The sequence below is a fragment of the Buttiauxella agrestis ATCC 33320 genome, assembly GCF_000735355.1.
Taxonomy (GTDB): domain Bacteria; phylum Pseudomonadota; class Gammaproteobacteria; order Enterobacterales; family Enterobacteriaceae; genus Buttiauxella; species Buttiauxella agrestis.
In genome coordinates, this window is the sequence record NZ_JMPI01000022.1 from 460,761 (window position 1) to 546,536 (window position 85,776).

The 85,776-nt window shown below is 51.2% G+C and carries 89 protein-coding genes and 2 tRNA genes (1 of these 91 cut by a window edge); 66 read left to right on the forward strand and 25 right to left on the reverse strand.

Features of this window, described 5'->3' with window-relative positions; genetic code table 11:
* Positions 1 to 2,433, forward strand: partial view of an efflux RND transporter permease subunit gene (locus tag GBAG_RS06820; protein ID WP_034494417.1) — the 3' portion only. Its footprint begins 681 nt before the window's first position; only the last 2,433 of its 3,114 coding nucleotides appear in the window; its start codon lies off the left edge, out of view; it ends in the stop codon at positions 2,431 to 2,433.
* Between the two features lie 130 nt (positions 2,434 to 2,563).
* Here GBAG_RS06820 and GBAG_RS06825 read toward each other — a convergent pair.
* Together GBAG_RS06825 and GBAG_RS06830 are read right to left on the reverse strand one after the other, a co-directional pair.
* Positions 2,564 to 2,651: transfer RNA gene (locus tag GBAG_RS06825), tRNA-Ser, on the reverse strand.
* 172 nt (positions 2,652 to 2,823) lie between these two features.
* A tRNA-Ser gene (locus GBAG_RS06830) sits at positions 2,824 to 2,911 on the reverse strand.
* Between the two features lie 207 nt (positions 2,912 to 3,118).
* Between GBAG_RS06830 and ghrA the strand changes: the two genes are divergently transcribed.
* The 4 genes from ghrA to GBAG_RS06850 all read left to right on the forward strand — a co-directional run bounded on the left by ghrA (position 3,119) and on the right by GBAG_RS06850 (position 6,059).
* The gene (gene ghrA / locus GBAG_RS06835; RefSeq protein WP_034494418.1) at positions 3,119 to 4,060 is read left to right on the forward strand and encodes a glyoxylate/hydroxypyruvate reductase GhrA; all 942 of its coding nucleotides are present in this window, start codon (positions 3,119 to 3,121) and stop codon (positions 4,058 to 4,060) included.
* Positions 4,061 to 4,141: 81 nt separating this feature from the next.
* Positions 4,142 to 4,879: a phosphatase gene (locus GBAG_RS06840; RefSeq protein ID WP_034494419.1), complete on the forward strand. Its 738-nt coding sequence runs from the start codon at positions 4,142 to 4,144 to the stop codon at positions 4,877 to 4,879.
* Between the two features lie 38 nt (positions 4,880 to 4,917).
* Entirely contained in the window at positions 4,918 to 5,472 is a 555-nt protein-coding gene (locus tag GBAG_RS06845) for a TorD/DmsD family molecular chaperone (protein WP_034494420.1), read from the forward strand.
* A 107-nt stretch (positions 5,473 to 5,579) separates the two neighbouring features.
* Positions 5,580 to 6,059 (forward strand): DUF1097 domain-containing protein, encoded by a 480-nt coding sequence (locus GBAG_RS06850; protein ID WP_034494422.1) that lies wholly within the window; start codon positions 5,580 to 5,582, stop codon positions 6,057 to 6,059.
* Between the two features lie 59 nt (positions 6,060 to 6,118).
* Here GBAG_RS06850 and csgG read toward each other — a convergent pair whose 3' ends face one another.
* Genes csgG through csgD form a run of 4 tightly spaced genes read right to left on the reverse strand, consistent with a single transcriptional unit; the run spans position 6,119 to position 8,478 of the window.
* Positions 6,119 to 6,952 carry a curli production assembly/transport protein CsgG gene (gene csgG, locus GBAG_RS06855; protein ID WP_034494424.1) on the reverse strand — a complete coding sequence of 278 codons (834 nt, stop codon included), beginning with the start codon at positions 6,950 to 6,952 and terminating at the stop codon, positions 6,119 to 6,121.
* Between the two features lie 40 nt (positions 6,953 to 6,992).
* Entirely contained in the window at positions 6,993 to 7,409 is a 417-nt protein-coding gene (gene csgF / locus GBAG_RS06860) for a curli production assembly/transport protein CsgF (protein ID WP_034494426.1), read from the reverse strand.
* Between the two features lie 9 nt (positions 7,410 to 7,418).
* The gene (csgE, locus tag GBAG_RS06865) at positions 7,419 to 7,808 is read right to left on the reverse strand and encodes a curli production assembly/transport protein CsgE (RefSeq protein ID WP_034494428.1); all 390 of its coding nucleotides are present in this window, start codon (positions 7,806 to 7,808) and stop codon (positions 7,419 to 7,421) included.
* Between the two features lie 4 nt (positions 7,809 to 7,812).
* Positions 7,813 to 8,478, reverse strand: a complete 666-nt coding sequence (csgD, locus tag GBAG_RS06870; RefSeq protein WP_034494430.1) for a biofilm master transcriptional regulator CsgD — start codon at positions 8,476 to 8,478, stop codon at positions 7,813 to 7,815.
* A 790-nt stretch (positions 8,479 to 9,268) separates the two neighbouring features.
* Between csgD and csgB the strand changes: the two genes are divergently transcribed.
* The 21 genes from csgB to GBAG_RS06975 all read left to right on the forward strand — a co-directional run bounded on the left by csgB (position 9,269) and on the right by GBAG_RS06975 (position 25,480).
* Entirely contained in the window at positions 9,269 to 9,724 is a 456-nt protein-coding gene (gene csgB / locus GBAG_RS06875; protein WP_034494432.1) for a curli minor subunit CsgB, read from the forward strand.
* A 47-nt stretch (positions 9,725 to 9,771) separates the two neighbouring features.
* Positions 9,772 to 10,221, forward strand: a complete 450-nt coding sequence (gene csgA, locus GBAG_RS06880) for a curli major subunit CsgA (protein ID WP_034494435.1) — start codon at positions 9,772 to 9,774, stop codon at positions 10,219 to 10,221.
* A 66-nt stretch (positions 10,222 to 10,287) separates the two neighbouring features.
* Complete coding sequence (csgC, locus tag GBAG_RS06885; RefSeq protein ID WP_034494437.1) at positions 10,288 to 10,617, forward strand: curli assembly chaperone CsgC; 330 nt, start codon at positions 10,288 to 10,290, stop codon at positions 10,615 to 10,617.
* A gap of 131 nt (positions 10,618 to 10,748) precedes the next feature.
* Positions 10,749 to 11,060 carry a hypothetical protein gene (locus GBAG_RS06890; RefSeq protein ID WP_232062477.1) on the forward strand — a complete coding sequence of 104 codons (312 nt, stop codon included), beginning with the start codon at positions 10,749 to 10,751 and terminating at the stop codon, positions 11,058 to 11,060.
* A 216-nt stretch (positions 11,061 to 11,276) separates the two neighbouring features.
* Complete coding sequence (locus tag GBAG_RS06895) at positions 11,277 to 11,999, forward strand: beta-ketoacyl synthase chain length factor (RefSeq protein WP_034494441.1); 723 nt, start codon at positions 11,277 to 11,279, stop codon at positions 11,997 to 11,999.
* Positions 11,999 to 12,769, forward strand: a complete 771-nt coding sequence (locus tag GBAG_RS06900; protein ID WP_034494443.1) for a lysophospholipid acyltransferase family protein — start codon at positions 11,999 to 12,001, stop codon at positions 12,767 to 12,769. Before GBAG_RS06895 ends, GBAG_RS06900 begins: the two co-directional genes overlap by 1 nt.
* Positions 12,770 to 12,784: 15 nt before the next feature.
* Positions 12,785 to 13,057: a phosphopantetheine-binding protein gene (locus GBAG_RS06905; protein WP_034494445.1), complete on the forward strand. Its 273-nt coding sequence runs from the start codon at positions 12,785 to 12,787 to the stop codon at positions 13,055 to 13,057.
* A 19-nt stretch (positions 13,058 to 13,076) separates the two neighbouring features.
* Positions 13,077 to 13,325: an acyl carrier protein gene (locus GBAG_RS06910; protein ID WP_034494447.1), complete on the forward strand. Its 249-nt coding sequence runs from the start codon at positions 13,077 to 13,079 to the stop codon at positions 13,323 to 13,325.
* A gap of 4 nt (positions 13,326 to 13,329) precedes the next feature.
* The gene (locus GBAG_RS06915) at positions 13,330 to 13,899 is read left to right on the forward strand and encodes a COG4648 family protein (RefSeq protein WP_246864857.1); all 570 of its coding nucleotides are present in this window, start codon (positions 13,330 to 13,332) and stop codon (positions 13,897 to 13,899) included.
* Positions 13,892 to 15,211 carry an AMP-binding protein gene (locus GBAG_RS06920; RefSeq protein WP_034494449.1) on the forward strand — a complete coding sequence of 440 codons (1,320 nt, stop codon included), beginning with the start codon at positions 13,892 to 13,894 and terminating at the stop codon, positions 15,209 to 15,211. Before GBAG_RS06915 ends, GBAG_RS06920 begins: the two co-directional genes overlap by 8 nt.
* Positions 15,198 to 15,548, forward strand: coding sequence for a 3-hydroxyacyl-ACP dehydratase FabZ family protein (locus tag GBAG_RS06925; protein ID WP_034494451.1), 351 nt, complete (start codon positions 15,198 to 15,200; stop codon positions 15,546 to 15,548). Before GBAG_RS06920 ends, GBAG_RS06925 begins: the two co-directional genes overlap by 14 nt.
* Positions 15,539 to 17,236 carry a glycosyltransferase family 2 protein gene (locus tag GBAG_RS06930; RefSeq protein ID WP_034494454.1) on the forward strand — a complete coding sequence of 566 codons (1,698 nt, stop codon included), beginning with the start codon at positions 15,539 to 15,541 and terminating at the stop codon, positions 17,234 to 17,236. Before GBAG_RS06925 ends, GBAG_RS06930 begins: the two co-directional genes overlap by 10 nt.
* Positions 17,230 to 17,655, forward strand: coding sequence for an acyl-CoA thioesterase (locus GBAG_RS06935; protein ID WP_034494455.1), 426 nt, complete (start codon positions 17,230 to 17,232; stop codon positions 17,653 to 17,655). Before GBAG_RS06930 ends, GBAG_RS06935 begins: the two co-directional genes overlap by 7 nt.
* Complete coding sequence (locus GBAG_RS06940) at positions 17,648 to 18,253, forward strand: outer membrane lipoprotein carrier protein LolA (RefSeq protein ID WP_034494457.1); 606 nt, start codon at positions 17,648 to 17,650, stop codon at positions 18,251 to 18,253. Before GBAG_RS06935 ends, GBAG_RS06940 begins: the two co-directional genes overlap by 8 nt.
* Positions 18,225 to 20,558, forward strand: a complete 2,334-nt coding sequence (locus tag GBAG_RS06945; protein WP_034494459.1) for an MMPL family transporter — start codon at positions 18,225 to 18,227, stop codon at positions 20,556 to 20,558. Before GBAG_RS06940 ends, GBAG_RS06945 begins: the two co-directional genes overlap by 29 nt.
* Positions 20,555 to 21,130: a DUF3261 domain-containing protein gene (locus tag GBAG_RS06950; RefSeq protein WP_034494461.1), complete on the forward strand. Its 576-nt coding sequence runs from the start codon at positions 20,555 to 20,557 to the stop codon at positions 21,128 to 21,130. The genes GBAG_RS06945 and GBAG_RS06950 overlap by 4 nt, the downstream gene beginning before the upstream one ends.
* 2 nt (positions 21,131 to 21,132) lie before the next feature.
* Positions 21,133 to 22,305, forward strand: coding sequence for a beta-ketoacyl-[acyl-carrier-protein] synthase family protein (locus GBAG_RS06955; protein WP_034494464.1), 1,173 nt, complete (start codon positions 21,133 to 21,135; stop codon positions 22,303 to 22,305).
* The gene (locus tag GBAG_RS06960) at positions 22,298 to 22,756 is read left to right on the forward strand and encodes a hotdog family protein (RefSeq protein ID WP_034494466.1); all 459 of its coding nucleotides are present in this window, start codon (positions 22,298 to 22,300) and stop codon (positions 22,754 to 22,756) included. Before GBAG_RS06955 ends, GBAG_RS06960 begins: the two co-directional genes overlap by 8 nt.
* A 143-nt stretch (positions 22,757 to 22,899) precedes the next feature.
* Complete coding sequence (locus GBAG_RS06965) at positions 22,900 to 23,631, forward strand: 3-ketoacyl-ACP reductase FabG2 (protein ID WP_034494468.1); 732 nt, start codon at positions 22,900 to 22,902, stop codon at positions 23,629 to 23,631.
* Positions 23,628 to 24,857, forward strand: coding sequence for a beta-ketoacyl-ACP synthase (locus tag GBAG_RS06970; protein ID WP_034494470.1), 1,230 nt, complete (start codon positions 23,628 to 23,630; stop codon positions 24,855 to 24,857). Before GBAG_RS06965 ends, GBAG_RS06970 begins: the two co-directional genes overlap by 4 nt.
* The gene (locus tag GBAG_RS06975) at positions 24,848 to 25,480 is read left to right on the forward strand and encodes a 4'-phosphopantetheinyl transferase superfamily protein (RefSeq protein ID WP_051873649.1); all 633 of its coding nucleotides are present in this window, start codon (positions 24,848 to 24,850) and stop codon (positions 25,478 to 25,480) included. The genes GBAG_RS06970 and GBAG_RS06975 overlap by 10 nt, the downstream gene beginning before the upstream one ends.
* Positions 25,481 to 25,554: 74 nt before the next feature.
* Here the strand turns inward: GBAG_RS06975 and GBAG_RS06980 are convergent, their stop codons facing one another.
* On the reverse strand, positions 25,555 to 27,858 hold the full coding sequence (locus GBAG_RS06980) for an Orn/Lys/Arg family decarboxylase (protein ID WP_034494472.1): 2,304 nt from the start codon (positions 27,856 to 27,858) through the stop codon (positions 25,555 to 25,557).
* 12 nt (positions 27,859 to 27,870) lie between these two features.
* A complete protein-coding gene (gene adiC / locus GBAG_RS06985) occupies positions 27,871 to 29,202 on the reverse strand; it encodes an arginine/agmatine antiporter (RefSeq protein ID WP_034494474.1) in 1,332 nt (443 codons plus the stop codon).
* A gap of 146 nt (positions 29,203 to 29,348) precedes the next feature.
* Between adiC and ymdB the strand changes: the two genes are divergently transcribed.
* Positions 29,349 to 29,873 (forward strand): O-acetyl-ADP-ribose deacetylase, encoded by a 525-nt coding sequence (ymdB, locus tag GBAG_RS06990; RefSeq protein WP_034494476.1) that lies wholly within the window; start codon positions 29,349 to 29,351, stop codon positions 29,871 to 29,873.
* Positions 29,836 to 31,311, forward strand: a complete 1,476-nt coding sequence (locus GBAG_RS06995) for a phospholipase D family protein (RefSeq protein WP_051873653.1) — start codon at positions 29,836 to 29,838, stop codon at positions 31,309 to 31,311. The genes ymdB and GBAG_RS06995 overlap by 38 nt, the downstream gene beginning before the upstream one ends.
* Positions 31,312 to 31,345: 34 nt before the next feature.
* Here the strand turns inward: GBAG_RS06995 and mdoC are convergent, their stop codons facing one another.
* Entirely contained in the window at positions 31,346 to 32,494 is a 1,149-nt protein-coding gene (gene mdoC / locus GBAG_RS07000; protein ID WP_034494477.1) for a glucans biosynthesis protein MdoC, read from the reverse strand.
* A 294-nt stretch (positions 32,495 to 32,788) separates the two neighbouring features.
* Between mdoC and mdoG the strand changes: the two genes are divergently transcribed.
* The 3 genes from mdoG to GBAG_RS07015 all read left to right on the forward strand — a co-directional run bounded on the left by mdoG (position 32,789) and on the right by GBAG_RS07015 (position 37,186).
* Entirely contained in the window at positions 32,789 to 34,324 is a 1,536-nt protein-coding gene (mdoG, locus tag GBAG_RS07005) for a glucans biosynthesis protein MdoG (RefSeq protein WP_115631858.1), read from the forward strand.
* Positions 34,317 to 36,857, forward strand: coding sequence for a glucans biosynthesis glucosyltransferase MdoH (mdoH, locus tag GBAG_RS07010; RefSeq protein WP_034494478.1), 2,541 nt, complete (start codon positions 34,317 to 34,319; stop codon positions 36,855 to 36,857). Before mdoG ends, mdoH begins: the two co-directional genes overlap by 8 nt.
* 110 nt (positions 36,858 to 36,967) lie before the next feature.
* On the forward strand, positions 36,968 to 37,186 hold the full coding sequence (locus GBAG_RS07015) for a YceK/YidQ family lipoprotein (RefSeq protein ID WP_034494479.1): 219 nt from the start codon (positions 36,968 to 36,970) through the stop codon (positions 37,184 to 37,186).
* A 3-nt stretch (positions 37,187 to 37,189) separates the two neighbouring features.
* On the opposite strand, the gene GBAG_RS07020 is transcribed toward GBAG_RS07015, so the two are convergent.
* The 3 genes from GBAG_RS07020 to GBAG_RS07030 form a co-directional block, all read right to left on the reverse strand.
* Positions 37,190 to 37,564 carry a MysB family protein gene (locus GBAG_RS07020; RefSeq protein ID WP_034494480.1) on the reverse strand — a complete coding sequence of 125 codons (375 nt, stop codon included), beginning with the start codon at positions 37,562 to 37,564 and terminating at the stop codon, positions 37,190 to 37,192.
* Between the two features lie 227 nt (positions 37,565 to 37,791).
* Positions 37,792 to 39,024, reverse strand: coding sequence for a multidrug efflux MFS transporter MdtG (gene mdtG, locus GBAG_RS07025; protein ID WP_034494481.1), 1,233 nt, complete (start codon positions 39,022 to 39,024; stop codon positions 37,792 to 37,794).
* Between the two features lie 157 nt (positions 39,025 to 39,181).
* On the reverse strand, positions 39,182 to 40,102 hold the full coding sequence (locus tag GBAG_RS07030; RefSeq protein ID WP_034494482.1) for a Kdo(2)-lipid IV(A) acyltransferase: 921 nt from the start codon (positions 40,100 to 40,102) through the stop codon (positions 39,182 to 39,184).
* Between the two features lie 232 nt (positions 40,103 to 40,334).
* Here GBAG_RS07030 and trhO point away from each other — a divergent pair, with 232 nt between their 5' ends.
* A complete protein-coding gene (gene trhO, locus GBAG_RS07035) occupies positions 40,335 to 41,384 on the forward strand; it encodes an oxygen-dependent tRNA uridine(34) hydroxylase TrhO (RefSeq protein ID WP_034494484.1) in 1,050 nt (349 codons plus the stop codon).
* Positions 41,385 to 41,422: 38 nt separating this feature from the next.
* Here trhO and solA read toward each other — a convergent pair whose 3' ends face one another.
* The 7 genes from solA to mdtH form a co-directional block, all read right to left on the reverse strand.
* On the reverse strand, positions 41,423 to 42,550 hold the full coding sequence (solA, locus tag GBAG_RS07040; RefSeq protein WP_034494485.1) for an N-methyl-L-tryptophan oxidase: 1,128 nt from the start codon (positions 42,548 to 42,550) through the stop codon (positions 41,423 to 41,425).
* Between the two features lie 139 nt (positions 42,551 to 42,689).
* Entirely contained in the window at positions 42,690 to 42,944 is a 255-nt protein-coding gene (gene bssS, locus GBAG_RS07045) for a biofilm formation regulator BssS (RefSeq protein WP_034494486.1), read from the reverse strand.
* Positions 42,945 to 43,299: 355 nt separating this feature from the next.
* Positions 43,300 to 43,545 carry a DNA damage-inducible protein I gene (gene dinI, locus GBAG_RS07050; protein WP_034494488.1) on the reverse strand — a complete coding sequence of 82 codons (246 nt, stop codon included), beginning with the start codon at positions 43,543 to 43,545 and terminating at the stop codon, positions 43,300 to 43,302.
* 76 nt (positions 43,546 to 43,621) lie between these two features.
* Positions 43,622 to 44,665: a dihydroorotase gene (gene pyrC / locus GBAG_RS07055; protein ID WP_034494490.1), complete on the reverse strand. Its 1,044-nt coding sequence runs from the start codon at positions 44,663 to 44,665 to the stop codon at positions 43,622 to 43,624.
* Positions 44,666 to 44,799: 134 nt separating this feature from the next.
* Positions 44,800 to 45,360, reverse strand: a complete 561-nt coding sequence (locus GBAG_RS07060) for a lipoprotein (protein ID WP_034494492.1) — start codon at positions 45,358 to 45,360, stop codon at positions 44,800 to 44,802.
* Positions 45,361 to 45,530: 170 nt separating this feature from the next.
* Complete coding sequence (gene grxB, locus GBAG_RS07065) at positions 45,531 to 46,178, reverse strand: glutaredoxin 2 (protein WP_034494493.1); 648 nt, start codon at positions 46,176 to 46,178, stop codon at positions 45,531 to 45,533.
* Positions 46,179 to 46,253: 75 nt separating this feature from the next.
* The gene (gene mdtH / locus GBAG_RS07070) at positions 46,254 to 47,462 is read right to left on the reverse strand and encodes a multidrug efflux MFS transporter MdtH (protein ID WP_034494495.1); all 1,209 of its coding nucleotides are present in this window, start codon (positions 47,460 to 47,462) and stop codon (positions 46,254 to 46,256) included.
* Positions 47,463 to 47,704: 242 nt separating this feature from the next.
* Between mdtH and rimJ the strand changes: the two genes are divergently transcribed.
* From rimJ to GBAG_RS07095, 5 genes are all read left to right on the forward strand, one after another.
* Positions 47,705 to 48,289, forward strand: coding sequence for a ribosomal protein S5-alanine N-acetyltransferase (rimJ, locus tag GBAG_RS07075; protein ID WP_034494497.1), 585 nt, complete (start codon positions 47,705 to 47,707; stop codon positions 48,287 to 48,289).
* A 9-nt stretch (positions 48,290 to 48,298) separates the two neighbouring features.
* Positions 48,299 to 48,949 (forward strand): YceH family protein, encoded by a 651-nt coding sequence (locus GBAG_RS07080; protein WP_034494500.1) that lies wholly within the window; start codon positions 48,299 to 48,301, stop codon positions 48,947 to 48,949.
* 3 nt (positions 48,950 to 48,952) lie between these two features.
* Positions 48,953 to 49,876, forward strand: a complete 924-nt coding sequence (locus tag GBAG_RS07085) for a Gfo/Idh/MocA family protein (RefSeq protein WP_034494502.1) — start codon at positions 48,953 to 48,955, stop codon at positions 49,874 to 49,876.
* Between the two features lie 104 nt (positions 49,877 to 49,980).
* Positions 49,981 to 51,516: a murein biosynthesis integral membrane protein MurJ gene (gene murJ, locus GBAG_RS07090; protein ID WP_034494503.1), complete on the forward strand. Its 1,536-nt coding sequence runs from the start codon at positions 49,981 to 49,983 to the stop codon at positions 51,514 to 51,516.
* 82 nt (positions 51,517 to 51,598) lie between these two features.
* Positions 51,599 to 52,090: a cold shock domain-containing protein gene (locus GBAG_RS07095; RefSeq protein ID WP_034494504.1), complete on the forward strand. Its 492-nt coding sequence runs from the start codon at positions 51,599 to 51,601 to the stop codon at positions 52,088 to 52,090.
* A 94-nt stretch (positions 52,091 to 52,184) separates the two neighbouring features.
* On the opposite strand, the gene flgN is transcribed toward GBAG_RS07095, so the two are convergent.
* The 3 genes from flgN to flgA all read right to left on the reverse strand — a co-directional run bounded on the left by flgN (position 52,185) and on the right by flgA (position 53,687).
* A complete protein-coding gene (gene flgN / locus GBAG_RS07100; protein WP_034494506.1) occupies positions 52,185 to 52,610 on the reverse strand; it encodes a flagella biosynthesis chaperone FlgN in 426 nt (141 codons plus the stop codon).
* Between the two features lie 4 nt (positions 52,611 to 52,614).
* Complete coding sequence (gene flgM / locus GBAG_RS07105) at positions 52,615 to 52,908, reverse strand: flagellar biosynthesis anti-sigma factor FlgM (protein ID WP_034494507.1); 294 nt, start codon at positions 52,906 to 52,908, stop codon at positions 52,615 to 52,617.
* A gap of 119 nt (positions 52,909 to 53,027) precedes the next feature.
* A complete protein-coding gene (flgA, locus tag GBAG_RS07110; RefSeq protein ID WP_034494508.1) occupies positions 53,028 to 53,687 on the reverse strand; it encodes a flagellar basal body P-ring formation chaperone FlgA in 660 nt (219 codons plus the stop codon).
* Between the two features lie 152 nt (positions 53,688 to 53,839).
* Here flgA and flgB point away from each other — a divergent pair, with 152 nt between their 5' ends.
* The 11 genes from flgB to flgL all read left to right on the forward strand — a co-directional run bounded on the left by flgB (position 53,840) and on the right by flgL (position 63,713).
* Positions 53,840 to 54,256, forward strand: coding sequence for a flagellar basal body rod protein FlgB (gene flgB, locus GBAG_RS07115; RefSeq protein ID WP_034494510.1), 417 nt, complete (start codon positions 53,840 to 53,842; stop codon positions 54,254 to 54,256).
* Between the two features lie 3 nt (positions 54,257 to 54,259).
* A complete protein-coding gene (flgC, locus tag GBAG_RS07120) occupies positions 54,260 to 54,664 on the forward strand; it encodes a flagellar basal body rod protein FlgC (RefSeq protein WP_034494511.1) in 405 nt (134 codons plus the stop codon).
* 11 nt (positions 54,665 to 54,675) lie between these two features.
* The gene (gene flgD, locus GBAG_RS07125) at positions 54,676 to 55,353 is read left to right on the forward strand and encodes a flagellar hook assembly protein FlgD (RefSeq protein WP_034494513.1); all 678 of its coding nucleotides are present in this window, start codon (positions 54,676 to 54,678) and stop codon (positions 55,351 to 55,353) included.
* Between the two features lie 27 nt (positions 55,354 to 55,380).
* Positions 55,381 to 56,589: a flagellar hook protein FlgE gene (gene flgE / locus GBAG_RS07130; RefSeq protein WP_034494515.1), complete on the forward strand. Its 1,209-nt coding sequence runs from the start codon at positions 55,381 to 55,383 to the stop codon at positions 56,587 to 56,589.
* Positions 56,590 to 56,608: 19 nt separating this feature from the next.
* Entirely contained in the window at positions 56,609 to 57,364 is a 756-nt protein-coding gene (locus GBAG_RS07135; RefSeq protein ID WP_034494517.1) for a flagellar basal body rod protein FlgF, read from the forward strand.
* Between the two features lie 31 nt (positions 57,365 to 57,395).
* Positions 57,396 to 58,178 carry a flagellar basal-body rod protein FlgG gene (flgG, locus tag GBAG_RS07140; protein WP_034494519.1) on the forward strand — a complete coding sequence of 261 codons (783 nt, stop codon included), beginning with the start codon at positions 57,396 to 57,398 and terminating at the stop codon, positions 58,176 to 58,178.
* Between the two features lie 63 nt (positions 58,179 to 58,241).
* Entirely contained in the window at positions 58,242 to 58,937 is a 696-nt protein-coding gene (gene flgH / locus GBAG_RS07145; protein WP_156104865.1) for a flagellar basal body L-ring protein FlgH, read from the forward strand.
* An 11-nt stretch (positions 58,938 to 58,948) separates the two neighbouring features.
* Positions 58,949 to 60,043, forward strand: coding sequence for a flagellar basal body P-ring protein FlgI (locus GBAG_RS07150; protein ID WP_034494521.1), 1,095 nt, complete (start codon positions 58,949 to 58,951; stop codon positions 60,041 to 60,043).
* Positions 60,043 to 60,984, forward strand: a complete 942-nt coding sequence (gene flgJ, locus GBAG_RS07155) for a flagellar assembly peptidoglycan hydrolase FlgJ (protein ID WP_034494523.1) — start codon at positions 60,043 to 60,045, stop codon at positions 60,982 to 60,984. Before GBAG_RS07150 ends, flgJ begins: the two co-directional genes overlap by 1 nt.
* 85 nt (positions 60,985 to 61,069) lie before the next feature.
* Entirely contained in the window at positions 61,070 to 62,734 is a 1,665-nt protein-coding gene (flgK, locus tag GBAG_RS07160; protein ID WP_034494525.1) for a flagellar hook-associated protein FlgK, read from the forward strand.
* A gap of 16 nt (positions 62,735 to 62,750) precedes the next feature.
* On the forward strand, positions 62,751 to 63,713 hold the full coding sequence (flgL, locus tag GBAG_RS07165; RefSeq protein WP_034494528.1) for a flagellar hook-associated protein FlgL: 963 nt from the start codon (positions 62,751 to 62,753) through the stop codon (positions 63,711 to 63,713).
* Positions 63,714 to 63,871: 158 nt separating this feature from the next.
* Here the strand turns inward: flgL and rne are convergent, their stop codons facing one another.
* On the reverse strand, positions 63,872 to 67,225 hold the full coding sequence (rne, locus tag GBAG_RS07170) for a ribonuclease E (protein ID WP_034494529.1): 3,354 nt from the start codon (positions 67,223 to 67,225) through the stop codon (positions 63,872 to 63,874).
* A gap of 571 nt (positions 67,226 to 67,796) precedes the next feature.
* Here rne and rluC point away from each other — a divergent pair.
* Positions 67,797 to 68,753, forward strand: a complete 957-nt coding sequence (gene rluC / locus GBAG_RS07175) for a 23S rRNA pseudouridine(955/2504/2580) synthase RluC (RefSeq protein WP_167333334.1) — start codon at positions 67,797 to 67,799, stop codon at positions 68,751 to 68,753.
* 38 nt (positions 68,754 to 68,791) lie between these two features.
* Here the strand turns inward: rluC and GBAG_RS07180 are convergent, their stop codons facing one another.
* The gene (locus GBAG_RS07180) at positions 68,792 to 69,376 is read right to left on the reverse strand and encodes a Maf family protein (protein ID WP_034494533.1); all 585 of its coding nucleotides are present in this window, start codon (positions 69,374 to 69,376) and stop codon (positions 68,792 to 68,794) included.
* A gap of 141 nt (positions 69,377 to 69,517) precedes the next feature.
* Between GBAG_RS07180 and yceD the strand changes: the two genes are divergently transcribed.
* The 14 genes from yceD to ptsG all read left to right on the forward strand — a co-directional run bounded on the left by yceD (position 69,518) and on the right by ptsG (position 81,769).
* A complete protein-coding gene (gene yceD / locus GBAG_RS07185; protein ID WP_034494536.1) occupies positions 69,518 to 70,039 on the forward strand; it encodes a 23S rRNA accumulation protein YceD in 522 nt (173 codons plus the stop codon).
* Between the two features lie 16 nt (positions 70,040 to 70,055).
* Entirely contained in the window at positions 70,056 to 70,226 is a 171-nt protein-coding gene (gene rpmF / locus GBAG_RS07190; RefSeq protein WP_034494538.1) for a 50S ribosomal protein L32, read from the forward strand.
* A gap of 11 nt (positions 70,227 to 70,237) precedes the next feature.
* A complete protein-coding gene (gene plsX, locus GBAG_RS07195) occupies positions 70,238 to 71,272 on the forward strand; it encodes a phosphate acyltransferase PlsX (RefSeq protein WP_072011149.1) in 1,035 nt (344 codons plus the stop codon).
* 5 nt (positions 71,273 to 71,277) lie between these two features.
* Positions 71,278 to 72,231, forward strand: coding sequence for a beta-ketoacyl-ACP synthase III (locus GBAG_RS07200; protein WP_034494541.1), 954 nt, complete (start codon positions 71,278 to 71,280; stop codon positions 72,229 to 72,231).
* Positions 72,232 to 72,248: 17 nt separating this feature from the next.
* Positions 72,249 to 73,178, forward strand: coding sequence for an ACP S-malonyltransferase (gene fabD / locus GBAG_RS07205; RefSeq protein WP_034494543.1), 930 nt, complete (start codon positions 72,249 to 72,251; stop codon positions 73,176 to 73,178).
* Positions 73,179 to 73,192: 14 nt separating this feature from the next.
* Positions 73,193 to 73,927, forward strand: coding sequence for a 3-oxoacyl-ACP reductase FabG (gene fabG / locus GBAG_RS07210; RefSeq protein WP_034456162.1), 735 nt, complete (start codon positions 73,193 to 73,195; stop codon positions 73,925 to 73,927).
* 154 nt (positions 73,928 to 74,081) lie between these two features.
* The gene (gene acpP, locus GBAG_RS07215) at positions 74,082 to 74,318 is read left to right on the forward strand and encodes an acyl carrier protein (RefSeq protein WP_034456161.1); all 237 of its coding nucleotides are present in this window, start codon (positions 74,082 to 74,084) and stop codon (positions 74,316 to 74,318) included.
* An 87-nt stretch (positions 74,319 to 74,405) separates the two neighbouring features.
* Entirely contained in the window at positions 74,406 to 75,647 is a 1,242-nt protein-coding gene (gene fabF / locus GBAG_RS07220) for a beta-ketoacyl-ACP synthase II (RefSeq protein ID WP_034494545.1), read from the forward strand.
* A gap of 113 nt (positions 75,648 to 75,760) precedes the next feature.
* A complete protein-coding gene (pabC, locus tag GBAG_RS07225; protein WP_034494547.1) occupies positions 75,761 to 76,561 on the forward strand; it encodes an aminodeoxychorismate lyase in 801 nt (266 codons plus the stop codon).
* Positions 76,562 to 76,571: 10 nt separating this feature from the next.
* Entirely contained in the window at positions 76,572 to 77,594 is a 1,023-nt protein-coding gene (gene yceG, locus GBAG_RS07230; RefSeq protein WP_034494548.1) for a cell division protein YceG, read from the forward strand.
* A complete protein-coding gene (gene tmk / locus GBAG_RS07235; RefSeq protein ID WP_034494549.1) occupies positions 77,584 to 78,222 on the forward strand; it encodes a dTMP kinase in 639 nt (212 codons plus the stop codon). The genes yceG and tmk overlap by 11 nt, the downstream gene beginning before the upstream one ends.
* Entirely contained in the window at positions 78,222 to 79,229 is a 1,008-nt protein-coding gene (holB, locus tag GBAG_RS07240) for a DNA polymerase III subunit delta' (RefSeq protein WP_034494550.1), read from the forward strand. Before tmk ends, holB begins: the two co-directional genes overlap by 1 nt.
* 10 nt (positions 79,230 to 79,239) lie before the next feature.
* Entirely contained in the window at positions 79,240 to 80,034 is a 795-nt protein-coding gene (locus GBAG_RS07245) for a metal-dependent hydrolase (RefSeq protein WP_034494551.1), read from the forward strand.
* Between the two features lie 301 nt (positions 80,035 to 80,335).
* A complete protein-coding gene (gene ptsG / locus GBAG_RS07250) occupies positions 80,336 to 81,769 on the forward strand; it encodes a PTS glucose transporter subunit IIBC (RefSeq protein WP_034494552.1) in 1,434 nt (477 codons plus the stop codon).
* Positions 81,770 to 81,878: 109 nt separating this feature from the next.
* Here the strand turns inward: ptsG and fhuE are convergent, their stop codons facing one another.
* Entirely contained in the window at positions 81,879 to 84,071 is a 2,193-nt protein-coding gene (gene fhuE, locus GBAG_RS07255) for a ferric-rhodotorulic acid/ferric-coprogen receptor FhuE (RefSeq protein ID WP_034494553.1), read from the reverse strand.
* Between the two features lie 322 nt (positions 84,072 to 84,393).
* Between fhuE and hinT the strand changes: the two genes are divergently transcribed.
* The 3 genes from hinT to lpoB all read left to right on the forward strand — a co-directional run.
* Entirely contained in the window at positions 84,394 to 84,750 is a 357-nt protein-coding gene (gene hinT / locus GBAG_RS07260) for a purine nucleoside phosphoramidase (RefSeq protein WP_034494554.1), read from the forward strand.
* 4 nt (positions 84,751 to 84,754) lie between these two features.
* On the forward strand, positions 84,755 to 85,129 hold the full coding sequence (locus GBAG_RS07265; protein WP_081908382.1) for a YcfL family putative periplasmic lipoprotein: 375 nt from the start codon (positions 84,755 to 84,757) through the stop codon (positions 85,127 to 85,129).
* A gap of 10 nt (positions 85,130 to 85,139) precedes the next feature.
* A partial coding sequence (lpoB, locus tag GBAG_RS07270; protein ID WP_034494625.1) for a penicillin-binding protein activator LpoB occupies positions 85,140 to 85,776 on the forward strand: 637 nt, incomplete at its 3' end.

The window sequence follows — 85,776 nt, forward strand, 5'->3', positions numbered from 1 at the left end:
CAGCAGCTTAACGCTTCGATCATTGCCCAGACGCGTTTACGCGACCCCGCAGAATTTGGCAAAGTGACGCTGAAAGTGAACCCAGATGGCTCCGTGGTGCATTTAAGCGACGTGGCGCGTATTGAGTTAGGGGGGGAAAACTACAATACGGTTGCGAAAATTAATGGTCAGGCCGCAGCAGGTCTGGGGATTAAGCTTGCCACTGGCGCAAACGCGCTGGATACCGCAGCAGGTATCAAGGCAAAACTGGCCTCGTTGCAACCTTATTTCCCGCAGGGAATGAAGGTGGTTTATCCGTACGACACCACGCCGTTTGTCAAAATATCGATTCATGAAGTGGTGAAAACGCTGTTTGAGGCCATCATCCTGGTGTTCCTGGTGATGTACCTGTTCTTGCAGAATTTCCGTGCGACGCTGATCCCAACCATTGCGGTGCCAGTGGTTTTGCTTGGAACCTTTGCCGTACTTTCTGCGTTTGGCTATTCGATCAACACATTAACCATGTTCGGCATGGTGCTGGCGATAGGCCTGCTGGTTGATGACGCGATTGTGGTGGTGGAAAACGTTGAACGCGTGATGGCCGAAGATCATCTCTCGCCAAAAGAAGCCACCAAAAAATCTATGGGCCAAATTCAGGGTGCCTTAGTGGGCATCGCCATGGTGCTCTCGGCGGTATTTATACCGATGGCCTTCTTTGGCGGCTCGACAGGGGCCATATACCGCCAATTCTCGATAACCATCGTTTCGGCGATGGCGCTCTCGGTGCTGGTGGCGTTGATCCTGACTCCCGCGCTGTGTGCGACGTTGCTAAAACCTGTCGATCCGCAGGCCCATGAAAAAACTGGTTTCTTTGGCTGGTTTAACACAAAATTCAACCAAAGCGCGCATCACTATACAGATAGTGTCAGCAATATTTTGCGTAGTACCGGGCGTTACTTGCTGCTGTATCTGATCATTGTGGTCGGAATGGCGGTGCTATTTTTGCGTTTACCGACCTCATTCCTGCCCGAAGAAGATCAGGGTGTGTTTATGACTATGGTGCAACTGCCTGCGGGTGCGACGCAGGAACGGACGCAAAAAGTGCTCGACGAGATATCGCATTACTATCTCAACACCGAAAAAGCGAATGTCGAATCGGTATTTACGGTCAACGGCTTTAGTTATAGCGGGCAGGGGCAAAACTCCGGGATTGCCTTTATTAGCTTGAAACCGTGGGAAGAACGCGCAGGCAAGGAGAATGGCGTGGGTGCCATTGTTGAGCGGGCAACTAAAGCTTTCGGTAAAATTCGCGATGGGCTGATATTCCCGTTTAACTTACCGGCGATTATCGAGTTAGGGACAGCTACTGGCTTTGACTTTGAATTAATCGACCAGGCAAACCTGGGGCATCAACAATTGACCGTCGCACGTAATCAACTGATGGGAATGGTGGCAAAACACCCTGATATGTTGACGCGTGTGCGCCCGAATGGTCTGGAAGACACGCCGCAGTACAAGCTCGAAATCGACCAGGAAAAAGCGCAATCCCTTGGCATTAGCCTTGCGGATATCAACCAGACGATTGCCAGCGCATTGGGCGGCACTTACGTGAACGACTTTATCGATCACGGTCGTGTGAAGAAGGTGTATGTCCAAGCGGATGCGCGTTTCCGCATGCTGCCGCAGGATATTGATAATCTGTTTGTTCGCGGTAGCAACGGGCAAATGGCACCGCTTTCAGCATTTTCATCGTCACATTGGATGAACGGTTCGCCACGTCTCGAACGCTATAACGGTTTGCCATCTATGGAACTGTTGGGCGAAGCGGCGCCGGGGAAAAGTACCGGTGAGGCGATGGTGCTGATGGAAAAGCTGGCGTCGAAACTGCCGTCCGGGATTGGTTATGACTGGACGGGAATGTCCTATCAGGAACGGCTTTCCGGGAACCAGGCACCTGCACTGTACGCTATCTCTTTAGTTGTGGTGTTCTTGTGTCTGGCAGCGCTTTATGAAAGCTGGTCGATACCGTTCTCGGTGATGCTGGTGGTGCCACTCGGCGTGGTCGGGGCGTTACTGGCGGCGGCGATGCGTGGAATGAACAATGACGTTTACTTCCAGGTGGGGCTGCTGACGACCATCGGCTTATCGGCTAAAAACGCGATACTGATCGTCGAATTTGCCAAAGATTTGATGGAGAAAGAAGGCAAAGGCTTGATTGAAGCCACGCTCGATGCGGTGCGTATGCGCTTGCGCCCAATACTGATGACTTCGCTGGCATTTATTCTGGGTGTCATGCCGCTGGTATTAAGCAGTGGGGCAGGCAGTGGCGCGCAGAACGCAGTGGGAACCGGTGTAATGGGCGGGATGCTCTCGGCAACCTTACTCGCCATCTTCTTTGTGCCGGTCTTCTTTGTGGTGATACGAGCGCGATTTAGCAAATCCAGACCAGAGTAAAACTCACAAGCCCGAACTTAGGTTCGGGTTTTTTATGATGGTAGGTCGTACAGCAGCGTCATTCGACAGACAGAACACAAATTACAGACGAAAAAGAGCCCGCATTTTCATGCGGGCTCTTTCTTAAATATGGCGGTGAGAGAGGGGTTCGAACCCTCGATACGTTGCCGTATACACACTTTCCAGGCGTGCTCCTTCAGCCACTCGGACACCTCACCGTATTGTTTTTGTTGCCAACTTCAGGGGGCAACGGGGCGCTACTATAGGGATTGAACCGCATTCGGTCAAGTTTAATCTTCTGTTTGCGTACCGTTTGGTCAAGCTATGAACGATGCCAGATTTAAGGCGAAAAAAAAGTCTGAACGTGAATTCAGACTTTCTCTTGGAATGTGGCGGTGAGAGAGGGGTTCGAACCCTCGATACGTTGCCGTATACACACTTTCCAGGCGTGCTCCTTCAGCCACTCGGACACCTCACCGTTTTGTTGTTCCTTGACTGCTGGAACGGGCGCTAATGTAGGGAAAACAATTGTCGGCGTCAATCCACTTTTTAGTTATTCTGGTGCGTTTAGCCAAACTTCAAACAACTTGTTTCTTAAAGCGCCAGAACGTGATGGTTTTTTATTACATTCATATTATGTATCGTTAGGTGCTTGCTGATAAGTCTAAGAAATAACGGAGAAAGCATGGATATTATTTTTCACCATCCGACCTTTAATTCCCAACAGTGGATTGAAGGCCTACATCAAAAACTTCCAGAAGCAACGGTTCGCCAGTGGTTGCCTGGCGATAACCAGCCTGCGGATTATGCGCTGGTCTGGCATCCCCCGGTTGAAATGCTCAGCGGCCGTTCGACACTGAAAGGCGTATTTGCGTTGGGGGCGGGTGTGGACTCCATTCTGAGTCAACTCCAGAAGCACCCTGAGATGCTGCCAAAAGGTGTACCGCTATTTCGCCTTGAAGATACCGGTATGGCGCTTCAAATGCAGGAATATGCCGTCAGCCAGGTGTTGCACTGGTTCCGCCGCTTTGACGATTACCAGGCATTAAAACAGCAGGCGAAATGGGAGCCGCTGGAAGATTATCGCCGCGAAGATTTCACCATTGGTGTGCTCGGTGCGGGGGTTTTGGGTGGCAAAGTCGCCGAAAGCCTTGCTGCCTGGGGCTTCCCGGTGCGCTGCTGGAGCCGCAGTAAAAAAGATTATCTGGGTATCACAAGTTACGCGGGCGCAGAACAGCTGGGTCAATTCCTCTCCGGCACTCGCGTGCTGATTAACCTGTTACCAAACACACCGCAAACCGTGGGCATCATCAACAGCGAGTTGCTTAATAAACTTGCTGATAATTCTTACGTGATGAACCTTGCGCGTGGCGTGCATTTGGTTGAAGACGATCTGCTGGCGGCGCTTGATAGCGGTAAAGTAAAAGGTGCGATGCTCGATGTGTTTGCCAAAGAGCCACTTCCTCAGAACAGTCTGTTGTGGAAACATCCTCGCATTGCAATTACCCCGCACCTTGCGGCGGTCACGCGTCCTGAAGAAGCGATGACGTATATCGCGAAAACGATTCGCCAAATTGAAAATAAGGAATCTCCGAGCGGACAGGTTTCTTTGGACAACGGCTACTAAACCAATGCCCGGCCTGGTCCGGGCTAAAAAACAACGGCGATAACTGCTATCCTTGCGGGAAAGAGATAAAAGGAGAGAGCCATGTATCCCGTTGACCTGCACATGCACACCGTCGCCAGCACCCACGCCTATAGCACCCTTCATGACTACATCGCGATTGCTAAAAGCAAAGGCATCAAACTGTTTGCGATTACCGACCATGGCCCGGATATGGCTGATGCACCGCATTACTGGCATTTTGTGAATATGCGCATCTGGCCAAGAGTGGTCGATGGCGTAGGCATCTTGCGTGGCATTGAAGCCAACATTAAAAATACCGCCGGGGACATCGACTGCACCGGCCCGATGCTGGACTCACTCGACCTGATTATTGCCGGTTTTCATGAGCCTGTTTTCCCGCCACAAGATAGTGCCACGCACACCGAAGCCATGATTGCAGCGATGGCGAGTGGGAATGTCCACATTATCAGCCATCCGGGCAATCCAAAATTCCCGGTTGATATCGAAGCTATCGCGCAGGCGGCAGCAAAATACAACGTGGCGCTGGAGCTGAATAACTCCTCATTTACGCATTCGCGCAAGGGCAGTGGCCCTAACTGCCGGGCCATTGCCGCCGCAGTGAGAGACGCCGGGGGCTGGCTATCGTTGGGTTCTGACTCACATACCGCCTTTACGCTTGGGGATTTCGATGAATGCCGCAAAATTTTGGCAGAAGTTGAGTTCCCGGAAGATCGTATACTCAATGTTTCCGTTCGCCGTATGCTCGGGTTCCTTGAATCCCGCGGCATGGAACCTATCGACGAATTTGCCGCACTTTGATTATCACTGACTGAATTTCTACTAAATGGACCGTTAGCATGAATGAGTTTTCAATTATTTGTCGCATCTTAGGATCACTGTATTACCGCCAGCCTCAGGATCCTCTGTTGGTTCCGCTGCTGACGATGATCCGCGATGGCAAACTGGCTGAACATTGGCCGCTGGAGCAAGACGAGTTGCTGGCTCGCCTGCAACAAAGCTGCGATCCTCAACTATTGGCTGCTGATTATAATGCGCTGTTTGTTGGCGAAGAGTGCAGTGTGCCGCCGTACCGTTCAGCATGGGAAGCGGGCAGCAACGAAGGTGAAGTGCGTGAGTTCCTCAAACAGCGCGGTATGCCGCTGGCCGACACCCCAGCCGATCATTTTGGCACCTTATTGTTAGCGGCTTCGTGGCTGGAAGATCAGTCACAAGAAGATGAGTTTGAAGCGCAGGTTCGCTTATTTGACGATTACCTGTTGCCATGGGCGGGGACATTCCTGGGCAAAGTTGAAGCGCACTCCACAACCCCGTTCTATCGCACCCTGGCCCTGTTGAGCCGTGAAGCTATTCAGGCGATGCGTGATGAGTTAGAAGAAGAAAACGAAGAGTAGCTGCATGTGATATAAATCACATTTAGACTGCAACGTATCAGTAGGATCTACAAAAAATGTGCGGTAGATCGTGGTCGAACCATAAGGCTCTGCTATGATACGCCGCTATGAACATACTTATTTCTCTGGCATTGACCACCGGTATTCTCTCAGGCCTCTGGGGTTGGGTTGCGGTGAGTCTCGGTCTACTCAGTTGGGCAGGCTTCCTCGGTTGTACCGCGTATTTCGCGTGTCCGCAGGGTGGTCTCAAAGGGCTTTTCATTTCTGCATGCACTTTATGCAGCGGTGTTCTTTGGGCGCAGGTGATTATTCACGGTAGCGCGCTGGCTCCGCATCTGGAAATTCTGGGATACATGGTCACAGGTGTGGTGGCGTTTCTGATGTGCGTGCAGGCAAAACATATGTTGCTATCGTTTGTGCCTGGAACGTTTATCGGGGCTTGCGCCACCTTTGCAAACCAGGGCGAATGGCGAATTGTGGTGCCTTCGTTGCTGCTTGGACTGGTCTTTGGGTTTGCTATGAAGAACAGCGGCCTTTGGCTGGCAGCGCGAAAAGCCAAACCTGAATCTCAAGTTATTGCCGAATAGAGTTAGACGTATAAATAAAAAAAACCAGCCGCGGCTGGTTTTTTTCTATCTGCTGAATATCAGGATTCAGGAGGGACCGACATTTCTCGGTATTTAGCGAGTATCGGATTATTAATGTCTTGCGGATTTTGTAGATCCCACAAGCCGCGATTAATACCATCATTAACCAGATAAATAACGCCTGTTTCAATGGCCGACATCAGACACATCATCACCGGTTCGTTAGTCGTATAGCCGATTTCACCTTCCAGCAACCGTTGGTAATCTACGAAGCGGAATACCCCGGCCTGAACTTCATAAGACAAAATCGTTTTACTGGTGTTTACCGACGACAATACTTCACCGGTACTGACGTTAACGACACGCAAGTTAACTGCAATTTGATCCAGCTGATATTGTGTTTCGCCGCCGATACCAAAATAGCGTGCGCCCACACCACCAGATTTCACGTTACTTTCATACCCAATAATTGAACCTTCAACCATCACGTTTGCGGCAATAAGAGAATCAAGTGGTCTGCGGTTATTCTCGGCAACCGTGCCATTTTCCTGTGCTGCACGAATGATCTTACGTTCGTTTAACAGGTTTTGCAGGCCCTGACGCTCCAATGGAACAAACCAGCGTGAATCTTTCAGCGCTGTTACCAGCATTGAAGTCGCACTCTGTGGAACAGCAGTTGAGAAGTTACTTGCTGGATAAGGTTTAAATTGCCCGGTTTCATCCTGAATATTATAAACCGAGACAAACAGTTTCCCTTTTGATTCCGGCAAATGGGTTAAATCACGATAACTTTGCGCCCGAGGCATAAGTGTAGGTTTCGCAGCTTCTTTTGGTGGCGCCGTCAAACAACCACTTAATAAACACACCGCTACGATGAGAAGTAAACGCTGCATGATGTTTATCCTTAAATACTTTTTCATTATTTAAGAGCCACTAGAAATCAGTAGATGAGTTCTGTAAGCCAGCAACCTGAATAGTTGATGTCTTCCCTGTTTTACGGTCAGTCACGTTTAACTGTAACTGCCCATCAGAGTTAGCGATATCAACGATAAAATCATTGGTTACCATGCGCCCTGGTTTGCCCGTATTAATATTGCTAAGCAAACCGCCCAATAACTGTGACTGAATGGCCTGAGTAAAGTTATCCAGTGCAGACGGAGTTTCAATACCAAAGTTGTCATCGAAACTGGGGTCTTTGTAAGAGTTTTGTGCTTGTGCAGAATTAAGTAAAAACGACCCGTTATTAGGGTTCCCACCAAAATTTGGGTTCGTAAATTGGAACGTCATACTTCCCGCCCACGACAGGGGCGATATTAGCAGTAAAGACAAAACTGCATGAGTGATACGCATGGCAGCCTCCTAAAATTCGTCGGTGGTTAAATCGCCGGTGCTCAACAATGTCTTGTCAATTTGCCGGCGATTAATCGCTTCTTCGGTTTGAACCAGTGCGATAGTGACGTTGCGGTCAAAATCACGTTTTGAGGGGAATAAAAAGGACTGAAAAATAACGTCCTGATCGACTGTAATGGTAATCCAGCTTCCCCAACGGGCACTGGGTCGCTCATTTATAGTTAAATTCCCGGTAAAACTGCTTTCCCACCTGTCACTGAAGGCTCGATAAAAGTCATGGCCCACAGAAGAAACGGTGTGATCCGTTAACAATCCGGGGATTTCAACTTCCACGGCGCGAACGCCCCCGGAGGCGCAGAGTAAAGCTGACGCCAGCAGTAAAGCAGCAGATAATTTCATCGCCTTATCGCCTGAGGTTGTCGTTTGCCCAGGAAACCGCCTGAGTGCGGTTTTTTACAGATATTTTCTTGAAAAGATTATAGAGATGAGTTTTTACCGTGTTTTCACTTATAAATAACGACTGAGCGATTTCAATATTCGAAGCGCCAATACGCAATTTATTAAGTATTTCCTTTTCACGGTGAGTCAATAGAGATGACTCGACATTATTGAAACGATAATTCCCTGAGTGATTAATAAGGTAGCTTGCTAACTTTTGCGAGAAGTAGCACTCTCCGGCCATCACACCACGAATTCCTTCTACCACACGCGGTTCTTCCTCAGACATATAAAACACACCATTAATATGCGGCCAGTTTTCTATGTCACGGAATTGATACTCTTCAGGGGTATTTAATAACAACAACTTAATGCTGTTATGTTTGCGACCTAAGTTATCCTGCCAATAGTTAATCAGCTTTTTATCGGCTTCAACCATATCGAAAAGCACCACAACATTACCGACGACATCTTCAAGAGAGCGTTGAATGTTATGAAGTTTCCCATTAATAGAGAGTGAAGACTTTAGATGCTGTAATAACGCAGTCGCCTGTAGCGAGGGTTTCGTGATCAACAATAAAGTTTGAGCATTTAACGCCTGACTATTCATTGTATGGACTTCATTAAACATGATGAAACTCCATCCGAGTTTGCGCATCAATCAGCTGGATTAACAGAAAGTTAATCCACCAGAAGTACTGATAGGTGCTGCACTGCTGTGTTTGAAATTAATGTAACACTGTCAAAATACGCTAAGTTGCGCCCTGACTTATTGTGTTAAACAAAATGTTACTGCTGATTTCAATCTAGCGGTTACTAATCTTAAAGCAAGTGTTAAAGCTGTTACAGAATGTAACTGTAGATATTAAAATGTTGCAACATAATGTTTTTGATATTTAGTTTTAATACTAAAGTTGTACACGTATTATAAATTGCACAGTTTTAAAAATCATACAAATGATTGTAGTGTGTTGATTCTCATAAAATAATTGATTTTTACTGTCTGCGTATTGAAACTTAACATATGTAAATGGTGAAGGTTACACTCTCCATTGAATACTCTCTTAAGAAAACTCATCTTCGTGACGGGGTCTGCTAAAAATTGCCAAAATTGACTCTGAAAACTCAGCCGGGCGGCAAAGTCAGGCTTGATTAACGAGGGTATTTTAAATGCTTGCAGGCTAATTAAAATTGTCTTTCAGGAAGCCTTTGTTGTGTCTGGTGTTTTTTATTTATCTCATGCTTTGTAATGAGTGGAAATATCAAAATACAACGTGCGGGTGAGATATTTTAAATGTTTCGACAGACATACTCATTTCCGTAACGCAGCAATAACCTTTCATCGTTAGCGTTAACAAGTAGGCAGCAGTTTAAATTGGAAGAAGTATTTCAATGGCTGCATCCAGACTCAGGGTGACAACATGAAAAACAGATCGTTATTTATGATGTTAGCATTGCTGGGTGCGCCTGGTTATGTATTTGCGAATAATCCTGACCTCGCAAAATCGGAATATAACTTTGCTAGAAATGAATTAAGCAAAAGTTCATTCAATCAGGCAGCAATAGTCGGTCAATATGGGAACAATAATAATTCACATGTTGACCAAAATGGAACCCGGCAGTTAGCGGTGGTAAATCAGACAGGTGCTGGAAACCGCGCGAACGTCGATCAATCAGGGAGTTACAACGTTGCTTATATTGCGCAAACAGGCTACGGCAATGACGCGGATATTCAGCAACAATCGTCGGGTAATGCCGCACTTATTATTCAGAAAGGTACTGCTAATAGGGCAAGCATTATTCAACAGGGCACGCAAAAATCAGCAGTTGTTGTACAGAAACAGTCTCAAATGGCGGTACGCGTAATTCAACGCTAATACTTGACTATTTGGACTAACATTCTCAATACAATGGGGGTTTCACCATGAACTTTTTCAAAATCGCAGCAATCGCAGTAGTGGTGGTTTCAAGCAGTGCAATGGCATCAGGCCTTCAATTCCCTTGGAATCCAGGTCACGGTGGTGGTAATGACAACGGCCCAGAATCAGAAATGAAAGTGTACCAACACGGTGCAAATAACAACGTAACTGCGCTGCAAGCTGATGCGAAAAAATCTACTGTAGATATTAAACAATATGGTGTTGGCAACGGTGCTGATGTTGGCCAGGGTGCTGATAACGCCTCTATTGACCTGCTGCAAAAAGGTTCTAATAACAACGCAACAATTGATCAATGGGAAGCTAAAGGCTCAACCATTGATGTTAGCCAATATGGTTCAAGAAACGGTGCAACTGTTAACCAAACAGCCGCTGGCTCTTCCATTGAGTTGACCCAGGTTGGCTACCGCAACGGTGCAAATCTTCAACAGCATTAATTGAGATTTTGCACTATATAAAAACAGGGCCATGGCCCTGTTTTTTTATATGAGAGGGGAATATAAATGCACACTTTATTATTGCTTGCGGCCCTCGGTAATCAGCTGAGTTTTGACACTCAGCAGCAGGGAAATATCTATACCATTGTACCCGTCGCGACATTAACTCAGGACTGCCAGTGCCAATTCAAGCTCACGGCACAACGTTCGGGTACCGCCGGACAAAGTAACAGTAGCCAAAGCAGCCAGGTCTTTATCAAAGCCAACGAACCCGCCAAATTATCCCGTTTGAGTCTCAATATTTCGCCTGGCGACAACGTTACCATCACGGTGACAGTGACCGATGGAAAAGATATTCATCTGGAAAAACAATGGGCCCCACCGGGCCGCGTTTAACTTTATTGCCTGTAAGTTAAATTATTGTTGCGCATGTGTGGCGTTTATTTCTTATTTGAACCAGGTTTGATCTGTAGTTCGCGTGTTTTTTGCCGATAACCCTCATACCACTTAATTGAGGAGTCCATAGTGTGAAAACATCAAGCCTTAGACGTTCAATGCTGTTGCCATTAGCCATATTTGCATTCCCGTTATTTAACGCACACGCAGACGGCGGTGTGATTCACTTTCAGGGCTCAATAGTCGAAGATGGATGTCGTTTATCGCCGCAGGAACAATCTGTTCAGTTCTCTTGTTCGCAAAATGGAAAGCCAGTCGTGCAAACTGTTGCATTTAATAAACTCAATGATTTCTCTGTGGGCGCGGATACCCCGGTTTCTACCAACATTCGCTATCTCGATTCCGCACGAAAACTGGCTATTCTGGAAGTTACCTATCGTTAAAACTAAAGGCCCGGAAACTATGGGCCTTTAGATTTATCTTAGCAGTATTTATTTCATGGCTATTTTTGTTACTATTCCCGCCGCTTGTTAATTAATAAAGCTCGAAATATAAGCGCCTTGAGAAAAATCTTTATAAATTAAGATTCTTATCGTTGTCTTGATGCTTTGCGCGGGATATATCTGGCTGGTCGTCGAAGACGGGAAATGGTACTGAGCATGAAGTTAGCGTTTAATATTGTCGACTGGCAGGCTAGTGCCCCTGGTTTATCTGAAAAAGAGCAGTGGCAGGCGTGGAGCAACGGCCCGGCTGTCATCGCATCGGACGCGGCGGTGGCTAAATGTCGCCATTTACCGATGATGACCGCGCGTCGTCTGGCTTCGGGCAGCCGCCTTGCGGTGGATTGTGCGCTGGCAATACTGTCTCGCCATCAGGTTGATGCCCTGGTTTTCTCCAGTCGCCATGGTGAACTGGAACGCAACTTTCGAATTTTGACGGCTCTTGCCGAAGGTGAAAGCCTGTCGCCCACAGATTTTGCCATGTCAGTTCATAACTCAGCGGTGGGTAATACCACCATTGCAGCCCGCCAGTCACTGGTCTCCTCTTCGGTTTCCGCGGGATACGACAGCTTTGCGCAAGCATTAGTCGAAGTGGCTGCTCTGCATCATGCGGGTTACAAACGGGTATTTCTGGTGGATTTTGACGGACTTATACCCGAATTTTACCGCCCGCACCTTGCCGGAGAAGCGGTAGATATCCCGTTCTCCGTCGCGCTATTACTGGAATCAGGCTCACAAATTTGCTGTGAAGCGACACCTTGTCGAATGAGCGAACCACAAAATTTGCCGCAGGGTCTGGCGTTTTTGCATGGCTGGCTGAGTAAAAAGGCTGCATTCACTCTTGCAGGTGAGCGTATGGGCTGGCGCTGGAGTCGTCATTAATGTGGCTGCGCATTAAATGGTACTGGCGCGTGCTGATGACCGGCTGGTTATTCGTGTTATTTGGTAGCGGTGGTCTGCTACTTACGCTGGTCTGGTTTAATTTTCTGTTGCTGTGTGTGCGCGATAAACCTAAACGCCGCGAGATTGCGCGTCGTAGCATTGCTGCCAGTTTCCGGTTATTTTTACGCATCGGACGCGGGCTTGGCGTATTCGATTACCGTTTTGAGGGTTTCGAACAGCTCACAAACGATCGCGGATGTTTGATTGTTGCGAACCACCCGACACTGTTGGATTACGTATTTATCGCCTCCCAGGCACCCCACATTGGTTGTCTGGTGAAAGCGAGCCTGATTCACAATCCCTGCTTCCGTGGTGTCATAAAGGCTGCGGATTACCTGGTAAACAGTCAGGGCGAAACATTACTCCCTGAGAGCCAAAAGCGGCTGGCAGAAGGGGAGGCGATATTGATTTTCCCCGAAGGAACGCGCACGAAACCTGGAGAACCATTGGTGCTTCAGCGCGGTGCGGCCAATATTGCGGTGCGCAGTGGCTGTCCGTTACGAATCGTCCATATTTATTGTGACCAACGTTATTTGGATAAACATAGCCGCTGGTATCAGATACCCAAGCGTAAACCTATGATCACTGTGAGTGTAAAGCAGCGGATCGAAAGCCAGGGGTTTATGGCGAATCATGACGAAGCCTCCGCACTTGCGGCCCGTCGTCTGAACCAATATTTGTGTCAGGAACTGGTACCTGATCCTCATTAAAACTCGGATGTAACTATGGAATCCTTAGAGACCGATATTAAACAACTCATTATCGACACTCTGAATCTGGAAGAGATCAGTGTTGATGAGATTGAAAGTCAGGCCGCCTTATTTGGTCAGGATGGCCTTGGACTTGATTCCATTGATGCACTGGAATTGGGCCTTGCGGTTAAAAAACGTTTCGGCGTGGTGTTATCCGCTGAAAATGAAGCGATGCGCGAACATTTTTATTCCGTCGCCAATCTCGCTGCCTTTATTAAGAATCAAAACCCTGCGCACAGCGCCTGAATGAAACCACGAGTACGTTATGAATAAAGACGATATTTATCAGGAAGTCACTGGGTTACTGGTGAAGTTATTTGAACTGTCTCCTGAACAAATTACCCCGCAGGCTCGTTTATATGAAGACCTGGATCTCGACAGCATTGATGCGGTCGATATGGTCGTTCATTTGCAAAAGCGCACCGGTAAAAAAATCAAGCCGGAAGATTTCAAAACGGTTCGCACCGTACAGGATGTCGTAGACGCGGTAGAGCGTTTGCATAGCGAGTCTTAATCGCGTGCTGGCAAAACGTGCACTCAGTATTGTTGGAGGGCTGGCCGTCATCGGTTGGCCCTTTGCCGTCTGGTTAGTCATCTCATATGCCGAATTACACATTTTGCTGCCAATTCTGGCGCTGTGTTTTGTGCTGCGTTTGTGTACCTTACGGGGCAAAACCGGAGCCTTAAGCCGCGCCTTTAAAGGCCTGGCGATTGCGGGCGCGGTGTTGTCCGTTGCCAGCATCTGGATGCGTGAAGCGCAACTGTTGTTGTGGTATCCGGTGGTCGTTAATGGCGTCATGCTGGCGTTATTTGGCTCGTCGCTGTTTAGCAGCATGTCGATAGTCGAGCGCCTGGCACGCTTGCACGAAGGGAACCTCCCGCCAGCAGGCGTGCGTTATACCCGCCGTGTGACTCAAGTCTGGTGTGTGTTCTTCATCATTAATGGCAGCGTGTCGCTGTTTACCTGCCTTGCGGGGAACGTTCATTGGTGGACGCTGTGGAACGGAATGATTAGCTATCTATTGATGGGGCTATTATTTGCCTGTGAATGGCTGATCCGGATACGGGTGAAACGACGTTATGAATAACCCTTTGCCGTTGGCGCAGTGGCTTTGTACAAATCGTCACCCGCAACATGTTGTGGCGTTTGCAGGGCAGAAGCTCTGGACCCAGGCCGATTTAATCAATGACGTGCAGCGCATTTACGGCTGGTTGAAGACTCAGCCAGGCGAGCATTGGGCGCTCTGTTTTGACAACAGTTACGACTTTCTTGCCGCGCTATTAGCCACGCTTCACGCCGGAAAAACGCCGGTTATTCCCGGTCATCGTCGTGAAGCACAACTGCGCGAGCAGCAAAACCATTTCTACGGTGTGATGAGCGATACGGCACTCAATCTCAGTTGCCCGGTGATAAACCCGCAAGATTTAATCTGCATGCCGGTTCAACCGTTTGAGCCAGTTCATGCCAATGCTGGCGTGGTGCTGTTCACTTCCGGCTCAACGGGTGAACCCGCGCAAATATTCAAATCATTACAAGCGTTGGATGAAGAAATTGCCTGGCTTGCTGCGCTGTGGGGCGACGGTTTATGCAACTGCCGCGTGGTCGGGTCGGTTTCGCACCAGCATCTCTACGGCTTTACCTTCCGCATCATGCTGCCAATGGCGCTCGGTTTGCCGGGCGATGCGGCGATGATCCACTTCCCGGAACAACTCGCCGCTCACTCTTCACATCCGCTGCTGTTCATCAGCAGCCCGGCATTTTTAAAGCGTCTTGATGTCAATCTGACGCCACCTGATGTGAAAAGAGTGATTTCCGCGGCCGGAAAGCTGGATGACGACACGGCGAAAATGGCACGAGCCTGGCTTAAACAGCCTGTCTCAGAAATTTATGGCACCACTGAAACGGGCGTGCTGGCGTGGCGGGAACATTCGCAATCGGCACCTGTTTGGCAGCCATTCCCGTTAGTGAATTTTATTGCGCAAGAGGATGGCTGGCAGGTTGCGTCGCCATTAACGGATAATAATCCGGTGCAACTGGACGACATTCTCGAATTTACGCCGCAGGGGCATTTTCGTTTATCGGGTCGCCGCGATCGCATTGTAAAAATTGAAGAAAAGCGTATTTCACTCAGTGAAATTGAACGCCGTTTGCTGACGCTGCCGGGGATTGAAGATGCGGCAGTGGTTCCAATTATGCGCGCAAACCGCATTGCTCTGGGGGCGGTAGTGGTCGTTGGTGAGCAAGGCGGAGATAAGCAGCGCTGGCGAGTCGCGCTCCGCGCCTGGCTTGAGCCGGTCGCTATTCCACGTTACTGGCGTATCGTCGAACGCATTCCGCTCAATAGCCAAAGCAAACGCGCATGGACGCAACTACAGGAATTATTTGATGAAACCCGTTGAGTTAAATCGTTCGCAACCCGAGGCGCACCAACTGCGTTTACAGATGGACGTACCGGCAACATTAGGCTGGTTTTCGGGGCATTTCCCCACGCAGCCGATTTTGCCTGGCGTCGCCCAGTTGGATTGGGTGATGGCTTACGGTCTGGAGCTGGCGCCGGGAACGCGCTTTAGCGCGATTGATAGCGTTAAATTCCAGCAGCCAATTGTGCCGGGCAGCAAGCTGGAACTGAATCTGCAATGGGACGCGCAACGCAACGTGCTGAGTTTTTCTTACACCTTGTTGACTGAACAAGGCGAGATCCCGGCCAGCAGCGGGAAGATCAAACTATGCCCGTAACGCCTTCGGCTTTTCGCCCCTGTGTGGTGATCCCCTGTTACAACCACGGCGCCACGATAGCCGCTGTGGTGGCTCGGCTGCAACCGTATGATCTGCCTTGCATTATTGTTGATGACGGCAGCGAACCTGCGACTAAACAGCAACTGGCGCAATTAACCGGCGTCACCTTGATTGAGCTTGAGTCCAACCAGGGTAAAGGCGAGGCGGTGATGACCGGGCTTAAAGCGGCGGCGCAGGCAGGGTTCACTCACGCCATTCAGCTTGATGCCGACGGTCAGCATTGTATTGAAGATGTGCCGCGTTTTTTAGATGAAGCTCGCGCACATCCTGCCAGCCTGATATCCGGCACCCCGGAATACGATGAATCCGTACCGAAATCACGCCTTTACGGGCGTTACATCACCCACGTCTGGGTATGGATTGAAACGTTATCCCTGTCGTTAAAAGACAGTATGTGCGGCTTTCGCGTCTATCCGCTGGCGGCTACCCTTGAGGTAATTGCCCGCCACAGCCCCGGCAAACGAATGGATTTCGACACCGAAATCATGGTGCGATTGTATTGGGCAGGGACCGATAGTCGTTTCTTGCACACCCGGGTGATTTATCCGCCAGATGGCGTTTCACATTTCGATGCGCTGCGCGATAACGTGCGTATTTCCTGGATGCATACGCGATTGTTCTTCGGTATGTTGCCGCGCATTCCGACGCTGCTGACCCGCCGCCGTCATCAAAGCGCCCACTGGGCTCAAGTCCCGGAGCGTAAAGGGCTGGCGGGAATGCGCCTGATGCTCAATATCTACCAGCGCTTAGGGCGACGTGCATTTAACGCTCTGCTTTATCCGGTTGTGGCGTGGATGTGGCTCACGGGAAGCACGCAGCGAAAAGCCTCGCAACAATGGCTGGCACGCGTTCGTGAGCAAGCGCAAACCCAGCAAATCACGTTGCCGAATGGCTTAAATAGCTATCGCCATTTCTTACGTTTTGGTGATGCGATGCTCAACAAAATTGCTGCCTGGCGCGGGGATATTATCTGGGGGCGCGACATTGAATTCGCGGCTGGCAGCCGCGAAGTGTTACAGCCGCAGGCCGGGCAGGGGAAGCTCATTCTCGCGGCCCACCTCGGCGATATCGAAGCCAGCCGCGCTCTGGCGCAGGTTGAAGCCGGGCTGGTCATTAATGCGCTAGTCTTTACCGAACACGCCCAGCGTTTTCGCCAGATTATTGAAGAAATCGCCCCTCAGGCTGGCGTGAATTTATTGCCGGTAAGCCACATTGGCCCGGAAACAGCCATGATGCTGCAAGAAAAGCTCGAAGCCGGAGAATGGGTGGCTATCGTCGGAGACAGAATTGCGGTAAATCCACAGCGCGGCGGCGAGCGGCGCGTGTGCTGGAGCGAGTTTATGGGGCGTCCAGCTCCCTTTCCACAAGGGCCGTTTATTCTTGCCGCAGCATTAAGATGCCCGGTCATTCTGATGATGGTCTTGCGTGAACAAGGCAAGCTGCGCATTCATGCAGAACATTTTGCCGATCCGCTATTGCTGCCGCGCGCCACGCGCCAACAAGCGTTACAAGAGCACATTGATTATTACGCGCTGCGTCTTGAGTTTTACGCGCTGCGCTCGCCACTCGACTGGTTTAATTTTTATGATTTCTGGCAATTGCCGCCGGAAAAGGAGTCTGGATGTTAAATTCCCCACGTTTTACCGTGGAGATCGGTATCAAAGTCCCATTCCATGATGTCGATGCAATGGGCGTTGTGTGGCACGGTAACTATTTTCGCTACTTTGAAGTGGCGCGTGAAGCGCTGCTCGGGCAGTTTGATTACGGTTATCGCGCCATGCAGGAGTCGGGTTACGTTTGGCCGGTCGTCGATACACGGGTGAAATACCGTGATGTTGTGAAATTTGAACAGCAAATACTGGTGCGGGCCACGGTGCTGGAATACGAAAACCGCCTGAAAATTGGCTATGAAATTGTCGATGCCGCAAGCGGAAAACGCACCACTACCGGTTACACCATTCAGGTTGCCGTTGAAGCAACAACGGGGGAGATGTGTTTTGTCTCCCCTCAGATCCTTTTTGAACGCATGGGCTTGAGTTATGAATAGAATCATTTTTTTGGCCTTGCTGTTTATCAGCGGTACGGCGAGCGCCATTACGCTTGATGACGTGCAACGCAGCTTTGCCTCGCAGCCAGTTGTGCGGGCGAAGTTCCAGCAGGACCGCCAGATTAGCGGCATGGCACAACCGCTGCATTCCAGCGGAGAAGTGCTTATCGCAAAAAGCAAAGGGCTGTGGTGGCAACAACAGCATCCTTTCCCGATGACGCTGGTGCTTGATGATAGCCACATGGCGCAAATCATGGGCAATCAGGCACCGCAGATCATCACCGCGGACAGCAACCCGCAAATGTTCCAGTTCAACCATTTATTGCGGGCGTTATTTCAGGCCGACCGCAAAGTGCTTGATGAAAACTTTTCCAGCGTGTTTACCGACCAGGGCAAAGGCCAATGGCAACTGGTCTTAACGCCAATCACCACGCCGCTCGACAAGCTTTTCAGCACCATTACGTTGCAGGGCGACAAACATCTTAATCGCATTGCGTTAAACGATTTGCAGGGCGATTTCACCGAAATCACCTTCAGTAACCACCGTCTGGAACCGCGAAAATTGACTCATGAAGAGCAGCAACGCTTCACCTTCTGACGTGCATCGCCGCCTGGCATGGGGCTGGCTGGCGGTCGTCACGCTGCTGGTGGCGTTACTCGCCGTGACGCTACCCAAAGCCAGGCTCGACAGCAGCGTGCTTTCGCTCCTGCCTGCCAGCAGCCTGGGGAAAATCCCACCGCAAATCGAGAACGGTTTTTTGCAACGTCTCGACAGACAAATGATGTGGATGGTTAGCCCTGGCGATAAGCCGAATGACGAGGCGGCAGCATGGTGGCAAACACAACTGCAACAGCAGCCGTTTTTGCAAGGCGTGCAAGGCCCGATGGATGCCAAAGGCCAGCAGGAGTGGGGGGAATTCTACTTCGAGCACCGTAATGGCCTGGTGGATACCCAGACCCGCAGCCGTTTACAAAACGGTGGGGAAGCGCAGGCGCAATGGATATTAGCGCAACTCTATTCGGCATTTTCCGGCGTCAGCGGTAAAGAGCTGACCAACGACCCGCTGATGCTGACGCGTGGTTCGCAACTGGCGCTGCAACAAACGGCCAGCCAGATGCGGCTGATGAACGGCTGGCTGGTGGCGCGTGATAAACAAGGGCGTTACTGGTATTTGCTGCACGGCGAACTCAAAGGTTCTTCCTTTGATATGCAGCAAGGGCGCGAAGCGGTTGAACAACTGCGAGCCTTGCAGCATAAGCTGAAACAGCAGTTCCCGCAGGCACAAGTGATGTCACGCGGCACGCTGTTTTATAGCGATTACGCCAGCCAGCAGGCCAAACACGATGTTTCTACATTGGGTCTTGCCACGGTTATTGGCGTGCTGTTGTTGATATTGTTGGTGTTCCGCTCGGTGCGCCCGCTCATTTTATGTGTCACTTCTGTCGCCATCGGCGCATTGGCGGGCACCGCCATCACGCTGTTGTGTTTTGGCGAACTGCACCTGATGACACTGGTGATGAGCATGAGTATCGTCGGCGTTTCGGCAGATTACACCCTGTATTACCTCACCGAACGCATGGTTCACGGTGGGCAAAATTCGCCGATTGCCAGTTTGCGCAAAGTGCTTCCGGCATTGCTGCTGGCGTTGGCGACGACCTCCATTGCTTATCTGATTATGATCCTCGCGCCTTTCCCCGGTATTCGCCAGCTCGCGGTATTTGCCGCCAGCGGTTTGATAGCTTCCTGCCTGACGGTGGTGTGTTGGTATCCGTTTGCGGTGCGCGGTTTGCCCGTCCGCCAGGTGCCTTGTCGCCATTGGCTCAACGCCTGGCTTGACGCGTGGCAACACAACAACGCGGTGCGTTTTGGAATACCACTCGCATTGTTGGTTATCAGCCTCGGCGGAATAGCATCATTAAAAATCAATGACGATATCGCCAGCTTCCAGGCACTCCCGCAAGATTTACTCCGTGAAGAACAGGCAATAACCGCTTTAACCGGGCAGGGGATGGATCAAAAATGGTTCGTGGTTTACGGCGACAGCGCCGAGCAAACCCTGCAACGACTGGAAAAACTCGCCCCCGCGTTGGCTAAGTTGAAAGCCGATAAAGCCATCGACAGCTATCGCCTGATCCCACTCGCCTCCCTTGAACAACAGCAGGCAGATTTGCAGTTGCTGCGCGAAGCGGCACCGGTGCTACAAAAACGCCTCGCGGAAAGTGGGATTACGGTAAGTGCGCCAAATCTGCAACAAATGGCGGTGACGCCGGATGTCTGGCAAAAAAGTGTGATCAGCAGCGGCTGGCGTTTGCTCTGGCTGTCGTTACCAGATGGCAAAAGCGGTGCGCTGGTGCCTGTTAGTGGCGTTCACGACAGTCAGCAACTCGGCCAGATTGCGGCAAAAATTCCGGGTGTCGGTTGGGTTGACCGTAAAGTCATGTTCAACGAATTATTCAGCCATTTCCGTAGCTTACTGGCCACTCTGTTAGCTGCGGCGGTAGCGGCTATTGCACTCAGTTACGTGCTGCGCCTGGGCGTGAAACGGGGCTTGCTCAGTGTTGTGCCTTCGCTGTTATCGCTGGGCGGTGGCCTTGCGGCACTCGCCTTGAGCGGGCACGCACTCAATTTGTTCTCGTTATTAGCGCTGATGCTGGTGCTGGGAATTGGCATTAATTACACCCTGTTCTTTAGCAACCCGCGCGGAACACCGCTGACGTCATTGCTGGCCATTAGTGTTGCTTTGCTGACCACACTTTTCACCTTAGGCATGCTGGTCTTTAGCCAGACGCAAGCCATCGCAAGCTTTGGCATTGTGTTGAGTTGTGGGATCTTCTGCGCATTTTTAACCGCACCATTAGCCTTACCTCCATCCACCCAGGGAAAGGGAAAGAGAGAATCATGAAAAAATTTCCAACATTGGCCATCGTGTTTGGCGCGCTTTTACTGAGTGCATGCAGTGCCCCAAAACCGGATAACACTCGCCCGCAGGCGTGGTTAAAACCGGGTACGCTGGTGACGTTACCCGCGCCGGGTATTTCACCGACCATCACCGAACAGCAGCTATTAAGCGCCCAGGTTAAGGGAAAAACGCAATCGCTGATGGTGCTGCTCAATGCCGATCAGCAGAAAGTGATGCTGGCGGGTTTGTCCCCGCTGGGGATTCGTTTATTCCGTTTGACCTACGATCAGAGCGGGATTAAAACCGAACAATCCATCACGCTTCCCGAATTGCCTCCAGCCAGCCAGGTGCTTGCCGATATTATGTTGAGCTACTGGCCGATAAGCGCCTGGCAGAAGCAATTGCCAGCGGGGTGGACGCTAAAAGATATTGATTCATGCCGTGAATTGCGCGACGACCAGGGTGAGCTGATTGAAACCATCCACTATCTGATGCGTGATGGAATCCGCCAGCCTGTGAGTGTTCATCATCTTCGTTTCGGCTATGTCATCCGTATTCAGCATCTGGAAAGCTAATCATGATTACTTTTTCGGCCGTGGGCATGGTTAATGCGTTGGGCAACAACCTTGAAGACATCGCGGCAAATTTGCAGGCAGGCGTTGCGCCAGGCATGGGGCCAGATACTGAAGGCTGGCTGCAACAAGGCGAATGTTGGGTCGGACGCGTCACGGGTGAATTGCCTGAAATCCCAGAAGAAATGGCGCGGTACAACAGCCGCAACAATCGTCTGTTGTTGGCGGCGCTGGCGCAAATTCGTCCGCAGGTGGATGCAGCAATAGCGAAATACGGCGATTCTCGTGTGGCGGTGATTCTCGGAACCAGCACTTCCGGATTGGATGAAGGCGACCGAATGGTGAGCGGTAGCCACGGTGGAAATCCCCCCGAATCTTATCGTTACGGTCAGCAAGAATTGGGTGATCCATCGCGTTTTCTCAGTGACTATCTGCAATTATTTGGCCCGGCATTGACGATTTCCACCGCCTGTTCCTCCAGTGCGCGGGCAATCATTACCGGCAAACGGCTGATTGAGTCGGGCATGGTGGACGCCGCCATTGTGGGCGGTGCGGACACATTAAGCCGAATGCCAATTAACGGCTTTAGCAGCCTCGAGTCACTAAGCAACGTGCGCTGTAAACCCTTTAGCGCCGAGCGCAACGGGATCTCCATCGGCGAAGCGGGTGTCTTGATTTTACTCACCCAGAAGCCGGGGAAAGTGCAGTTGCTGGGTGTTGGGGAATCGACGGATGCCTGGCATATGTCGGCTCCGCACCCGGAAGGTGTCGGGGCGATTCGCGCCATTGAAATGGCGCTGCGGGAAGCAAAACTCGCGGCGGATGAGATTGGCTATATTAATATGCACGGCACCGCCACCCGTCTGAATGACGAAATCGAAGCCAAAGTGGTGAATCAACTTTTTGGTGAGCGTATCCCTTGCAGCTCGACGAAACACCTGACCGGCCACACGTTAGGTGCAGCAGGCGCTTGTGAAGCCGCACTGTGTTATTTATTGCTGGCAGGTGATTTGCCGTTACCCGCGCAGGATTTCAGTGATACGCATCAAGACTTGACCCTGGCGGGCTGTGGTTTACTCACCGCGCCGCAGGCATTCTCTAAACCCATCATGTTGTCGAACTCATTCGCTTTTGGCGGCAACAATGCCAGTCTGATTTTAGGAGTTTCCGATGACTGATTTTCTTGCCCCTCACCACTATTTGCCGCATGAAGCGCCAATGTGTTTGCTCGAATCGGTCGTGGCGGTGGAACAAGAAAGCGCACAGTGTCGCGTGACGGTCAGCCACAGCGGCGCGCTGGCTCCGTTTCTGGATGCGAAAGGGGATTTGCCGGGGTGGTTTGCCATTGAGCTGATGGCACAAACCGTCGGTGTCTGGTCTGGTTGGCATTCCAACAACAACGGCGAAGAAGCAAGCCGTGTGGGTATGCTGCTCGGCGGGCGGGGTTTGCGTTGCCCGGAAGGTGTTTTTGCCCACGGTGCGGTGCTGGATTGTCATGTCACGCTGCTCATGCGTGATGACAAAATTGGATGTTTTGAAGGACAAATTCTTGCAGACGGAAACGTACTGGCGAGCGGGCGAGTCAACACGTATCAGCCTGATAATAATGAATTAGAACAATTATTTTAAAGGAAAGCTGTTGTAGGTCGGGCAAGCGCAGCGCCCCCGACACCACGGGCGAAAACGGTGGATGACGCTGACGCTTATCCACCCTACAAAAAGAATTAATCTGATAATAAATAAAGAAATTATTTTAATGGGATGGCAGCAAGATGACACAAACGGTATTAATCACCGGGGCCAGTAAGGGAATTGGCAAGGCTATTGCTTTGGGGCTTGCCGCCGATGGATTTGCGGTAGTGGTGCATTACCATCGCGACGCAGCGGGCGCACAGCAAACGCTTGAAGAGATTAACGCTCAGGGCGGAACAGGTCGCGTCATGCAATTTGACAGCTCCGAGCGTGAACAATGCCGCAGCGTCATCGAAGCTGATATTGAAAAGCACGGTGCATATTGGGGCGTGGTGAACAACGCGGGTATCACTCGTGATGGCGCGTTCCCGGCACTCAGCGATGACGATTGGGATGGCGTCATGCGCACCAATCTCGACAGCTTTTATAACGTTATCCAGCCGTGCGTCATGCCGATGATCGGCCTGCGAGCGGGTGGGCGAATTATCACACTCTCGTCGGTTTCAGGTCTGATGGGCAACCGTGGGCAGGTGAATTACAGCGCCGCAAAAGCGGGCATTATTGGTGCCAGCAAAGCGCTGGCCATTGAGCTTGCGAAGCGCAAAATCACGGTGAACTGCATCGCGCCTGGCTTGATTGACACCGGCATGATTGAAATGGAAGAGGCCGCGTTAACCGAAGCGATGCGCCTGATTCCATTGCAGCGTATGGGCCAGCCGGAAGAAGTCGCTGGGCTTGCGCGTTATTTGATGTCACCCGTGGCGGGTTATGTGACGCGCCAGGTTATCTCCATCAATGGAGGTATGTTGTGATTAAGCGTGTTGTAGTGACTGGAATGGGCGGTGTCACTGCGTTTGGTGAAAGCTGGCAGGATGTGGCGACGGGCTTGAAGTCGGGTAAAAACGCTGTACGCCAGATGCCGGAATGGCAAATTTATGACGGGCTGAACACGATGCTCGGCGCTCCTGTCGATAATTTTGTTTTGCCTGAGCACTACACCCGCAAGCGCATCCGGGCGATGGGCCGCGTTTCATTGCTTGCCACACGTGCAACCGAGCTTGCGCTCATCCAGGCCGGTTTGCTGGATGACCCGATTTTAACCGGCGGCGAAACCGGTATTGCCTACGGTTCTTCTACCGGCAGTACCGGCCCGGTGAGCGAATTTGCCACCATGCTGACCGAGAAACACACGCGCAATATCACCGGCACCACTTACGTGCAGATGATGCCGCACACGGCTGCGGTGAACACCGGGCTATTCTTTGGTTTGCGCGGGCGCGTGATCCCCACTTCAAGTGCGTGTACATCAGGCAGCCAGGCGATTGGTTATGCGTGGGAAGCGATTCGTCACGGCTACCAGACCGTGATGGTGGCGGGTGGTGCAGAAGAGTTATGCCCATCGGAAGCGGCGGTTTTCGATACGCTATTTGCGACCAGCCAGCGCAACGAGCGGCCAAAAAGCACGCCATCTCCTTTCGATGTGCAGCGTGATGGGCTGGTGATTGGCGAAGGTGCTGGCACATTGATCCTTGAAGATCTGGATCACGCGCTGGCGCGTGGCGCGACGATCTACGCCGAGATTGTGGGTTTCCACACCAACTGTGATGCGGCACATATCACTCAGCCGCAGAAAGAAACCATGCAAATCTGCATTGAGCGCGGCCTGCGTTCAGCCGGACTCACGGCCAGTGATATTGGCTACATTAATGCTCACGGCACTGCCACCGATCGCGGCGACATTGCCGAAAGCCACGCCACGGCGGCGGTTTTCGGCGCTCGCACGCCAATCTCATCGCTGAAAAGCTATCTCGGTCATACGCTGGGGGCTTGTGGCGCGCTGGAAGCGTGGATGAGTATCGAAATGATGCGCGAAGGCTGGTTTGCTGAAACGCTGAATTTAACTTCACCTGATGAAGCCTGCGGTGAACTGGATTACATCATCGGCGAAGCGCGCAAAATCGACACTGAATTTGTGCAAAGCAATAACTTCGCCTTCGGTGGTATCAACACTTCACTGGTGCTGCGCCGTTGGCAGTAAACGGTTATCACCTTGCGGTGGGTGACGTTGCCCAACTGAAAGATGATGCGCTGGCTACGCGCTGGCTGGCGGCTGAATGGCTACAGGACGCACCTGGCGGGCGTCGCCGGGATGAGTGGATCGCGGCCAGAGTGTTATTGGCAATGCTGCTCAATAATGGCCCGTTACCTCAGCTGGAACGCAGCGCGCAAGGTAAACCGCATCACCCGCAATTGCCTGCATTTAATATCAGCAATAGCGGCAAAAGTGTCGCTGTGCTGGTGGGGGAAGGGGATGTCGGCTGTGATCTTGAAATAATCCGCCCGCGCGCGCGTTTTATGGCGATTGCCCGCCACAGCTTTGACACAAGCCTGTGCGACTGGCTGGAATCTTTGCCAGAAGTGGAACACATCCCGCAGTTCTGGCGGCTGTGGACGGCGCATGAAGCGGTGCTTAAACAGCGCGGGGGAACGGTCTGGCAAATGGAGCAGCTCCGTTTGCCGCTCCAGACGTTATGCCCGCCAGACCGCTTTTTACATCACGTTACCGTTGAAGACCGGCTTATCGCTTGTTGCGGCGAGCAGCCATTTCCCGCGAATTTTGGCGCGGAGTTGGTGATTTTGTCGGATGACGCCTGCGGCTAATCCGACCTACGCGGTTTCAGAATATTTAGTTGGGTGGATAAGTGCCGCGTCATCCACCGGTTTTTAAAGCATTTTTACTGCTTCAATGCCCAAATGTGATAAACCCCGTCAATCAGTTCGGCCCCTTCCAGTTCTTTCTCAAAACCGGGGAATTTTTCTCCCCATTGCGCGATGCTGCTTATGTATTTCAGCCATGGGCCCTCTGCATCGCCGAAGCTTTCACCCGGCATCACAATCGGTATTCCCGGTGGATAAGGAATCACGCCCACTGCCGAAATACGGTTGGGTAACTGGTCGATAGGTAAATGGTCGGCTTTGCCCGCCATATGCTGCTGGAAGGCGATGCGCGGGCGCGTCACCGGAATGGGAATATTGCCAAACGCCTCGGCTTGCAGTTTGTCCATCTGGCTGGTTTTCATGTAATTAAACATTTCATCGCACAAGTCTTGCAGCCCCATTCCTGCGTAACGTGCAGCGTCGGCGCTGATTAAGTCCGGCAGGCAGCGTTTGAGCGGCGTGTTGTTGTCGTAGTCGGTTTTGAACTCCAGCAACACGTTAATTAGCGTGCCCCATTTCCCTTTGGTAACACCGATGGAGAACAGGCACAGCACCATAAAATCGGTGGTGCGCGACGGCACAATCCCGCGCTCGCCAAGATACGCCGTAACCATTGCCGCAGGTATTCCAGATTCCAGCAGATTGCCGTCATCGCCCATGCCAGGGGCTAAAATCCCGGCTTTGATTGGATCGAGCAAACACCAGTCGTCTTCGAGTTGATCAAATCCGTGCCATTTATCACCCGGTTTTAGCGTCCAGCAAGCGGGGTCGGTAGTGAGCTGCTCGCGTGACGCTTTGACAAACGGCACTTCATTTCCCGCAGTATCGGTGATGGTCGGTGCGTTCCACGGTGAGAAGAACCAGTCGTTGTTTTTGGCAAATGCTGCATGCACTTTTGCCAGCGCTAGGCGGAAATCGACCGCTTCGACAATCACCTCTTGCGTCAACGCTTCGCCCTGGCCGCCATCCATCATCGCCGCGCCAATTTCGTTGGAGGCGATGATCGCATACAGCGGTGAGGTGGTGGCCTGCAGCATGTATGACTCATTAAAGCGCGAGTGCTCAACCGGTTTTTTGCCGTTACGAATGTGGATGTAGGAAGATTGCGACAGAGCCGCCAGCAGCTTGTGCGTGGAGTGAGTGGCAAAAACGGTTGGCCCAGTGCTATCGAAATCTTTCGGCTCGCCACGCATCGCAAAGCGGCCTTTGTACATCGGATTGAAGCGTGCGTAAGCGTACCAGGCTTCATCAAAGTGAATCTGATCGACGCTTTGCGCCAGTAGCTCTTGCGCCGCTTCGGCGTGATAACACATGCCGTCGTAGGTACAGTTAGTGACTACCGCGTAAACCGGTTTATCACTCACCACTTCGTGTTTCAGCGGGTTGGCGTCAATCGCCGCCCGAATACTTTCTGGCGTGAATTGCCGTTTTGGAATGGGGCCGATAATGCCGAAGCGGTTGCGCGTTGGCACGAAATAAACTGGCAGCGCCCCGGTCATCACTAAGCCTTGTTCAATAGACTTATGGCAGTTACGGTCGCAGAGCGCGATTTCAAACTCGCCTACTACCGCCTGCATAATGGCGCGGTTGGAGCCGGAGGTGCCGTTTAATACTGAATAGCTTTTGTGCGCCCCAAACACTTCGGCAGCGTAGGTTTCTGAGGCTTTGATCGGCCCGCTGTGGTCGAGCAATGACCCCATGGCGGCGCGTTCGATACCGGTATCGGTGCGGAATAAATTCTCGCCGAAGAAGTCGAGAAATTCACGCCCGACCGCCGATTTGGTAAACGCCACGCCGCCCTGGTGGCCCGGTGCGGCCCATGAATATTCCGGATTTTCCAGCGTGTAATTAAACAATGCGCGAGTAAACGGCGGCAGCAGTTGCTGGTAATAGCGCTGAATCAGAGAGCGGGCGCGCGCGGCAATAAATTCGGCAGTGTCTTCGTGCATCCAGACAAATTCATTCACCAGCCGCATGGAGTCGAGTGTTAACGTATCGACGCACGAATGTTCCGCCATTAACAGCACCGGAACACTCTTATTGCGCCGCCGAATGGTTTGCAGCAGCGCAAAGGCCTGGCTGTGGGATTCGTCGTCATTGCCGCCGGAAGTCCAGTCAACAAAGATGCAGCACAGCGAGGCATCGGATGTCACCGTCGCGATGCCATCGTCAAAGGTTGCCGCTGAAATCACGGCAAAGTTATTTTCTTCCAGCGCCTCGATAAGCTCTGCCACTGCACGTCCATTGGTGGTGTTAACGTCCTGAATACTGCTGTCGACCACCAGAATTTTGCGTTTTTGATGCGTGCCTAAATCAAGCATATCCAGCTCCAGTTAATCGTTAGCCACGGGTTTATCCAGCGGGTAGGGGTTTTTATGGCGACGGTTATAGTTAACGGTGTACATCGCGGTAATCACCATGATGGCAACGAACGACCACATCACTTCTGTCGCGCCCGAACCGACCACCGCCCAAATGCAGTAAACAAAAGCAATCAGCGTAATAAACAGGAACGGGAGGCGTTGATTACCCATATGCCCCTGACCGACGAGCATTAACGCCGCACAGGTATAAATGTAGGGCACCAGGGTAAAGATGACCGAGACCGAGGAAACCACGGCGAACTGCGAAGTGGCATCAGGGGAGATACTGGCGAGCTGGAAGATAGTCATCAGCACGCCGACGATGAGCAGGCCAGCAACGGGCGTTTGGTCTTTATTCACTTTGGCAAAAATGGGTGGAAATAATCCGTCATCGGCAGCGGCTTTTGCCGTTTGGCCTGCCAGTAATGTCCACCCGCCGAGGCTACCTAAACAACCGGCTGCGGCACAAAACGAAACAATTGCGCCTGCCAATGGCCCCATCGCCATGCGCGCGGCATCGCCGAACGGTGAAGCGGAGACTTTCAGGGCGGCGTTGGGGATCATGCCCATAATGGCGGTGCTGGAAAGCACATAACAAACCGCGGCGATGAGTACGCCGCCGATGGTGGCAATCGGGACGTTGCGTTTAGGGTTTTTGACTACAGCGGCGGCGACTGACGCACTTTCAACACCAATAAATGACCACAGCGTGACGCTCAAAGTACTTTGAATCGCACCAAAAGTGCCTTTGCCGCTGACGTTCCACGCTTCCATGTAGGTATCACTTTTAAACCAGAACCACCCCAGAACGGCAACGGCAACAATCGGAATTAACGCCAGAATCGTGGCGACCGCCTGCACGCGGGTGATCATTTTCGGGCCAATAATATTCAGCCCGACAAACAGCCACAAAATAGCGATACAGGTTACGGTCAACGGCCACGGCTGGTTTAACATCGGGAAGAAGTAACTGAGATAGCCGACACCAATCACCACCATCGCGACATTACCAATCCAGCACGCCAGCCAGTAAAGCAGGTTGGTTTGATAGCCGAGGAAGGGGCCAAACGCCCGACGCGCGTAGGCGTAAGAACCGCCGGGGCTGTCATCGAGCGAGGACATTTTGGCGTACACCATTGATAACGATATTGCGCCGACTATCGTCACCATCCAGCCAAAAATAGCAATCCCACCGGTGGCGGCGAGGTTTGCCGGGAGTAAGAAAACACCCGACCCCATAATATTTCCCGCAACCATTAACATCACCGGGACTAGCCCGACTTTTTGCGCTTCACTAGCCATAGAATCTCTCCTGAAAGGAAGAAACTTTGTTGTAGTTAACGAGAAAAAAGCTGGGATAGATGAAGGTGATAAATCCTTAGGAAGTGATATACGTCTGCTGTTCGGTAAGTTTAGACTACTATCAAAGACTAACTGGAGGTTTCCCAATGAGTGAAAGAATGTCGGTGATACAAGGTGATATCACCCGCGTCGAGGTTGATGTGATTGTCAATGCGGCGAATTCATCCCTGATGGGGGGCGGCGGCGTGGATGGTGCGATTCATCGTGCAGCGGGGCCTGCGATACTTGAAGCGTGTAAAGTGATTGTGCGCCAACAGGGCGAATGTGCGCCTGGACATGCGGTGATTACTGAAGCCGGAAATATTCCTGTTAAAGCCGTCATTCATGCCGTTGGCCCGGTGTGGCAGGGCGGCGAAAAGCACGAAGCCCAATTGCTTGAGCAAACCTATCGCAACTGCCTGGACTTAGCGGCTGCCAATGGTTATCGCACGATTGCGTTTCCGGCAATTAGCACGGGGGCTTACGGTTATCCAAAAGATGAGGCCGCAAAAATAGCCATTGATACTGTTTATCGTTATATCGGCCTGCGTCCGTTACCGGAACAGGTGATTTTTGTCTGTTTTGACGACGAAAATACGCAAATATATCAACAGCTTCTTGCCCAACTCTAATTTGAAAAACCATCACGCTACACGCCTGGGAAAGGCGATCACCCCCACGCTTGCTGAGCACCCAGGTCTGAGTGGTATCCATCCGCTTGCTGATAGCCTCGACGCATTTGCAGCACGTTATTTACTGTGCGGTATGGCGGAGAAAACGCTCGATATTCAGTACTACATCTGGCAGGACGATATGTCGGGGCGGCTGTTATTTAGCGCGTTACTGGCGGCGGCAGAGCGCGGCGTGAAGGTTCGCCTGTTGCTCGACGATAACAACACCAATGGTCTGGATGACATTTTAAAATTACTCAATTCTCATCCGCAGATTGAAGTCCGGCTGTTTAATCCCTTTTCATTTCGCCTGTTTCGCGCCATCGGTTATCTGACTGATTTTGCCCGGCTCAACCGCCGAATGCACAATAAGTCGTTCACCGTTGATGGCGAAACGACGATTATCGGTGGTCGTAACGTGGGTGATGCCTACTTCGGCGTGGGTAAACAACCGCTATTTTCAGATTTAGACGTGTTGGCTATCGGCCCGGTCGTCGGCGAAGTGAGCCAGGATTTTGAACGCTACTGGAACAGTCAGTGTGTCTCGACGCTGGAAAAAGTGTTGGATGTTGACCCCGATGTTTTGCATAACCGTGTGCAGCTGCCTGACGACTGGCGTGATGATCCGAAGGCGCGACGCTATCTTGATCGACTCACAACCAGCCAGTTTGCGACTAACCTGGTTTCCCGAACCCTCGAAATGTACTGGGCAAAGACGCGTTTACTGAGCGATGACCCGCGTAAAGGGCAGGGAAGGGCGCGTAACCACACGCTATTACCCCAGCGCCTGATGAATGTGATAGGTATGCCGGAGCAGGAAATAGACATTATTTCCGCCTATTTCGTGCCAACTCGCGCCGGTGTAGCGCAAATGTTAGGCCTGGTGCGTAAAGGAGTGAAAATCGCGATTCTGACGAACTCGCTGGCTGCCAATGATGTTGCGGTTGTTCATGCGGGATATGCACGCTGGCGGAAAAAGCTCCTGCGCCATGGCGTCGAGCTTTATGAATTAAAACCTGAAAATGATAATCCTCGCAGGCTGCGTGACCGTGGCTTGACCGGTAATTCAGGTTCCAGCCTGCATGCCAAAACCTTCAGCGTCGATAAGCAAAAAGTGTTTATTGGCTCGTTCAATTTTGACCCGCGCTCCGCGATGCTTAATACCGAAATGGGGTTTGTGATTGAGAGCGAAGCGCTGGCACTGAACATTCACCAACGGTTTACGCAGAGCCAGAAAGAAGCTGCATGGGCGCTGCGTTTAGACCGTTGGGGGCGAGTGAATTGGGTTGAAACTAGCGATGACAAAGAGTTTGTCTGGAAGAAAGAACCGCACACCCGCTTTTGGCAGCGGGTGTTGGTGAGATTGGTTTACAGGTTGCCGATTGAGTGGCTACTGTGAAATTTGTGTCGGATGACGCTGGCGCTTATCCGATCTACGAAACTTTCACTGCCACATTCTGCGGTTTGCCGGAGAACAAGAAGCGCAGCAAGGGAATTCGCAGGTGGATTTCATAAAGCGCGACTGCAATTCCCACGACAAAAATTAGCCCGGTTATAAAGCCCAACGCGTTTGAATGAATGTGCGGCGTGATGTATGCGCCGAAAAACAGCGTTAACGGATGGTGCACCAGATAAATAAAAAGCGAGGCATTGACGAAATAGGTGACGCGCTTTGACTGGAAGTTAAGCAATTTATGGCCAAGTGAAAACACCACATTAACCATCCACAAGCCCATCACCATCGTAATCACGCTTTCTGTTTCATACATCCACGCATCGCCGCTGCCATAACGCTGATTGAGCAAATAGGCGACAAAGGCGAGGGCAGCACCCACTGCGCACCATCGCGAAGGGGTCGTAAACAGCGCTTTTAGCTGGGGGCGAACAAACACTAACGCACCGAGCATGAAGAATGGCAGGTAAAACAGCGTTTGCATGACCACGAAATTAAATAAACCATCGCTTAAAATTGGCGAATAAATAATAAAAATCGTGCGGCGAATGGCGCCGTATAAAATACCGAATCCCAGAAACGCGATTGAGAGCTTTCCTAAAGTGATTGCGGATTGATTATTTTCTGAGGTATCAGCCAGACGTTTTTTCATTTGTTGAAACAAAAATAAACAAACGGTAGTCAGCACGACCATCACTAATAAAAACCACAGGTGAGAAACCAGTTCCCACACCAGCGTGTTGTACTTTTCGTAAGGGGTCAGGCCGGGCCAGTTTTTGGCTTTATCATTCACCTGTTGCAGCATTAAAAATTGCGGCAGAGTTAACAGTGGAATGGCGGTTAACATCGGGATACCAACACGCTCCACACGCACTTTCCACCAGCGTTTAAGCGGGTAGCGCAAAAAAAGCATGTAAGAGAAATAGCCTGAAATGACGAAAAACACCTGCATGCGGAAGGCGTGTATAAAGTCATTGAAAAGGGTTAATCCCCATGAGGCTTCGGCGCTGTTGACGTGCCATTGGTGGCTTGAATAGATGAGCGAGATGTGGAACGGGATGCCTAAAAGCATTAACCAGGCCCGAATTGAATCCAGGAAAAACTCGCGTTGCTGTGGTGCTTTACTCATAATACTCCAGACATTATCGGACGAATCGCCTTATCCTTAAGAACATATCCCAATAGGCTTGAAGTCCCGAACGGTATCAATTCCGTGGCAACCCTACACTAACCGTGACATCCTGTCTCCTGGATGCACTCTGAAAGCGTAAGCAGTTGTCTTTTTTTGCTTAAAGGCTGAGCCGCCGCGCTGAACAATGCGGGTAATTGGTTGTCGGAAAGCAGAAGTTTCCATTAAAATGGATTGGATTGATTTAAGCACACAAAGGGGGATGTGCTGGTTAATATGAAACATAAACTAAAAATGATGAAAATGTGTGGGCTTGGTGCCGCTGTAATGCTGTCACTTTATACCACCTCGGTTTGGGCCTTCACCATCGATGATGTCGCAAAACAAGCGAAAACATTAGCGGGCAAAAGCTACGAAGCACCGAAAAGCAATCTGCCATCGCTCTTCCGCGACATGAAATATGCGGACTATCAGCAGATCCAGTTCAATCATGACAAAGCCTACTGGAGCAAGTTAAAGACCCCATTTAAGCTTGAATTTTATCATCAGGGTATGTACTTCGACACCCCGGTTGCTATCAATGAAGTGACAGCAACAGCGGTTCATAAGATCAAGTACAACCCGGATTACTTTAATTTCGGTAATGTAAAACACGATAAAGACACCGTGAAAGATCTCGGCTTTGCCGGGTTCAAAGTGCTCTATCCGATCAACAGCAAAGATAAGAACGACGAAATTGTCAGCATGCTCGGGGCGAGTTATTTCCGTGTGATTGGCTCAGGTCAGGTTTATGGCCTGTCTGCTCGTGGTTTGGCTATCGATACGGCTTTGCCTTCTGGCGAAGAGTTCCCACGTTTCCGTGAATACTGGATTGAACGCCCGAAAGCTGGCGATAAAACGCTGACCCTTTATGCGTTGCTCGACTCCCCACGTGCAACGGGTGCGTATCGCTTTGTGATTACCCCTGGGCGTGACACCGTCGTTAACGTGCAGTCGAAAGTTTATCTGCGCGATAAAGTCGGCAAACTGGGCGTGGCACCACTGACCAGTATGTTCCTGTTTGGGCCAAACCAGCCTTCACCTGCTACAAATTTCCGTCCTGAATTGCATGACTCTAACGGTCTGTCTATTCATGCCGGGAACGGTGAGTGGATTTGGCGTCCGCTGAACAACCCGAAACACCTGGCTGTCAGCTCGTTTGCGACAGAAAACCCAGTTGGATTCGGTTTGCTGCAACGTGGCCGTCAGTTCTCTCGCTTTGAAGATTTAGACGATCGTTACGATCAGCGCCCAAGTGCCTGGGTTGCGCCACAAGGTGATTGGGGTAAAGGTCGCGTCGAACTGGTGGAAATCCCTACCAATGACGAAACCAACGACAACATCGTTGCTTACTGGACACCGGATCAACTGCCGGAACCAGGCAAAGAGATGAACTTTAAGTACACCATTACCTTTAGTCGTGATGAAGACAAAATGCATGCGCCTGATAACGCATACGTTGCGCAGACTCGTCGCTCAACAGGTGATGTGAAACAGTCAAATCTGATTCGTCAGCCTGACGGCACGATTGCGTTTGTTGTGGATTATATCGGTGCGGACATGAAAAAACTGCCGCAAGACACACCGGTTACTGCGCAAACCAGCATTGGTGACAACGGTGAAATCGTTGACAGCCAGGTACGTTATAACCCGGTCACTAAAGGCTGGCGTTTGACCGTACGTGTGAAAGTCAAAGACGACAAGAAGCCGACTGAAATGCGTGCAGCGCTGGTCAATGGTGACCAAACGTTGAGCGAAACCTGGAGCTACCAGCTACCTGCCAATGAATAAGATTACTGATACTGCGTCTGATTACATTGATGCACTTGCGCTTTCTGCTGAGCAGAAGGCGGCGCTTCCTGCATCGAGTCTGCAAGCGGTGCACGAGGCGCTCGACGCGCTCGACGCGCAAGGGCACCACTATGACAGAGCTGATGATTCCCCTTTAGCTTCGGTAAAGGCCCGGCTCGAAATGAGCTGGCCTGGATCGCTCGGTGGTGAACAGCTGATCGAGGATGAAGAAGGGCGCACTCAGTTGCAGGCGATGCCAAAAGCAACGCGTTCTTCTATGTTCCCCGATCCGTGGCGCACCAACCCGATTGGTCGTTTCTGGGACCGTTTACGTGGGCGTGAAGTTAACCCTCGCTACATGTCGAAAGAAGAGGCTGAAGCCGAGCAGAAATGGCGTACCGTCGGGACCATCCGTCGATACATCCTGTTGCTGCTGACCATTTCTCAGACTGTGGTCGCAACCTGGTACATGAAGACCATTCTTCCGTACCAGGGTTGGGCGCTGATTAATCCTTCCGATATGATTGGCCAGGATTTGTGGGTGTCCTTCATGCAACTGCTGCCGTATGTCTTGCAAACCGGCATCTTGATCCTGTTTGCGATTCTGTTCTGTTGGGTATCAGCCGGTTTCTGGACCGCGCTGATGGGCTTCCTGCAACTGCTGATGGGCAAAGATAAATACAGTATCTCTGCGTCAACCGTCGGCGATGAGCCTATTGATCCGGCGAACCGTACCGCGCTTATCATGCCAATCTGTAACGAAGACGTAGACCGTGTTTTTGCGGGTCTGCGTGCGACGTGGGAATCGGTCAAAGCAACGGGCCAACAGCAGCACTTTGACGTTTACATCCTGAGCGATAGCTACAACCCGGATATCTGCGTTGCCGAGCAAAAAGCCTGGATGGAGCTGATTAACGAAGTGCAGGGCGAAGGGCAGATTTTCTATCGCCGCCGTCGCCGCCGCGTGAAGCGTAAAAGTGGCAACATTGATGACTTCTGTCGTCGTTGGGGCAACCAATATAGCTACATGGTGGTGTTGGATGCTGACTCCGTAATGAGCGGTGATTGCCTGACCAACCTGGTGCGCCTGATGAATGCTAACCCAAATGCGGGCATCATTCAGTCTTCACCAAAAGCGTCTGGCATGGACACCCTGTATGCGCGTTGCCAGCAGTTTGCAACACGCGTTTACGGGCCGCTGTTTACGGCGGGTCTGCACTTCTGGCAGTTGGGAGAATCCCACTACTGGGGTCACAATGCGATCATCCGCGTAAAACCGTTCATCGAGCACTGTGCGTTAGCGCCACTGCCAGGTGAAGGTTCATTCGCCGGTTCAATTCTGTCGCATGACTTCGTAGAAGCCGCTTTGATGCGCCGTGCGGGTTGGGGCGTGTGGATTGCCTATGACTTGCCGGGTTCTTATGAAGAACTGCCACCGAACTTGTTGGATGAACTCAAGCGTGACCGTCGTTGGTGCCACGGTAACTTGATGAACTTCCGTCTGTTCCTGGTAAAAGGTATGCATCCGGTTCACCGTGCGGTATTCCTGACAGGCGTCATGTCATATCTGTCCGCGCCGTTGTGGTTTATGTTCCTCGCGTTATCGACTGCCTTGCAGGTGGTGCATGCGTTGACGGAACCGCAATACTTCCTGCAACCGCGCCAGCTGTTCCCGGTGTGGCCGCAGTGGCGTCCGGAGTTGGCGATCGCGTTGTTTGCCTCCACCATGGTGTTGCTGTTCCTGCCGAAGCTTCTGAGCATCATTTTGATTTGGTGCAAAGGCTCGAAAGAGTTCGGTGGATTCTTCCGCGTAACGGCTTCTCTGTTGCTTGAAGTGCTGTTCTCAGTGCTGCTGGCTCCGGTGCGCATGCTGTTCCACACCGTATTTGTGGTCAGCGCGTTCCTCGGTTGGGAAGTGGTATGGAATTCACCGCAGCGTGATGATGACTCCACACCATGGGGCGAAGCGTTTATGCGCCACGGTTCTCAGCTTCTGTTGGGTCTGGTATGGGCGGTGGGGATGGCATGGCTGGATTTACGCTTCCTGTTCTGGCTCGCGCCAATCGTGTTCTCACTGATTCTGTCGCCGTTTGTGTCGGTGATTTCGAGTCGTGCGACCATCGGTTTGCGTACCAAACGCTGGAAACTGTTCCTGATCCCGGAAGAGTATTCTCCTCCGCAGGTGCTGGTGGATACCGACAACTACCTGAAGCTCAACCGCAGCCGTACGCTGGATGATGGCTTTATGCACGCGGTGTTTAACCCGTCGTTTAACGCCCTGGCAACCGCCATGGCTACTGCGCGTCACCGTGCAAGCCAGGTGCTGGAAATCGCCCGTGACCGTCACGTTGAGCAGGCGCTGAACGAAACGCCTGATAAACTCAATCGCGATCGTCGTCTGGTGCTGTTAAGCGACCCGGTAACGATGTCTCGTCTGCATTATCGTGTGTGGTCGAACCCGGAGCGATATTCCTCCTGGGTGGATAGCTACAAAACGGTGAGCCTGAACCCTGAGGCTCTGCCGACGAAATAATGCGAAATACGCGTTATCAATGCCGACCTTCGGGTCGGCATTTTTTTGCGCTCAGGCAACCGGCGGTTATACTCAGCCGGAAAAACAGGAGAGACAATTTGTTAAGAGTGATGGTTGTGATAGCGATGGCGTGCGTGCTGAGCGGGTGTGGCAGTATTATCAGCCGTGCAGTTCCGGGGCAGGGACATGGTAATCAGTATTACCCCGGTGTGCAGTGGGATGTGCGTGACAGCGCATGGCGCTATATTACCGTGCTCGATTTACCGTTTTCTCTGGTATTCGACACGCTATTATTGCCCATTGATGCCAGCCACGGGCCTTACGAATAGGTGTTATCTTTCATCCCATTCATCAGCCGCCGTCTGCCCTTCCTCGGTATCCAGAGGCGGCTCAAGTTGAAATTCACCTTCATCCCATTCATGTAGCGTATTTTCTTCAATCCATTCCTGACGTAACTCGATTTCATCGTAGTCACCGTCGAAGACACTTTGCGCAGCCTCACCGCTGACCATCGGCAAACATTCCCCGTCCTCGCTGTCATCAGCGAAGAACTCGGCCTGCCACATAATATCGCCGTCCTGAAGAATGTATTTCTGAATGTTCAGCTGCGAAACGCTGGCACTCTCTTCATCAAGTTCAGGGTTGTCTACAAGGAAAAGCTCGCGTGCGGCATCAATCGCCTCTTCTAGCGTCGCATACAGACTCATACTCATCTCCTTTTGTTACAGGTCAGGGAGCGCGCTACAGCGCATTTTCAAGTTAATTGTTGACGCTCTTAGCAAAGTTGCAAGTATGAGATTTAATCCTCGTCGAACTTCGAGTTGTCTCTTTGTTGGCTGCGTTCACTCACCCCAGTCACTTACTATAGTAAGCTCCTGGAGATTCTTTCACTTGCCGCCGCGATACAACTCGAATTACTTAGAGGATTAGGGCGTTAATCTTCCAAAACACGGGTGCGATCGGTCGGGCGGCGCAGGCTAATCCATGAGTAAAGCGCATTGAAGAGGACGACGCAGGCGGTGACTAAAAACACCGTCCGGAAGCCGTAGCTGGCTGAAACAGCTGCCCCGATTAACGGCCCGGTGACGTTGCCAATATCGCGGAAGGACTGGTTGTAGCTAAAGATACGTCCGGCAATTTGGTTGCTGGAGTTGTAAATAAGCAGGGTTTGAACGGCTGGAAGCAGTGCGCCATCAGCCGCACCGAGCAGGAAACGCAATATGCCCAATTGCAAAGGCGTTTGTACCATCGACATTGGGATCAGCAGCAGCACTGAAATCACCAGCGCACAAATTAAAATTCTCTCCGGGCCAATTCTGTCACCCAGTTTCCCCAGTCGCGGCGCACTAATCAATGCTGCAACACCCGGCACCGAGGCAATCATGCCGCTGATAAAGGCCAGGTTGCTGACATTCCCCGCCAACTCACGCACATATAGCGTCAGAATCGGTGCAATCGAACCGGTCGCTACCTGAATAATCATCGTGGTGACAAACAGACTCAGCACCAGTTTTGGGTTTTTCAGCGAGGTGAGCACCTGGCGTGCGTGCAGCATGTCTTTCTTATGAACCGGAGTAAATTGCTCACGAATACAAAAAAGTGTGAAAACGAAGCAGGTAAATAGCACGGCTGCCGTAATGAAAAATACCGGACGAAGACCGTAGGTATCCGCCAGAAAACCGCCGATCATTGGCTCGAGTAATGCACCGCTTACGCCACCCGTTGAAAGTGTGCCGAGTGCCCAACCGCTTTTATGACGGGGAACCTGGGTAGCAATCAGCGCGTTCGCATTAGGGACAAATCCACCTAACAAACCGAGCAAGGCGCGCAGAGCTAAAAATTGCCAGATATTGCTCGCAAAGCCCATTAACACCATCACGATAGACATACCCAATGCGGAACGCAGCAGCATTATTTTGCGCCCTTTGCGGTCGGCAAGCCCTCCCCAAAACGGTGACGCTATCGCAGAGAACAGAAAGGTAATGCTGAAAACGATGCCCGACCACATATTCAGGGCGCTGTGGCCCGTCACACCGAGGTGTTCGACATACAGGGGAAGAAAAGGCATAACCAGGCTGAATGCGACGCCGGTCAGAAAACACCCAAGCCATGCGACGGTAAGATTTCGTTTCCAGTTGATAGTGCTAGTGCTCTCGGGGAGAGTCATAAAACTCCAGTTCGGTGCAAAGAAGATGTGCTGAGGAATTATTACCTTGCTAATTATGCGCCTGTAAGCGGCAGGGAGGCAACGTTTCTGAAACCGTATTTTAGAACGAATTAGGGCGACCTGGCGTCGCCCTATGACTTAATCGAATAGAGAGAGATTAGTAGCGCGCAGGCACACCCTCAGGGCGTGTTTTGAAGCGGCGGTGTAGCCACATATATTGCTCTGGGGCCATCATGATGCATTGCTCGATGATTTTGTTCATCCAGATTGCCGTGCCTTCCGGGGTTTCCAGCGGCGGGGAAAACTCTGCGGGGAGAATAATTAGCTCATACCCTTTGCCGTCCGGTTTACGGCGTGGAACCATCGGGACAATCGCGGCACCTGACATACGTGCAAGAGTGTATGTCCCCATGGTGGTTGCCGCCTCATCTACGCCAAAGAACGGGACGAAAACACTGCCGCGCGGGCCGTAGTCGTGATCTGGCGCGTACCAGATGATTTCGCCCTGTTTGAGCGCACGAATCATCCCTTTAAGATCTTTGCGGTCAATCATGCTTTTGTTTGAGCGCATCCGGCCCCAGGTTTGTAGCCAGTCAAGAAGGGGGTTGTCATTGGGGCGGTATACACCGATGCCAGGCGTATTCATACCAAACATTCGCGCACCAAGTTCAAGCGTCAGGAAATGAATACCGATGAGCAGCACGCCGCGTTTGGCCTCTTGCACCGCATGGATTTGATCTACGCCGCTGACGTCGCACCAGCGCTGAATACGCCAGGTTGGCCAGAACCAGGCAATGCCGGTTTCCATCAGGCCAAGACCCACGGACTCAAAGTTTTTATCCAGATAGACCTCGCGCTCTTCCGCCGTTTTATGTGGGAAGGCGAGTTCAAGATTGCGACGGGTAATTCTGACGCGGCGTTTCATAAAACGCCTGGCGAGTTTGCCGAGGCCACGCCCAAGTCGGTAAATCACTGGGTAGGGGAGCAGGGTAATTAAATAAAGTAAGCCAATCCCAAACCAGATTCCCCAGTACCGGGGATGAAGTAAAGCGCGCGAGAATTGCGGTAAGTTCGTCATGTAAAACCTATAGTGACGGCAAATGCCGGATCTTCTTGAGTAAGTCTATTGTGACATTAAATATGAGGCAGCCAAAATTAACAGTAGCAGAGTGTTTGATATTGCACCGTTTGTTGTTTCGGTTGCGGATAAATGAGGAAAATGTAGCGTAAAATACAGGGATGTAAATTAACGTTAATTGCTTTATGATGCAGCCCACTTTTTTCCTGTCAACGATTGCCGAGCGAACACCATGCCAGTGTTACACAACCGCATATCGAATGATGAATTGCGCGTGCGCATGTTGGCTGAAACCGAGCCACGCACCACAATCTCATTCTATAAATATTTCACTATCGAAGAGCCGCAAGCTACGCGCGACGCGCTTTATCTGGCGTTTACCGCGCTGAATGTTTTTGGCCGCGTGTATCTCGCGCATGAAGGGATCAATGCGCAAATTAGCGTTCCGCAAAGTCGGGTCGATGCCTTCCGCGAAACACTTTACGGATTCCATCCTGCGCTCAATGGCGTGCGTCTGAATATCGCCCTTGAAGACGATGGAAAATCATTTTGGGTACTGCGCATGAAAGTGCGTGACCGTATCGTTGCCGATGGCATTGAGGACGCGTCATTTGATGCCAGCAATGTCGGCGCTTATCTGAAGGCCGCGGATGTTAACGCGATGCTCGACGACCCGGATGCTGTGTTTATCGACATGCGTAACCATTACGAATATGAAGTGGGCCATTTCCAGGATGCTATGGAAATTCCTGCGGACACATTTCGTGAACAGTTACCGAAAGCGGTCGATATGTTGCAGGACGACAAAGACAAAAAAATCGTCATGTATTGCACCGGTGGGATTCGTTGTGAAAAAGCCAGCGCCTGGATGCTGCATAATGGCTTCAAAAATGTTTATCACATCGAAGGTGGGATTATCGAATATGCGCGCCGAGCGCGTGAGCAAGGTATCCCGGTGCGTTTTGTCGGCAAAAACTTTGTCTTCGACGAGCGTATGGGCGAGCGCATTTCTGATGATGTGATTGCCCACTGCCATCAGTGTGGGACAGCTTGCGATAGCCACACCAACTGCAAAAACGACGGCTGCCATCTGCTGTTTATTCAGTGCCCAGCTTGCGCTGAGAAGTTTGCTGGCTGCTGTAGTGACATTTGCCGCGAAGAGTTGGCGCTTACGCCAGAGGAACAACGTCGCCGACGTGCAGGCCGTGAGAATGGCAATAAGATTTTCAATAAATCCCGTGGGGTTTTGAACACCACATTAGGGATCCCGGATCCTGAGTGATCTGTGTGGGTGGATACAAACGTATCCACCCATGTTTCTTATTTCAATGAATTAAAGCGTGAAAGGGAAAACGGCTTAAGGTCGAAGTTCGACTCGTTGCCCAGCGCAAACTGACAGGCGATTTCCCCCAGTACCGAAGCGAATTTAAAACCATGCCCGCTTAAGCCCGTGATGATCATCGTGTTGTCATGATCCGGAAGGGTATCAATAATAAAATCTTCATCCGGCGACATATCATATGTGCAGGCCGCGCCATGCATACAAACCCCGACGCCTGGCATTATCTGGCGTAAGAAGCTGAACACTTCACTACCGTCAGTGGCAACGGCGCCAAATGGTTTGCGTTGCTGTGGCTCGCTAATAATCTGCCCGCCATCATGTTTGCCCAGTTTGAGTTCGTTATCCTCACCTGCCGGGAACCCGTAATACTGGCTGCCATCAGGCAATTGGGCGGTAAATGCGGGGAAGTTATTGCTCTCGCTATAGCGTCCATCAGCCTGGTGCCAGCTAAAGATTTTACGCACCGGCGTCACCGGCAAATCTGGCAGCAATTTTGTGACCCAGGTTCCGGCACTGACCAAAAGTTTATCAGCGGTAAATTCACCTTCTGGCGTCTGAACCACGACACCTTCAGCGGTATGGCGAATGTCCGTCACCGGGCAGTTAAATAGTTGTGCGCAACCGCCCTGATTTGCCAGACGGATATAGGTCTTCACCGCCAGCTCGCTACGCAATACGCCAGAATCTGGCTCAAACAGGCCAAGATACTGTTCCGGGACCGTGATTTGCGGCCAGCGCGTCATCACTTCCTGGGCTGTGAGCGTCTCAAGCGGCAATGACCAGTTTTGCGCGCTGCTTTGTACCGTGGAGATAAACGCTGAATCTTTTGGCCCGAGATTAATCACGCCCGTGCGATGGAACACTTTCTCACCGCTGATCTCCTGCAACGCATCCCAAAGCTTTTGTGCACGTAACACCAGCGGGACATATTTTTCCCCTTCACCATAAGCGTGGCGCATCAGACGTGTATCGCCATGATGGCTACCTTGCTGGTGGGGAGGATGGTGGCTATCAATCATTAACACGTTTAAACCGGAGTGAGTGGCATAGCACCCGGCGGCTGCGCCGACAGAACCACTACCGACAATGATAAGGTCATAATGCATGGTGCTTTTTCTTCCCTCTGGCAAAAATTAAATTATATAGCAGAGTAATTAATTCCTCGCGGGCTGACAATTAAGCGAGGCCTGAATAATAAAAAAGGCACCTCAACGGTGCCTTGCGTTATTTGGGTAGCATCGGCAATCAATGCTTACGATAATCGTTTACCTGGTAATCACTAGATTCAATCTTAGCAATGCCGGCTTCTAAAATAGAAATAAATTGCCGGGCAACATCCGTGGTCAGCCATAAAGTTTGACCGATTTCAGTTTCGTCGTTCTTTTGCGTATTCGAGGTCAGGTAGTGCAGGCGAAGCATCAGCGCGTCATAGCTATCTACGGTGCTGATGTCCCATCCGACTAAGGGATGGGTCTGGATAACATCACTATTTTTTTCCATCATAACCCCTTTTATACGTGTGTTTAAGACAACGGTTCGCGAGGTTTAATGCTTGTTTAATGTGAAGCCAGTTAAGTATATCAATGATTAAGCTAATTCGACGGAGAAATAAATACCTTGCAACACAATTTTTACATAAAAGCGTGTATTTGGACGATTTTTAAGCAGGCGGATGTTTGTTGATATCAGTCAAATCTGAGTTGTGAGCGGGAAGGGAAATATTTAAAGAGTGAAATTTAAACAATAAAAAAACCGGATGCCGACACCCGGCATAAAAAATAACGAGGGAAAATTATTTTGGTGATGGTATGAAAGCAGCGGTACAACATTGAATTTGCCACTTCCAGGATGGTTTTTAATCCGCAGCAAACCAGTCGTCGGCGCTTTCCCAGGTTTCTTGCAATATTTCGCTAATACGATCGCGAGTTTCTTTGCTGGCCCCTAACACTGAAAGGTTGTTAGCAGCGGCATAACGCACCTGAACATGGCTTTCGTCTTCAGGATAATACTGGGTAATACGGCGTGAGAGTTCATTGGCAAGCGCATCAACAGCGCCTGGCGGCAGAGATGTAGTTTTGGCAATAGTGACTTCAATACGCATAATAGCCCCCTGTATAATATACTGGATATTTATACAGTTATATTCTCAGGTATGCAACAGGGGGCATTAAATTTTATTATTTTACTGACCAGTTGACTTGTTCGCCGGCAAGGAAAGGTACGATGCTATCGTCAGAAGTCTCAATGATTTCTGGCATTTGTACCGGAGTACGCACCAGTTCAATGGTTTCTTCGTTAACCGGTAAACCGTAGAAACGTGGGCCATTCAGTGAAGTAAACGCTTCGAAATGCTGCATTGCATTCATTTCTTCAAAGACGGTCGCATAAGCGCCCAGTGCCGAAGGAGCGTTAAAGCAGCCTGCACAACCACAACTCGCTTCTTTACGGTGACGTGCGTGTGGGGCTGAATCCGTGCCAAGGAACACGCGGTCGCATCCGCTGGCAACCAGCTCACGTAACGCTTCCTGATGAACGCTGCGCTTCAAAATTGGCAGGCAGTACAGGTGAGGGCGAACGCCGCCAACCAGCATATGGTTGCGGTTAAACATCAGGTGTTGTGGTGTGATGGTCGCGCCCAACAAGGAGTTTCCTTCCTTCACATACTGTGCCGCGTCTTTGGTGGTGATGTGTTCAAACACCACTTTCAGTTCAGGTAGTTGCTTACGCAGCGGTTCCATCACAGTTTCGATAAAGCGTGCTTCACGGTCGAAAATGTCGATGTCTGCATGAGTCACTTCGCCGTGAATAAGCAAAGGCATGCCGATTTTTTGCATACGCTCAAGCACCGGTAAAATCGCGGCGGTGCTGGTCACGCCGTGGCTTGAGTTGGTTGTTGCGTTGGCAGGATAGAGTTTTGCAGCAGTAAACACGCCTTCGTTGAATCCGCGCTCAACTTCGTTCGGGTCAAGGGAGTCAGTCAGGTAGCAGGTCATCAACGGCTCAAAATTATGCCCTTGAGGCACCGCATCCAGAATGCGTTGACGATAAGCAATGGCGGCTTCAACCGTTGTCACAGGCGGCGCCAGATTTGGCATGACAATCGCGCGACCATAAATTTCGCTGGTATAAGGCACCACCGTTTTTAACATCTCACCATCACGAAGGTGAACATGCCAGTCGTCTGGGCGGCGAATTTTTAATACCTGAGGTAGTACGGTCATGAAAGTGCTCCGGCGTAGGAAGGAAATAACGATGATTTATGCCGGGCACAAAGGATAAGCGCAAACGTTTCGCTTTGCACCCATTTCGTTGAGATTTTCACGGGGAGAAGGTGTTCTCCCCGCAGGAAAGCCGATTACTCAGTGAAAGGAATCACAATCTCGCCAGGTTTAACTTCAATCCCTTTAGCGTATTTCTTAGCCAGTTTTTCGCCTGTGCTGTTGTCTTCACTCAAAATATAAGCGGGCTGCTGGTTAAAGTAATTCCGTAACGACTGATTCAGATAGGGAATCAGAGTCTGAACAATCGTCTTCATTTTTTCTGGCTCAACGGTGGCGTCTACCACTTCCATTTCCTGCAAATAAATAGCGCCTTGCTCTTTATTGAAGGTGGGTAAAGCTTTCAATTTCAGCTTGATATTGGCTTTTTGGTTACCGAAAAGTGACGTCATATCCAAATTAGCATCGCCCGTCAGCGTGATTTTGTTTGGCTCTTCACGGCCAATCGCACTGGCTAAATTGGTCAAAACAATATGAGCATCGGCAACACCTGGCAGGCCAATGTCTTTAGAAAAATTATTACGTTTATGCAGCGCCTGGTTGATTTCCTGCTCGCTGACGGTGTATTGCGTTAGCTGGTTACAACCCACCACTAATCCGCTCAGCATCAATGCTGCGGCTAACACTATCTTTTTCATGGAGTTCCTTAACATGCTGCTTTGGTCACAGATCCTGACATAAAGCATGATGTTCTACCAGCGCAGGCAGTGCTACAGGAAAAGGCTTAATTTTTTATTCAGCACAATGTGTTTATGAACCAGAAGTTGAAGGCGGGTGGAATCACCCGCCGTAAAACCATGAACAATCTTTAAATGGCGTGGGATGACAGCAGATTAATTTGCGTCTGTTTGGCCATATTATCGCGATAGGCAGCAACCCGGCTTGGCCACTCAATTCCGGCAACCAGCGTCAGATTACGCAGCAGCGGGAACAGATGAATATCATCTTCTGACAGCTCGCCGTTAACCGCATTGGGCTGAACAATCAGCTTATCGAGCTTGCGCAAATCATCGCTGATTTTCTTGATAAGACCCGGTGAGTGCGTCAGAAGATCGGCAAAGGAACCGATCATCGCCTCTTTCTTTTTGGTGAAATAAGCACGCGCTTCGGGTGTGGCAAACTCATCGAATGGCGCTTTCGCAATGCGGGGTATCGTCAGTTGCTGAACATAACTTTGCACATGGCGCAGCCACTCGGAAATAGCGGCGTTAGTGCTGCCAGTAATTAACGGTTCGCCATCGAGTTTATCGACGTAATGCACGATATCCATGCTTTCGGGTAGATAACGACTATCGTCTTTTTGCAGGATTGGCGCCATTTTCTTGCCAATCATTTTTGTCGGGGTAGCTTCATCGTCGTTTAACAAGACTTTTAACTCGATGGGGATGTTCTTTAAGCCAAAAATCATGCGTGCTTTAAGGCAGAAAGGGCAGTGATCGTAAATATAAAGCTTCACGTTACTCCTCCATATCAATCGTCAGGAAAAATCCGTCAATTTTTGAGTATGGAGGAGAATACCAGGGGCTGCAAACTAGTTGCCCGGTTCAAGCATCGAGGGTTCAACAGGTTTCGTGCTGAACTGCCACCACAGCGCGAAAAGCGTAATGATGCCAATAATCCCCAGCATCACCCACGGAAGTTCCGGCTGATTAATGCTTTTCCCTGCGTCATAAAGCCACCCACCGCCCGCGTAACCAAATGCGCCACCGATCGCCAGGCCCAGCCGACTGAACCCCATATAGCTGCCACGAGCGCGTGAATCGGCAAGCGATGCGCTCAACGTTTCGCGAGCCGGTTCGGCAATAATGGAGCCAATGTAAAACACGCAAATCAGGGTAAACAGCTGCTGAAGATTGCTGCTTAAACCCATCGGCAACATCGCCAGCGACATCAGCAACAAACCGGCCATCAAACGCTGCTCAAGACGAAAGCGTTTTTCGCTCCAGCGAGCAATTGGGTACAGCAGCGTTAACGAGAGCGCCGCTTCAATGGCGTACATCCATTTCACTGCGGCAGGCGTCCCGGCAATTTCGTTGACCATAATCGGCAGCATCAACATTACCTGCACCGCTAACATGTAATAACCGGCTAGCGTCAGAACATAAGTGATGAAGCGTTTGTCACGCAGCACACGCCCCATGCCTTCCAGCATCGGTGTGCGAATAGTGGAAAGTTTATAAGCAGGCAGCAGCCAGGCATTGACGCCTGCGCAAATGACAAACATCACGGCGCCTACAGCACACACCAGACGGAAATCATATTGCAGCAACCAGCTTCCAAGCAGGGCGCCAATCACCGCCCCGGCGCTGTCTTGCATCATCAATATTGAGAAGAAACGGCCACGCTGATGTGGGCGCACCAGTTTTACCACCAGGGCTGCGCGTGGAGGGTCAAACAACGTCCCGCCAATTGCGGAGATAAAACACGACAACCACAACACCCACGGCTCCTGCGCGATACCCATCAGCGCAAAACCGACGGCGCGCAGCAGCATTCCGGTGACGATCATTGGTTTGGCGCCAAGTTTATCGGCGATAGCCCCGCCAAATATTCCCAGCCCTTGCTGTGTTAATTGGCGCAGGCCGAGCGCAATGCCCACCATTAATGCGGCCCAACCCATTTGGTCAACAAAGCGAATAGAAATAAGAGGGAAAACCACGAAGAAGCCTAATACCACTAGCATATTATCGAGCAATAAGAAGTATTTACCCAGGCTCCTGGCCTGCGCGACCCGCGCCATCTCCCCTCCAGGGAACTTTAAAAGTGTGACAAACTTCTATTCTCTACTGCTCTCAGGGTTTTTGACAGGGAGCCACGCGACAATATTTTTTTATCAATCTGGCGCTTTGATTGAACTCATTAATCGAAAAAAGTATGACCTGATGAAAAATCTGCATGTTGTTGTTTTCCTTCCGTCGCCAGGCGCAGGTATAGTAATTAAGTTGCCTAAGAAAAATGTGGGATGTGAGGAGTAGGGTGAACATGTTTGGCTACCGCAGTAACCTGCCCAAAGTACGCTTAACAACCGACCGCCTGGTGGTGCGTCTGGTGTATGAGCGCGATGCCTGGCGTCTGGCTGATTATTACGCTGAAAACCGCCAGTTCCTGAAACCGTGGGAGCCGATTCGTGACGACAGCCATTGCTACCCTTCCGGTTGGCAGGCGCGGTTGGGCATGATTGGTGAGATGCACAAAACGGGCAGCGCTTATTACTTTGCGCTGCTTGATCCAGAAGAAAAGGAAATACGTGGCGTTGCCAATTTCTCCAACGTGGTGCGTGGCTCTTTTCATGCTTGTTATCTCGGCTATTCGCTGGGCGAGAAATGGCAGGGGCAGGGCATGATGTTTGAAGCGTTGACTACAGCAATACGTTACATGCAACGCAGCCAAAATATTCACCGCATCATGGCGAACTATATGCCGCACAACCAGCGCAGCGGGGATCTCCTTGCCCGCCTCGGTTTTGAAAAAGAAGGCTATGCCAAAGAGTATTTACTGATTGATGGAGTCTGGCGCGACCATGTGTTGACTGCATTGACTACCAAAGAATGGACCCCTGGCCGTTAAGGACGAGAAATGAAATATCAGTTAACTGCGGTTGAAGCGCGAGTTGTGGGTAGCCTGATGGAAAAGCAGGTGACCACTCCCGAACAATATCCGATGTCGGTGAACGGCGTGGTGACGGCATGTAACCAGAAAACCAACCGCGAACCCGTTATGGAATTAAAAGAACATGACGTTCAGGACACGCTGGATTCGCTGGTAAAACGCCACTTTCTGCGCACCCTCAGCGGGTTTGGCAACCGTGTCACCAAATACGAGCAACGTTTCTGCAATTCTGAATTTGGCAATCTCAAACTCTCGGCTGCTGAAGTCGCCGTTGTGACCACTTTGCTGCTGCGCGGGGCGCAAACGCCAGGTGAATTACGCACACGCGCCGCCAGAATGTTTGAATTTGCCGATATGGCACAGGTTGAAGCGACGCTCGAAAATCTGGCTAATCGCGAAGATGGCCCGTTTGTGGTGCGTTTGCCGCGCGAGCCTGGCAAGCGTGAAAGTCGCTATATGCATCTTTTCAGTGGCGAGGTTGACGCCTCTGAACTGGCAGCGTCCCAAAGTCCTGCGCTGCCTACAGAAGATTTAACGGCCCGCGTCGAACAACTTGAAAGTGAAGTTGCCGAGCTTAAGCAACGCCTGGATTCACTGCTCGCGCATCTTGGGGATTAATGAATGACTAAACTTCGCGTCGGCGTGGTCGGCTTGGGCGGGATTGCGCAAAAAGCGTGGCTGCCGGTATTAACTCAAGCGGGTGACTGGATATTTCAGGGGGCGTTTTCTCCAACCCAGGCTAAAGCGCAAAAGGTTTGCGATGCGTATCGCATTCCCTATGTTTCCTCTATTTCAGAGCTGGCCGCGCAGTGTGACGCGGTGTTCGTTCACAGCGCAACCAGCAGCCATTTCGCGGTCGTCAGCGAACTATTGCAGGCAGGCGTTAACGTTTGTGTCGATAAGCCTCTGGCTGAAAATCTTGCTGATGCGGAACGCCTGGTAGAAATGGCGCATCGCCAGAAACGCACATTAATGGTCGGTTTTAACCGCCGTTTCTCTCCGCTGTATCAGGATCTGAAAGCGAAACTGGCGACTGGCGCGTCGTTGCGAATGGACAAACACCGTGCGGATAGCGTCGGGCCAAACGATCTGCGTTTCACATTGCTGGATGATTACCTGCACGTCGTTGATACGGCCTTGTGGCTCGGTGGGCGTGAAGCACAATTGCAAAGCGGCACCTTGCAGACTAACGACCAGGGGCAAATGCTGTTTGCTGAACATCACTTTGCCAGCGGTAATCTGCAAATCACTACCAGTATGCATCGCCGAGCGGGAAGTCAGCGCGAGTGGGTTCAGGCGGTGACAGACGGTGGTTTATATGATGTGACTGATATGCGCGAATGGCGTGAAGAGTGCGGCAGTGGCGTGGTACATCGCCCAATCCCTGGCTGGCAAAGCACTCTTGAGCAGCGAGGATTTGTCGGTTGCGCGCATCATTTCCTTGAAAGTGTGGCAAATCAGACGGTTCCTGAAACCGCAGGCGAGCAAGCGTTGATGGCGCAGCGCGTGGTTGAGAAACTGTGGCGTGATGCGATGAGCGAATAACACGAGTGCTATTTAAATAGAGTATCGGTAGACTACGCGCCTACGAAATGTCCCTTAACAACGCCTGCCCAGCAGGCGTTGATGTTTGTGGAACCATATAATAAATGAATCTTTTAAAATCGCTGGCAGCTGTCAGCTCGATGACGATGTTTTCTCGCGTGCTCGGATTTGCACGTGACGCCATTGTGGCAAGGGTTTTTGGGGCTGGAATGGCGACGGATGCCTTTTTTGTCGCGTTTAAATTACCAAACTTACTGCGCCGTATTTTTGCGGAAGGCGCTTTCTCGCAAGCCTTTGTCCCGATTCTGGCTGAGTACAAAAGCAAACAGGGCGAAGATGCCACTCGCGTGTTTGTCTCGTATGTTTCCGGTTTACTGACCCTGGCGCTGGCCGTCGTGACGGTTATCGGGATGATTGCGGCACCCTGGGTGATCCTGGTAACGGCGCCCGGTTTTGCCGACACCGCCGACAAATTTGCGCTGACCTCCAGCCTGTTGCGTATTACGTTCCCGTATATCTTCCTGATTTCGCTGGCGTCTTTATGTGGCGCGATTCTTAATACCTGGAACCGTTTCTCGGTGCCTGCATTTGCGCCAACTTTCTTAAACCTCAGCATGATTGGTTTTGCGCTGTTTGCCGCGCCGCATTTTAATCCGCCGATTCTGGCGTTGGCCTGGGCAGTTACCGTCGGCGGTGTCTTGCAACTGGCGTATCAGTTACCGCATCTGAAAAAGATTGGCATGCTGGTTTTACCGCGTGTGAATCTGAAAGATGCCGGTGCGATGCGTGTCATTAAGCAGATGGGACCGGCCATTCTTGGGGTTTCCGTTAGCCAGATTTCATTGATCATCAACACCATTTTTGCCTCGTTCCTCGCGTCCGGTTCCGTTTCCTGGATGTACTACGCAGACCGCTTGATGGAGTTTCCTTCCGGCGTACTGGGTGTGGCATTAGGGACTATCTTGCTGCCGTCTCTGGCGAGAAGTTTTGCCAGCGGCAATCACGACGAATACTCGCGCCTGATGGACTGGGGGCTGCGTTTATGTTTCCTGCTGGCGCTACCCAGTGCCGTTGCGCTAGGTATTCTGGCAAAACCGCTGACTGTTTCTCTGTTCCAGTACGGTAAATTCACTGCTTTCGATGCGGCCATGACGCAACGTGCGCTGGTGGCGTACTCCGTCGGGTTGATGGGGCTGATTGTGGTGAAAGTGCTGGCACCCGGTTTTTACTCGCGCCAGGACATCAAAACGCCGGTCAAAATTGCCATCGTGACGCTTATCATGACCCAGGTGATGAACCTGGCGTTTATCGGCCCGCTCAAGCACGCCGGGCTGTCGCTGTCGATTGGTCTTGGGGCTTGCCTGAATGCCAGCCTGCTATACTGGCAACTGCGTAAACGTGATATTTTCCACCCACAACCGGGTTGGAGTGGCTTCTTGTGGCGTCTGTTTGCCGGTGTGATTGTCATGGCTGCGGTGTTATTTGGCGTGATGCATATTATGCCTGCGTGGGATATTGGCACTATGCCGTACCGTTTATTGCGTCTGATGGCTGTGGTTGTCGCGGGTATTGCGGCGTATTTTGCCACGCTCACGGTGTTGGGATTCCGCGTGAAAGATTTTGCGCGACGGACCCTGTAGTAAACGGACTTTGTAGCCAACGCATTGTGCATTAAACTGCGCGCTGCAAAATTTGACATATTGAACGATTAATTAGGCGGTAATAGCGATGCACGGAACAATCACAACCTGGTTTGAAGACAAAGGTTTCGGTTTTATCAAAGATGAAAATGGCGACAACCGTTATTTTCATGTGATTAAGGTCGCCAATCCAGATCTGATTAAGAAAGATGCTTCGGTGACTTTCGAGCCAACGACCAACAATAAAGGTTTGTCGGCGTATGCGGTAAAAGTAGAACCTGATAGCAAATACATCTATATCGCGGGCGAGCGCATTAAAATCACTGCGATCAAATCTTTCCTGGTCTATAGCGAAGAAGTCCCAGCCGAAACCAAGATTGATAAAGAGAATGCGGTGTTGTCTGTTGGCGCACTGATGAACAGCATTCGCCCGAAAGCTGACCCTAAACCGGGTGAAATGCGCACGCTGAAAAAACTGGCTGTCACCACGTTCCAGGGTTCGACGTTGATTTTCTCGGAAGATGAAATTGATGTTGAAGCGACGATGAAGATTTTGAAGGCGTTGCCTCGCTAAATTTGCTGGAAGGCGCTTGCGCTTGTCGACCTTACGATGCAAAAGTTCATCGTAGGTCGGATAAGCGTAAGCGCCATCCGACAGCAAATTAAGACTAAATCGTTATTTTTTTATTCCCGCCACGACTCACCGTCGTCGCCTGCCCGTCAGCACCGTAAAGATTCGGTTCCTGATGCGGCTTGAGCACTGCCAGCGCTTCTTCATTGCGCGCCAACTGATCTTCTAATAGCCAACCATTGTGCTGATTGATATCACGTAAATGCTGCGTTTTTTGCGTAATCGTCTGCCAACGCTGGCTGATATCCGTGCTGCTTGTGTTATGTGCATTTTGTTCGGCACGGCGAAGCTGCTCAAGATAATCAAGCGTTGCCAGCAACGAGCTTTTATCTTCGGTAATGCGCTGTAATGCACTGCCATTTACATGGCCTGCGGATAATTGTTGCTGCTCGGCGTCCATCACCTCTTTGAGAGAGTTGAGCACCACAGTCATTTGATCCATCACTTCTAACAGACGATTCATGCAATTATTTACTCAATATATAGCTCTGAGCTTCCTGGATGAGTGCATCGGCGATTTTGCCGGTATCCATTTTTAGCTCACCATTGCGGATAGCAGTTTTGAGTGCTTCAACGCGTTCCATATTGATATCACCGCTGCCCGGCTGAACTAACTTCGCCTGCGCATCGCTGAGTGTCACATTGGTGCTGTTTGGGGTCGTGCTCTTTTCCAGACGGCTCTTTTGGACCGGAGCTTCTGACGTTTCACGCGGTTGTACGGTGCTTACCGGTTTCAAAGGAGATGTGCGATCAATACTCATTATTCTATCCTCATCGAGGTGGCCCACTGCACGAGAGCCTGCCAATATCTATCATCTGTTAACACACTATCGGCAGTCGCCGCAGATTCTTTATAGCCTTCTTAATTGCCCGTTGAATATTACAAGTTAATCAGAATATTCCCATCAACGTCGACTGTGCCGCTCACAATCTGACCCGAATCCATTCGTACACGCGCATTCTGCGCCACCGCCGCATTATTCAACGCTTTGCCTTCGCTATTTACGCTAAAACCTTCACCTGCTGCGACGACGTGTACTCGCTGTCCGGCTTTCACACGCCAGGACTGGCGTACCATGGACAACATAATGGGCTGATTGGGTGCGATATCACGCAGCGTTACTGCACTGCTGGCCTGGTTGATATCCAGCATTGCACGCGGAGGTAATTGGTCTAAACGCCCACGCTTGAGCTGCACCTGAGTTTCGTTGATCACCGTGCCACGCGGCAGTGCAAGCGCTGCCACCACGTAGTTCCCGGTAGCCTGAACTTCTGCCTGAATATAGCGTTTCTCGTTTCCGCATCGTGCCAGAACGCTCACATTTCCCCATAAACGACCATTGCCCGGCATCGAAAAATCGGGAAGTGGGCAGGGAGGCAATTGTGCATCCGGCGTTTTTACAATCACCGACACGTCATCGCTTATACCCACCAGACGTTGCTGGAAAAACTGGGTCAATGGTGCGTCCAGAATACTGGCAAAAGCCTGCGGGCAGGCCAGTAAAAGGGCAATTGTGCTCCAGGTTTTTAGTCCAGCCATCTCGCTTCTCCTTGTTCAGGTTGCAGTGATTTTAACCGCACACCGAATTGATCAAGGCGACAAATAGCGACGCATTTTGTGTCTATTCCAACGATAACGCACGCGTAAGGAGATTTAAGCTGTCAGACAAATCCTAATTATGCGGAGGGAACATGCTAGACAAACTGGATGCCTCACTGCGATTTCAGCAAGAAGCGATTAATTTGCGTGCCCAGCGTCAGGAAATTCTGGCAGCAAATATCGCCAATGCGGATACCCCGGGCTATCAGGCCCGCGATATTGATTTTGCCAGTGAAATGAAAAAAGTGATGGAAAGAGGCCGTGCCGAAGGCAGCGGTGTTGCGCTTGCGCTCACCTCCGCACGCCATATTCCGGCGGCGACACAAACCACTCCTTCGCTTGATCTCCTCTACCGCGTTCCTGACCAGCCATCTATGGATGGCAACACCGTCGATATGGACCGCGAACGTACGCAATTTGCCGATAACAGCCTGAAATATCAATCCGATCTCACGGTCCTCGGCGGCCAAATCAAGGGCATGATGTCTGTGCTGCAACAGGGTGGCTAATAGATGGCATTACTGAATATTTTTGATATTGCCGGTTCGGCAATGACGGCGCAGTCCAAGCGGATGAACGTGGCGGCGAGTAACCTGGCTAACGCAGATAGCGCCACTGGCCCGGACGGCCAACCTTATCGCGCTAAGCAGGTTATTTTCCAGGTAGATGCCGCTCCGGGTGCTGAAACGGGTGGCGTAAAGGTGACGGGTATTCAAGAAAGCCAGGAGCCGGACAAACTGGTGTTCCAGCCGGGGAACCCGCTGGCTGATGCCAAAGGTTATGTGCGGATGCCAAACGTGGACGTCGTAGGTGAGATGGTCAACAGCATGTCGGCGTCACGCAGCTACCAGGCCAACGTTGAAGTGCTCAACACCGTGAAAAGCATGATGTTGAAAACCCTGACTTTGGGTCAGTAAAGGAGTGACTGATGGGCATCGCCGTTAATATGAACGACACCACGACCAGTGGTGTTAATACTTTATCGGGTAATAGCAGCATTACCGGGAACAATGCTGCCGATCTACAGAGTAGCTTTTTGACGCTGCTCGTTGCGCAGCTGAAAAACCAGGACCCGACCAACCCTCTGCAAAACAACGAACTGACCACCCAACTGGCGCAAATCAGCACCGTGAGCGGCATTGAAAAACTTAATACCACGCTCGGTTCTGTGTCTGGTCAGTTGACTAACAACCAGTCTGTGCAGGCCAGCGCTCTGATTGGCCATGGCGTAATGATCCCTGGCTCGAAAATTTTGGCGGGCAGTGAAGCGACCACGCCGTTCGGTGTTGAGTTGCAACAGGGGGCGGATAAAGTCACCGCAACCATCACCGATAACACCGGCAAAGTGGTTCGTACGCTCGATATTGGTGCGCTTAGTGCAGGTGTTCATACCTTCACGTGGGATGGCACCGCTACCGATGGGACGACAGTGCCGGACGGCGCTTATAACGTTGCCATCAATGCCAGTAATGGCGGGACACAACTGGTTGCTCAACCGCTGAATTTTGCGTTGGTCAACGGTGTCACGCTCAGTAACGGCAAGACCTTGCTCGACCTCGGTACTTACGGCACCTCAACCCTCGACGATATCAGGCAGATTATCTAAGCCTCCCACCCTTTGCAGGAGTAAAACATGGGCTTTTCTCAAGCGGTCAGCGGCCTGAATGCTGCGGCCACCAACCTGGATGTAATTGGTAACAATATTGCCAACTCCGCCACCTACGGTTTTAAGTCCGGCAGCGTTTCGTTTGCCGATATGTTTGCAGGCTCGAAAGTGGGTCTGGGCGTGAAAGTTGCGGGTATCACCCAGGACTTTAACGACGGTACCACAACCAATACCGGGCGCGGCCTGGATGTGGCTATCAGCCAGAATGGTTTTTTCCGCCTGGTCGATACCAACGGTTCTATTTATTACAGCCGTAACGGCCAGTTCAAACTGGATGAAAACCGTAATCTGGTGAACATGCAGGGGATGCAATTGACGGGTTATCCGGCAACCGGCACGCCGCCAACCATTCAGGAAGGGGCGAACCCGGTAGGGCTTGCTGTTCCAAATACCCTGATGGCGGCGAAAACCACCACTACGGCATCGATGCAGATCAACCTGAACTCTACCGATCCCACGCCGACGAAAACGCCTTTCAGTGCGACAGATTCAGATACCTACAACAAAAAAGGTTCTATCACTGTCTTTGACAGCCAGGGTAACGCCCATGATATGAACGTATTCTTTGTGAAATCCACTACTGCGAACACTTGGGATGTTTATACCCAGGACAGCAGCGTGGCGGGTAGTCCTGTGACAAAAGGCGCGTCGATGGTGTTTAGCCCAAATGGCACGCTGACTTCGGGTGGCACTAACACCCTCACCACCGGGGCTATTAATGGCGCGACACCGGCGACATTTGATCTGAGTTTCCTGAACTCCATGCAGCAAAACACCGGTTCTAACAATATTGTTGCCGCGAATCAAAATGGCTATAAGCCTGGTGACCTGGTGAGCTACCAGATCAACGAAGACGGCAGCATCGTGGGTAATTACTCCAATGAGCAAACCCAGCTGTTAGGTCAGATTGTTCTGTCCAACTTTGCAAACCCGGAAGGTCTGTCTTCTGAGGGCAACAACGTGTGGTCTGCGTCTAATGCTTCAGGTGTTGCCCTGTTGGGTACCGCGGGTTCTGGCAACTTCGGCACGCTGACCAACGGTGCGCTGGAGTCCTCGAACGTCGATCTGAGTAAAGAACTGGTCAATATGATTGTCGCGCAGCGTAACTACCAGTCCAACGCACAGACCATCAAAACCCAGGACCAGATCCTCAACACCCTGGTTAACCTGCGCTAATCACTGACGGGATAGCTTAATGGATCACGCAATTTATACCGCCATGGGTGCGGCCAGTCAGACGCTGAACCAACAAGCGGTGACGGCCAGCAACCTGGCAAACGCTTCAACGCCGGGCTTTCGCGCACAGCTTACCGCTTTGCGTGCGGTTCCGGTGGAAGGGCTATCTTTGCCGACGCGCACCCTGGTGACAGCTTCAACGCCAGGCGTGGATATGTCGCAAGGTCAGCTTGATTACACCCAACGCCCGCTGGATGTTGCTCTGCAACAAGACGGTTGGCTGGCGGTACAAAGTGCTGATGGTACTGAAGCTTATACCCGCAACGGCAATATGCAGGTGAGTCCTGCCGGGCAACTCACCATCGGCGGGCAACCGGTGATGGGCGAAGGCGGCCCGATTGCCGTACCTCAGGGTTCAGAGCTGACTATCGCGGCTGATGGCACCATTTCTGCTCTTAACGCAGGTGACCAGCCTAATACCGTGGCACCGATTGGCCGTCTGAAACTGGTGAAAGCCACCGGGCTTGAAGTGGTGCGCGGTGATGACGGGTTTTTCCGACCAAGTGCTGCCGCTCAGGCCACGCGTGGCGCGACGTTGCAAGCTGACGCATCCATCACGTTGATGCCTGGCGTGCTGGAAGGCAGCAACGTTAAGCCAGTAGAAGCCATGGCTGACATGATTTCCAATGCTCGTCGTTTTGAGATGCAGATGAAAATTATTTCAAGCGTGGATGAAAACGAGCAGCGGGCGAATCAGCTGTTGTCGATGACATGATAATCAGCCGCGAAACTAACAGGAATTCAAAATGATCAGTTCTTTATGGATCGCAAAAACTGGCCTTGATGCCCAGCAAACCAATATGGATGTGATTGCCAACAACCTGGCAAACGTCTCCACCAATGGTTTTAAGCGTCAACGTGCGGTGTTTGAAGATCTTCTTTATCAAACCATTCGCCAGCCTGGTGCGCAATCGTCCGAACAGACGACGCTGCCGTCCGGTTTGCAGATTGGTACCGGTGTGCGCCCCGTAGCCACCGAGCGTTTGCACAGCCAGGGCAACCTTTCGCAAACCAATAACAGCAAAGATGTGGCGATTAAAGGCCAGGGGTTCTTCCAGGTTCAGCTTCCGGATGGCACCAGTGCCTATACGCGCGATGGCTCTTTCCAGGTGGATCAAAACGGCCAGTTAGTCACCGCGGGTGGTTTCCAGGTTCAGCCTGCAATAACCATTCCGGCGAATGCCCTGACGATCACCATTGGACGTGATGGCATTGTGAGTGTGACTCAGCAGGGGCAAGCGCAGCCGGTGCAGGTGGGGCAGCTTAATTTGACCACCTTTATGAACGATACCGGCCTGGAAAGCCTGGGTGAAAACCTGTACGCCGAAACCCAGTCTTCCGGTACGCCGAACGAAAGCACGCCAGGCCTTAACGGCGCGGGCTTGCTGTATCAGGGGTATGTTGAAACCTCTAACGTGAACGTTGCCGAAGAACTGGTGAATATGATCCAGGTTCAGCGCGCCTACGAAATCAACTCTAAAGCCGTTTCTACAACCGATCAGATGCTGCAAAAACTGACGCAACTGTAAGGCGTTTGCCGGTGCGTTTTGCGCGCCGGCTGTCTTTATCTGAATGACCTGAAGATGAAAGCAATGCAAAACCCAATGGTTCTTCGTCCTATCGTGATGTGTCTGGTGCTCGCCACAAGTGGCTGTGCGCTGATACCAACTAAACCGCTGGTGGAAGGTGCGACGACCGCCCAGCCAGTGCCTGGCCCTGCACCGGTAATCAATGGTTCTATTTTCCAGACGGTGCAACCGGTGAACTATGGGTATCAACCGCTGTTTGAAGACCGCCGCCCACGTAACGTTGGTGACACGTTGACCATTGTGCTCCAGGAAAATGTCAGCGCCAGTAAGAGTTCTTCGGCAAATGCCAGCCGTGATGGCAAAACAAACTTTGGATTTGATGTCACGCCGCGCTATCTCGAAGGCCTGTTCGGTAACAACCGTGCGGATGTCGATGCAGGTGGCGGCAACAGCTTTAACGGTAAAGGTGGGGCGAACGCCAGTAACACCTTTAGCGGAACGTTGACCGTGACGGTGGATCAGGTGCTGGCGAACGGCAACCTGCACGTCGTGGGTGAAAAACAGATTGCCATCAACCAGGGCACCGAATTTATTCGTTTCTCCGGCGTGGTGAATCCTCGCACCATCAGTGGCACCAACACCGTGTCATCAACCCAGGTGGCGGATGCGCGTATCGAGTATGTCGGCAACGGCTACATCAACGAAGCGCAAAACATGGGCTGGTTGCAACGCTTCTTCCTTAATTTATCGCCGATGTAAGCGAGGAACACATGACCAAATATTTATTCGGATTGCTGATGCTGGTGGCGACACTGGCGCAGGCCGATCGTATCCGCGACCTGACGACGGTTCAGGGCGTGCGTGAAAACTCCCTGATTGGCTATGGTCTTGTCGTTGGCCTTGATGGAACGGGCGATCAGACAACCCAGACGCCTTTCACCACTCAGACGTTAAACAACATGCTTTCGCAGTTGGGGATCACCGTTCCGGCGGGCACCAACATGCAGCTTAAGAACGTTGCGGCGGTCATGGTCACGGCGAAGTACCCGGCATTTGCGCGCTCAGGGCAGAACATCGACGTCGTCGTTTCTTCAATGGGTAACGCCAAAAGTCTGCGTGGCGGCACATTGTTAATGACGCCATTAAAAGGCGTTGATAACCAGGTGTATGCGCTGGCGCAGGGTAACATTTTAGTCGGCGGTGCAGGGGCCTCAGCGGGTGGCAGCAGCGTTCAGGTGAACCAGCTTAATGGCGGGCGCATCACCAACGGCGCGGTTATTGAGCGTGAATTACCGGGCACCTTTGGCTCCGGTAATATGATCAGCCTGCAACTGAACAACGACGATTTCACTCTTGCGCAGCAAATCACGGACACCATCAACCGCTCGCGTGGCTATGGCAGTGCGTCGGCGCTTGACGCTCGCACCATTCAAATTCGCGTGCCAACCGGTAACAGTTCGCAGGTGCGTCTGCTGGCCGATATTCAGAATCTCGAAGTCAACATGCCTGCACAGGATGCGAAAGTGATTATCAACTCTCGCACCGGTTCGGTGGTGATGAACCAGGAAGTGACGCTCGATACATGCGCCGTGGCGCAGGGGAACTTGTCTGTTACGGTGAATCGCCAGGCACAAGTGAGCCAACCGGATACGCCATTTGGTGGCGGTCAAACGGTGGTTACGCCGCAAACGCAAATCGACCTGCGTCAGAATGGCGGGGCGCTGCAACGGGTTAACGCCAGCGCAAACCTGAATAACGTTGTTCGGGCATTGAACACGCTGGGCGCATCGCCAATGGAATTGATGTCGATTCTTCAATCTATGCAAACCGCGGGCTGCCTGCGTGCCAAAGTGGAAATCATCTGATGCTTAACGATACCCAGTCACTGGCGAATGCGGCATGGGATGCTAACTCTCTTAACGAGTTGAAAGCGAAAACCGGGCAAGATCCTAAAGGTAATATGAAGTCGGTTGCTCGCCAGGTGGAAGGGATGTTCGTGCAGATGATGCTGAAAAGCATGCGTGAAGCGCTGCCAAAAGATGGCTTATTTAGCAGCGAGCAGACGCGCATGTACACCAGCATCTATGACCAGCAAATCGCGCAGCAGCTCAGTGCCAAAGGCCTTGGGCTGGCCGACATGATGGTTGAGCAAATGGGCGGCAATGCTGACCCGCAGGAAGATGCAGGTAAGGTGCCGATGAAGTTTGATATGCAAACGGTTACCAGCTTCCAGAACCAGGCGTTAACGCAAATGGTGCGCCAGGCCATCCCGAAAGCGCCTTCTAACGAAGAGCCGCTAACAGGGGATAGCAAAGACTTCCTGGCGCAGCTTTCATTACCGGCACGCCTGGCCAGTGAGCAAAGCGGTATTCCGCACCACCTGATTCTGGCGCAGGCTGCGCTGGAGTCAGGCTGGGGGCAGCGTCAAATCCTTACGGAAAAAGGCGAGCCGAGCTTTAACCTGTTTGGCGTGAAAGCCAGCAGCAACTGGAAAGGGCCGGTGACTGAAATCACCACCACCGAATATGAAAACGGTGAGGCGAAAAAGGTGAAGGCCAAATTCCGCGTTTACAGCTCTTATCTGGAAGCGCTTTCTGATTACGTCGGCTTGCTGACACGCAACCCGCGTTACGCCGCCGTGACCAATGCCAACAGCGCAGAGCAGGGCGCGCAAGCCTTGCAGAATGCGGGTTACGCTACGGATCCAAACTATGCCCGCAAATTGACGGGCATGATTCAGCAGATGAAAGCGATGGGTGAAAAGGTCGCAAAAGCGTACAGCAATGACTTATCCAATTTGTTCTAAATAGACTTCATTAAACCCTCAAGTGTCGCCAGCAGCTGCCGATACTAACTGACAGGAATCGTGATAAACGCGTTAAGGAAATTTCATGTCCAGTAGCCTGATTAACAGTGCCATGAGTGGCCTGGGTGCAGCCCAGGCGGCACTGAATACCGTCAGTAATAACATTTCTAACTATAACGTCACAGGCTATACCCGCCAGACGACCGTGTTGTCGCAGTCGCAAAGTACGCTGGGCGCAGGTGGCTGGATTGGTAATGGCGTGCAAGTCAGCGGTGTGCAACGTGAATATGATGCGTTCATCACTAACCAACTGCGTGCGGCGCAAACCCAAAGCAGTGGTCTGAATACTCAGTACCAGCAAATGTCGAAAATCGACAATATTTTGTCTGGCACCACCAATACGCTGGCGACCACCATGCAGAGTTTCTTCACCGGCTTGCAGACGCTGGTCAGTAACTCAGAAGATCCGGCGGCAAGACAGGCATTAATTGGCAACGCCAATGGCCTGGTAAACCAATTTAAGGTTACGGACCAGTATCTGCGCGATCAGGATAAGCAGGTGAATACCGCTATCCAGAGCAGCGTGGAACAAATCAACAACTACGCCAGCCAGATTGCGAATCTGAATAACCAGATTTCGCGCTTGACCGGCGTGGGTGCGGGTGCCACACCAAACGACTTGCTTGATCAACGTGATCAGCTGGTGAGCGAGCTGAACCAGATTGTTGGCGTGGAAGTCAGCGTTCAGGATGGCGGCACTTATAACGTATCTATCGCCAACGGCCTGTCTCTGGTTCAGGGTGATAAAACCAATAAGCTGGCGGCGGTTTCCTCCAGCGCTGATCCTTCGCGCATTACGGTTGCTTATGTTGATTCTGTTTCCGGCACCACAGAAATCCCAGAGAATCAGCTGAAAAACGGCACGCTGGGTGGCATGTTAACTTTCCGCTCGCAAGATCTGGACAGCGCACGTAACCGCCTGGGGCAGCTGGCGCTGGCGTTTTCTGATGCGATTAACCAGCAGCACGGTAAGGGTTTTGATGCTAACGGTGATAAAGGCGAAGATTTCTTTAACATCGGCGGCCCGTCGGTATTAAGCAACGCCAGGAACACGACTAAGACCGAGTTAACGACGACAGTTGCTGATAGCAGCAAAGTTCAGGCCAGCGACTACAACGTTGTTTTCGATGGCACCGACTGGCAGGTAACGCGCTTATCCGATAACGCGAAAATCGATCCAAAGCCAACAAAAGATGCCAACGGTAATGTGACCGGGCTGGCATTTGATGGTTTGGATATCACGGTGAAAGGCGCACCTCAACCAGCGAAGAATGACTCCTTTACCGTGAAGCCTGTGTCTAACGTGGTGGTAAATATGGAAGTCGCGGTTACTGATGAAAGCAAACTGGCGTTAGCCGGTGCCGATGATGCAGGTGAAAGCGATAACCGTAACGCCCAGGCTCTGCTGGATTTGCAAAAAAGTAAAGTCGTGGGTGGCAATAAATCGTTTAACGATGCCTACGCAAGTCTGGTCAGCGATGTGGGTAACAAAACCAGCACGCTGAAAGTCACCAGCACGACACAAAATAACGTGGTCACGCAGCTAAGTAATCAACAACAGTCAATCTCTGGCGTCAACCTTGACGAAGAGTACGGCAACTTACAGCGTTTCCAACAATATTACCTGGCGAATGCCCAGGTGCTTCAGACGGCATCAACTCTGTTTGATGCGTTACTGTCCATCCGTTAATTAAGGAATCTGGCGTATGCGTATCAGTACCGCAATGATGTACCAGCAGAATATGCGTGGCGTGACCAACTCACAAAGTGAATGGTTGCGTTATGGCGAGCAGATGTCTACCGGTAAACGTGTGACTAAGCCGTCTGACGATCCGATTGCTGCTTCGCAAGCCGTGGTGCTGTCTCAGGCTCAGGCGCAAAATAGCCAGTATGCTTTAGCGCGTACTTTTGCGACGCAAAAAGTCTCGCTGGAAGAAAACGTGCTGGGGCAGGTGACAACAGCGATTCAGTCAGCGCAGGAAAAAATCGTTTATGCCAATAACGGCACATTAAGCGATGATGACCGTGCGTCTCTGGCGACCGATCTGGAAGGCATCCGTAACCAAATAATGAACCTGGCCAACAGCACTGATGGTAACGGGCGCTATATTTTTGCCGGGTACAAAACCGAAGCCGCACCGTTTAGCGGTACAGCCGGAAATGTCACTTATAAAGGTGGCGATACGCCTGTGTCTCAAAGTGTTGATGCGGCGCGTACCATGACCATTGGCCATACCGGAACCCAAATTTTCAACTCCATCACCAGCAATGCGGTGCCAGAGCCAGGAAATGGCACGTCGGAAACCAACTTGTTCAATATGCTGGACTCCGCCGTCAAAACCCTGAGAACACCAACCGAAGGTTTAGATGATGCAGGCAAAGCAGATTTAACTGCGGCCATTGATAAAACCAGCCGTGGATTGAAAAACTCTCTGAACAACGTGCTGACGGTCCGTGCAGAATTGGGTACGCAACTCAGTGAGTTAGATAAGCTTGACGAGTTAGGCAATGACCGTGCCCTGGGCCAGGCACAACAAATGAGCGATCTGGTTGACGTGGACTGGAACTCAGCGATTTCTTCTTATGTGATGCAGCAGGCAGCGCTTCAGGCATCTTACAAAGCCTTTAGCGATATGCAGGGTATGTCGCTGTTCCAACTCAATAAATAATTTTGCCTTTTTGGGCGTGCTTTGAAACTGAGTACGCTTTATATGCCCACTTCAGCACCCCGAAGTGGGCTTTTTTTTGTCTTAAATTCAGGTGATGCGGCGTAACAAATAAAAAAGCCGACTGGTTTCCCAGTCGGCTTTTTCGCAACGCTTAGCGATTATTCAGCGCTTTGCGGGCGTGTAGCAGGAGCAGTTGCCTGGTGAGTAGCGCTGTTAGCGCCAGCAGAGCCACGGCCACTGAACTCATACGTTGGGCGAACCCAATCGCTCTGGCGTGGTGCTTCCGGGTTGTAATCCGGCGCTGGAGCTTTCGTCATTGGTGCCGTTGCATGTTTAATCACATGTGTAACAACCGGCTGTGCTGGCGCAGTTTCCACCTGAGGAACAGGCTGAACAGGAGCCAGTTTAGGCTCAGGCTGCACATCAACAATGGACTCCTGAGCGACAGGCTGTTCAGCTTCAACCACTTCTACTGGTTTCACTTCTTCAACCGGCGCTTCAGGTGTAGTTTCTTCAACGACTACCGGGGCAACCTGAGCAAGTTCTGCTGCCTGTTGCTGATGAGTTTCGACAGCAACAGCTTCTTGTGCAGGCTCAACTTCATCAATCACTTGTTCAGCAACAACTTCATCTTGCACTGCAATCAGATGCGGCTGCTCGCTAACGGGAGCGGCAATCACTTCCGGATGCGTCGTTTCAACGTGTGGTGCTTCAACCTGAACTTGTTCAGCTTGTACGCTTTCAACTTTTACATCTTCAACAACAGTCTGCGCTGCAACAAATTCCTGCGCGGTTGGCTGTGCGTTGTGAACGTATGCAGTCTCTTGCTCGTGAGCAACAAAGGCAGGTACATGATCAACGTTGTTTTCGTACTGCGACTCTTCATGAGTACGAGCAACCGGATAATTAATCCAGGCTTTACCCGATGCCAATTCTGGAGAGGCACAAGCTACCGTCATCGGCATTGGTGATTGCGTTGGGTAACGCTCATCACGATAGCGGCGACGACGCTGACCACTCACGCGCAGATGGCGTGGAGAGCGGCGAGAACGACGTGGCATACCGTTAGAATCGTTACGAGAGTCGTTGTTGTCATCTTGCTCAACATTCGACTTTTCAGCCTTCTCAACAGGCTTATCGATAACGGCTGGTAACGGGATAGTCGCCAGTTCGGTACGCGCAGCCGGTGCTTGAGCCACTACCGGCGTTGCCACAACTTCAGCCGCAGAATCTTGTTCAGATTCAAAGCGAACTTTCTGGCTCAACTGGCGTTGCTTACGACGCGGCATAACCTGGACGCGTTCTTCCTGCTCTGCATCTACTTCAACTTCTGCTACCGCGTCATCACGTTGCAGAACTTTAACTTCCTGCTGTGCCTGGCGCTTGTCATCGCTGCGGCGACGGTTACGTTCGCGGCGTGGTTGCTGCTCGTCACGGGCTTTTGGCTTTTCAGCTTCTTCAACAGCCACGTTCGGGCGATTTTCACGCACTTCAGTATTTTGCTGCTGACCCTGGCGGCGATTACGGCGGTTATCATCGCGATCACGGTTTTCACGTGGCTCACGGTTGTCACGATTTTCGCTACGGTTATCACGGCCTTCGCCACGATTATCACGGTCGCGGTTGTTGCGATCGCCACGATCGTTACGGTCACGACGGTTATTCGGACGACGGTTATTACGACGTTCCTGGCCTTGACGCTGGCTTTCAGTTTCAGCAGGTTTTACTTCCTGAACTTCTTTGCTTTCAGTTGCCGTCTCGCCTGCAAACAGGTTTTTCAACGCACCGAAGAAGCGGCTCAGAAGCCCTGGCTGTTCTGGGGTCGCTGTTTTGGCAACGGCAGCTTTAACTGCTGGAGCCGGTGTGGCAGCCACAGGTGCAGATTCTGGCGGAGCTGGCGGCGCGTCTGGCATGACAAAGGTCGCGAGCGCAGGTTGCTCTGGGCGCTTACGCTCGGCGTACTCTTCTTCAGACGGCATTGCCATTTCTTCTTCATGCAGCTTAGGCAGCATGTAGCTCAGCGTTTTGGTTTCTTCGCCTTTACGGACGCGCAGAACGGAATAGTGTGGAGTTTCCATCTGATCGTTAGGAACGATGATGGCTTTCACACCGCCCTGACGGGTTTCAATCGCACTCACCGCATCACGTTTTTCGTTCAGCAGGTAGGAAGCAATCGGTACCGGAACAATCGCGTGAACTTCCTGGGTATTCTCTTTCAGCGCTTCTTCTTCAATCAGACGCAGAATGGAGAGTGCCATGGATTCGTTGTCACGCACCGTACCTGTGCCGCTACAACGCGGGCAGACGTGGTGGCTGGACTCGCCCAGAGAAGGGGAGAGACGCTGACGAGACATTTCTAGCAGGCCAAAGCGAGAGATATGACTAATCTGGATACGAGCCCTGTCCTGACGGACAGCTTCACGCAGACGGTTTTCAACTGCACGCTGGTGGCGCACAGGCGTCATATCAATGAAGTCGATAACAATCAAACCGCCGAGGTCACGCAAACGCAGTTGGCGCGCGATTTCATCAGCCGCTTCAAGGTTGGTATTAAATGCCGTTTCTTCGATGTCGCCACCGCGAGTTGCGCGCGCGGAGTTGATGTCGATAGCGGTTAATGCTTCGGTGGAGTCGATAACAATCGAGCCACCGGACGGCAGACGGACTTCACGCTGGAAAGCGGATTCAATCTGCGATTCAATCTGGTAGTGGCTAAACAGCGGGATTTCACCGGTGTAGAGCTTAATTTTGCTGCTGAAATCAGGGCGACCCAAGGCACCGATATGCTGGCGAGCCAGTTCGAGTACTTTCGGGTTATCGATAAGAATTTCACCGATGTCCTGACGCAGGTAATCACGGAAAGCACGCACGATAACGTTGCTTTCCTGGTGAATCAGGAATGGCGCAGGGCGATTTTCTGCCGCTTTTTGAATCGCTTCCCAATGCTTCAGACGGAAGCTTAAATCCCATTGCAGTGCTTCAGCGGATTTACCCACGCCAGCAGTACGTACAATCAGACCCATGCCATCTGGCAGTTCCAGAGAGGAAAGGGCTTCTTTCAGTTCGGTACGGTCGTCACCTTCGATACGGCGGGAAATACCACCTGCACGTGGGTTGTTCGGCATCAGCACCAAATAACTACCGGCCAGACTAATAAAGGTGGTTAAGGCTGCGCCTTTATTACCACGTTCTTCTTTATCAATCTGAACAATCACTTCCTGGCCTTCGCGCAAAACATCTTTAATGTTCGGACGACCATGTGATGAATAATTAGACGGGAAATACTCGCGGGCAATTTCTTTAAGAGGAAGGAAACCATGACGTTCCGCGCCGTAATCTACAAATGCCGCTTCCAGACTTGGTTCAATACGGGTGATTTTGCCTTTATAGATGTTAGCTTTTTTCTGTTCGTGTCCAGGACTTTCAATATCCAGATCGTACAGGCGTTGCCCATCTACAAGGGCGACACGCAACTCTTCTTGCTGAGTCGCGTTTATTAGCATTCTTTTCATCGTAACTTACTCATTATTCTTACATTGGTGACAAAGCTACGGGCATGGTGACGCTGACCGGGAGTGAACCGATGGCCTCGTGACTAAACGCTAAGTCGCCAACCTCACGGTTGTCGCTTGCTGAGAGGCGCAAAGTGTCGGTAGCCTGTATTTCATACGGAAATACAGCGCAATTATCGTGGGAATAACCTTAGAATATTTCTTAAGAGTTGATTCCATTTTACCGGTCAGGCTGCAACCCGCAGCCCGCTAACTGCCTGAAAGTACAATACGTCTTACGCCATTGCTGCGTGGATGGACGTTCAGGCAAAACTGGTAATTCCGCAAAATTCCTTGTTCTAACAAGTATCAACACGGAAAACCGCAACATTATTCCATTGCTAACCTTATTATAGCAAGATGACTTTTGCCTTTGATGCCTCGTTTCTTACAGTTTTTTAACTCACTTTTTCGCTGCATGTCGCAGAAAACTGAAAAATGGGAGTCAGGCGACTTAAAACCAGGCAGATTCTCAGTTAAGCACATAAAAATGAGTGGCGCTATGCGCGCACGCTATTTAGAATCGCCGACCATGAAAACTCCGACACCTTCAGTACAAATCGTTGCCATTTCTTCTGACGAAGCTGGGCAGCGTATCGATAACTTTTTGCTCGCCCGCTTGAAAGGCGTGCCGAAAAGTATGATTTATCGCATTTTGCGTAAAGGCGAAGTGCGCGTGAATAAAAAACGCATTAAGCCCGAATATAAAATCCAGGACGGCGACGAAATTCGTATTCCGCCGGTTCGCGTAGCCGAACGTGAAGAAGAATCCGTTTCACCACATCTACAAAAAGTGGCGGCGCTGACTGACGCGATTATTTATGAAGATGACCATATTCTGGTGCTCAACAAGCCGTCTGGCACGGCGGTTCACGGCGGCAGTGGTTTAAGCTTTGGTGTGATTGAAGGCTTGCGTGCTTTGCGTCCTGAAGCTCGTTTCCTCGAGCTTGTGCACCGCCTTGACCGTGACACTTCCGGAATCTTGCTGGTGGCGAAGAAGCGTTCCGCGCTGCGTTCGTTGCATGAGCAACTGCGTGAAAAAGGGATGCAGAAGGATTACCTGGCGCTGGTACGTGGCCAATGGCAATCGCACGTCAAAGCTGTGCAGGCACCGCTACTGAAGAACATTCTGCAAAGTGGTGAGCGTATCGTACGGGTCAACAGCGAAGGCAAACCTTCGGAAACGCGTTTCAAAGTTGAAGAGCGCTATGCGTTCGCCACGCTTGTGCGTTGTAGCCCGATTACCGGACGAACTCACCAGATTCGTGTGCATACATTGCATGCCGGTCATCCGATTGCTTTTGACGACAGATATGGTGACCGTGAGTTTGATAAGCAACTTGCCGGAACCGGTTTGAACCGTCTGTTCTTGCACGCAGCGGCATTACGCTTCACTCACCCTAATACCGGCGAGATTATGCGGGTAGAAGCGCCAATGGATGAGCAGTTGAAGCGTTGTCTTACTGTGTTACGCAACAACGCGCGCTAGTTATCCACGGGAGGGTGGAGCTATCCACTCTCCGTCATTTACATCAGCAGTGGGTTAACGCCTTCGTTGCGCAGCATTTCGCACAAGCTAATTAACGGTAGGCCTACCAGCGCATTCGGATCCTTTCCTGAAAGCCGTTCGAACAGCGTAATTCCCAGTCCCTCACTTTTAAAACTTCCGGCACACTGTAGCGGCTGCTCTTTACGCACGTAATGGCGAATTTCCTGTTCGCTTAAATGACGGAAATGCACATCAAAAGGTTCGCAAACCACCTGTAAATTCCCGGAAGCTGAATGATAAAGCGCCAGGCCAGTATAAAAAGTAACAATACTATTGCGGGCAAGCATTAAGTGCGCCACGGCTTTTTCTTCGCTATGCGGTTTTCCGGTTATTTTTCCATCTAAAACACAAACTTGATCCGAGCCGATAATCATATGATTCGGATATTCACGGCTCAATGCCTGAGCTTTGGCTTGTGCCAGGCGTGTGACTAAGTGGCGAGCATCCTCTCCGGGAATAGGGGTTTCATCCACCTGCGGAGCCGCGGTAATAAAGGGGATACCCAGTTTTTCAAGTAGCTCCCGGCGCCATGGGGAAGTTGAGGCGAGAACAATTTGCGTCATATTTTTTTCATTAATGATAGCGATTCGGGGAAAGGCATTTTAAACTATGCCACCGCAATGTGTGCGAATAAGTAGAAAAGGCGCTGTTTCCAGGCCATTTTCTTTGACTCTATGACGTTACAAAGTTAATATGCGCGCCCTATGCAAAAAGTAAAATTACCCCTGACTCTCGACCCGGTTCGTACGGCTCAAAAACGCCTTGATTACAAGGGTGTTTACACCCCTATTCAGGTAGAGCGTGTCGCCGAGTTTGTAGTCAGTGTAGACAGTGATGTGGAATGCGATATGTCATTCGCCATCGACAACCAGCGCCTCGCGGTTCTTACCGGTGATGCGAAGGTGTCGCTGACGCTTGAATGTCAGCGTTGCGGAAAGCCATTTGCCCATCAGGTCTACACACAGTATTGTTTTAGCCCGATCGTCAAAGACGAGCAGGTTGAAGCACTCCCGGAAGGATATGAACCAGTTCAGGTCAACGAATTTGGTGAAATTGATCTTCTGGCGTTGGTAGAAGATGAAATTATCCTCTCCTTGCCAGTCGTTCCGGTGCATGAATCTGAACACTGTGAAGTGTCCGAGGCGGACATGGTCTTTGGCAAACTGCCTTCCGAGGCGGAGAAACCAAACCCATTTGCCGTATTAGCCAGTTTAAAGCGTAAGTAATTGAGGAGTAAGGTCCATGGCCGTACAACAGAATAAACCAACCCGTTCCAAACGTGGCATGCGTCGTTCCCATGACGCGCTGACCACAGCAGCAGTATCCGTGGACAAAGTTTCTGGCGAAACTCATCTGCGTCACCACATCACCGCCGACGGTTTCTACCGCGGTCGCAAGGTTATCTCCAAGTAATTGGCGATTCCTTGAGACGTCTAACCCTTGCGTTAGATGCCATGGGTGGGGACTTCGGTCCTTCCGTGACAGTGCCTGCAGCATTGCAGGCACTGGACTCTAATTCCGAGTTAAATCTTCTATTAGTCGGTGACCCCGACGCCATCACGCCATTACTTGCCAAAGCTGATTTTGAAAAACGCTCACGTGCGCAGATTGTGCCTGCGGAGTCGGTTATTGCCAGTGATGCAAGGCCTTCGCAAGCGATCCGAAATAGTCGTGGATCCTCAATGCGAGTGGCGCTTGAGTTAGTGAAAGAAGGGCGAGCGCAAGCTTGTGTAAGCGCAGGAAATACCGGCGCTCTGATGGGGCTGGCTAAATTATTGCTCAAGCCGATCGAAGGAATTGAGCGCCCGGCGCTGATGACGGTTTTACCGCATCAGCAAAAAGGTAAAACTGTCGTGCTGGATCTCGGTGCGAACGTTGAATGTGACAGTAATATGTTGGTGCAGTTTGCGATTATGGGTTCTGTGATGGCAGAGGAACTTCTCGGCATCAGTTCCCCCAGAGTCGCGTTATTGAACATTGGCGAAGAAGAGACAAAAGGTCTCGATAGCATTCGCGATGCATCAGCATTATTAAAAACAATGCCTTCTATCAACTATATTGGTTATCTTGAAGCGAATGAGTTGTTGACGGGAAAAACCGACGTATTGGTGTGTGATGGCTTTGTCGGTAACGTCACCCTTAAGACGATGGAAGGGGTTGCAAGAATGTTCCTCTCGCTTTTGAAATCTCAGGGCGAAGGGAAAAAAAGGTCGTGGTGGCTAATTATATTGAAACATTGGTTACAAAAAAGCCTGAGCAGGCGATTCAGTCACCTCAACCCCGACCAGTATAATGGCGCCTGTCTGTTAGGATTGCGCGGCACAGTGATTAAGAGTCACGGAGCGGCCAATCAGCGAGCGTTTGTTGTCGCGATTGAACAGGCAGTGCAGGCGGTGGCGCGGCAAGTCCCTACCCGGATTGCTGCCCGCCTGGAATCAGTATTACCCAAGAGTGACTGACGTACATGTATACGAAGATTATTGGTACGGGCAGCTATCTGCCTGAACAAGTGCGTACCAACGCCGACCTGGAAAAAATGGTGGATACTTCTGACGAGTGGATTGTCACCCGTACAGGTATTCGTGAACGCCATATCGCAGCGCCAAACGAAACCGTGGCAACGATGGGGTTCGCGGCAGCAACTCGCGCCCTGGAAATGGCCGGTATTGATAAATCCGAAATTGGCTTAATCATTGTTGCCACCACGTCCTCAACACACGCTTTCCCAAGCGCGGCTTGCCAGGTGCAGGCAATGTTGGAGATCAAAGGTTGCCCGGCGTTTGATGTCGCAGCGGCTTGCGCAGGTTTCACCTATGCATTGAGCGTTGCTGATCTTTACGTGAAGTCAGGTGCAGTAAAACACGCATTGGTGATTGGATCTGACGTGTTGGCGCGTACTTGCGATCCAACCGATCGTGGAACGATTATTATTTTTGGTGATGGTGCGGGTGCTGTTGTGCTTGGCGCTTCTGAAGAACAGGGCATCATCTCCACCCATCTGCATGCAGATGGTCGTTACGGTGAGCTGTTAATGCTACCAAACGTCGATCGCGTGAATCCTGAAAATTCAATTCACCTGACCATGGCGGGTAACGAAGTCTTTAAAGTCGCGGTGACTGAGCTTGCTCACATCGTTGATGAAACCCTGGCTGCCAATAACCTCGACCGCTCGGCGCTCGACTGGTTAGTGCCACATCAGGCGAACCTGCGCATTATTAGCGCGACGGCGAAAAAGCTGGGCATGTCGATGGATAACGTGGTTGTTACGCTCGACAGACACGGAAATACTTCGGCGGCTTCCGTACCGGCAGCGCTGGACGAAGCGGTTCGTGATGGACGGATTCAACGTGGCCAACTGGTATTGCTCGAAGCCTTCGGTGGCGGCTTTACCTGGGGTTCAGCACTGGTTCGTTTTTGATTATTAGGGATTTAACCATGACTCAATTTGCTTTTGTATTCCCAGGCCAGGGTTCGCAAGCAGTAGGTATGCTGGCAGAAATTGCAGCAGCAAACCCTGTTGTAGAAGCCACTTTCCGTGAAGCTTCTGACGCGCTGGGCTATGATTTGTGGGCATTGACCCAACAAGGGCCAGCGGAAGAGCTGAACAAGACCTGGCAGACACAACCTGCGCTGCTGACAGCTTCTGTTGCATTGTGGCGTGTCTGGCAGCAGCAGGGCGGCAAAAACCCTGTGTTGATGGCTGGGCATAGCCTGGGCGAATATTCAGCTCTGGTTTGTGCAGGTGTGATTGATTTCGCCGACGCAGTGCGTCTGGTGGAATTGCGCGGCAAATTGATGCAAGAAGCGGTTCCTGCGGGCACTGGCGCAATGTATGCCATCATCGGTCTTGATGATGCGTCTATTGCTAAAGCCTGCGAAGAAGCCGCTCAAGGTGAAGTGGTTTCTCCGGTGAACTTTAACTCACCAGGTCAGGTAGTGATTGCGGGCAATAAAGACGCTGTTGAGCGTGCAGGTGCAGCTTGTAAAGCCGCCGGCGCAAAACGTGCTCTGCCACTGCTTGTCAGTGTGCCTTCTCACTGCGCACTGATGAAACCCGCAGCGGATAAACTTGCCGTCGCGCTGGAAAATATTACTTTCAACGCGCCAACTGTTCCGGTTGTGAATAATGTGGACGTGAAGTGCGAAACATCACCAGAAGCTATTCGTAGCGCGCTGGTGCGTCAACTGTACAGCCCAGTCCAGTGGACAAAATCTGTTGAATTTATGGCAGCGCAGGGTGTGACCCAGTTGCTGGAAGTCGGGCCTGGTAAAGTTTTGACTGGCCTGACAAAACGTATTGTTGACACACTGACTGCTTCGGCCATTAACGAGCCGGTCGCATTGTCAGCGGCGCTCGAGCAATAAGACGAGGGAAACCCATGAGTTTTGAAGGAAAAATTGCGCTGGTAACCGGCGCAAGCCGCGGTATCGGCCGCGCAATCGCGGAAACCCTGGTGGCCCGTGGTGCGAAAGTTATCGGCACTGCGACCAGTGAAAGCGGTGCGCAGGCGATCAGTGATTATCTGGGCGATAACGGCAAAGGTTATATGCTGAATGTAACTGATCCGGCTTCAATTGAAGCTGTTTTGGGAAATATTCGTGCAGAATTTGGCGAAGTCGATATTCTGGTTAATAATGCCGGTATCACTCGTGATAACCTGTTAATGCGCATGAAAGATGACGAGTGGAACGATATCATCGAAACCAACCTGTCATCAGTATTCCGTCTGTCAAAAGCGGTAATGCGCGCTATGATGAAAAAGCGTCATGGTCGTATTATCACTATTGGTTCTGTGGTTGGTACCATGGGAAATGCTGGTCAGGCTAACTACGCTGCGGCGAAAGCGGGTCTGATTGGTTTCAGTAAATCACTAGCACGTGAAGTTGCGTCTCGTGGTATTACTGTAAACGTTGTTGCTCCGGGCTTTATTGAAACGGACATGACGCGTGCGCTTTCTGATGAACAGCGTGCGGGTATACTGGCGGAAGTTCCAGCGGGTCGTTTAGGCGACGCAAAAGAAATCGCCAGTGCTGTTGCATTTTTAGCCTCTGACGAGGCAGGTTACATCTCTGGTGAAACTCTGCACGTCAATGGCGGAATGTATATGGTTTAACCACGATACAAAATATTTGCGTTATTTGGGCGAATGCCCGCAAAATAGCGTAAAATCGTGGTATGACCTGCCGGGATTTAGTTGCATCTTTTTCAACATTTTATACACTACGAAAACCATCGCGAAAGCGAGTTTTGATAGGAAATTTAAGAGTATGAGCACTATCGAAGAACGCGTTAAGAAAATTATCGGCGAACAACTGGGCGTTAAGCAGGAAGAAGTTATCAACTCCGCTTCCTTCGTAGAGGACCTGGGCGCTGATTCTCTTGACACCGTTGAGCTGGTAATGGCTCTGGAAGAAGAGTTTGATACTGAGATTCCGGACGAAGAAGCTGAGAAAATCACCACCGTTCAGGCTGCCATTGATTACATCAACGGTCACCAGGCGTAAGTGAACATCTCCAGGCGGTCATTCGACCGCCTGAGTTTTATCTAAGTGTCCCACTAGTATTATTTTTTCCCTCCCTGGAGGACAAACGTGTCTAAGCGTCGTGTAGTTGTGACCGGACTGGGCATGTTGTCTCCTGTCGGCAATACCGTAGAGTCTACCTGGAAAGCTCTCCTTGCCGGTCAGAGTGGCATCAGCCTAATCGACCATTTCGATACTACCGCCTATGCAACGAAATTTGCTGGCTTAGTAAAGGATTTTAACTGTGATGACATCATTTCGCGCAAAGAACAGCGCAAAATGGATGCCTTCATTCAATATGGAATTGTTGCTGGCCACCAGGCCATGCTGGATTCTGGTCTGGAAGTAACGGAAGGGAATGCAACCCGTATCGGCGCCGCAATCGGTTCTGGTATCGGTGGTCTGGGTCTTATCGAAGAGAACCACTCCTCGCTGGTGAACGGTGGTCCACGTAAGATCAGCCCATTCTTTGTGCCGTCGACTATCGTGAATATGGTGGCAGGTCATCTGACCATTATGTTCGGCCTACGTGGTCCAAGCATTTCCATTGCTACAGCGTGTACTTCTGGTGTGCATAACATCGGTCAGGCTGCGCGTATGATCGCTTATGGCGATGCAGACGCAATGCTGGCAGGTGGTGCAGAAAAAGCCAGTACTCCGTTGGGCGTGGGTGGCTTTGGTGCTGCGCGTGCGCTTTCTACCCGTAATGACAACCCGCAAGCGGCAAGCCGCCCGTGGGATAAAGACCGTGATGGTTTTGTGTTGGGTGATGGTGCGGGCATGATGGTACTCGAAGAGTACGAACATGCTAAAAAGCGTGGCGCGAAAATCTACGCAGAAGTCGTTGGTTTTGGTATGAGCAGCGATGCTTACCACATGACTTCACCGCCAGAAAACGGTGCAGGTGCTGCACTGGCAATGGAAAACGCACTGCGTGACGCAGGTATTACGCCAGCTATGGTAGGTTATGTGAACGCGCATGGCACTTCCACTCCAGCTGGCGATAAAGCTGAAACGCAAGCGGTTAAGACTATTTTTGGCGAAGATGCCTACCGTGTTCTGGTAAGCTCAACCAAGTCTATGACCGGTCACCTGTTAGGCGCTGCTGGGGCAGTAGAGTCAATCTACTCCATCCTTGCGCTGCGCGATCAGGCGATTCCACCGACCATTAACCTTGATAACCCTGACGAAGGTTGCGATCTGGATTTTGTTCCTCATGTTGCACGCCAGGTAAAAGGAATGGAATACACTCTGTGTAACTCCTTCGGGTTTGGTGGTACAAACGGTTCTCTGATCTTCAAGAAGATCTAAACCGTCTCCATAAAGGGCTCGCTTGCGGGCCCTTTATGCATCTCAATTATTCCCCTCTTGCTGCATTCTTCCCGCACTGGCACTCTTAACTCACAACACATTGAGGAATTGTTATGTATTTAATCAATGGTGAGCGAACCGAAACTTTAGCGGCGAACGATCGCGCAGTGCAGTTTGGCGACGGTTGTTTTACGACATCTCGCGTTAGTGACGGTCAGGTCAGATTTTTAGAACAACATCTCATCCGTTTGCAGCAAGCCTGCGAAAAACTCCTTATTCCGTTTGCCGACTGGTCACGGCTAAAAAGCGAAATGCAGCAGCTCGCTGCAACACAACAGCAGGCCGTTTTGAAAGTCGTCATTACTCGCGGCAGTGGTGGGCGAGGGTACAGCGCGGCAAATTGCCAGCAACCGACACGTATATTATCCGTTTCCGCCTTTCCCTCGTTTTATCCGCAGTGGCGCGAGGAGGGGATTAGCCTTGCGTTAAGCCCGATTCAGTTAGGAATTAATCCGCACCTGGCAGGCATTAAGCACCTTAATCGCCTCGAACAAGTGCTGATTCGTACGCATCTTGAACAGACGCAAGCCCAGGAAGCCCTGGTTCTTGACAGTGATGGGTGGCTTACGGAATGCTGTGCCGCGAATTTATTCTGGCGTAAAGGCACACAGGTATTTACACCGTATGTAGATAAATCTGGTGTAAACGGCACTATGCGCCAGCATATTATCTCCTGTCTTGCCGGTTCTGCCTGGCAGCTCACGCAAGTTCGGGAAAGAGTAGACACGCTGGCCCAGGCCGACGAAGTGCTAATTTGTAACGCATTAATGCCGGTTGTCCCTGTTAAACAGGCTGAATCCTGGCAATTTGAATCTCGTGAGCTTTATCAATTTTTAGCACCACTTTGTGAGTAACCGATTAACAATGAAAAAGATGCTACGTTTCTTTCTGCTGCTGTTAGTGGTGTTAGGTGTGGCGGCGGGCGTTGGCTTGTACAAAGTCCGCCAGCTTGCTAATAGCCATCTGACTATTGAACAAGAAACCATATTCACCCTTAAGGCGGGTACGGGTCGTCTGGCGTTGGGTAAACAGCTGTACGAAGAAAAACTGCTCAATCGCCCACGTGTTTTCCAGTGGCTGCTTAAAGTTGAACCCGATCTTGCTAATTTCAAAGCGGGTACCTACCGCTTTACGCCGCAAATGACAGTGCGCGAAATGCTTAAACTTTTAGCCAGCGGTAAAGAAGCGCAATTCCCCATCCGTTTTGTGGAAGGGACGCGCCTGAGCGACTGGCTGAAACAACTGCGCGAAGCGCCATACATTCAGCACACGCTCAAAGATGACAGCTATTCAACGGTTGCCGAAGCCTTAAAATTTGAACATCCAGAATGGGTGGAAGGCTGGTTCTTCCCGGATACGTGGTTATACACCGCGAATACGACGGATGTTGCGCTACTCAAACGTGCGCATGAGCGCATGGTTAAAGCGGTACAAGCGGCGTGGGATGGCAAAAAAGACGGTCTGCCGTACAAAACGCAAAATGATTTAGTTACCATGGCTTCGATTATCGAGAAAGAAACTGCGGTTGCTGCAGAACGTGATCAGGTCGCTTCAGTGTTTATTAACCGCCTGCGTATCGGTATGCGTTTACAAACCGATCCGACGGTAATTTACGGCATGGGTGAAAGCTATAATGGTAGGCTGTCACGCAAAGATCTGGAAACCCCGACGCCGTACAACACCTATGTCATAAGTGGAATGCCGCCTGGCCCAATTGCCATCCCTGGTGATGCGTCGTTACAGGCTGGGGCGCATCCGGCGAAAACGCCTTATCTTTATTTCGTCGCGGATGGAAAAGGCGGGCACACATTTAATACTAACCTTGCCAGCCACAACCAGGCTGTGCAGGTCTATATCAAAGCGTTGAAGGACAAGAATGGTCAGTAAATTTATCGTCATCGAAGGGCTCGAAGGAGCAGGGAAAACTAACGCGCATAACGTGGTGGTTGCGACCTTAAAAGAGCTGGGCATCACCGATCTGGTGTTCACGCGTGAACCCGGCGGAACTCCGCTGGCAGAAAGATTGCGCGAGCTGACGCTGAATAACAAAGGTATCGGCGATGAGATAGTGACGGATAAAGCCGAAGTACTGATGTTCTACGCTGCGCGTGTGCAGCTAGTAGAAACCGTCATCAAACCGGCACTGGAGCGGGGAGCATGGGTGATTGGCGATCGTCATGACCTCTCGACGCAAGCCTATCAGGGCGGCGGTCGTTGTATCGATCAGCAATTACTCATGGCGCTGCGTAATACCGTACTCGGCGATTTCTATCCGGATCTGACGATTTATCTTGATGTGACACCTGAAGTTGGCCTGAAGCGTGCGCGTGCGCGTGGCGAACTGGATCGCATCGAACAGGAATCTTTCGACTTCTTTAACCGTACCCGTGCGCGTTACCTCGAACTTGCCGCAACCGACAGCCGTATTCGTACGATTGATGCGACACAATCGCTTGAAGACGTTTCGCAGGCTGTTCGTCACGCCGTGCTTGAGTGGGCTAAGGAGCTGGCGTAATGAAATGGTATCCATGGTTACGCGCACCGTTTGAGCAAATCCTCAGTCAGTACCAGTCAGGTCGCGGGCACCATGCATTACTGCTTCATTCATTATCCGGCATGGGCGATGATGCGTTAATTTACGCTCTCACGCGCTGGATAATGTGCCAAACGCCGCAAGGTAATAAAAGCTGCGGTCAATGCCGCAGCTGTCAGTTGATGCAGGCGGGTACGCATCCGGACAGCTATGTCATTGCCCCGGAGAAAGGTAAATCGAGCCTCGGCATTGATGCTATCCGCGAAATGACTGAGAAGCTTTACAGCCATGCGCAGCAGGGTGGGGCAAAAGTCGTCTGGCTGGAAGATGCCGGGCTTCTCACTGAAGCTGCGGCAAACGCATTATTGAAAACACTCGAAGAGCCGCCAGCTAAAACCTGGTTTTTCCTCGGCTGCCGCGAACCGGCCCGTTTGCCAGCAACCTTACGTAGTCGTTGCCTTTACTGGTATTTAACACCCCCTGATGAAACTTTCGCGTTGGCCTGGCTTGCGCGAGAAATCACGCTGGATAGCGCACAATTGCGTGCGGCATTGCGTTTAAACTCCGGCGCTCCGGCAGGCGCGCTGGCATTGCTGCAACCTGAGTCATGGAAACACCGTCAGGCGTTGTGTGACAAACTTAGCGAATGTTGTGCGACGAAAAACATGCTGGCTTTGTTGCCTGCTTTAAACAGCGACGACGCCGCGGTTCGACTTCACTGGTTATCTTCGCTGCTGGTTGATGCACTAAAATGGCAGCAAGGTGCAACCGCCTGGCTGACCAATGACGATCAGCAAGCTTTAGTCGCCAATCTTGCCAATAGCGCGACACCTGCCATGCTGCAAGCTATCCTTCATAATTGGTTTAATTGTCGTGAATCGCTGCTCAGCGTCGTGGGCGTGAATCGCGAATTATTGCTGACTGAACAATTACTCACCTGGGAGCGCATTATGCAGCCCGGTGCAGTCCTTCCGACCTTTCATCTTTAAGAGTATCTGTATGTTCCTGGTTGACTCACATTGCCATCTCGATGGCCTCGATTATCAATCCCTGCATAAAAGCGTTGATGACGTTCTGGAAAAAGCGGCCGCGCGCGATGTGAAATTCTGCCTTGCCGTTGCCACCACACTTGAGGGTTATCGCAATATGCGCCAACTGGTGGGCGAGCGTAATAACGTGGCGTATTCATGTGGCGTCCATCCGCTCAATCAAGCCGAAGATTATGATGTTGAAGAACTTCGCCGTCTTGCCGCCGATCCGGGCGTGGTCGCAATGGGTGAAACGGGGCTGGATTATTTCTATACCCCGGAAACCAAGCCGCGCCAGCAGGAGTCATTCCGTCATCACATTCAAATTGGACGTGAACTCAATAAACCGGTGATTGTGCACACGCGTGACGCCCGCGCCGATACGCTCTCGATTCTGCATGAAGAGAAAGTGACAGACTGCGGTGGGGTACTACACTGTTTTACAGAAGACACAGAAACTGCTGGAAAATTGCTCGACATGGGCTTTTATATCTCTTTTTCCGGCATTGTGACCTTCCGCAATGCTGAACAACTCAGGGAAGCGGCGCGTTATGTACCACTGGATCGCATACTCGTGGAAACTGATTCACCTTATCTTGCTCCAGTGCCACATCGTGGCAAGGAAAACCAGCCTGCAATGACGCGTGACGTGGCGGAATATATGGCGGTGCTGAAAGGGGTTTCACTTGAGGAATTGGCCGTTGCGACGACAAAAAACTTCGCTACGTTGTTCCATATTCCTGACTCCCGCTTGCAATCTGCCTGATAAATCAGACTTATTTTAAAGCTCGTAATTAATGATCGAAGCGAGTAAAGTGCACCGCCACAAAAAGGGCGGTGCAGGCCGTTTTTGTAACATTCAGAAACGCGTTTTGTAAGTTTATGAAAGTTTTTCATATGGCTTTTAGAGAAACGTGATAGCCGTCAAACAAACTTTCATGGATTTATTTTACTCTGCGTAATAAATCAAAAGGCACTTAGATGCCTGTTTATGGACCGGATCTCCCCCCAGTCCGATGCGCATAACGCGTAAAAAAAAGCACAAATACTCAGGAGCACTCTCAATTATGTTTAAGAATGCATTTGCTAACCTGCAAAAGGTGGGTAAATCGCTGATGTTGCCAGTATCCGTACTGCCAATCGCAGGTATTCTGCTTGGCGTCGGTTCTGCAAACTTCAGCTGGCTGCCAGCAGTGGTTTCTCATGTTATGGCGGAAGCGGGCGGTTCAGTCTTCGCCAACATGCCGCTGATTTTTGCTATCGGTGTTGCATTAGGCTTCACAAATAACGATGGCGTTTCTGCATTAGCCTCTGTGGTTGCATACGGCATCATGGTTAAAACCATGGCAGTTGTTGCGCCATTGGTTCTGCATATTCCTGCGGAAGAGATCGCGACAAAACACCTGGCTGATACCGGTGTTCTGGGCGGGATCATCTCGGGTGCCATTGCAGCCTACATGTTTAACCGTTTCTATCGCATCAAGCTTCCAGAATATCTGGGCTTCTTCGCGGGCAAACGTTTCGTGCCGATCATCTCTGGTCTGGCTGCGATCTTCATGGGCGTTGTGCTGTCCTTCATCTGGCCTCCAATCGGTACGGCTATTCAGACCTTCTCTCAGTGGGCTGCATACCAGAACCCGGTTGTGGCATTCGGCATCTACGGTTTCGTAGAGCGCTGCCTGGTACCATTTGGTCTGCACCATATCTGGAACGTTCCATTCCAGATGCAGATTGGTGAATACACCAACGCTGCGGGCCAGGTATTCCACGGCGATATCCCACGTTACATGGCAGGTGACCCAACTGCTGGCAAACTGTCTGGTGGCTTCCTGTTCAAAATGTACGGTCTGCCTGCTGCGGCTATCGCAATCTGGCACTCAGCTAAACCTGAGAACCGTGCAAAAGTCGGCGGCATCATGATCTCCGCTGCGTTGACCTCGTTCCTGACCGGTATCACCGAGCCAATCGAGTTCTCCTTCATGTTCGTTGCTCCAATCCTGTACATCATCCACGCGGTGTTGGCAGGCCTGGCGTTCCCAATCTGTATCCTTCTGGGTATGCGTGACGGTACTTCCTTCTCTCACGGTCTGATTGACTTCATCGTGCTGAGCGGAAACAGCAGCAAACTGTGGTTGTTCCCAATCGTTGGCCTGTGCTACGCAGCGATTTACTACACCGTGTTCCGCGTGCTGATCAAAGCACTTGACCTGAAAACTCCAGGTCGTGAAGACGCAACTGCCGAGACTTCTACCACTTCCACAAGCGAAATGGCACCAGCTCTGGTTAGCGCGTTCGGCGGCAAAGAAAACATCACTAACCTGGATGCGTGTATTACCCGTCTGCGTGTTAGCGTGGCCGACATCTCTAAAGTCGACCAGGCTGGCCTGAAGAAATTGGGTGCGGCAGGTGTAGTGGTAGCTGGTTCAGGTGTTCAGGCAATCTTCGGTACTAAATCCGATAACCTGAAAACTGAAATGGATGAGTGGATCCGTAACAGCTAAAAAGTAGTTGGGGAGAACTGAGGGAGGCCAGTCAAATGGCCTCCCTTTTTTATTGGCGTCTTTAGGTCTTGTAGGGCGGATAAGCTTGTGTCATCCGCCAGGGTGTGAATCAGAAGGTGTAATTCGCGCTAACGGAGAAGTTACGCGGCGCGCCGTAGACAATCCCACGACTATCAACGTTGGTGTCGTAAGATTTATCAAACAGGTTATCGACGTTCGCCTGTACTGAGAACGCTTTCGTCACGTTATAGCGGGCGAATAAATCAACCAATGCGAAGCTGCCTTGCTCTGAACGATACGTGCCACCCGGAACAGGAACGTCGGACCAGACATGGTCTTGCCAGTTTACGCCACCGCCCACAGCCAGAGCCTGGAGCATTGGCAGGCGATAACTGGTAAACAGCTTGACGCTGGTACGAGGCAGATTTGGGTTAACCGCACTGCCATCGCTATCCTCAGCAACATAACGCGTTGCGCCAAACGACATCTGCCAGTTATCCGTCAGTGCGCCATTCACTTCAAATTCAACCCCACGGCTCACCGTGCCGTCAGCTTCACGATAAGCTGTTTCGCCATTGGTGCCAGGAATAACCAGACCGGTGGATTGCGCCAGATGATCTTGTTCGATGCGGAAGGCGGCCAAAGATGTCGTCAAACGGCCACTCATCCAGTCAGCTTTTAAACCCGCTTCATAGTTATTGCCGGTAATTGGCGACAGATACTTTTGCTCGCTATTGCGCTGGGTCTGCGGCTTAAACACCGAGGTGTAACTTGCGTAAGTGGACCAGGTGTCATTGATATCAAAGACGATGCCCGCATACGGAGAGGTATTATTCTTCTCCAGTTTCTGGTTTAGCGTATCAAGATTGTACTTGGTGTAACGCGCCCCAAGAATAACGTGTAGCGGATCGGCAAGGGTCACGCGCGTCGCCATGTAGGCCGATTTTTGATGAATCGTATCTTTCTGCGCGAGGCTTAATGGGCTCCAGTCAGTTTCAGGGAAGTCACCATTGTAGTTGTTGTAATTGCCAAATTCGGTGTCGCTGATATTGGCCCACGAGCTGTAATAGGTATTGTTCTGGCGCGAATAGCTGGTGCCGATCATCAGTTCATGCTGGCGACCAAACAGCTCATATGAACCATTGGCAAAGGTATCTAACGCATCGACTTTACGCTTCCCTGTGTTGTAACCCGTGCCTCCAACGTAAGGATATGACGGGCCATACGGGCTAACCAACATGCCGGTGGATTTATCGACCAGGCCATCAAGATAAAGTTGTTGGCTATCCAGCGTCGTTTCCGTATGTGTCGCATTGACCGTCAGTTGCCAGTCATAGCCCAGCATTTGTTTGATGGTGGCAAAAGTACGCTTCGTTTCTTTGTCGTTGTAGGCCCAGTCAGGTGCGGTGCTGTAGCTACGGTCTGGATGGGTTTTGCTACCATCGGTGTACCAACGCGGAATACCGCCCCAGGTTGGGTTATTGACGTTGGTTTCCTGGTAGTCATAGCCAACAGATAAGCTGGTCGCGTCGGTCAGGTCCGCATCCACAACACCATAGAAGAATTTCTTCTTCTGGTTATAGCGGTCAACCCAACTGTCGTTGTCCTGATAACCCGCGACCATCCGACCGCGAATATTGCCGTTGTCGGTCAAAGGGGTGGACAAATCTGCGACGTAGCGCTGTTTGTCCCAGCTGCCGTATTCAGCAGAAACGCTGGTGGTGAATTCACGACTGTCAGCGTGTTTACGCACCATATTGATGGCCGCTGACGGGTTACCCGAGCCTGTTGTCAGGCCGTTCGCGCCACGCACCACTTCAATGCGTTCATAGATTGCAGTATCAGAAAGCGCATCGCCGAGATTCCAGTTGGACTCGAACAGTGTCGGAATACCATCCACCATAAAGTTATCAATGGCGAAACCGCGTGCGTAATAGGTCGCGCGGTCAGAATCAGCGTAAGTCTCGCTGATCCCCACAGTGTTATTGAGCACATCGCCCAGGGATTCCAGCTTCTGATCCTTCATTCGCTGTTCACTGATAATGCTGACGGATTGAGGAATATCTCGTGGAACCAACAACATTTTTGTGCCGCTGGTGGTGGCTTTGACACTGTAATCTTGTGCATCTTCAGCATCGCTGGCGTTCGCCTGCGTGCTTTCTACAATCAGTGTATCTTCGCTCTTTTTCTCCGCCGCGAAAGCAGCAGAGGGCATCAGTGCGAAAGCGATACAGGATGCAAGAAGAGAGATTGTACTGGCGGGTGCGAGCCTGCCATCCCTGGTAGAAGTAGTGAAAGACATCATAAACCCTTAATGGATGTTGGAAGTTGTGTCCCTGTGCCAGTGGAATCCGGTCACGGAGTACAGCGTTTTTCGCATATAACATATGAATGAAAATGCAAATGAGAAATATACGCATTCATATGAATGGTGTAAACATTTGTTACCCTACAAATGAAATGTTGTTTTAAACCTGTATTGAAGAGGGATTTACGGCGTGTAAGGCAGGTTCGTGACCTGAAGTGTGATAAAGAATTACTGGCTTGTGGTTGAAAGAGAGTGAGTAACTCGCTCATACTCTTACGTTATGCCCGTCACACAATGAATAAATAAAGGTAACGTCATGGCCGAAGAAACCATTTTCAGCAAAATTATCCGCCGCGAAATTCCGGCAGATATCGTTTATCAAGATGAACTAGTGACTGCATTCCGGGATATATCACCGCAGGCACCTACCCACATCCTTATTATTCCTAATATCCTGATCCCAACGGTAAATGATGTCACCGCAGAACATGAGCTGGCTTTAGGGCGCATGTTAACGGTTGCAGCTAAAATTGCAGAGCAGGAAGGGATTGCCGAAGACGGTTATCGTCTCATCATGAATTGTAATCGTCACGGCGGGCAAGAGGTTTACCACATACATATGCACCTGCTTGGTGGCCGCGTGCTTGGGCCAATGCTGGCGCATAAAGGATAATTTAATGAAAACTAACCCGCTGTTAATGCTTCTTCCCTTTGTGCTGATGGTGGGATGTAGCTCCAAACCTGCCATTCCTGTCAACGACAGACAAACACTGGTGATGGAAGCGTCGGTGTTGGCAGCGGGTATCAGTGCTGAAAGTCCTGAAATTTCAAATGACAACGGCGCCACTGTTTCACGCAGTCAGTTATATAATGAGCAGTCGAAGCCGGTCATTATCAACTATCGTTTTTATTGGTATGACGCGAAGGGGTTGGAGATTCATCCTCTGGAACAACCGCGCACGATAACGCTGCCTGCGAAATCCAGCGTTTCGGTGTCATCTATAGCCAGTTATCCAGACGCACGTAAAGTCCGTCTTTATCTCTCTTTATAAGGGGTGAATTTTGATTAAGGGAATCTATCGATATCTGGTTATCCTCGCTGCAGCGATGATTTTATCCGGGTGTATTAACCGTGGTGAAGCTCCTGCTCCTGTGGAAGAAGTTAAACCGGGTCCACAGCAGCCGATCGAGCCGGTGCCAACAGTCCCAACGGTGCCAACAGTACCGACTCAACCAGGGCCGATTGAGCAACCACAGCCGACCATTCCTGCAACGCCAAAAGTCCGTACTTACGACTGGGGTAGCGCCATGCAGCCGATGGTGGGCAAAATGCTGCAAGCCGATGGCGTTACCGCAGGCGGCGTTCTGCTGGTGGATAGTGTAAACAATCACACCAATGGCTCGCTGCAAACCAGTAAAGCAACCGAGGCTTTACGCGGCGCGTTGGCGAACAACGCTAAATTTACCCTTGTTTCTGCTCAACAACTTTCAATAGCGAAACAGGAACTGGGGTTATCGCCACAGGACAGCCTGGGTTCGCGCAGTAAAGCGATTGGTATTGCCCGTAAAGTGGGCGCTCAATATGTGCTTTACAGCAATGCCAGCGGTAATGTGAATGCTCCAACGCTGAAAATGCAGTTGATGCTGGTACAGACGGGTGAAATTATTTGGTCAGGAAACGGTGCGGTACAACAGACCC

What these genes read in the sequence shown, in the direction of transcription:
- ghrA (WP_034494418.1), top strand. Translation starts at nt 3,119, where the DNA reads ATGGATATTATTTTTCACCATCCGACCTTTAATTCCCAACAGTGGATT.
- GBAG_RS06910 (WP_034494447.1), top strand. Translation starts at nt 13,077, where the DNA reads ATGAATAAAGACGATATTTATCAGGAAGTCACTGGGTTACTGGTGAAG.
- GBAG_RS07085 (WP_034494502.1), top strand. Translation starts at nt 48,953, where the DNA reads ATGACTAAACTTCGCGTCGGCGTGGTCGGCTTGGGCGGGATTGCGCAA.
- GBAG_RS06905 (WP_034494445.1), top strand. Translation starts at nt 12,785, where the DNA reads ATGGAATCCTTAGAGACCGATATTAAACAACTCATTATCGACACTCTG.
- GBAG_RS07180 (WP_034494533.1), bottom strand. Translation starts at nt 69,376, where the DNA reads ATGACGCAAATTGTTCTCGCCTCAACTTCCCCATGGCGCCGGGAGCTA.
- GBAG_RS06955 (WP_034494464.1), top strand. Translation starts at nt 21,133, where the DNA reads ATGATTACTTTTTCGGCCGTGGGCATGGTTAATGCGTTGGGCAACAAC.
- solA (WP_034494485.1), bottom strand. Translation starts at nt 42,550, where the DNA reads ATGCATTATGACCTTATCATTGTCGGTAGTGGTTCTGTCGGCGCAGCC.
- fhuE (WP_034494553.1), bottom strand. Translation starts at nt 84,071, where the DNA reads ATGTCTTTCACTACTTCTACCAGGGATGGCAGGCTCGCACCCGCCAGT.
- mdoG (WP_115631858.1), top strand. Translation starts at nt 32,789, where the DNA reads ATGATGAAAATGTGTGGGCTTGGTGCCGCTGTAATGCTGTCACTTTAT.
- mdtG (WP_034494481.1), bottom strand. Translation starts at nt 39,024, where the DNA reads ATGACTCTCCCCGAGAGCACTAGCACTATCAACTGGAAACGAAATCTT.
- flgD (WP_034494513.1), top strand. Translation starts at nt 54,676, where the DNA reads ATGGGCATCGCCGTTAATATGAACGACACCACGACCAGTGGTGTTAAT.
- csgF (WP_034494426.1), bottom strand. Translation starts at nt 7,409, where the DNA reads ATGCGTATCACTCATGCAGTTTTGTCTTTACTGCTAATATCGCCCCTG.
- mdoC (WP_034494477.1), bottom strand. Translation starts at nt 32,494, where the DNA reads ATGAGTAAAGCACCACAGCAACGCGAGTTTTTCCTGGATTCAATTCGG.
- GBAG_RS07020 (WP_034494480.1), bottom strand. Translation starts at nt 37,564, where the DNA reads ATGAGTCTGTATGCGACGCTAGAAGAGGCGATTGATGCCGCACGCGAG.
- ymdB (WP_034494476.1), top strand. Translation starts at nt 29,349, where the DNA reads ATGAGTGAAAGAATGTCGGTGATACAAGGTGATATCACCCGCGTCGAG.
- csgE (WP_034494428.1), bottom strand. Translation starts at nt 7,808, where the DNA reads ATGAAATTATCTGCTGCTTTACTGCTGGCGTCAGCTTTACTCTGCGCC.
- GBAG_RS06895 (WP_034494441.1), top strand. Translation starts at nt 11,277, where the DNA reads ATGAAGTTAGCGTTTAATATTGTCGACTGGCAGGCTAGTGCCCCTGGT.
- GBAG_RS06920 (WP_034494449.1), top strand. Translation starts at nt 13,892, where the DNA reads ATGAATAACCCTTTGCCGTTGGCGCAGTGGCTTTGTACAAATCGTCAC.
- GBAG_RS07015 (WP_034494479.1), top strand. Translation starts at nt 36,968, where the DNA reads ATGGTTGTGATAGCGATGGCGTGCGTGCTGAGCGGGTGTGGCAGTATT.
- GBAG_RS06930 (WP_034494454.1), top strand. Translation starts at nt 15,539, where the DNA reads ATGCCCGTAACGCCTTCGGCTTTTCGCCCCTGTGTGGTGATCCCCTGT.
- GBAG_RS06935 (WP_034494455.1), top strand. Translation starts at nt 17,230, where the DNA reads ATGTTAAATTCCCCACGTTTTACCGTGGAGATCGGTATCAAAGTCCCA.
- csgG (WP_034494424.1), bottom strand. Translation starts at nt 6,952, where the DNA reads ATGCAGCGTTTACTTCTCATCGTAGCGGTGTGTTTATTAAGTGGTTGT.
- flgE (WP_034494515.1), top strand. Translation starts at nt 55,381, where the DNA reads ATGGGCTTTTCTCAAGCGGTCAGCGGCCTGAATGCTGCGGCCACCAAC.
- GBAG_RS06900 (WP_034494443.1), top strand. Translation starts at nt 11,999, where the DNA reads ATGTGGCTGCGCATTAAATGGTACTGGCGCGTGCTGATGACCGGCTGG.
- yceG (WP_034494548.1), top strand. Translation starts at nt 76,572, where the DNA reads ATGAAAAAGATGCTACGTTTCTTTCTGCTGCTGTTAGTGGTGTTAGGT.
- flgC (WP_034494511.1), top strand. Translation starts at nt 54,260, where the DNA reads ATGGCATTACTGAATATTTTTGATATTGCCGGTTCGGCAATGACGGCG.
- GBAG_RS06845 (WP_034494420.1), top strand. Translation starts at nt 4,918, where the DNA reads ATGAATGAGTTTTCAATTATTTGTCGCATCTTAGGATCACTGTATTAC.
- rne (WP_034494529.1), bottom strand. Translation starts at nt 67,225, where the DNA reads ATGAAAAGAATGCTAATAAACGCGACTCAGCAAGAAGAGTTGCGTGTC.
- murJ (WP_034494503.1), top strand. Translation starts at nt 49,981, where the DNA reads ATGAATCTTTTAAAATCGCTGGCAGCTGTCAGCTCGATGACGATGTTT.
- GBAG_RS07030 (WP_034494482.1), bottom strand. Translation starts at nt 40,102, where the DNA reads ATGACGAACTTACCGCAATTCTCGCGCGCTTTACTTCATCCCCGGTAC.
- GBAG_RS06980 (WP_034494472.1), bottom strand. Translation starts at nt 27,858, where the DNA reads ATGCTTGATTTAGGCACGCATCAAAAACGCAAAATTCTGGTGGTCGAC.
- csgC (WP_034494437.1), top strand. Translation starts at nt 10,288, where the DNA reads ATGCACACTTTATTATTGCTTGCGGCCCTCGGTAATCAGCTGAGTTTT.
- trhO (WP_034494484.1), top strand. Translation starts at nt 40,335, where the DNA reads ATGCCAGTGTTACACAACCGCATATCGAATGATGAATTGCGCGTGCGC.
- rimJ (WP_034494497.1), top strand. Translation starts at nt 47,705, where the DNA reads ATGTTTGGCTACCGCAGTAACCTGCCCAAAGTACGCTTAACAACCGAC.
- GBAG_RS06960 (WP_034494466.1), top strand. Translation starts at nt 22,298, where the DNA reads ATGACTGATTTTCTTGCCCCTCACCACTATTTGCCGCATGAAGCGCCA.
- acpP (WP_034456161.1), top strand. Translation starts at nt 74,082, where the DNA reads ATGAGCACTATCGAAGAACGCGTTAAGAAAATTATCGGCGAACAACTG.
- flgB (WP_034494510.1), top strand. Translation starts at nt 53,840, where the DNA reads ATGCTAGACAAACTGGATGCCTCACTGCGATTTCAGCAAGAAGCGATT.
- GBAG_RS07265 (WP_081908382.1), top strand. Translation starts at nt 84,755, where the DNA reads ATGAAAACTAACCCGCTGTTAATGCTTCTTCCCTTTGTGCTGATGGTG.
- flgM (WP_034494507.1), bottom strand. Translation starts at nt 52,908, where the DNA reads ATGAGTATTGATCGCACATCTCCTTTGAAACCGGTAAGCACCGTACAA.
- flgA (WP_034494508.1), bottom strand. Translation starts at nt 53,687, where the DNA reads ATGGCTGGACTAAAAACCTGGAGCACAATTGCCCTTTTACTGGCCTGC.
- GBAG_RS06965 (WP_034494468.1), top strand. Translation starts at nt 22,900, where the DNA reads ATGACACAAACGGTATTAATCACCGGGGCCAGTAAGGGAATTGGCAAG.
- bssS (WP_034494486.1), bottom strand. Translation starts at nt 42,944, where the DNA reads ATGGAAAAAAATAGTGATGTTATCCAGACCCATCCCTTAGTCGGATGG.
- flgK (WP_034494525.1), top strand. Translation starts at nt 61,070, where the DNA reads ATGTCCAGTAGCCTGATTAACAGTGCCATGAGTGGCCTGGGTGCAGCC.
- GBAG_RS07200 (WP_034494541.1), top strand. Translation starts at nt 71,278, where the DNA reads ATGTATACGAAGATTATTGGTACGGGCAGCTATCTGCCTGAACAAGTG.
- holB (WP_034494550.1), top strand. Translation starts at nt 78,222, where the DNA reads ATGAAATGGTATCCATGGTTACGCGCACCGTTTGAGCAAATCCTCAGT.
- GBAG_RS06950 (WP_034494461.1), top strand. Translation starts at nt 20,555, where the DNA reads ATGAAAAAATTTCCAACATTGGCCATCGTGTTTGGCGCGCTTTTACTG.
- GBAG_RS07245 (WP_034494551.1), top strand. Translation starts at nt 79,240, where the DNA reads ATGTTCCTGGTTGACTCACATTGCCATCTCGATGGCCTCGATTATCAA.
- csgD (WP_034494430.1), bottom strand. Translation starts at nt 8,478, where the DNA reads ATGTTTAATGAAGTCCATACAATGAATAGTCAGGCGTTAAATGCTCAA.
- mdtH (WP_034494495.1), bottom strand. Translation starts at nt 47,462, where the DNA reads ATGGCGCGGGTCGCGCAGGCCAGGAGCCTGGGTAAATACTTCTTATTG.
- GBAG_RS07060 (WP_034494492.1), bottom strand. Translation starts at nt 45,360, where the DNA reads ATGAAAAAGATAGTGTTAGCCGCAGCATTGATGCTGAGCGGATTAGTG.
- GBAG_RS07150 (WP_034494521.1), top strand. Translation starts at nt 58,949, where the DNA reads ATGACCAAATATTTATTCGGATTGCTGATGCTGGTGGCGACACTGGCG.
- GBAG_RS07135 (WP_034494517.1), top strand. Translation starts at nt 56,609, where the DNA reads ATGGATCACGCAATTTATACCGCCATGGGTGCGGCCAGTCAGACGCTG.
- csgA (WP_034494435.1), top strand. Translation starts at nt 9,772, where the DNA reads ATGAACTTTTTCAAAATCGCAGCAATCGCAGTAGTGGTGGTTTCAAGC.
- flgN (WP_034494506.1), bottom strand. Translation starts at nt 52,610, where the DNA reads ATGAATCGTCTGTTAGAAGTGATGGATCAAATGACTGTGGTGCTCAAC.
- adiC (WP_034494474.1), bottom strand. Translation starts at nt 29,202, where the DNA reads ATGGCTAGTGAAGCGCAAAAAGTCGGGCTAGTCCCGGTGATGTTAATG.
- GBAG_RS06850 (WP_034494422.1), top strand. Translation starts at nt 5,580, where the DNA reads ATGAACATACTTATTTCTCTGGCATTGACCACCGGTATTCTCTCAGGC.
- pabC (WP_034494547.1), top strand. Translation starts at nt 75,761, where the DNA reads ATGTATTTAATCAATGGTGAGCGAACCGAAACTTTAGCGGCGAACGAT.
- GBAG_RS06840 (WP_034494419.1), top strand. Translation starts at nt 4,142, where the DNA reads ATGTATCCCGTTGACCTGCACATGCACACCGTCGCCAGCACCCACGCC.
- rpmF (WP_034494538.1), top strand. Translation starts at nt 70,056, where the DNA reads ATGGCCGTACAACAGAATAAACCAACCCGTTCCAAACGTGGCATGCGT.
- flgH (WP_156104865.1), top strand. Translation starts at nt 58,242, where the DNA reads ATGCAAAACCCAATGGTTCTTCGTCCTATCGTGATGTGTCTGGTGCTC.
- fabG (WP_034456162.1), top strand. Translation starts at nt 73,193, where the DNA reads ATGAGTTTTGAAGGAAAAATTGCGCTGGTAACCGGCGCAAGCCGCGGT.
- GBAG_RS06925 (WP_034494451.1), top strand. Translation starts at nt 15,198, where the DNA reads ATGAAACCCGTTGAGTTAAATCGTTCGCAACCCGAGGCGCACCAACTG.
- hinT (WP_034494554.1), top strand. Translation starts at nt 84,394, where the DNA reads ATGGCCGAAGAAACCATTTTCAGCAAAATTATCCGCCGCGAAATTCCG.
- rluC (WP_167333334.1), top strand. Translation starts at nt 67,797, where the DNA reads ATGAAAACTCCGACACCTTCAGTACAAATCGTTGCCATTTCTTCTGAC.
- ptsG (WP_034494552.1), top strand. Translation starts at nt 80,336, where the DNA reads ATGTTTAAGAATGCATTTGCTAACCTGCAAAAGGTGGGTAAATCGCTG.
- GBAG_RS07080 (WP_034494500.1), top strand. Translation starts at nt 48,299, where the DNA reads ATGAAATATCAGTTAACTGCGGTTGAAGCGCGAGTTGTGGGTAGCCTG.
- mdoH (WP_034494478.1), top strand. Translation starts at nt 34,317, where the DNA reads ATGAATAAGATTACTGATACTGCGTCTGATTACATTGATGCACTTGCG.
- tmk (WP_034494549.1), top strand. Translation starts at nt 77,584, where the DNA reads ATGGTCAGTAAATTTATCGTCATCGAAGGGCTCGAAGGAGCAGGGAAA.
- GBAG_RS06940 (WP_034494457.1), top strand. Translation starts at nt 17,648, where the DNA reads ATGAATAGAATCATTTTTTTGGCCTTGCTGTTTATCAGCGGTACGGCG.
- dinI (WP_034494488.1), bottom strand. Translation starts at nt 43,545, where the DNA reads ATGCGTATTGAAGTCACTATTGCCAAAACTACATCTCTGCCGCCAGGC.
- csgB (WP_034494432.1), top strand. Translation starts at nt 9,269, where the DNA reads ATGAAAAACAGATCGTTATTTATGATGTTAGCATTGCTGGGTGCGCCT.
- GBAG_RS06945 (WP_034494459.1), top strand. Translation starts at nt 18,225, where the DNA reads ATGAAGAGCAGCAACGCTTCACCTTCTGACGTGCATCGCCGCCTGGCA.
- flgJ (WP_034494523.1), top strand. Translation starts at nt 60,043, where the DNA reads ATGCTTAACGATACCCAGTCACTGGCGAATGCGGCATGGGATGCTAAC.
- pyrC (WP_034494490.1), bottom strand. Translation starts at nt 44,665, where the DNA reads ATGACCGTACTACCTCAGGTATTAAAAATTCGCCGCCCAGACGACTGG.
- fabD (WP_034494543.1), top strand. Translation starts at nt 72,249, where the DNA reads ATGACTCAATTTGCTTTTGTATTCCCAGGCCAGGGTTCGCAAGCAGTA.
- yceD (WP_034494536.1), top strand. Translation starts at nt 69,518, where the DNA reads ATGCAAAAAGTAAAATTACCCCTGACTCTCGACCCGGTTCGTACGGCT.
- flgL (WP_034494528.1), top strand. Translation starts at nt 62,751, where the DNA reads ATGCGTATCAGTACCGCAATGATGTACCAGCAGAATATGCGTGGCGTG.
- flgG (WP_034494519.1), top strand. Translation starts at nt 57,396, where the DNA reads ATGATCAGTTCTTTATGGATCGCAAAAACTGGCCTTGATGCCCAGCAA.